The 115,343-nt window shown below is 56.1% G+C and carries 94 protein-coding genes and 8 pseudogenes (1 of these 102 running past the window's edge); 64 read left to right on the top strand and 38 right to left on the bottom strand.

Annotated elements, in window-relative coordinates; all coding sequences use genetic code 11:
• The first annotated feature begins 278 nt into the window (after positions 1-278).
• The 3 genes from repA (at position 279) to repC (ending at position 3,903) form a co-directional block, all read left to right on the top strand.
• Positions 279-1,496 carry a plasmid partitioning protein RepA gene (gene repA / locus AVI_RS22920; protein ID WP_012655017.1) on the top strand — a complete coding sequence of 406 codons (1,218 nt, stop codon included), beginning with the start codon at positions 279-281 and terminating at the stop codon, positions 1,494-1,496.
• Positions 1,493-2,491, top strand: coding sequence for a plasmid partitioning protein RepB (gene repB, locus AVI_RS22925; protein ID WP_012655018.1), 999 nt, complete (start codon positions 1,493-1,495; stop codon positions 2,489-2,491). Before repA ends, repB begins: the two co-directional genes overlap by 4 nt.
• Before the next feature lie 197 nt (positions 2,492-2,688).
• Positions 2,689-3,903, top strand: coding sequence for a plasmid replication protein RepC (repC, locus tag AVI_RS22930; RefSeq protein ID WP_041699154.1), 1,215 nt, complete (start codon positions 2,689-2,691; stop codon positions 3,901-3,903).
• 28 nt (positions 3,904-3,931) lie between these two features.
• On the opposite strand, the gene AVI_RS22935 is transcribed toward repC, so the two are convergent.
• Complete coding sequence (locus AVI_RS22935; protein ID WP_244427795.1) at positions 3,932-4,753, bottom strand: alpha/beta fold hydrolase; 822 nt, start codon at positions 4,751-4,753, stop codon at positions 3,932-3,934.
• 244 nt (positions 4,754-4,997) lie between these two features.
• On the opposite strand from AVI_RS22935, the gene AVI_RS22940 reads away from it, so the two are divergent.
• The 4 genes from AVI_RS22940 (at position 4,998) to AVI_RS22955 (ending at position 7,143) form a co-directional block, all read left to right on the top strand.
• Entirely contained in the window at positions 4,998-5,690 is a 693-nt protein-coding gene (locus AVI_RS22940) for a GGDEF domain-containing protein (RefSeq protein WP_244427801.1), read from the top strand.
• Positions 5,691-5,857: 167 nt separating this feature from the next.
• Positions 5,858-6,244: a hypothetical protein gene (locus AVI_RS22945; protein ID WP_012655022.1), complete on the top strand. Its 387-nt coding sequence runs from the start codon at positions 5,858-5,860 to the stop codon at positions 6,242-6,244.
• Positions 6,241-6,768, top strand: a complete 528-nt coding sequence (locus AVI_RS22950; RefSeq protein ID WP_012655023.1) for an RES family NAD+ phosphorylase — start codon at positions 6,241-6,243, stop codon at positions 6,766-6,768. The genes AVI_RS22945 and AVI_RS22950 overlap by 4 nt, the downstream gene beginning before the upstream one ends.
• A 63-nt stretch (positions 6,769-6,831) precedes the next feature.
• Complete coding sequence (locus AVI_RS22955; protein WP_012655024.1) at positions 6,832-7,143, top strand: DUF7673 family protein; 312 nt, start codon at positions 6,832-6,834, stop codon at positions 7,141-7,143.
• 46 nt (positions 7,144-7,189) lie between these two features.
• On the opposite strand, the gene AVI_RS22960 is transcribed toward AVI_RS22955, so the two are convergent.
• Genes AVI_RS22960 through AVI_RS22970 form a run of 3 tightly spaced genes read right to left on the bottom strand, consistent with a single transcriptional unit; the run spans position 7,190 to position 9,007 of the window.
• On the bottom strand, positions 7,190-8,356 hold the full coding sequence (locus tag AVI_RS22960) for a site-specific integrase (RefSeq protein WP_049777411.1): 1,167 nt from the start codon (positions 8,354-8,356) through the stop codon (positions 7,190-7,192).
• Positions 8,346-8,765 carry a type II toxin-antitoxin system VapC family toxin gene (locus AVI_RS22965; RefSeq protein ID WP_012655026.1) on the bottom strand — a complete coding sequence of 140 codons (420 nt, stop codon included), beginning with the start codon at positions 8,763-8,765 and terminating at the stop codon, positions 8,346-8,348. The genes AVI_RS22960 and AVI_RS22965 overlap by 11 nt, the downstream gene beginning before the upstream one ends.
• Complete coding sequence (locus AVI_RS22970; protein WP_041699156.1) at positions 8,765-9,007, bottom strand: type II toxin-antitoxin system Phd/YefM family antitoxin; 243 nt, start codon at positions 9,005-9,007, stop codon at positions 8,765-8,767. The genes AVI_RS22965 and AVI_RS22970 overlap by 1 nt, the downstream gene beginning before the upstream one ends.
• A 230-nt stretch (positions 9,008-9,237) precedes the next feature.
• Here AVI_RS22970 and AVI_RS22975 point away from each other — a divergent pair, with 230 nt between their 5' ends.
• On the top strand, positions 9,238-10,335 hold the full coding sequence (locus tag AVI_RS22975) for an RHE_PE00001 family protein (protein ID WP_012655027.1): 1,098 nt from the start codon (positions 9,238-9,240) through the stop codon (positions 10,333-10,335).
• 61 nt (positions 10,336-10,396) lie between these two features.
• Here AVI_RS22975 and AVI_RS22980 read toward each other — a convergent pair whose 3' ends face one another.
• A complete protein-coding gene (locus AVI_RS22980; RefSeq protein ID WP_012655028.1) occupies positions 10,397-10,969 on the bottom strand; it encodes a hypothetical protein in 573 nt (190 codons plus the stop codon).
• Positions 10,970-11,174: 205 nt separating this feature from the next.
• A pseudogene (gene rpsB / locus AVI_RS22985) lies at positions 11,175-11,903 on the bottom strand (30S ribosomal protein S2); the annotation flags it as partial.
• A gap of 207 nt (positions 11,904-12,110) precedes the next feature.
• Between rpsB and AVI_RS31215 the strand changes: the two are divergent.
• From AVI_RS31215 to AVI_RS23020, 9 genes and pseudogenes are all read left to right on the top strand, one after another.
• The gene (locus tag AVI_RS31215) at positions 12,111-15,983 is read left to right on the top strand and encodes a PIN domain-containing protein (protein ID WP_012655030.1); all 3,873 of its coding nucleotides are present in this window, start codon (positions 12,111-12,113) and stop codon (positions 15,981-15,983) included.
• Positions 15,928-16,134 carry a helix-turn-helix domain-containing protein gene (locus AVI_RS31850; protein WP_080517054.1) on the top strand — a complete coding sequence of 69 codons (207 nt, stop codon included), beginning with the start codon at positions 15,928-15,930 and terminating at the stop codon, positions 16,132-16,134. Before AVI_RS31215 ends, AVI_RS31850 begins: the two co-directional genes overlap by 56 nt.
• A 308-nt stretch (positions 16,135-16,442) precedes the next feature.
• The gene (locus AVI_RS31495; RefSeq protein ID WP_244427796.1) at positions 16,443-16,901 is read left to right on the top strand and encodes a DUF4238 domain-containing protein; all 459 of its coding nucleotides are present in this window, start codon (positions 16,443-16,445) and stop codon (positions 16,899-16,901) included.
• A gap of 448 nt (positions 16,902-17,349) precedes the next feature.
• The gene (locus AVI_RS23000; RefSeq protein ID WP_012655033.1) at positions 17,350-18,660 is read left to right on the top strand and encodes a hypothetical protein; all 1,311 of its coding nucleotides are present in this window, start codon (positions 17,350-17,352) and stop codon (positions 18,658-18,660) included.
• A 126-nt stretch (positions 18,661-18,786) separates the two neighbouring features.
• Positions 18,787-19,353, top strand: a complete 567-nt coding sequence (locus tag AVI_RS31500) for a cupredoxin domain-containing protein (protein ID WP_012655034.1) — start codon at positions 18,787-18,789, stop codon at positions 19,351-19,353.
• Positions 19,350-19,427, top strand: coding sequence for a hypothetical protein (locus AVI_RS31855; RefSeq protein ID WP_417883932.1), 78 nt, complete (start codon positions 19,350-19,352; stop codon positions 19,425-19,427). Before AVI_RS31500 ends, AVI_RS31855 begins: the two co-directional genes overlap by 4 nt.
• Positions 19,397-19,559, top strand: a pseudogene (locus AVI_RS31510) (Tn3 family transposase); the annotation flags it as partial. The gene AVI_RS31855 and the pseudogene AVI_RS31510, both read left to right, overlap by 31 nt.
• A 266-nt stretch (positions 19,560-19,825) precedes the next feature.
• The gene (locus AVI_RS23015; RefSeq protein ID WP_012655035.1) at positions 19,826-20,632 is read left to right on the top strand and encodes a hypothetical protein; all 807 of its coding nucleotides are present in this window, start codon (positions 19,826-19,828) and stop codon (positions 20,630-20,632) included.
• A 44-nt stretch (positions 20,633-20,676) separates the two neighbouring features.
• Positions 20,677-22,509 (top strand): SIR2 family protein, encoded by a 1,833-nt coding sequence (locus AVI_RS23020; protein WP_187152408.1) that lies wholly within the window; start codon positions 20,677-20,679, stop codon positions 22,507-22,509.
• Between the two features lie 105 nt (positions 22,510-22,614).
• On the opposite strand, the gene AVI_RS23025 is transcribed toward AVI_RS23020, so the two are convergent.
• On the bottom strand, positions 22,615-24,360 hold the full coding sequence (locus AVI_RS23025) for a DUF262 domain-containing protein (RefSeq protein ID WP_012655037.1): 1,746 nt from the start codon (positions 24,358-24,360) through the stop codon (positions 22,615-22,617).
• 183 nt (positions 24,361-24,543) lie between these two features.
• Positions 24,544-25,404, bottom strand: coding sequence for a hypothetical protein (locus AVI_RS23030; RefSeq protein ID WP_041699165.1), 861 nt, complete (start codon positions 25,402-25,404; stop codon positions 24,544-24,546).
• Positions 25,405-25,509: 105 nt separating this feature from the next.
• On the opposite strand from AVI_RS23030, the gene AVI_RS23035 reads away from it, so the two are divergent.
• Positions 25,510-26,523: a hypothetical protein gene (locus AVI_RS23035; protein WP_012655039.1), complete on the top strand. Its 1,014-nt coding sequence runs from the start codon at positions 25,510-25,512 to the stop codon at positions 26,521-26,523.
• 84 nt (positions 26,524-26,607) lie between these two features.
• A complete protein-coding gene (locus AVI_RS23040; RefSeq protein WP_148213973.1) occupies positions 26,608-27,747 on the top strand; it encodes a hypothetical protein in 1,140 nt (379 codons plus the stop codon).
• Between the two features lie 293 nt (positions 27,748-28,040).
• Here the strand turns inward: AVI_RS23040 and AVI_RS23045 are convergent, their stop codons facing one another.
• The 5 genes from AVI_RS23045 to AVI_RS23065 all read right to left on the bottom strand — a co-directional run bounded on the left by AVI_RS23045 (position 28,041) and on the right by AVI_RS23065 (position 36,512).
• Positions 28,041-29,846 carry a phospholipase D-like domain-containing protein gene (locus AVI_RS23045; RefSeq protein ID WP_012655041.1) on the bottom strand — a complete coding sequence of 602 codons (1,806 nt, stop codon included), beginning with the start codon at positions 29,844-29,846 and terminating at the stop codon, positions 28,041-28,043.
• The gene (locus tag AVI_RS23050; protein WP_012655042.1) at positions 29,843-33,256 is read right to left on the bottom strand and encodes a DEAD/DEAH box helicase; all 3,414 of its coding nucleotides are present in this window, start codon (positions 33,254-33,256) and stop codon (positions 29,843-29,845) included. The genes AVI_RS23045 and AVI_RS23050 overlap by 4 nt, the downstream gene beginning before the upstream one ends.
• Positions 33,257-33,815: 559 nt before the next feature.
• Positions 33,816-35,573: a peptidoglycan D,D-transpeptidase FtsI family protein gene (locus tag AVI_RS23055; protein ID WP_012655043.1), complete on the bottom strand. Its 1,758-nt coding sequence runs from the start codon at positions 35,571-35,573 to the stop codon at positions 33,816-33,818.
• Between the two features lie 210 nt (positions 35,574-35,783).
• On the bottom strand, positions 35,784-36,209 hold the full coding sequence (locus tag AVI_RS23060) for a helix-turn-helix domain-containing protein (protein WP_012655044.1): 426 nt from the start codon (positions 36,207-36,209) through the stop codon (positions 35,784-35,786).
• 36 nt (positions 36,210-36,245) lie between these two features.
• A complete protein-coding gene (locus AVI_RS23065; protein ID WP_012655045.1) occupies positions 36,246-36,512 on the bottom strand; it encodes a helix-turn-helix domain-containing protein in 267 nt (88 codons plus the stop codon).
• 447 nt (positions 36,513-36,959) lie between these two features.
• Between AVI_RS23065 and AVI_RS23070 the strand changes: the two genes are divergently transcribed.
• From AVI_RS23070 to AVI_RS23085, 4 genes are all read left to right on the top strand, one after another.
• Positions 36,960-37,943 carry a DUF3991 and toprim domain-containing protein gene (locus AVI_RS23070; protein WP_012655047.1) on the top strand — a complete coding sequence of 328 codons (984 nt, stop codon included), beginning with the start codon at positions 36,960-36,962 and terminating at the stop codon, positions 37,941-37,943.
• 116 nt (positions 37,944-38,059) lie between these two features.
• Positions 38,060-38,665 (top strand): DUF1419 domain-containing protein, encoded by a 606-nt coding sequence (locus tag AVI_RS23075; protein ID WP_041699169.1) that lies wholly within the window; start codon positions 38,060-38,062, stop codon positions 38,663-38,665.
• A 12-nt stretch (positions 38,666-38,677) separates the two neighbouring features.
• Entirely contained in the window at positions 38,678-38,971 is a 294-nt protein-coding gene (locus AVI_RS23080; protein WP_012655049.1) for a DUF3085 domain-containing protein, read from the top strand.
• Positions 38,972-39,072: 101 nt separating this feature from the next.
• Positions 39,073-44,178: a DEAD/DEAH box helicase family protein gene (locus AVI_RS23085; RefSeq protein WP_012655050.1), complete on the top strand. Its 5,106-nt coding sequence runs from the start codon at positions 39,073-39,075 to the stop codon at positions 44,176-44,178.
• Positions 44,179-44,260: 82 nt separating this feature from the next.
• Here the strand turns inward: AVI_RS23085 and AVI_RS23090 are convergent, their stop codons facing one another.
• Positions 44,261-44,695 carry a hypothetical protein gene (locus AVI_RS23090; RefSeq protein ID WP_049777416.1) on the bottom strand — a complete coding sequence of 145 codons (435 nt, stop codon included), beginning with the start codon at positions 44,693-44,695 and terminating at the stop codon, positions 44,261-44,263.
• Between the two features lie 184 nt (positions 44,696-44,879).
• Between AVI_RS23090 and AVI_RS23095 the strand changes: the two genes are divergently transcribed.
• Genes AVI_RS23095 through AVI_RS23105 form a run of 3 tightly spaced genes read left to right on the top strand, consistent with a single transcriptional unit; the run spans position 44,880 to position 45,941 of the window.
• Positions 44,880-45,185: an integration host factor subunit beta gene (locus tag AVI_RS23095; protein WP_041699171.1), complete on the top strand. Its 306-nt coding sequence runs from the start codon at positions 44,880-44,882 to the stop codon at positions 45,183-45,185.
• Between the two features lie 6 nt (positions 45,186-45,191).
• A complete protein-coding gene (locus AVI_RS23100) occupies positions 45,192-45,626 on the top strand; it encodes a hypothetical protein (protein ID WP_012655052.1) in 435 nt (144 codons plus the stop codon).
• Between the two features lie 15 nt (positions 45,627-45,641).
• Positions 45,642-45,941, top strand: coding sequence for a cold-shock protein (locus AVI_RS23105; protein WP_012655053.1), 300 nt, complete (start codon positions 45,642-45,644; stop codon positions 45,939-45,941).
• Positions 45,942-46,022: 81 nt separating this feature from the next.
• Here the strand turns inward: AVI_RS23105 and AVI_RS23110 are convergent, their stop codons facing one another.
• Both AVI_RS23110 and AVI_RS23115 read right to left on the bottom strand, forming a co-directional pair.
• On the bottom strand, positions 46,023-46,520 hold the full coding sequence (locus tag AVI_RS23110) for an RES family NAD+ phosphorylase (RefSeq protein WP_012655054.1): 498 nt from the start codon (positions 46,518-46,520) through the stop codon (positions 46,023-46,025).
• Between the two features lie 5 nt (positions 46,521-46,525).
• Positions 46,526-46,876 carry an antitoxin Xre/MbcA/ParS toxin-binding domain-containing protein gene (locus tag AVI_RS23115; protein ID WP_012655055.1) on the bottom strand — a complete coding sequence of 117 codons (351 nt, stop codon included), beginning with the start codon at positions 46,874-46,876 and terminating at the stop codon, positions 46,526-46,528.
• A 336-nt stretch (positions 46,877-47,212) separates the two neighbouring features.
• Here AVI_RS23115 and AVI_RS23120 point away from each other — a divergent pair, with 336 nt between their 5' ends.
• The 12 genes from AVI_RS23120 (at position 47,213) to AVI_RS23170 (ending at position 56,260) form a co-directional block, all read left to right on the top strand.
• On the top strand, positions 47,213-49,003 hold the full coding sequence (locus AVI_RS23120; protein WP_012655057.1) for a ParB/RepB/Spo0J family partition protein: 1,791 nt from the start codon (positions 47,213-47,215) through the stop codon (positions 49,001-49,003).
• A gap of 93 nt (positions 49,004-49,096) precedes the next feature.
• Positions 49,097-49,573 carry a hypothetical protein gene (locus AVI_RS23125; protein WP_012655058.1) on the top strand — a complete coding sequence of 159 codons (477 nt, stop codon included), beginning with the start codon at positions 49,097-49,099 and terminating at the stop codon, positions 49,571-49,573.
• 83 nt (positions 49,574-49,656) lie between these two features.
• Positions 49,657-50,034, top strand: a complete 378-nt coding sequence (locus tag AVI_RS30660; RefSeq protein ID WP_417883927.1) for a hypothetical protein — start codon at positions 49,657-49,659, stop codon at positions 50,032-50,034.
• Positions 50,031-50,450, top strand: coding sequence for a hypothetical protein (locus AVI_RS31515; protein WP_012655060.1), 420 nt, complete (start codon positions 50,031-50,033; stop codon positions 50,448-50,450). The genes AVI_RS30660 and AVI_RS31515 overlap by 4 nt, the downstream gene beginning before the upstream one ends.
• A 613-nt stretch (positions 50,451-51,063) precedes the next feature.
• Positions 51,064-51,651 (top strand): hypothetical protein, encoded by a 588-nt coding sequence (locus tag AVI_RS23140; RefSeq protein WP_012655062.1) that lies wholly within the window; start codon positions 51,064-51,066, stop codon positions 51,649-51,651.
• 114 nt (positions 51,652-51,765) lie between these two features.
• Positions 51,766-52,245, top strand: coding sequence for a ProQ/FINO family protein (locus AVI_RS23145; protein ID WP_012655063.1), 480 nt, complete (start codon positions 51,766-51,768; stop codon positions 52,243-52,245).
• Between the two features lie 17 nt (positions 52,246-52,262).
• Positions 52,263-53,153, top strand: coding sequence for a MobA/MobL family protein (locus AVI_RS23150; RefSeq protein ID WP_041699174.1), 891 nt, complete (start codon positions 52,263-52,265; stop codon positions 53,151-53,153).
• Positions 53,153-53,311: a hypothetical protein gene (locus AVI_RS31225; protein ID WP_187152409.1), complete on the top strand. Its 159-nt coding sequence runs from the start codon at positions 53,153-53,155 to the stop codon at positions 53,309-53,311. Before AVI_RS23150 ends, AVI_RS31225 begins: the two co-directional genes overlap by 1 nt.
• A gap of 52 nt (positions 53,312-53,363) precedes the next feature.
• Positions 53,364-54,290, top strand: a complete 927-nt coding sequence (locus tag AVI_RS23155) for an ArdC family protein (protein WP_012655064.1) — start codon at positions 53,364-53,366, stop codon at positions 54,288-54,290.
• Positions 54,290-54,841: a hypothetical protein gene (locus AVI_RS23160; RefSeq protein WP_012655065.1), complete on the top strand. Its 552-nt coding sequence runs from the start codon at positions 54,290-54,292 to the stop codon at positions 54,839-54,841. The genes AVI_RS23155 and AVI_RS23160 overlap by 1 nt, the downstream gene beginning before the upstream one ends.
• Positions 54,841-55,782 carry an adenine nucleotide alpha hydrolase family protein gene (locus AVI_RS23165; protein ID WP_041699176.1) on the top strand — a complete coding sequence of 314 codons (942 nt, stop codon included), beginning with the start codon at positions 54,841-54,843 and terminating at the stop codon, positions 55,780-55,782. Before AVI_RS23160 ends, AVI_RS23165 begins: the two co-directional genes overlap by 1 nt.
• Before the next feature lie 292 nt (positions 55,783-56,074).
• On the top strand, positions 56,075-56,260 hold the full coding sequence (locus AVI_RS23170; protein WP_041699178.1) for a hypothetical protein: 186 nt from the start codon (positions 56,075-56,077) through the stop codon (positions 56,258-56,260).
• A 120-nt stretch (positions 56,261-56,380) separates the two neighbouring features.
• Here AVI_RS23170 and AVI_RS29290 read toward each other — a convergent pair whose 3' ends face one another.
• Positions 56,381-56,851: a DUF3800 domain-containing protein gene (locus AVI_RS29290; RefSeq protein ID WP_049777417.1), complete on the bottom strand. Its 471-nt coding sequence runs from the start codon at positions 56,849-56,851 to the stop codon at positions 56,381-56,383.
• Between the two features lie 532 nt (positions 56,852-57,383).
• Here AVI_RS29290 and AVI_RS23180 point away from each other — a divergent pair.
• The 8 genes and pseudogenes from AVI_RS23180 (at position 57,384) to AVI_RS31245 (ending at position 61,875) form a co-directional block, all read left to right on the top strand.
• On the top strand, positions 57,384-57,695 hold the full coding sequence (locus AVI_RS23180) for a DUF736 domain-containing protein (protein ID WP_041699180.1): 312 nt from the start codon (positions 57,384-57,386) through the stop codon (positions 57,693-57,695).
• 170 nt (positions 57,696-57,865) lie between these two features.
• A complete protein-coding gene (locus AVI_RS23185) occupies positions 57,866-58,111 on the top strand; it encodes a hypothetical protein (protein WP_049777418.1) in 246 nt (81 codons plus the stop codon).
• Positions 58,108-58,266: a hypothetical protein gene (locus AVI_RS31520; RefSeq protein ID WP_244427798.1), complete on the top strand. Its 159-nt coding sequence runs from the start codon at positions 58,108-58,110 to the stop codon at positions 58,264-58,266. The genes AVI_RS23185 and AVI_RS31520 overlap by 4 nt, the downstream gene beginning before the upstream one ends.
• 7 nt (positions 58,267-58,273) lie before the next feature.
• Positions 58,274-59,485 (top strand): BID domain-containing protein, encoded by a 1,212-nt coding sequence (locus AVI_RS31525; protein WP_244427799.1) that lies wholly within the window; start codon positions 58,274-58,276, stop codon positions 59,483-59,485.
• Between the two features lie 404 nt (positions 59,486-59,889).
• Positions 59,890-60,199 (top strand): annotated as a pseudogene (locus AVI_RS29825) (DUF736 domain-containing protein).
• A gap of 160 nt (positions 60,200-60,359) precedes the next feature.
• The gene (locus tag AVI_RS30670; protein ID WP_041699184.1) at positions 60,360-60,677 is read left to right on the top strand and encodes a hypothetical protein; all 318 of its coding nucleotides are present in this window, start codon (positions 60,360-60,362) and stop codon (positions 60,675-60,677) included.
• 563 nt (positions 60,678-61,240) lie between these two features.
• On the top strand, positions 61,241-61,414 hold the full coding sequence (locus AVI_RS31240) for a hypothetical protein (protein ID WP_187152412.1): 174 nt from the start codon (positions 61,241-61,243) through the stop codon (positions 61,412-61,414).
• Positions 61,415-61,701: 287 nt separating this feature from the next.
• Entirely contained in the window at positions 61,702-61,875 is a 174-nt protein-coding gene (locus AVI_RS31245; protein ID WP_187152410.1) for a hypothetical protein, read from the top strand.
• Positions 61,876-61,929: 54 nt separating this feature from the next.
• Here AVI_RS31245 and AVI_RS23205 read toward each other — a convergent pair whose 3' ends face one another.
• From AVI_RS23205 to AVI_RS23220, 4 genes are all read right to left on the bottom strand, one after another.
• Positions 61,930-62,196, bottom strand: a complete 267-nt coding sequence (locus AVI_RS23205; RefSeq protein WP_244427800.1) for a WGR domain-containing protein — start codon at positions 62,194-62,196, stop codon at positions 61,930-61,932.
• Between the two features lie 552 nt (positions 62,197-62,748).
• A complete protein-coding gene (traG, locus tag AVI_RS23210) occupies positions 62,749-64,689 on the bottom strand; it encodes a Ti-type conjugative transfer system protein TraG (RefSeq protein ID WP_335337353.1) in 1,941 nt (646 codons plus the stop codon).
• Positions 64,625-64,903, bottom strand: coding sequence for a conjugal transfer protein TraD (locus AVI_RS23215; RefSeq protein WP_012655077.1), 279 nt, complete (start codon positions 64,901-64,903; stop codon positions 64,625-64,627). The genes traG and AVI_RS23215 overlap by 65 nt, the downstream gene beginning before the upstream one ends.
• 28 nt (positions 64,904-64,931) lie before the next feature.
• Positions 64,932-65,156: a TraC family protein gene (locus AVI_RS23220; protein ID WP_012655078.1), complete on the bottom strand. Its 225-nt coding sequence runs from the start codon at positions 65,154-65,156 to the stop codon at positions 64,932-64,934.
• Positions 65,157-65,367: 211 nt separating this feature from the next.
• Here AVI_RS23220 and traA point away from each other — a divergent pair.
• The 7 genes and pseudogenes from traA to AVI_RS23250 form a co-directional block, all read left to right on the top strand.
• Positions 65,368-67,593, top strand: a pseudogene (gene traA, locus AVI_RS31530) (Ti-type conjugative transfer relaxase TraA); the annotation flags it as partial.
• A 1,005-nt stretch (positions 67,594-68,598) separates the two neighbouring features.
• Positions 68,599-69,438 (top strand): BID domain-containing protein, encoded by an 840-nt coding sequence (locus AVI_RS31535; RefSeq protein ID WP_244427804.1) that lies wholly within the window; start codon positions 68,599-68,601, stop codon positions 69,436-69,438.
• Positions 69,435-69,968 carry a conjugative transfer signal peptidase TraF gene (gene traF, locus AVI_RS23230; RefSeq protein ID WP_012655080.1) on the top strand — a complete coding sequence of 178 codons (534 nt, stop codon included), beginning with the start codon at positions 69,435-69,437 and terminating at the stop codon, positions 69,966-69,968. The genes AVI_RS31535 and traF overlap by 4 nt, the downstream gene beginning before the upstream one ends.
• A gap of 16 nt (positions 69,969-69,984) precedes the next feature.
• Positions 69,985-71,127, top strand: a complete 1,143-nt coding sequence (locus tag AVI_RS23235) for a conjugal transfer protein TraB (protein WP_012655081.1) — start codon at positions 69,985-69,987, stop codon at positions 71,125-71,127.
• A 14-nt stretch (positions 71,128-71,141) separates the two neighbouring features.
• Complete coding sequence (locus AVI_RS23240; RefSeq protein WP_041699190.1) at positions 71,142-71,564, top strand: hypothetical protein; 423 nt, start codon at positions 71,142-71,144, stop codon at positions 71,562-71,564.
• Between the two features lie 4 nt (positions 71,565-71,568).
• Entirely contained in the window at positions 71,569-72,201 is a 633-nt protein-coding gene (locus AVI_RS23245; protein ID WP_041699251.1) for a TraH family protein, read from the top strand.
• Positions 72,198-72,563, top strand: a complete 366-nt coding sequence (locus tag AVI_RS23250) for a thermonuclease family protein (RefSeq protein WP_049777420.1) — start codon at positions 72,198-72,200, stop codon at positions 72,561-72,563. Before AVI_RS23245 ends, AVI_RS23250 begins: the two co-directional genes overlap by 4 nt.
• A 10-nt stretch (positions 72,564-72,573) precedes the next feature.
• Here the strand turns inward: AVI_RS23250 and AVI_RS30675 are convergent, their stop codons facing one another.
• A complete protein-coding gene (locus AVI_RS30675; RefSeq protein ID WP_148213976.1) occupies positions 72,574-72,849 on the bottom strand; it encodes a hypothetical protein in 276 nt (91 codons plus the stop codon).
• A gap of 348 nt (positions 72,850-73,197) precedes the next feature.
• On the opposite strand from AVI_RS30675, the gene AVI_RS23255 reads away from it, so the two are divergent.
• Complete coding sequence (locus AVI_RS23255) at positions 73,198-73,470, top strand: hypothetical protein (RefSeq protein WP_041699192.1); 273 nt, start codon at positions 73,198-73,200, stop codon at positions 73,468-73,470.
• 518 nt (positions 73,471-73,988) lie between these two features.
• Here the strand turns inward: AVI_RS23255 and panD are convergent.
• The 8 genes from panD to AVI_RS29295 form a co-directional block, all read right to left on the bottom strand.
• A complete protein-coding gene (gene panD, locus AVI_RS23265; protein ID WP_041699194.1) occupies positions 73,989-74,414 on the bottom strand; it encodes an aspartate 1-decarboxylase in 426 nt (141 codons plus the stop codon).
• A 40-nt stretch (positions 74,415-74,454) separates the two neighbouring features.
• The gene (locus tag AVI_RS23270; protein ID WP_041699197.1) at positions 74,455-75,183 is read right to left on the bottom strand and encodes a sulfotransferase family 2 domain-containing protein; all 729 of its coding nucleotides are present in this window, start codon (positions 75,181-75,183) and stop codon (positions 74,455-74,457) included.
• Positions 75,184-75,239: 56 nt separating this feature from the next.
• Positions 75,240-76,346 carry a histidinol-phosphate transaminase gene (hisC, locus tag AVI_RS23275; RefSeq protein ID WP_012655087.1) on the bottom strand — a complete coding sequence of 369 codons (1,107 nt, stop codon included), beginning with the start codon at positions 76,344-76,346 and terminating at the stop codon, positions 75,240-75,242.
• Between the two features lie 62 nt (positions 76,347-76,408).
• Positions 76,409-77,671, bottom strand: coding sequence for a beta/alpha barrel domain-containing protein (locus AVI_RS23280; protein ID WP_012655088.1), 1,263 nt, complete (start codon positions 77,669-77,671; stop codon positions 76,409-76,411).
• Between the two features lie 98 nt (positions 77,672-77,769).
• Positions 77,770-78,645, bottom strand: a complete 876-nt coding sequence (locus tag AVI_RS23285) for an NAD(P)-dependent oxidoreductase (RefSeq protein ID WP_148213977.1) — start codon at positions 78,643-78,645, stop codon at positions 77,770-77,772.
• A 144-nt stretch (positions 78,646-78,789) separates the two neighbouring features.
• Positions 78,790-80,637 carry an ABC transporter ATP-binding protein gene (locus AVI_RS23290; protein ID WP_012655090.1) on the bottom strand — a complete coding sequence of 616 codons (1,848 nt, stop codon included), beginning with the start codon at positions 80,635-80,637 and terminating at the stop codon, positions 78,790-78,792.
• Between the two features lie 60 nt (positions 80,638-80,697).
• Complete coding sequence (locus tag AVI_RS23295) at positions 80,698-81,372, bottom strand: sulfotransferase family 2 domain-containing protein (protein WP_012655091.1); 675 nt, start codon at positions 81,370-81,372, stop codon at positions 80,698-80,700.
• A gap of 49 nt (positions 81,373-81,421) precedes the next feature.
• Entirely contained in the window at positions 81,422-82,090 is a 669-nt protein-coding gene (locus AVI_RS29295; RefSeq protein ID WP_012655092.1) for a GntR family transcriptional regulator, read from the bottom strand.
• A 392-nt stretch (positions 82,091-82,482) separates the two neighbouring features.
• Here AVI_RS29295 and AVI_RS23305 point away from each other — a divergent pair, with 392 nt between their 5' ends.
• Positions 82,483-82,893: a helix-turn-helix domain-containing protein gene (locus AVI_RS23305; protein WP_049777425.1), complete on the top strand. Its 411-nt coding sequence runs from the start codon at positions 82,483-82,485 to the stop codon at positions 82,891-82,893.
• A gap of 10 nt (positions 82,894-82,903) precedes the next feature.
• Here AVI_RS23305 and istB read toward each other — a convergent pair.
• Positions 82,904-83,666 (bottom strand): annotated as a pseudogene (gene istB, locus AVI_RS23310) (IS21-like element ISRel3 family helper ATPase IstB); the annotation flags it as partial.
• 93 nt (positions 83,667-83,759) lie between these two features.
• Positions 83,760-84,236: pseudogene (locus AVI_RS23320) on the bottom strand (helix-turn-helix domain-containing protein); the annotation flags it as partial.
• A 279-nt stretch (positions 84,237-84,515) separates the two neighbouring features.
• Between AVI_RS23320 and AVI_RS23325 the strand changes: the two are divergent.
• The 5 genes and pseudogenes from AVI_RS23325 to AVI_RS29850 form a co-directional block, all read left to right on the top strand.
• On the top strand, positions 84,516-84,752 hold the full coding sequence (locus AVI_RS23325) for a hypothetical protein (RefSeq protein ID WP_012655096.1): 237 nt from the start codon (positions 84,516-84,518) through the stop codon (positions 84,750-84,752).
• A gap of 48 nt (positions 84,753-84,800) precedes the next feature.
• Positions 84,801-85,253 (top strand): IS66-like element accessory protein TnpA, encoded by a 453-nt coding sequence (tnpA, locus tag AVI_RS23330; protein WP_012655097.1) that lies wholly within the window; start codon positions 84,801-84,803, stop codon positions 85,251-85,253.
• A 15-nt stretch (positions 85,254-85,268) separates the two neighbouring features.
• Positions 85,269-85,622, top strand: a complete 354-nt coding sequence (gene tnpB, locus AVI_RS23335; protein WP_007602186.1) for an IS66 family insertion sequence element accessory protein TnpB — start codon at positions 85,269-85,271, stop codon at positions 85,620-85,622.
• A gap of 63 nt (positions 85,623-85,685) precedes the next feature.
• Positions 85,686-87,354: pseudogene (gene tnpC, locus AVI_RS23340) on the top strand (IS66 family transposase).
• Positions 87,355-87,452: 98 nt separating this feature from the next.
• Positions 87,453-87,717 (top strand): annotated as a pseudogene (locus AVI_RS29850) (transposase); the annotation flags it as partial.
• On the opposite strand, the gene AVI_RS23345 reads toward AVI_RS29850, so the two are convergent.
• The 6 genes from AVI_RS23345 to AVI_RS23370 all read right to left on the bottom strand — a co-directional run bounded on the left by AVI_RS23345 (position 87,689) and on the right by AVI_RS23370 (position 95,194).
• A complete protein-coding gene (locus AVI_RS23345) occupies positions 87,689-89,086 on the bottom strand; it encodes a glycosyltransferase (RefSeq protein ID WP_012655099.1) in 1,398 nt (465 codons plus the stop codon). The pseudogene AVI_RS29850 and the gene AVI_RS23345 sit on opposite strands and share 29 nt — an antisense overlap.
• 72 nt (positions 89,087-89,158) lie before the next feature.
• Positions 89,159-91,069 (bottom strand): adenylyl-sulfate kinase, encoded by a 1,911-nt coding sequence (cysC, locus tag AVI_RS23350; protein ID WP_012655100.1) that lies wholly within the window; start codon positions 91,067-91,069, stop codon positions 89,159-89,161.
• Positions 91,069-91,971, bottom strand: a complete 903-nt coding sequence (gene cysD, locus AVI_RS23355; protein ID WP_012655101.1) for a sulfate adenylyltransferase subunit CysD — start codon at positions 91,969-91,971, stop codon at positions 91,069-91,071. The genes cysC and cysD overlap by 1 nt, the downstream gene beginning before the upstream one ends.
• A gap of 76 nt (positions 91,972-92,047) precedes the next feature.
• Positions 92,048-93,142, bottom strand: a complete 1,095-nt coding sequence (locus AVI_RS23360) for a TauD/TfdA family dioxygenase (protein ID WP_041699204.1) — start codon at positions 93,140-93,142, stop codon at positions 92,048-92,050.
• Positions 93,081-93,779 (bottom strand): 3-isopropylmalate dehydratase small subunit, encoded by a 699-nt coding sequence (gene leuD / locus AVI_RS23365; protein ID WP_012655103.1) that lies wholly within the window; start codon positions 93,777-93,779, stop codon positions 93,081-93,083. The genes AVI_RS23360 and leuD overlap by 62 nt, the downstream gene beginning before the upstream one ends.
• Positions 93,776-95,194, bottom strand: coding sequence for a 3-isopropylmalate dehydratase large subunit (locus tag AVI_RS23370; RefSeq protein WP_041699206.1), 1,419 nt, complete (start codon positions 95,192-95,194; stop codon positions 93,776-93,778). Before AVI_RS23370 ends, leuD begins: the two co-directional genes overlap by 4 nt.
• Positions 95,195-95,527: 333 nt before the next feature.
• Here AVI_RS23370 and AVI_RS29855 point away from each other — a divergent pair, with 333 nt between their 5' ends.
• The 4 genes in view from AVI_RS29855 to AVI_RS23385 are tightly spaced (at most 39 nt apart) and all read left to right on the top strand, a layout consistent with a single transcriptional unit that may run on beyond the window.
• Complete coding sequence (locus AVI_RS29855; protein WP_080517059.1) at positions 95,528-95,743, top strand: MbtH family protein; 216 nt, start codon at positions 95,528-95,530, stop codon at positions 95,741-95,743.
• 39 nt (positions 95,744-95,782) lie between these two features.
• Entirely contained in the window at positions 95,783-96,763 is a 981-nt protein-coding gene (locus AVI_RS23375; protein ID WP_012655105.1) for a TauD/TfdA family dioxygenase, read from the top strand.
• A gap of 11 nt (positions 96,764-96,774) precedes the next feature.
• A complete protein-coding gene (locus AVI_RS23380; protein ID WP_012655106.1) occupies positions 96,775-108,060 on the top strand; it encodes a non-ribosomal peptide synthetase in 11,286 nt (3,761 codons plus the stop codon).
• Positions 108,053-115,343: the 5' portion of a non-ribosomal peptide synthetase gene (locus AVI_RS23385; RefSeq protein WP_012655107.1), read on the top strand. It continues 395 nt past the right edge of the window; 7,291 of the gene's 7,686 nt are visible here — the first part of the coding sequence; the start codon lies at positions 108,053-108,055; the stop codon falls past the right edge of the window. The genes AVI_RS23380 and AVI_RS23385 overlap by 8 nt, the downstream gene beginning before the upstream one ends.

Genomic DNA, 115,343 nt, shown 5'->3' on the forward strand with positions numbered 1-115,343 from the left:
GGTTGCTCTCCGCGTCCTGCCATTTCCGAAATGGTGAATGAATCGTCGGGTATAGGGTTACGGTTTGACCGATTCTCTCTTTTTACGCATTTCTTGGGCTGAAGTCCGACGGGCAGAAAAACTCGTTGTCAGCTGACAATCGGCTTAATCTATTGAAGTTTAAGGATCTTCGGGTTTGGCCAAAATGGTTAAATTGCGTTAACCAAAAACAACTTGACGTAAAGGTGCGCTATGGGATCATTTGCGGCGATTACAGAAAATTATCGGATTTACCGTGAATGGCGATTAAGACCGCAAATAGCACTGCAGCCGGAAAAATCGAACGCGTTTCGATCGACAAGACCATTGCTGACGATGCCGCAAAACTCAGCAGCAACCTTCAGGAACTATCTGCTCGTCTGTTTTCGCCTGACGCACAAAAGGCGCTGCGTCGCTTCAGCAGCACGGAGGCTGCCAAGTTGCTCGGTGTAACAGATAGCTACGTGCGTCATTTAGCTGCTCAAGAGGATTCGGTCACTTCCGAAAAAACATCCGCTGGTCGGCGGACCTTCTCCTTGAGCGAGATCAACACGATCCGCCAGCTCCTTGGGAAGACAAAGCCTGCCTACCTCGCAGGACGCCGGGAAGCCGATCATCTTCAGGTTATCGCGGTGACCAACTTCAAGGGTGGATCAGGTAAGACGACGACATCCACGCACCTCGCTCAATATCTGGCGCTGCGCGGTTATCGTGTTCTCGCCGTTGATCTGGATCCGCAGGCATCAATGTCTGCAATGTTGGGATATCAGCCAGAATTCGACGTCGGTGAAAACGAGACGCTGTTCGGCGCTATTCGCTACGATGACCTTCGTCGCCCTGTTGGAGAGGTGGTTCGTGAGACCTATTTCCCAGGCTTGGATCTAATTCCCGGTAATCTTGAGCTTCACGAATTCGAGCACGATACGCCAAGAGCTCTGGCAGAGCGAAATGGCTCTGAAACCGACATGTTCTTCATGCGTGTCGGTAATGCGCTTGCTGATCTCTCTGAACGATATGACGTCGTCGTTATCGACTGCCCGCCGACGTTGGGTTTCCTCACGCTCTCGGCCCTATGTGCTGCAACGGCAGTACTAATTACAGTGCACCCCCAAATGCTCGACGTTGCATCCATGAATCAGTTTCTGGCGATGACGTCGGATCTTCTGTCGGTGGTCAAAGAAGCTGGCGGGAATCTCGAGTACGACTGGATGCGATATCTGGTCACGCGGTACGAGCCGAACGATGGTCCACAAGCGCAGATTGTTGCATTCCTCCGAAGCCTGTTCGGTGACCGTGTCCTCACCTCGATGATGGTGAAGTCTACGGCAATCTCTGATGCCGGCCTTTCAAAACAGACAATCTATGAGGCTGCACGAGAAACTATGAACAGGCAAACCTACGATCGCGCCGTGGAGGCCATGGATGGGGTCAACCTTGAAGTCGAAGCTCTTCTCAAAAGCTCATGGGGGCGGGCATGAAGGGCCGTGACATTCTCAAGAATATGGTCAGCTCTGCTGGGGATGAAGCACCGAAGGCGAGCGTTCAGTCCCATCCACAGCACAAGCCTGCGGGCGCCGTTCGCGCCATGAACCTTTCGCTTGGCCGTCTCGGTGATGAAGCCGCCGCGGCCAAAGAGCTGCGGTACGCGCTTGCAGCCGGGGACAAGGTTGTCGAGTTGAGCCCGGGCCAGATTGAGGCCTCGTTCATTCAGGATCGTATTCCAACAAACAACGATGCTGCCCTTGAGGAACTGATTGCCTCGATGCGTCAAAGCGGCCAGCAGGTCCCAATCCTGGTGCGGCCACATCCTTCGAAGGAGAACCATTACCAGGCGGCTTATGGGCACCGCCGATTGCGTGCGGCCATCGCTCTGGAACGCCCGATCCGAGCGATCGTGCGCCAGCTCTCCGACGAGGAACTGATTGTCGCGCAAGGTCAAGAGAACGGGCCACGCATCGATCTCAGTTTTATCGAGCGCGCCCTGTTTGCAAAAAGACTTTTGCAGCATGGTTTTGATCGCGACAGAATCTCCCAGGCCCTGTCTGTCGACAAGCCTGAGACATCGCGGCTCCTACAGGTCGCGGACGCCATCCCGACAGATATCATCCTGGCAATCGGGCCTGCTTCGAAGATCGGACGGCCCCGCTGGTTGGCCTTTGCCGAACTATTGAAGGACAAAGCAGCGGCCGACCGGATTGCCGACACCGTCGCCGAAGCTCAGTTCGGAGCAATCGATACGAACGAACGGTTTGCCCGTTTGTGGGCGCAGGCCCAAGGCCCCAAAGCTTCGAAGAAGGACACCGGCGGTAAGATCCGCACGCGCAAGGGCATCGTTCTCGCATCAATGGAACGAACAGCCAAAGGCGCCAAAATCACGGTTACATCAGAAGAGTTCGCACAGTTCCTTGATGCCAGAATGAGCGATCTTGTTGAGCAGTTCGAAAAAGAAAACTCTTCTGAAACAAACCATTAGTTCGATTGTCAGCTGACAATCCGATCGCAACCAGGAGATCAAACCGCAAAAGAAAAGGCCCCCAAACGTCGCCGTCGTGGAAGCCCTTCTTATAGTGTCGCAACTAGAGAATCGCATTTCCCCGAATCCCAGTCAAGAGTCTTTGGCGCTGTTTTGGCGAGCGGATTTCTTTTGCCTATTTTGTGAGGGCTGAAGAGATGCACACGGGAAATGTAACGACGCCCTTTGGGCGGCGGCCGATGACGCTTGCTCTGGTAAAACGGCAGATCGCTGACACCGAGATCAGGTCAGGCAAGAGCGCTGACAAATGGATGATCTTTCGTGACGTCAAAGAAGCGCGCGAGACCTACAAGCTGCCTCCTTATTCGATAGCGGTGCTTGATGCACTACTGACCTTTTATCCTGAAAAGGAATTGCGCCAGGACGCGCAGCTGATCGTATTTCCTTCGAACGCTCAGCTGATGGTTCGGGCCAACGGGATGTCAGGAGCTACCCTTCGTCGGCATCTGGCAATCCTTGTCGACGTCGGAATGATTGTCCGCAAGGACAGCCCCAATGGCAAACGATACGCCCGCAAAGACGGATCAGGGGAAATCGAACGCGCATTCGGATTTGATCTTTCGCCGCTTTTGGCTCGATCCGAGGAGTTTGCGTTGGCCGCTCAACAGGTGGCGACCGATCGCCGCGAATTCCTCAAGGCCAAGGAGAGCCTTACCCTGTGCCGGCGGGACGTTCGAAAGGTTATCAGCGCCGCGATCGAGGAGGGGGCTGAAGGCGACTGGGAAGCGGTCGAATCTGTCTATCTGGACATTGTCCGCCGGATTCCCCGTACCCCGTCAGCTTCCGACCTTGCACAAGTCCTCGACGAGTTGCAGCTTCTTTTCGACGAAGTCATCAACCGCTTGGATTTGGTCGATAATTCTGAAGATATAAGCAGCAATGCTGCTCAGAGCGAGCGCCACATACAAAATTCAAAAACCGAATCCATCAATGAACTTGAACATAGCTCTGAAAATAAGCAGGGCGCGAAGCCGAGTGAAACCGGTCGGCCGAAGAGGGAGCCGGTAAAGGCATTCCCACTTGGTATGGTGTTAAGAGCTTGCCCGCAGATAAGCGACTACGGGCCAGGCGGCCAGATCGCAAGCTGGCGAGACCTGATGTCGGCTGCCGTGGTCGCGCGTTCGATGCTCGGCGTCAGCCCGAGCGCCTATCAAACCGCCTGTGAAACCCTGGGACCAGAGAATGCAGCCGCTGTCATGGCCTGCATTCTGGAGCGGGGGGGGCACATCAACTCGGCCGGCGGTTACCTCCGTGCTCTGACGCAACGGGCGGAGAAGGGCGAGTTTTCCCTCGGCCCGATGCTGATGGCCTTGACGCGCGCCAATGCCGGGAACGATCGACAGGCGGGATGAGATGGTGATATTCGGCCCTGTTTCCGTCTCACGCAACACTGGTGAGGAAGTTATCCAGCAGGACGTTGAACTCCTTGTGCCTTTGCCAGTGGAGACCGTGTCCGGCATTTTCCACGCGGACAGCGCCGCGGTTCCAGAGGTTCCCGTAAGTCAGGTTATCGATGTAATCGAGATTGATCACTGGATCGTCCGCGCCGTTGACGATGGCCAGCGGAACGGCAGAGGTCTCGACAAGAGCGCGCTGATCGGAATGCCTTCCGGCAAGGGCTGCATCGATCATTAACTCGCGCGAGCGTCCGTCCGTTCGTCTGACAGCGCTTTTCCAGAACGTGTCGTGGACGGCATCCGATCCGAGCGCCAACGCAACGACCATGTCGATTTCTTGCTCACTCAGGATCTGTTTTCCCGTGTAGGCGAACTCCGGATTGGGAAGAAATCCGAGCGCTGCACCTTCGGGGCCCGGTGGGATTGGCGGTGTGCCGAAGATCATCGTGCCCGCGGTCTTTTCCGGCAGGAGCCTCATCAGTTCCAGGGCGACGTGGCCGCCGAGAGAGTGGCCGAGTATGGCGAAACGATCGACGCCGAGTGCTTCAATCACTTCGCAGATGGCGTCGGCATATCCATTGAAGTTGTAAGTGCGTAGCGGATCGATGGCATCGGAGGATTGACCATGGCCCGGCAGGTCGATGGCGATAATACGGTACTTGCCAGCTAGGGCCTCAATCTGGAAATGAAATGTCTCCTTGCAGACGGAATTGGCGTGGATCATGAGGAGGGGGATTTCGCCTCCGGGTGTGTCGTAGATTGCGATCTGTCCGTGGGATGTTGTGATCGTTTTTTCACTCATCATCAATGCTCCGTGTTCACCTTCAAATTCTTGTCCTGGCCATGTTGCTGAAGGACCTAAACGATCTCTGTGACCACAATCTGAAGCTCGTTAGAGGCCAATTTTCCAGATATTGGGCACATGAGTTGAGTTTTACTGAAGTGTTTCAACCCTCTTTAAATTCACGAGTTCATAGAAATCCATATTTCTCACGGTGATATTTATGCGTCGTATTGTAGAGAAGTCGATTGTAACCGGATTGCTATCGGTGTTGGCCTCGCTGGCGATCTCGTTCAGCATTGTGCCGTTGCTGGGTGGTCAGGTTGCGGGCGCGGGCCTGTTCATGACCATATTTTGTCCGCTGGCGATATCGATCCCGGCGTCGGCGCTGCATTTCACCCAGTCGGAAAAAGTGCGACGGGCAGAGGCAGCGACGAAAGAAGCTCTGAACAAACTGGCCGATGCTTATGAAACCCTCCGTATTCAGTCCCGCAGAGACGGGCTGACCGGCGCTCTCACGCGAAGCGCATTCATGGAAGATCTGGCTTTGACAAGTCAACGAGGTGGGACCGGAGCCCTGCTGTTCCTGGACCTGGACCACTTCAAATCGATCAACGACCGGTATGGTCATGCAACCGGTGATGAAGCTCTTCGCCGCACTGGGCTTGTCCTCGCCCGCTACAAGAGCCAGTCAGATGTCGCGGGACGTCTTGGCGGTGAGGAATTTGGATTGTTTCAGAGCGATTTGAAGTTCGAACAAATGCGTGATCGTTGCGAGGAGGTTCGGGAGGAAATCGCCCGTATCGTTTTGCATGCACCATCTGGTTCACAGGTGCGGATTTCCGCGAGCATAGGGGCGTGTCATTGCGATCCCGGATTTGATCTATCGGACTGCCTAAAAGCCGCTGACAAAAACCTCTATCAGGCAAAAGCCCTCGGCAGAAACAGGGTTGTCGCATAGGCATCCAGATAGTGGACTACGCCCGAGCAACTGTGTGGTGGCGGAACGCTACCATCTGGCGAAGCGTGTTCGGTGCGTTTCTTTTACTACTTTTTCTGTCTATCAGAAAGCGCTTGATGTGCGCTAAAATGTGCATATATTGTGCATAGCAGATGAAGGGACGAACGATGGCACAGGCTCTTATGGCGCATACAAGCGTGGTTTCAGGCTTCGTCGATAGTTTGCAGGAGCCGCGAACACCCTACATCTCACCCAAGCGCCTTTCCAAGGCGCTCGGCGTCCCGGTAACCGGGATGGCGGAATTGACGGGTGTTCATCGCAACACCCTGCGCAATCCCTCCTCCGAGCGTCTGCAGGGCCGCATGCGGGAAATGATCAAGGTGATTTCGGCAGCCGCCGAACTGACGGGGGCACTCGAGAAGGCAGTCTACTGGTATCGAAACGAGCCCATCAGGGACTACGATCATAAGACGGCGGCCGAACTAGTCGCCGACGGGCAGGTCGAGGCTGTACTGGCCTATATCCGGGATCTCACGAACGGGGCGCGGGGTTGAAACTCACGCGTCTTGGCCCGCCCGGCGAGGTCTTTCACCGTTTTCTCACGCCAAGATGGTCTCACCTTCCAACCAGCGGCGCCGGGGCTGCGGCCGATGGCGGACGTTTCAACCGTCCAGGAATAGAAGCTCTCTATCTTTCCAGAGCTCCACAAACAGCCCTTGAGGAGTACCGTCAGGGCGCCTCAATCACACCGCCGGCGACACTTGCAGCATACAGTGTCGTGCTTGATCGGGTCGCCGATCTGTCCGGCGGATTCGATCCGCTCCTGTGGGACGCCACATGGGCCGAATGGGATTGTCCCTGGCGCAGGATTGTCCGGATCGACCGAAAAATTCCTGCATCGTGGAAACTCTCCGATATCGTGATCTCTGCCGGATACAAGGGAATTCTCTTTCCATCGCTTCGGCATGCGGGCGGTACAAATCTCGTCGTGTTTAGCGCCAATCTGATCGATGACGACACGGTCGAGGTCCATGATCCCGATGGACGCTTGCCCAAGGACCAGTCCTCCTGGCCTTGATCTTCTTGTGATGGAGAGTGAACGTTCGCGGAATCTGATAATGTTCAGCCATGGAGCCCGGTTATGAATAGTGAAGAACGCGAAGCGTTCGAGCGACTGCTAAAATTGGCCCAGAGCGATACCGGCCAGGCCGGCCGGGCGGCCGATTTTGTCCTAGCATGGTGGAATGCCGACAGTTTGGGCGGTTTCGATCTGCCGGATCTGTTTGGCGTTGATATGGCGATAGGCGTGGATAGGGCGACGGTCTTTACTTATCTCGCAGGCAGACAAGATGCGGTTTACCCTGAGGAGTATCGGTCGCAGACTGAGGCTATTATTCAGCAGTGGCGACCGGGCGCGCGGGCCAAGAGCCATTCAGCCGCTCAGGCTGGATAAGCCGTTTTAGAACGCACAATTAAAGGTTGGTGAGGCGGCAGCCTGTTCAGAGCACCAGGCGTGCCGCCCGTCCCAGTTTGCGTTCGGTGTTGTTGTAGTACCCCGACGCCTGAGTGACCGACTTGTGCAGAGACTGCTGCATCGCTTCAGGCAGCGGAATGCCGCGGTTGGCAGCCTCCGTAAGGTAACCCGATCGCAGGCCATGGGCGGAGAACTGCATTGGATCGAGACCAGCCTGTGCTATCCGCGTCTTAAGGATAAGATTGACGGACTGCGGCGTCAGGGCATGGCGGTCGAGATTGCCCCATTGGTCGATGCGGCGGAAGACGGGTCCTGCTTCGATCTTTGCCTGTTCAAGCCAATGCTTGAGTGCGGTCACAGGCCTGCCGATCAGCACGACATGTTCATCATCGTCAGCCGACGTGGTTTTGGTGCGACCGAGACGGATGGTGAGGCAGGGCAGAAGAGGGGAGAGCTCGTCGGAGGGGTTTGCGCGGACTGGTTCCTCTTCCATCAGATCCTCGACGCGCAAGCCTGCTACCTCGGAACGCCGGCGGCCGCCGGACGCAAACGCCATCAGCAGCAGCGCCCGGTCGCGCAGATCGACCAGCCGATCGCCGGCACAGGCGGTGAGCAGCTTGGCGAGGATATCGCCGGTCACGGCCTTCTTGCTTTTTCTCTGTCTGGGCCGGTTGCTGGCACGGACGGCCAACCGAAGCGCGCTTTTCAGCGACGGCGCCGAAAACGATCCGGTCAGGCCACGCCAACGGGTCAGGATCGACCAGCTCGTCAGTCGACGGCGGACAGTTGCCGGCGCATGCGGGCCAGTGCTTCTGAGCAGTCCCTTGACACGAAGCGCGATCGCCACGTCCTCCGGCATTCCGTGATCGGCATTGGTTTCACGCTCGGCTGGATCCCACAGATGGTGGGCGACGAATTTCAGCAACAAACTTTCTGGTGCGGGCCAGGGGAGGGGAGTGCCTGTTGCGAGCACGCACCACGCCTCCAGATAGGCGAGATCGGACGCCAGCGCCCGCATGGTGTTGTCGCCCATGCCTTCGCTGGCGAGGTGCTTGAGCGTCGCGACGTCGTCGTCGGTGAGCAACTCGGCGAGCTGGTCGCGCCGGTCGAAGGGCAGGATGGCATCGAGCGCGTCCAGCTCTTCGGCACGCCTTAGAACGTCATTACCCGAAAGCGACAGGTCAGTGCTCATGTTCGAGCGGCCCAACGACGGTGATGCCTTCACCTCGGGCGGCGGTGGCCATCTTTCGGTCCCCGGTCGCCAGAGGCAGCCCTTGCGTTCTGGCAAGCGCGACATAGCTCGCATCATATGCGGTCAGCGTGTGACGGGCCGCCAGTTCCAAGACCAGGCCGTCTCCGCCCGATCCGGCGTCCTCGAGCGGCAGCCCTCGCAACTGTGTCATCAGCAGAATCGGTTCGCCGGGGCGAAGGCGACCGCGCCGTTCCGCAACCAGAAACAGATTGCGGGTCTCGAACCAGAACAGCGCCGGCACGAGACCGACCGTCGACCGTATCTCCGACATCAGTCGATCGGCGGCGTCGTGTTGTTCGTCGGGCAGAAACCAGGCGGCGGCGATGGAGGCATCGAGAACGAAGGACATCAGTAACGCCGGCCTTCATCGCGCCATTCGCGGATTTCGTCCTGCGTGGTGACGGGTCGGCCGACGCGCTGGGCCTTGATTTCGGCGATCAAAGCTTCGACATCATTGTCGCGGCGGATACGGGTAAGCCGGGCAACGGGCGTGTTGCCGCGCGAGATAATCACCTCCTCGCCGGCTTCGACTTTCGCCAGCAGATCGGACAGATGGGTCTTGGCCTCGGCGACCTTGACGGTAACGGTCATAATGGATGCTCCAGGGTATGGGTCTCTTGTCGTGCAGACGGTAGTTTGCACCGTTTTTCGACATTCTGTGCGAACATACGGCGGTTTCCGCAGGTTGGTCAAGGCCTAACCATATCACTATCGATACATGATTCCTATCAGTAGTGATCGCTGTCGCATGGTGGAACACCCGGCAAGAGTAGTAACCGGCGCAATTGCTTTCGTGACGCAAATCACAGATAGTGCTTTCAATGAGTTACGACATCGGCGCCATTGATCTGAGAGCCTTGATTTTGCCGGCCGCCCAGGCCGGAGAGGCTTTGGCACGGCTTGACGAACGCATTGCCCGGTCACCCATCCGCGACGGCTTTCTGGAGCGACAGAACTTCGCCGATGCCATCGCTTCGCTGTGGATCGATGGCGAACTCGTACACCTCGAAGATCTTGTCCTGCATGACGCCCGTCTCGACATCCGTACCCCGACCCACGAGCTGACCATTGCCCATTCCATCCTGCGCGCCCGCCGGCAGATATTTTCCCATCCGCCTGACTGGGCGTTGAGCGTCGCCGGTATTGCCCGGCTCCGGGGCAGGGGAGGGGTAGACGACGACGCCCCCCTGAAGCCGCGTTTACCGCTCGCGGACTATGAAGACGACAATCACCTTGCGCTAGATGATCGTGACCATAACGATGACTTTGCCGACATCGACACGGTGCTGGCGCGCAGCGCCGCCGTTCTCGACGGATCGACGATTATTCGGCCGCTCGCCACGCGTGATCCTCTGATCTACGAGGAAGATTGGGACGAAGACGAGCGGCTCGAACAATGGCGTTCTCTGTTCATCGAGACAGAGGGTCTTCCACCGGTGTTGCGCTCCGCACTGCTGCTCGATGCGTGGAACCGCATTGAGGTGCTTCAGCATCGCGCGGAGCTCGGTCGCCAGTTGGTCGCGTCGCTTCTGCGCCGCGATGGCACGACGCCGGCGCACCTGCCGGCACTCAATATTGGCCTGCGCAGCGTGCGACGCGAACGGCGTCATGCCGGAAGCCAGCTGACGCGCACCTTGGCGATCCTCGACGCGTTCACCGCAGCAGCCGAGCTGGGGATGAAGGAACATGACCGGATCGTCCTGGCCCGGCAGCAGCTGGATCGGCAAGCTTCAGCCAGGAGCGTGAATTCGAAACTGTCTCGGTTGGTCGATCTGGTCGTTGCCAGGCCAGTCGTTTCGGCGACCATGATTGCACAAGAACTTGGTGTTACCCCGCAAGGGGCACGGCACCTGGCGGCGCAGTTGCCGCTGCGGGAGATGACGGGCAGGGGGAGGTTTCGGGCGTGGGGGGTAATTTAGTACGAGCTGGTTGCCCTGCGCTGCCATATATTCTTGTGCCTACACGCATCTATTCCTAAGCTCATCTGGAGGGCGTCAACTCTCCCACTCGTTTAGGCGACCAGCTTGAGAACTGAAAGAAGGCAGCAAATACCCGCTTTGGCTCAGGGATGATTATCTTTCCTTCTGGCTCCCAATTATTTACTTCAAGGACTTCGTTGTAACATATAGCGCGGAGCGCTTTATATATAGGAGGGTTCTCTATTCGTATTTCGTTGTATTGAGAAAAGAGCTCATTGTAGTCTTCTTGAGTTGCAGCAATTATTGATCTCTCTGTCATTTTTAGATGAAGTCTGCTTGCCTGTTTGAATGAATCATCGTGCTTTCGTGCGTGCTTTGAAAACCCGATGACCGCGTCCAACGCGGTGACGAAGACATTCAAAAAGCCGAGGAGCCCAAGCATCAACTTTATGTAGTTGTCGCTGAAGATTTCTCCCACAAACGAGATGGTAGCCGCAAAGCTAGAAAGTAAGACCACGATCATAGTCACAGTATGAAGAAAATCAAAGAAATTGCTTCTCTTCCTGTAGTACCTGATATCCTGTTCCAGGTACGCTAGCTGCTGATCGAATTTTACTGCAATGTCTTCTTGCATGTCCGTTACCTCAGCCTTTATTTTTAGGGGGCTTGACCGGGGGGGCACCTTGCGGTTTTGCCTCGGCAGGTCTTACAGGGACTGATCGGGTAGGCGGGGGAAAGTCTTGATAGGATCTGTGGTTATTCGCGTCGCCCGCGCCGACATCTTCAGAAATTTTGACAACTTTAGCAGATTCGCCGTCAGATTGATCCTCTAAAGCAAAACTCTCTGGCGAAGCACCCAGATCTCTCCCGGACGCTCGTTGTTGGCGACCGATACCATCGATGGCGGCGCGAGCGATCAGATCGCAATACAGCGAAATGGCGCGCGAAGCGTCGTCGTTGCCTGGGATCGGGAAGTCGATGCTGTCCGGATCGCAGTTGGTGTCGATGATCGCAACGACAGGAATGCCAAGACGCTTGGCTTCTTCGATCGCGATCTTTTCCTTGTTGGTGTCGATGATGAACATCAGGTCAGGGGTGCCGCCCATATCGCGGATACCGCCGAGAGCCTTGTCCAACTTCTCGCGTTCACGCTCAAGCGTCAGACGCTCCTTCTTGGAATAGCCGGAGCCTTCCGAGTTCAGGATTTCGTCGAGCTTGCGAAGACGCTGGATCGAGTTCGAAATCGTCTTCCAGTTCGTCATCATGCCGCCGAGCCAGCGGGAGTTAACGTAATACTGAGCCGAACGCTTTGCGCTGTCTGCGATGATTTCGGAAGCCTGCCGCTTCGTACCAACGAACAGAACGCGACCGCCGCGAGCGACCGTGTCAGAAACAACCTGAAGAGCGCGAGACAGAAGCGGAACGGTCTGGCCCAGGTCGATGATGTGGATGTTGCTGCGATCGCCGAAAATGTACGGCTTCATCTTCGGGTTCCATCGGCCTGTCTGATGACCGAAGTGAACCCCGGCCTCGAGAAGCTGACGCATGCTAAAATCTGGAAGAGCCATTTTCAAAAACTTTGTTGGTAACTTTTTGATAAGTTACACTAACTTGAGGTTGTGTCTATAGTGGACTTTCCAATAAAAGGCGCAGTCGCGGTAGCTGCTGAGGCGTCAAAAATGGCTGCGATCTAGGAACAATTACAATCTCGGTTACGGCTCCGAAAAACCTTGTGGCCGGTTACTCCTGTCTTGAAAGGACGGCACTGCCTCGCAATGGTTACTACGTCTGAAATTCAACACACCCGATTAAAAGGCGAGCTCGTCTTTCAGGACTTTTGCCTCAGGCTCATCCGGCACTATTGGCAGGACGATTATGCGGAGGCATTTGGCAGGAGCGGTCAAAATCAACGCGGCGTCGATATTGTTGGCCGCGACAATCGCAATGGCTATAGCCATGCCGGAATGCAATGTAAGGCCTCGGAAACTGACGGCCCCCGTCAGCTGGGCATCGTCGAGCTTGCTGCAGAGGTCGAGAAAGCCAAAAAATACCGGCCACACCTGGATATTCTCATTGTCGCGTATGCTGGCGAGCGTGACGTTGCGCTGCAACAACGCGCGCAGGAGATCAGTGCTGACCATGCTCGCAATGGCATGTTTCGCGTGGTGGTTTGGTCTTGGCCTGACATGGTTTCACGCGCTCAGAACTACCCAGATGTTGCGAGGGAGCTTCTCGTCCATAATCAGGTTGCGGCGACCACACCTGTGCTTAATCCCGCACGCCCGCTGTCTGATCCAACCTCCAAGTTCCAAGCCGAGATAGCATCGGCTATCGAGGCCCTTCGGGTTTCTTCAGCGGTGGTTGCGACCAAGGATGAGACAACGGCGCTCGACGCCAAGCTTGATGTTTTCCGCGACCAGATCCGGACTGGCGGCGGCCCGCTCGTCGTCGAAAATTTGCGAGCGCTTCTCGGTGAAATTTCAGAGGACACGCCAGGCCGACTAAAGCTGAGGATTTTCGGCAATCTCGGTGCGGCGCTGGCTCAGATTGGAGATTTCGACGGAGCCGAAGATGCCTTCGCCCAGGCTGGCGCGAGCGACCCCGAGACGGCAGCAGGCCAGTCTTATAGGGCACGGGCAGCATTATTGCAGGGGCTCCCGGGTCAAGCGTTCACTGCCGCCCAGCGCGCAGTCGAGCTGGATCCTTCAAATCTTTCTGCCGCAAACATTTTCATAGAGAGTGCGCCGGCGACCATGGCGACAGCCGACCTCGAACTGAAGATCGCGGCAGTAGCTGCTGACATTGACGTCGCGAGCTCCCTGCAGCGTCGTTTCGTTGCCATTGACAAGGACTTCGATGCATCCATACGCGTAGCCCGAGCCATCGCCGTGCAAGATTGGCGCAAGGACGCTGTTGTCGCTCAAGCGATACTTTCTTGCTTCGAGGACAACAAGGACGTCCGTGTCGGTGCGCCAGTCTCGACCTCCGAACAGTTCCTTCTTGAGGAAAGTAGAACGCGGCTCGCCCGTGCATGGGGGCAAATAAAGACGCGGCCTGATCGCCGGAACTGGACATTTGTCGCCGCAAATCTTTGCGCAGCTCTTCGGCTTACTGGGAGAGATGATGAAGCTGATGCCTTTTCGATCGAAGTTCATTCGCTGGAGCCGCAGGATTCGGCACTGACGCAGCGATGCATTTTCGCACACATGCACAGAAATAACGTCAAGGCGGCCTATGAGCTCGCGACCGGTCTGGCCGGACGTAGCGATTCCAACGCTGAAGTGTGGTTCCTCGCGGCTTCGGTATCGGCGACCCATCGCAAATGGGAGGAGACTAATTCATGGGCTCAAAAAGCTTTTTCCGCCTCGGTGGACGAAGGTGAGCCCAATCCCGATGCTGCAACTCTCCTGATCCTCAGCGTTTCCCGCACGGAAACACCCGCGAAAGCCATAGAGCTGGCGAAAAGCCTGAGGCCCCGGTTTCCGACGGATATAGGCTTCGAGGCTCAAGTTGCAGAGATTGCTAGGAGAGCAGGTGACGAGCCGACACGAGCCGACGCGCTTGCACGGTTGCGAGCATTCAGCTTCGACAAGCTCGACGCGACCGAGCGTTTTGAACTGGCGGACGCTCTGGCTGACGACGCTGACTGGTCGGGGGCGGCCACTCTGTTGGACGGCCTATACCAGGTCGACCGTCCATCGGAGCCTCTTCGTCGCCGCCTCTTTTACCTGTATCGGGCGGATGAACGTTCCAACGCTCGGGAGCTGTTTGGATCACTCGGTCCGGCCGTTCTTGCGCGACCGGAAATTCTTCGCCTCGGTGCTGCAATCTACGAGCGGTCCGGTCTTTTGGATGATGCACTGAAGGTTCTCGAGACAGCAGTTAAGCTCGACACGGCCGATCTCCGGTCGCGGCTTGATTGGGTTCGGATCGCAATTAGGGCTGGCCACGAAGGTCGGGTATCTGCCTGGATAAAGAAGACCCATGTCTCGTTTGATGGGAACGGTGAGGAACTCATCGAATTCGCGCAGATTTTGAACAGATATGGTCGGCGCAGAGACGCGCTGCGCGTTGGCTTCGAGGCACTCGCCGTTAACTGGGGCACGAGCGAGAGGCTCCATATGGGGTACCTGTCGCTCTTCCTGCTCCAATTTCGAAAAGACAAGTTCCTTCACGTGAAAATCGTCCGGGAAGATACTGTCGTGTATCTGGAGAACGATCACGGTGAGAAGGTGATGTACCTTATCGGAAGCGGTTCGTTGCCGGGTATCGAAGCCCTTGCGGCCGACCATGCCTTTGCAAAGAGCTTAATCGGTAAAAATGTCGGTGCCACCGTTCTTCTCGGCGGTATCGGTCAGCCGGTAGAATGGAAAGTCGCCGAGATTACCCACAAATTTGTCGCGTTGTTCCGACGGGCGTTAGATGCACACGGAAGACTTTTCCCTCAGAGCCGCGCCCTTGGTCGTTTTACGATCGACATCGATAGCAAGAACGCCTTTGAGCCAATTTTCGAGCAGGCCCGCGAACGGGCACGACTCGTATCGGATGCGGTTGAGATTTACTCGGAAAACCTCATCCCGATCGACACCGTCGCGAAGGCTTTGGGATCTGATCCTATTGACACCTCGCGCGGCCTTCGTTTCCAGTCAGGTGTCTGGCTGGATAGCTGCGTTGGCGATCAATCGGAGCGGCAACAGGCGCTTGAAAATCTTGAGGGTCAATCCGCGGTGATCGTCGATGCGCTAACGCTTGCTCTATGGCAGGAGATCGAGTTTATCGATCTCGTCGAGGGACTTCCGATCACGATCCACACAGTTCAAGCTACAATAGACGAATTAGCGCAGCGAGCCGAAGATGCGCATCAGGCGCTCAATCAAGAGGGCGGCTCCCTCGAGGCGCACGGCGACGGCGTTGTGATGGTCAAGTCGACGCTTGAGCAGCGTCAAGCACTTCGCGAAGCGAACAATTCAATTCTCGCGTGGGTTCGAGTGCACACGAAGCTGCTTCCAACGTCGGTGTTTTACAACGACAACGAGAAGATAGAAGATTTTCTGTCTTCCTCGACGATCGACACTATCGCGACAGCGCGCGAGACCGGCATGACGATGATCTCTGAGGATCGACGGATCCGGTTGTTGGCAGCGGAACTTGGCGTGGGATCGTCTTCCTGGACCCAGCCGTTCTTGTTGGCGTTGCGAGAATGCAAGGCGCTGCGGGATGAAGACTACGTTCGGCTCGTTGCAAAACTCTATCGACAGCGAATCGGATTCGTGTCGGTTGGCCCGGCCGAGTTGCTATTGGCAATAGAGATGGACGCAGACGTCTTTTCCACTTTAGCCGAGACGGTCACAGACGCTCGGGTGGACGTAACGTCGCTCGTGCCGGTTGCTTCTGAGGTTGCATATCATCTGTGGACCCAGACGCGCTTCGTAGCCGACCGCGAAATTTACTTCAGCAAAATTCTAAATGGGGTCTTACAGCGCCCCGGTGGAGCCGGGCTCTTCGTCAGAATTGCGAAGATGTCTTACGAAGCACTCGTCGATAGTGGCTTGGTCGGCGTCTGGCGAGCGAAGATGTGGGAACGGTATATGCATGAGTTTGCCCGAGGGCATTTCATCCACCACTTGGTTGCCAAGCCTTCAAAATGACATCGTCAAGTTTGACCGCACCCGCCAACGGTCGAGCCCTATCGTCGTCTGCATACCGAGGCCGCCACAGAAGGTGGAAGTTCGGCACCTGGCGGCGCAGTTGCCGCTGCGGGAGATGACGGGCAGGGGGAGGTTTCAGGCATGGGGATAGTGTGAGTATTCAGAACCAGGTGATGATATCGGTGAATGCATGAGCGAGCGGACGAAACGACAGCATGTGGTGCCTAGATTCTATCTCAGGCATTTTACACAACCTGACGGAGAGCTCTGGACTCACGATAGCTGAACTGGGACTGCTCGCAAATCAACACCCGAAAAGACCGCATTTGAGACCAACATCTACACACCGATAGGTGAGGATGGCGCTCGGATCGACTTGATCGAGGACACGCTTGCGAAGATCGAGTCGCAAGCAGCATTATCTATCCTGATCTGCTAGCCTTTAAGCCTCTAGCGCCTGTGGCGAAGCTCGACTTCGCAGCGTTTCTCGCCACGATGTTTGCACGAAGTCCAGCTCAGCTTCGGCAATTTGCTCAATCGATGGGCCAGATGGCCTTGTGGGGCAACAGACATGAATTGGACCGTGAGTTTCGGCAAAAGGAGGCACGCGGCGAAGTATCGGCAGCAGATAAAGCCATACAAAAAATACTGCATGACAATGATATGTTCACAATGAACGTTGATCGGCGGGTCGGGCTTCTCGCATTTCAACAAGCTGAAACCTTGATGCATCTCATGGCGCGGATGAAATGGAGCTATGAGATCAGCGATAACCAACAACTGATCACAAGCGATAATCCGGTGTTTTGGGTCAAGGGCGGGGGAGCCTCGGAACTCGGGGGATATGGGTTCGGCCTGGGCAATCGTTTTTGCAGTTGTGCCGTTTCCGTTGAGTCCGACCGTGATACTTCGCCTTGACTGGAGGCCTGACGGGGCATGGAAGAAGTTCAAGCTCGAAAGGCAGCGTGCAAAGCTTGCAAATCAATACCAGGCGAAACACAAGGAAAGGCTTCTATTTTTCCGTGATAACGATCAAGGGCTTCGCAGCCTTGGGATGAAATACAAGGCACCAGTGAACCAAATCGATATCGGAGTGCCATCTCCTATCGTTGATGTGGTTCGAAAATTGTAAGGGATCCTATCGCCGAGGAGCTATGCCGCGTTCCATGTTGCTCGTTCCAGCCATTCTGACGAGCCGCGGCGCGGGCTAACTGCTCGGCAATACATCAAGTGCTGCGTGTGATATCGCTAGCGCCATGATTAGTCGCGTCGTAGTGCATAGGAATGACGTTTGGGTTGAATTGATGGATCGACGTTCAAAGAGTTCGGAAAAGAGCGTTGCGGACATGGCAACGCTAGCGTCGGCATGATTTATGCGAGGCGCGCTTTGCAGCGCCGGCTTGATGAGCTGCGCGTTAAGATTGGCAACGAAGCTGTCGACGCAGTTGTCGCGCGGCTGAATGAACCCGGCAAAGACCGTGTCGCTGCGATGTGGGAAGTCGTCGTGTTGCACGGACTGGCGACGACGGGCGGTCTCGAAAGCGAGAATGCGCTTCCCTCCGGAAGAAGGCCGGACGTGTGGTTCGACGGTGACGTCATCCGGTTCGTCGCCGATGTCACGAGCGTCTCAGACGACGGGCTCGATGTACAAAATCCGCATGCCGAATTAGGTGAGCTTCTCAATAAGGCGAAAAACAAGCTCAAACTGCCGATAGGTGGTCTCGATATGCGAGTACATTCGCGTGACGAACTCAGCTCCCGTGGGCGGCGCACATTTCTCAAGCTTCCCCCAAGGCGGAAGCTGTCTGAATTTGTTAAAGAAGAGATACTGCCGAAACTTCGCGAGCAGCTCGCAGCCGGGGCCAAAGTTCTGAGAGTGATGATCGCCGACGAAGACGTCGGCATCGAGATCGTGATCGACCCCTCCAAGTCGCCGATTAACTCTTATGGTTTCGCCGCTTATGACGTCCCGACAATCAAGGACAAAAACCCGCTCTATAACGCGCTTAAGGCAAAGGCGGATCAGCTTCGCGGAGCGGAAGGCATAAGCGGGATTATCCTTGGCGACGGGGATTGTGCCGCGCTCGCGGAGCGGCAGGCGTCACCGCGGAGCGTCAGTTGCGAGGCGATCGCCAGAGAATGCCTCCGCCAGTATTCATCACTGGACTTCGTCTTGCTCCTCACGATACGCGAAGGTAGAAGGTCATTCTTTCCCCCGACTCAACCGGAGCTGCGCACTCACGCGACGCTAATATGCCGTGATGAGAGCTCGGTAAGAGGAGAACTCGAAACCACATTTCGCGCAATGCTTGAGAAGTTCCCGCGACCAGTGAATATGCCGGTCAACGGGGCACTGCGCGCGCGCGAAGCACGATATGAAATGGGCCATCACGGAGGTTACAAATTGAGCGGGCAGAAGATCCGGGTCAGCTCCAGAGAACTGGTCGAAGTCCTTGCGGGATTGCGGACATTTGACAACAACGGAGCGCGCAATGTCGAGCTGGCTGGACCTTTGCCCCACAGCACGAGCCACGTCAGCGCGTTGTTTCTGAGGCAGGTCGTGAATGGTCATCTGCCTGTCAAGATCACGGTTGAGAAGACGGATGAAAATGACAACGACGACTGGATCGAATTCGACTTCGGCGAACCAGATCCAGCGATCACGCCTTACAAATGAGTTCGTTAGCCGTGCATATCAGGATTAAATCAATGACAGCGTAGTCCTCTGTTCCCATTCTATTATCGTTTTAGTTGTGTCTCGATACACTCTCTGTTAGCCTTTCTATAATTGGAGGGTGGGACCATGCTTCGATATGCTTTGGCGTTCTTGTGCTGCATTTCCTATCCGGGAGTCGTATTAGCAGAACCGTTACCATTTGCCGAGCCGCCGAGCTTCAAGCAGGCAACTCCAGGCACATTTTCTACGACGGTTGCTACGCAAAACTGCGAGCCCGTTTTTAACGTAGATTCCAGTGGAAACCGGCATTATCAGCTTGAAGCTAAATGGACCGACCCCGAAAATTCAACGATTTACAATCCGAACTTCGAGGCAGTTCGACATGAGCCTGAGAGGGACCATCTGCGGCTGAGAAGCTACAACGGCTGCACGGTCGGTCCCAAGATCGAAACAGAACAGGGCAAAACGCTTTTCATCGATCTTGAAAACAAACTGCTCGGTCCCGACCCAAGCTGCATCGATCCTCATCATAACGAAGCTAACTGCTTCAACACGATTAACCTCATTTCCATGGCTACCACGGGTCGCCGCGTTCTGAGCTGCGCCAAATCGGAAACGATACCGAACTCGTCGCTTCCGACGATGTCTTCGTCGAGATCGTTCCTGGAGGGAGGCAGCAATACGAATTCGTGATCTCTCCCGATCATCCCGCGGGGACCTTCTGGTATCACTCGCACAGGCAGTCATCATCTTTCGGAACACCATGAAACTGGGCGAAGTCGTTGCCAACCAGCAAGGCGAGGGAAAGCTCCTATCGCCGGATCTACTGGCCCCATGTCTCGCCGCTCGGATCGGAGCACATCAATCTCACCGGAGAGTACTATTGGCCAAAACCTTAGCGTAGGATTCCGCCCCCTCCCGCAAACAACCTCGTTTAGGGTAGCACTGAAATACAGGGTGGTGTCAGCGCATAGCCTTGAGACGCATCTACTCATCGGTAGGTGGAAGGGTTCTGCGCACGACGCGCGTGGCTTCTTCGTGCGGCAGTATTCCGTCTCGTAGAAAACATAAATCTCGCTCACTTCGACCCGTCTAGGTTGAGTTTCTCGCTGGACAAACCCGCAATCCCTGTTAGATTTTTGTTCGGGGAACAAGGGGCCGTCTCATGAAGGGATATATTGTAATAGGCATGATCATGCCTATGCTGAGCAGTTGCGTTGCAACGCCTGACCTGCCTGACGATGGTCCTGCAAACATTGCGGCACTGTCCGATGCGATCCAATGTGAAATGGGTCGGGCATATCAGGACGAAGCAAACGCGGCGGAGAAATTCTCCAACTGGTTTGCTACCTATGAGATTACCCGCATCGGCGAAGAAACGCTGACCGCCAGTGCCAACCCACTGGAATGGATCGTGCCGAAGAATGTCGATAAGCTGGTGTTTGGAGGCAGCTTGGGGAGAAATGGAAAAACGACCCGCAATGCTAAGGTCAAGTTCAGCATGGCCTTGGCCGCAGATTCCTCCACGGCTTGCAAAAATGCTCAGTCGCAAGCCAGCATCAAGGTCAACCCCAGGGAATTCAAAATTCGGGAATGGCTAGGTCAGGTATCCTCGGGCAAAAGCGTGCCCAACACATTCAGCTATTCGGTGACGTTCGAAGTGACTGAGAGTGCAGGGTTCAAGCCAGCTTTCGCCAACGGCAACTTCAACGGCGGGAGCGAGCTTTCTCGGGTGCTGAAGACCACGCGAACCGTGGATTTTGCTTTCGCGACCGAGCCCAAAGATAAAGTCGTCAACGTCTTCGTCACCAACGCCCCGGACGCCACGATAAAACTGCGTCGGGGCCAGAGACGTACCCCACCGAAAGACGGCGGAGCTACCCCGCAGATACCGTCAAGCGTATTGGAGCAGAACAACAATAGCCTGCTTCAGTTGCAGTTGGATAGGAGCACACTTGATCTGGACCGATAATGACCATGAATTCGCGGAAAAGCTCAACGCTGGGGAACCTGGACATGTCCAACGGTGATCGTTTCGCCATAATTTCCGTAGGTGGGAAGGGTTACGATGTTCTTCTCAAAGAGTTGAGTTCCGCTGCACCAGGCCTCCTTTTTGGCAGTGCGGCTTCGATTTTCGAACCAACGCTCTTGCAAGGCGGACGCCCTACATCCCAAGCTGTCGCCCGCGCTCTTTGCGAGGCAGCGGGTGTCGATGCAACAGCGTTCGCGTCGGCCATCGAGGGCGCTGCTTACGAAGCACTACTGCAGGAACATCCCGTTCGATCGAGATTATCACGAGTTTTTTCAAACTACTTTCTACGCTTTGGCGCTGCTCAAGGTCAGGAGACTGTCAGGTTCAATAAATGCCATCAAGCGATAGCCCATCTGCTGTCGCAAGGACGACTGTCGGGCGCTGTCACAACCAATTATGATACCTGCCTGGAGCAGGCATATGAGGATCTGCGGGCTACAAATTCTCTCAACACAATAGTCCAGCGGAACGATGCTGCGAAGAAGGTAGCCTTGGCTGAGGAACCGGCTCCGGCACCGACCCTTTTCAAATTACACGGTTGTGCGCGGCACCCAAAAAGCATGATCTTTTCTCTGGAACAGGAAAAGGAGATGCCCGCCTGGAAAAAACAGACGATGGGATCCTTGTTGGGTAAGACTGTACTGGTGCTCGGATACTCAGGTCTGGATTTTGAAGTTTGTCCAGAGTTGTATGATCTGAACATCGATAACCTGTACTGGATGGCCTGGGGAAAAAATGGCGTCCCGGATCTTACGTCGAATGCCATAAAGGTTCTGAACAAGGAAAGACGCCGATCAACGGTCATTTGCGGGGATCTCTGCGTGTTCCTGTCGGACATGACGCCGCTTCTTTCTCAGGATCTGCCAGAGGTCAAAAACCCCGTGGTGCCGACTTTGTTGTCAGACAAACTCCTCGACGCGCTCGACCAAAGCGGCCGACGATTGTGGGCGGCCCGCGCGTTCGTCATGTTGAGCATTCCGGCGGCAGCAACTTCAGCTCTTCGTTTGGAGCGGGCTGGATCGGAAGACCAAATTCTGTCGCGTGATTTCGAACTTGTCCGCTTGGGCGCGCTCAATCACAGTATGAGATACTATGATAACGCGGATGCCAACAAAGAGCTGTCAGACGATGCGTCTTTGCCGTTGAGGGATCGAATTGGTCATGCAATAGGCGAGTCCGGCGCCTGTTCCATGGCCGGCGACGAAAAGCGATCCCGCGAGGCTCTCACCCGCGCGCGCGATCTGACGCACAATCTGACTAATCCATTACACCGCAAGCGCCTTCTGATCAAAACCGAATGGATGGACCTGTTGCTACAAACGGCCGAACGCGATCTCAAGGATTCGAAATTGAAGGAAAACCTGATAGTCCGCTTCCGCGCATTACAGCGCAGAGCATACAAAACAGGCGAACACATCCTTGTCGACCTCTGTGAGCAGGAAGTGGCACAACTGTCCGACGTCAGCGTCGCTGCTATACATTCTGGAAAGGAGCGACCGTCCGGTGACATATTTGAGCAAATAGGGAACTACGTCGGTCAAGTGACGGCTTTGGACACACGGACGCAGCAGACCGGATCAACCGAGCTGGCAAGCCAACTTAGAAAGCGGCTTGAAAAAATGCCTCTGTACGGGCTTCCGACTTGGCGGGTGTACAGGACACTGATCGATTTCGCGGCTACGCTCGATGAAAGAGAGAACTTGTACCGGTTGTTCGAAGAGTCGATTGCCAACTGCCAATTTCATCCCGACTACGTTCTGCGCGTACAAGAATCCACTCGACAAAAAGTTATAACGCCGCTTTGGTCAGTGACGTAAGAGCGGCGACTTGCAATCACGCGCCGGGGCGACTGGCTTGAACGGTCTGTTAGGAAAAGGTCCGCACGCCCCAAATTCAGTAGGAAAGAGCATGTGCATACGGCGTCACTCGTTTTGTTCAAGCGCCACTATGATACGCGCTTTCAGCGCGTTACGGCGTTGATCGTAGAACTCTTGGAATGCATTCAGATCCTCAGGCAGCGACGCAATCTCGAGCCCGGCGAGGTATTGTTGGCGCGGCCCTTCGTCCGGCTTGATCCAGGCGAACCACTCGTGCGGCATCTTCTGGCGTTTCTGATTGTTGATCGAGCCTTCGAGAAGCTGAAGGTTCGGCAGGCGATTGTGCTTGTCCTGAAGTGCGTCCCAGAGATCCTGGCGAACGCCAGCCTTGCGCAGCTGTGCTGTGGTAAACCGCCCCTGGGGGTAAATGTGATCGACGTGGAAGTGGCGAGACAGGTCGAAGCCGGAAAAGATCAGTGACAACAATGCAAACGTCCGCCCATCGCCGTAAGGCAGATCGCACAGTTCATCGATTTCTACGTCCGTGAATGACAGTGACTTTCCGCGAAGGGCCATGATGGCCTCCAACTCCGCCACGGGAAATCCACTTGCAGCATTTGCACCGATCTTTTCTCTCAAAGCTGTCAGCAGCGTATCGAGACCACTGCCCCAAATCCCGGATGCCTTGAGAACGCTCCGGATCAACCAGCGGCGAATGCCTTCGCGGTCTGAGGCAAACTCGGCGCGATGGAGATATGCTCCGTCAAGCTTGCGGGCGTAAAGATAGTAGGCAATCGGCAGGATTGAGCTTTCAGCACGCAGGTTCTGGCTGCTGAAACCGAAGGATGCAAGCAGCTGCACAGCAAGCAGCATTGCGTCGTGGATCCGCGGCCAGTTCGTTTCCAGGATCGCCATGTTGGTCTTGTTGAAGTTTTCAACTTTGAAGCCGACACTGCCGATATCGGACAGCATGAGGCCAGCCTTGAGGGCCAAATCCTTGGTGAACTTGAACCCGTCGCCTTCCTTGTTCATCTCATCGACAAGGGAGTGAATGGCCTCTCGGGCATCCACCTTTTCCCACTGGGCCACGGCCACGGACAGAAGAAGGTCGGAGTAGGAGAGCGGTGTGCCACCATTGTTCATACGGATGAAGATATTCAGAACATGCTCGAGGCTCTGGCTTTCCTCCTCATAATAGGTGATCAGATCCTTGTCGTGAATCGTCTTGTGGAACAAACGGAGTGTCGCGCGCGCCGTCTTGACGGCCTCTTTATCCAGGTTGAGGTCATCGAGGCTGTCGATGAGATCATCGTATTCCTCCTCCATGATGCGACCGCACTTGAACCAAACCTCGCCCGACTCCGGCTTTGCCGACTGCGGCTCGGTCAGGAACTCGAAATGATAGCGGCATCCGCTCTCCGCATCTAGTTCGCTGAGCAGATTGAGGTAGAGATAACGAACCGGAAAGGCGGCATCGCTGCTCCAGCGCTTGCCAGGCATTTTCCAGGCGTAGGAACCTCGAAGCCCTACATTCAGAGCGGTCATTCGTTGCTGGCCATCGAGGACCGCAGTCAGTTCGCGGTTAGGCGGGTTCTGCAGAAACTCGCAGTGAAAGCGGTCGCGCTGATGATAGTGACGGACGAAATCATAGAATTTGTACTCGGTGCGTCGCTCCTGCTCTATTTTCCAAAACAGGAATGTTCCGAACGGATACCCTTGCATAAGACTGTCGAACAACTCGCGAATCTGGTCAGGCCACCATACGAATTCGCGCTGGATCGCAGGAAGGACGTAATCCTGGTTGGCGACTTTATCGAGCAAAGATTTGATGGTGCCGCCGGGCTTGTACATTTGATAATCTCTGTTTGTTTTATGATAAAGTCCGAGTTGCAGCTAAAAATTACATCACTTGTAATCTCATTCAGCCACTGCTGCTACCCAACAGCAGCCGCCTCTGAGCCAAACGCTGGTTTGGCATCCTTGACGAGCCTATCTTGGCCTTTCAGGATGACGAAGCCTAGTCGGACATCAATATCAGGCCGTGGTGCCTAACGTTGGCAAGATATCGTCCGTCCATATTTGAATTCCCGGCACACCGGCTCTCGCCTCTTCGTTGATCCCTTCCAGTGGCAAGTCCGGTAGGCTGACGCCTCCGGGCACGTAGCGGATATCGGTCGAGCCGCTGATAAACCGCTTTGCCGGAAATTTTTCGAGAACCCGCCGTTGGTCTGGAAAAACCTTGTAATGGATATCTGGGTCGCGGGGCATTTGCGACCGAAGTTCCGGAGCGATAACGTCCTGCGCACGCGCCTTAACACTTGCGAGACCTTTGCCGAGGATGATTACGGGTACATGGCGTTGGAACGCATCCCCCTGCCAACGTTGATAGTGCAAGGTTACGTCGATGATGTCGTATGGGGGGGCGATCACCCACATGTGACCTGTATCGAAACCGGTTCCTTCGTTTTGATCGATGATCGCGAAATGGCGTGAGGAGCCCTCGGCATAAACCGATGCGGAACCACGGACGGGAATATTCCAGATGCCCAGCCGGTCCAGGATGCGTGTCAGTATCGCGGTCATCGCGATACAAGCGCCGTGCCAGTTGTGCTGGACTATCCGTCGCTGCAGGATTGCAGCCACCTGGGGAACAATAGCCTGGGCGCGTGCGTCGTAATCTTGATTTCGTTCACGCAGCAACACCCACTCGGCATAGTTTTCGGCAAACCGCTTGTCTTTCTGCTCCTGTGCGACAAAATTGGGCTGGTCGTAAAAACCCGGCTGTCTGAAGTCGATGTTCAATTCGTGGAACAAGCTGACCATCTCCATACGGCGAGCATTCAGCGACTCCGGCGAAGGTTGTTCCAGTAGCTTTTTTCTTTTTGCCTCGCCCACAATTCCCCCTGCGGAATGTTTTTCAACAGCTTACCAATACAGAAGTTATTCCAAAATGGTAATCGTAGAGACCGGAACTTTAGTTAGCATTTCGAAAGAATCAAAATGATCCGTTTGTCCGGTCACAGCTTGGAAAGCATGGGCTTCAGCAAGCTCGATAAAGGCGATCGCTTGTATGGTCGCTTTTGCCGGTTGCTCATCTATCATATTGAGGGCTTCAGGATAGACCAGCCGGTCATCGGTCCTTTGAGCTATATCTTTGAAGGTCATTCCTGCATCCTCGCCATTGGTGGCAGCGTGAACCAGGCCTGCAAAGTTCTTGTCGATGACGAGCTCGTCGAAGATGAGGATGAATGGCGCAAGAAGAACGGCACGATCGGTCCTTATTTGGTTCTGAAAATTGGGCCATCCAAAGAATATGCGACGACCGCTACGCATTCGCGCAAAGATGGAAATGGAATCTGGACCAATGGCGGCTTCGAGGAAGCAAGGGTAGAGCTGGATGGAATACAAGATAGCGTTGCGCCGCGGGTTGTCTCGAGCTTGACGGTTGCTTTTTCAAGTGCGGAAACAGCTTTTCGCGCAGTTGAAGCGGCGAACTTTGGCCTCGCAAGGAGTGGCGAGCGGCTGCGCGACATGAGCTTCTCGATGAGCGCTTATGCCATTGTTTCCAAACCGATCGCGGCCGATGAGGTCAAAGCTACAGTGCTCGACGCCTTGAGGCATTCTTTCTGCCTAGACAGGAAGGTCGCTGGTTTTTATGATCTGGCACTGAAGGAGACTGACCCAACCAAGCAATTTTTGCTCTTTTTCATCGCGCTGGAATTGCTGACGAAAACGGAGTTTGCCACGCGATACCCGTCGGTCGCTAACTCAGTATCCGCCGCGACGATTCCCGCGAATGACAGAAAAAAGCTTGAGCACCAATTCTCCTGGCTACAAAAGAATGTCTTAACTTCGCTACCCCAGCAGTGCGTGGACAGCTTCCAACGACTGAGAAAGTTGCGAAATCTGATAACTCACGGCGGCATTGCGTCGCCCGAGCCGCAAAGCCTCGGGGAAGTCAAGCTATTGGCAACAACGATACTCTCTTCGGTAATGACTTTGCCGGAACGATAGGGGAAGTTTGTTCAGGGAGACAATGAATTTCATACTGGGGCAACGACATTGACGAAACTTCTACAGAAATCCACGAAACCCAAATTGACGAATATAAAGAGCCGCGCCACCTGTCTTCTTTGCCGGCTCATTTGGCGATTGAAACGGCCGAAAGTCAGGGCTGTTACCCCGGTCATTCAGAACAAGCCCGTTTCGTACGCCGATCGCCTCATTACACTTTCCGGCGGACCAGCGCTGATCTGGCCATATCACAACATCTTACCGGGCGAAGGACCTTTCGAGATTGCACCTGACAGCAACTGCTATCGAAATCCGAATTGGGTTGAGCAACTGCCGAGCAGCATACCACGAAACAAAGTCATCGTGAACTTGTTGCCCGCGCTAACGGAGGAGTGGTTGGCCAATGGGAAATTTCGCATCGATCCTGAACGATGGATTATGGACATTGTCGTGCACTACGAGGAGCGCGGTGTCTGTTTTCGCGGAAGCTATGCGGCCGATCTTGCTAAGATCCTGCGCGGAAATGCAGATGCCTTGCGTTACAACTGGACTCTGCTGTTTTACTACGTTGCGATTATCAAAAAGCTATTAGAAAGACGCAACGTTGAAGAAGCGATGCAGGAGCTCGTCAAGGTCAGCAAGGCCGACGTCCCGAGAGCTGGGATGATGCTGTCACTCGGCGCGTTGAGCCTCTTTTTAAAGGCCGATCAGACGTTACACCTTCACGGAGACCCAAAGTCTGCCTACTCGTTCGTTCAGAGGTTTTTCGACTTTCAACCTGGCCAGAAAGGCGAGGTAAATCATTTGTCCGTCGCCTATCTCAGAAACCGGTCGCTTGACCTTGGGATGTACTACTTCTTTCCGGCCATGACGTCGCTTGGCCAACAGCCCGTTGGCGAGACATTAATCGCAACGCATGATGCTCCGCTCCAGCGTCTGATATTTCGAGTTTTACCATTCTTGTTTGATCCGACAGTCGCCCCCGCTGTCCCGACGTCGATCGCTGTGGATGAGTTCGCCAATGACGATGGTCTGGCGTTCGTTGAATGGCGCTCCCGGCTAAATGAAAAATTTGAACCACCTTTCAATAAGGACCAAAGACTTAAGCGGCTCGCCAATCTTGCAGATTACGCCAAGGGCCTCTGCGATATGAGCGACGAAAAAGATGCGCTCGATGAGGTCTGGCGCGAATGGACGCTTCCCTATCTGGATGGTAACCCATAGCGACCTCGTTCGCGGCCATACTCGGGTTGTTATGGTGCCTGCATCACCCTTCACAATTAGCAGGGTGCGGAAATAGGCTCGTTCGGGGTCGATCTGAGTACTTCGTCAATTTGACGTCGGTCGTTTGGCGCGTTTTTCGGGTGTCGGCCGGTTTTGCCCAGAAATTCGGGTGCCGGGGCGGATTCCGGGCATGCTTAGGCTGCCGCCAACAGTTTCGGCAGAATGACACCGATCAATACAAGTACCGTTCGGCTATTTCTGGAAGAAACAGGCCGCCCGTACTCTCCGGCATGCTATTGCCCAACACCCATCTCGGGGGCAGGTTCTCCGCCGCCGGTGTTGCTAACCTCATCCAACACCTTTTTCAAACTTTCGTCGAACAGGCCTAGCAAGTGGCTCGCTATGCCGGGCGCTTCCAGATGAAGCCCAACCTCATCCAAAGGATCGGCTTCAGACCCGGACTGGGACCCCCAGTTCATCGTGCTGACGACCACGTCGTTGCGGTCCCAGGCGAGAAACTTAGCGTGAACCTGCGGTTCGCGCACAGGAATGACCTCTACCGTTCCCTCCAACCTTTTACGGTGAGCGGCCATATGCTTACGCTTGGTCGGGCCGGACTGTCGTGAGTAATATATTCGCACGTCCTCCAGTCGACGTCCCGCGACTTCGGCCGGATTCAATAACCCGGGGACGACCGTGGCGCCCATTCTGTTCGTGATGCAGACAAAGCTCTCATTTGCGCTATGCGCTGCCTTTCGCAGGAGAGGTCCATGGTCTTGCGCGTGGAGCACGGTTAGCCGTGCCTTTGTCGTTGGTGCCTTATCAGACCCGATAGAAAGCGCGGGTCTTGCCCGTTTGGCTTCAGATGCAAGGAATTGAAGAGTTTCTACCGACCGGCTCGCACTGGCGAGCGAGACCGTTATCCCCTTGAGTATGTCTAGGCCAGCTGCGACGGCCATCGGTTCGCGCAGTTCGATCGACACCTCGACTGCGGAGAAGGGAGAGGACAACCAGTTGCATGATCCCATCACAACCACCGTTCCACCCTGACCGTCGTCGGCGGCAAGGAATTTTGCATGACTTCCAACGCTGTCGCGATGGATCAGGAGGAAGCCGCGGCTTTGTTTTACTGCGGACAGTCTCTGATGCAGTTCCTCCATCGCTAACGCATGCTTGGATTTGTCCAGCGAAGTTCCAAAAAACAAATGGCACCGCACGCCGCGCCGATATGCGTCTTCCAGCGCGCTATAGATGCGCTCCCGGTGCACTTTCCCTCTGTCGTCTGACTGGCTCAGAACGAATGTCGACAGCACGAAGACGTCCGAAACCGCAGCCCGCACGATGCGTTCAAAGCGCTCGATGTGCTCGGGCGATCCAACGACCAGCTGATCGGGAGCGAAGGTCGTTTCTACAGAAGCCGGAACTGATGGCTCGCCCTTCGACGCCCGGGGCAGAACTGCCGTCTTGAGAGTCTCGTTCACCGCGGCCACCAGGTTGGCGCTCGCCCCTTCGGGGATCTCTCCCCTCTTGAAAGCGGCGAGATCGATCTCAAGGTATTTCTTCTCCATCACCGAACCGGTCGTCCGAACTCCACGTAGCCATTCACCGGGGCGTAGAGATTGGGATACGAAGTGACTAACTCGATGCGCCATGGTCTCATCGGTCTCGGGCAGTTCACCAATCGGAAATGCCACGGTCTGACCATCGTGTTCAAGTCCTTGAGTAGGAACGATGTTGACGTCCTTCCTTCGAAGGACGGAATGCCCTACTTTCTCCAGCACAAGACTTATGCCCATTTCACGCTCGGCCGTGCGTTCCGGCAATGCGCGACCTGTTCGAATGAATTCGTGCCCTGTGGGGCTGGTTGAAAGCACCGGATTAGGAGACACCCGCAATTCGACTAGGCCGAACTGCATCAGTCTGGCGACCGTGGACCGTGCTACCTGGTTGGGAATACGCAGTCTCCCGGCGATGTCAGCGATCGTGCCTGGTTCGAGGTCGAATGCGAGGAGGATCATTTCCTCTATCGGGCTCCAGCCCCACGTGCGTTGCACGATTGCGCGAGCACGATAGTGCCATGCGGGAATATAAATTTTCACAGCTTCACCGCACCATTTGAATCGAGATCGACGATGCGCGCACTTTGCTCGGTGTCGCTTATCAACGACAGCCTGCGCAGTTCGCCGACCATCGTTATGAGAAATCCTAGCTCGCCTCCCAACCGGTCAGGGTCAACGCCGTCGACAGCATCTTCGACAAAATCGAGGCTTGATACGATAATCAGCTTGTGCCGGGCGCGGCTCATCAGCACGTTCACCCTTTGAGGGTTTCGCATGAAACCCAATGCGCGCGAACCTACGAGTTGGTTGTTGCGCACCAGGCTTGCGAGTACGACGTCCGCTTCGCTGCCTTGAAAGCTGTCGCTGGTGAATACAAAGTTTCCGTCGGCCCTCGGACTCGCGAAACCCTGTAGCGTGCCGGCGGGCTGTTTTATTTGCCTGCCGATCGACCGCTTAAGATGGTCAACCTGGGCTTTGTATGGTGAGAGGACCGCCAGTGTCGGCAGCCGGCCATCGTCCGCTACGATAGGCCGTAATTGCTTAAGCGCGTCGAGAAGGACTGTTGCTTCGACATCGTTGCGTAGGGATCGACCCACCCGCGTCTCGAATGCAGGACGATCGACCTTGCTTAACGGGGGCAGGTTCATGACGACAACGGGAGAGTTGGGAAGGACGCCATGAGAGACGACGGCGGGCATGCGTTGTACAGCCCTATCCGAAGGAATGAGCTCGCCGCCGTAGAACGTATTGGAGACCACCTGACAAATTGCGGGATGCATTCTGCTTTGCTCAAGCAGCGTGTTCACGAAACGGCTGACGCGCCCCGTTATTTTTTCTCTCTCGCCCTCGCGCAACGCGATGGAAGCAAAGGGTTCTTCCATGCGAGCGGAGATGGCCAAAACATCGTGCAACAAGTCTCGATCATCACCTATATGTTGAAGCGCTTCGTCTACCTCGGAAGGTAGGTCGTTGATTGCGCCGAGCTTGGTCCTCGCGTCGCGCAGCAGCTCCGCAGCGCGTGCCCCGTCGTACATTTTTTTGCGCTCGAGATGATCGAACGGTGACAACTGCTTATGATCGCCAATCAGCAGCCGGCGATTTCCCAGCAGGAGAGCGCCGATCATTTCGGCGCCATTGGCTCTGGCCGCCTCCTCGACGATCGTCCAATCGAACTGATCACCATCGGCAATCATCTCCTCGATGACATACGAGGAGGTCGTCGCTAAGGTGATATCAGACGATCTCACCAAAAGGTTTTCCGTGTCGCGGTGAACGCGATCCCCGGCCGCCTGCTCCCCAGCATCAACGGGATTGAGCGCGTGTTTTATCTGCCTGATTTGGCTGGACATCAGGGCCGCGCTGCCCTGCGGAGACGCCAATCGAAGGAGATCCCGTGAGCGTCCCCTCATGACGCTATCTTTTTCGTCGGTCTGCGTTCGTTCGATCCTGACAACGATGTGAGAGCGCCCTCGCAACTCCTTCTCTAGCTCCTCCTCCATGTGGACAAGTGTGTCGTGGTTCTGAGCGGCAATCAGAATACGGGCATCCGGTGCCAAGGAAAGAATGCTTTTTACAAGATTGGAGATAAGGTAGGTTTTGCCGACCCCAGGCGGCCCTACGACTATATTAATGGGCTGGCCCTCTCGAATTGCATCCCAGGCGGCCGCTTTCGACTGATCCATGCCTGCCGGAACGGGACCAGGTGTGGCGATTTCCCTGAGCGCATCATCCATCAACACCTGCGCCGGATCGTCAAGTGCGCGTAAAAGTTCCACATTGCTCCGTGCAGCGACTATATTCTGCAGGCGACGGCGAACGGCTCGCTCGAAGCCGCTATCGCGGCGGGGACGCAAATAACAGTAGTCCGGAACGAGGGCGTCTCCTGTGGTGAACGCATAGGCCTTCTTGCCCCCGACGACCTCAGTGCCCTCGAAGTTCAATTGGGGTGCTCGTTCCCTATCGCTCCCAAGGGTGTCCGACCGTGAGAATGTCCAGTTTGCGCGCCCGTCGTCATTGGACAGTTCCCTGGCCATGGACTCGGCGGCGGGCTTGAACCCCGCGTTCGCCCGTCTATCGTCGAGGTCGGGATCTGCCACGGGAACCACCCAGACCACCCCTCTGTCGTTCTTAACTCCCGTCAGCACTTCGATAGGGTAAAACCTGAACTGTTCTCGTAACAGCGAGAATGCTTCGAGCAGGATAAGTGCGTACCAAATAGGACTGTCGTTGGTGGCAACTGCTTTGACGCCCTGCCCGCATAATTCTGTCCAATTTTTGGCAGCTGGCCCCAGCCACCGGACCCGGTCATCCGAGCCGCTACGATTACGGGCAAGATGTATGCGGTGAGTAAGATCGCTAGCATCGTAGACGCTCCAGTCACCCGGTCGCCGCCTGTGAGCGTCCCGGATGCTGCCGATTTTCGGGTCATCAATTTCGATCATGTAAATCGCGAGATCTGTCACGATCCGAACGATCCCGCGATCCGATACGGCCAGTCGTGTGGTCGGAGCATGCAGATCGCGCTCGACAAAGGCCAGTACTGCTTCGACGTCGCTGGCCGGGATCGCTCCCGACGTCAGCGCCGCCAAATCGCTCTGCAGTGCTTGCCTCGACGGGTGGAGCACCAGTTCGGCATCAGCGCTTGAGCCGACCTTCTCTAATTCTTCCACAACCTCGCCTAATTCCCTAAGAACAGCTCGGCCGTCGTACAGCTGGAATTGCGGCGGATTTTTTAGTCTTTCGAGAATGCGTCGCTCGATGGACAGTAGGGCAGGCGACTGCGCGGCATCAACACCTAACAGATCAGATGCAGTACGCCCGAGGTCAGCCCAGTCCTGTCGGAATGAAATTGCGTGGGGTGGCTGCCCCGGGTTCCCTGCGCCGGCAAGCCCAGAATCCGCGATGTGCACGCAGGTCTCGTAACCGCCAAGGCGGTAGTCTTCCCGATCGTCCCCATGCGAAAAAATGGTGTGAACGCTGACCGAACCGTGCACGATGCCGGCATCGTGGCAATATGCAAGGCCCCGTGCAACCCGGACCATGTTCCGCCAGAAGACAAGTCGGCCGGAACTGACCAGGTATTGGCCCTGGCGGCCTCGATTACCTTGCGCATTTCCGCGGAGAGGACTGCCCGGATCGAGCATCAAAATGCCAATCTCGTCGTCGTCCTCGACAACCTCAATTACAGAGACCAGGACTTCTTGCGCCTGCCTCGAAGACAGGACACGGCGAATGCGTCTCAAGCCTCGGCCGATCAAATTTTTCAGGTCGGTGTCAATTGCCGACCCAGTTTTCTTAAATAGCCGTAGCAGATATTGCTCGCCATCCTCGATGCCCGTGGCGGGTGTGAGCAGAGATGTCCATCCTCCCGGTGCGCCGTGAAACGACGCTTCCGCGAACCTGAATCTGGAATCAAGGGTCGGTTTAGCGGCTCGTGCGGACTTTGACATCGATGCATCCTTGCCGTGTACGGCTCAGGGAATCTTTGCCATTCAGAGAGCTTACTCAAGTGCCTCGTTCTGGCAAAGGAAATAGCACCAGATTTGCGTAACAAACGCCGTGGGATGAGGTTTATGCCGGTTTACTGCGCCCGGCCTATCAAAATTCGCAAGGCGAAGCCGCTTATCGAGAAGCAACTGTAGGTAACGGTCCGCGTGGGCGCGCGGTCTATCCCGCTGATTAACAAAGATGGCGACGCTTCTTTTTTAGCCGAAAGCATTGTGGTCACACCGTCACATCAAAGGCCTGCCTCCCAATAGGAAGCCAGCGTCGCGACCATATTGGCGGAACTGGCAGCCGGGATGATTAGTCGCCAGATAAGGAGGAGAAGGGAGTTAATTCAATCTGCGCCAAAAATTGCGTAGGGTGTGCCTTTCAAATCAACGCTTCATGCAAAGTGCTGATCCGGCAGCACCTACCAGCAAGGCGATGCCTGTTCACGGCGCTCCACCTGCTCCAGCGGTATCGAGGATAACACCGCCCGCTACAGGCCCCTCCGAAAAAGGATCTTCAGTAGTTAGTTAGTAACTGCGGATCGTCATCGTTCCCGAAGCGAGGCTGTACACCAAGAAGGGCTGCCGATCTGCTTATGACTTCCTTCGCCATCGGGGCAGCGGTGTACGCAGCTAGCCTACCTCCCTTTTCCCCGGTTAATGGTGCGTCGATGACGGTCAACACAACGTATCTAGGCTTGTCAATTGGGAATCCGGCCAGATAGGCGTTGAAGTTCAGGTGCGCCGCGTATTTACCGTTAATAACCTTGTCGGCGGTACCCGTTTTGCCCCCAACGTTGAACCCCTGGACCTGTGCGTTCCTGCCGGAACCTTTGATCCCGTTCCAGTGGAAGAGGTATCGCATGTCTGCACTGGTCTTCGGCTGAATGACCTGCTTCACCACGACATCGGCCTCATCAGGGCTTCTGGCCAGGAAGGTCGGTGAAAAGAGCTTTCCACCGTTAATAAGGGCCGCCCCTGCTACGGCGGTTTGCAGCGGTGTGGTTGCAACGCCATGGCCGAAGGATATCGTCACTTGATTGAGCGGCTTCCAGACACGTGGCTGAGTGGGGGTGGCAACTTCGGGCAGTTCAGTCGTCATCTTCGACAGAAGGCCCAGCTTGGTCAGGAAGGCCTGATGGTCTTTAAGATTCACCATTGTCGCAATCTTGGCAGTTCCGATATTTGATGAATATTGGAAGACCTCCGGGACAGTGAGAGGGCGTCCCTGACCATGGTCATCATGAATGGTAAAACCGCCCATTTTGATTGGCCTCGAAGCATCCAAGACAGAATTAAGCCCGATTTTCCCCTCGTCCAACCCCATCGCAAGCGTGAAGCTTTTGAACGTCGATCCCATTTCGTAGGTCGCGTTGCTCATCCGGTTGAACCAGCCTTTTTCATACTCTTTATCGACAGAGCCGTCAGGGAGGGTTCTAGACGGTTCGTTTGGATTGTAGTCGGGGACTGATGCCATGGCGAGGATTTCCCCCGTCTCGGCGTCTAGCACAACAGCCCCAGCGGCTTCAGCTTTGTAGTTGATCATTGCCTCGGCGATCACGTCATGGACGATGTTCTGCACCCTTAGATCGATGGACAGCCGCACAGGATCGAGGTGGGCGTTGTCGGTCAGGCCTGCGGCACGCAGATCAGCAAGTCCTTGCTGATCGATATAGCGCTCCATCCCTGCGAGCCCCTTATTGTCGATGTTGACGTGTCCAAGGATATGGGCTGCCGTTGCGCCGCCCGGATAGAAACGCTGTTTCTCGGGACGGAACCCAATACCAGGGATGCCGAGCGCGAGGATATCTGCTTGCTGGCGCGGCGTCAGTCGGCGGCGGAGCCACTGGAACGCTGATTTGGATTGCAGCTTTTTGTAGGTATCGGCCCAGTCGATCCCCTTGATGACGGTCGATAGCTTCTCCACGGCTTCGTCAATGTCAACGATCTTCCTTGGTTCCGCATAAAGTGACACCATATTGAGGTCCGTGGCAAGGAGTTCGCCGTTCCGGTCCACGATATCCGGGCGTGAAGCAATGCCAAACCCAGGAGCACTGATCGAACTCGTGACCAGGGGCGATGCAGTGCCATATTGGACAAGTCGTGCGCCAATCACCGTATAGAGAACGCAGAACCCCCCCATCAGAACAAGGATGCGTTGTCTCGCTTCATTACCTTTATGCTTCCCAGGACCGAATGATGCTGATCGACGACGCGCAACCGACGAAAAATGCGCCTTTGTTCTAATGGTGATGATACGAGAAAGAAACGACATGGTAGCTCACTCGACAAAAAAGCGCGGCCCGGCAACTTGTTGCGGAACGCTAAATCGGATGCGAAGCGGCAGCTACGCTGTTTGGTGTCAAAAGAGTATCGTTCAGGAAAATTAACCACTCATTAATAACGCCGGCAAAGTAAGTGAAAGTTATGAATGCGGGGCCATAGGCGACGGGCGCAGGAACGCGCAATGAGCACTTGCCGCAGACTACTCGGCTAGGTCATGCAGAAGCTCGTCCTCGCTTGTAGAGCTCGAACTGGCGACAGCCCGCACGAGGTCAACGATCTTTCGCCGAAGCAGGGCGTCATTAATTTGAGCGAAAGCTTGGTTGAGCGCGACGGTCTCGCGGGTGATAGAAAACGCCGCTGGCGTGGCAGTGTGATGGAGTGGCTCCTTGCCGCTCGGAGCGTCGATGCCGTCGAAAAAGCTTCGTACGTCCACGTGCAGGGCACAAGCAATTTCCATGAGCATGCTTGCCGAGACCCGGTTCGTGCCCTTTTCATATTTCTGGACCTGTTGGAAGGTGACGCCAATACGCGCGCCCAGGTCAGACTGAGAAACCCCGTTGATCATGCGCCTCTTCCGGATGGCGCGACCGACGGCGACATCGACTGCATGCGGCTCATCTTTCATATGCTGTCCTCACGAGAACTGAGTTCAACTGGCGAATCAGGTCGAATTCCGTCGCCCTGGCCGCAAGTTGGCCGGCTCCAGTTCGCCTTTCATGGGCTCTTTGAACAGATCCGTAATAGGAACGCCGAGAGCCTGTGCGATTTTTCCGAGTGAATCGAGGCCAGGATTGATCCGTCTGCGCTCTATCTGCGATATCGCAACCCGCTCTAGATGAGCTTCGAGAGAAAGGCGCTCCTGCGACATTCCTTTCGCGACACGTAGTTTCTTCACATTCCAGGCCAGCAGTTCACGTGGGGATATCATGTACCCACATGAACATTCGGTAGTCAATTAAATAACTGGCGATTCAATACGGATATCGCCGAAGCTGGTCCGGCTTCATATCAAGGCCAACGATCTCTGAGCGCCGAAGGCCGCCGAAAACGAAAGTTGGGTTTGTCTCGCAAATCTTTTGGGAATTTGACAAGAAGCTCTGGGACTCAAGGTCGGAGAAAAAATGCCCTTGAACAAGTCCGGCGAAATTGGACCCTGCCTGACATGATAAACATCCTATCGGAAGGTTCTCATGCCGCTTGCGACCTGCAGGCGGCAAGGGAAGCTCCGCCACCGTCGGACCTGCGATGTCCCAAACTCCTCACACTTTTTTGGCTTGCCTCCGGCGCCCTTGCCCCCTTTGATCTTCGCGACTGGGGAAGCGGTTGCCATTAATTTACGCAAAGAAAGGAGGGCCGGCCGGGCGAGCCGGGCCGTATGAAGAGAGAGAAAGTCGAAGAACTGAAGGAGAAGGTGAACTGCGGTGCGGTTCTTGAGCAGGCCGGGTTTGCCGTGGATATCAAGGAAAGCACCCGGCGGGCGGTAAAGTACCGTAGCGGCTCGGACATCATCATCGTCAACCATGAGGGAAAGGGCTGGTTCGATCCGCTGAGCGATGCCAAAGGGGACGTCTTTTCTCTTGTCGGACACCTCGACGGCGTGAGCTTTTCCGAATGCCTTGAGCGGGTCGGTCAGCTCATCGGATTCGATTTCGGTGAACCGGAATGGAAGCCGCATCCAAAAACCACACCGCTCGTCGGACCCGTATCGGAACGATGGACTTTGCGGCGTAAGCCGTGGCGCGGTTCAGCGACCTGGCGCTACCTGTCGTCGGAGCGGGCCCTGCCATTCTCTCTGTTACAGGCCGCTGTCGCACGGGACTGCCTGTGCGAAGGTCCCTTCGGCAGTATGTGGGCTGCTCACACCGATGGCGCCGGTCATGTCACGGGGTGGGAGGAACGCGGGCCGGAATGGCGAGGCTTTGCGACTGGCGGAACGAAGATCTTGTTTCGGATTGGTCCACCCGATGCTCTACGGATCTGCGTCACCGAGGCCGCAATCGACGCCATGAGCCTTGCTGCCATCGAGGGGCTTCGCGACGGCACGATTTATGTCAGCACCGGCGGTGGCTGGTCGCCAACCACGGAAGCCGCGATCCGGGCACTGGTGTCGCGGCCGGACGTGCAGCTCGTGGCCGCAACCGACGCTAATTCTCAAGGAGAGACGTTTGCCGAACGACTGCGCGCACTCGCAGAGGAAGCCGGCTGCGGCTGGATGCGACTGCGGCCGTCCGAAGAGGATTGGAATGAGGTCCTGAAGACGAGGAGAAAAGAAAGAGAGAGGGACGAGAAAGGCAAGGGTCTGCCGCATTCCCGCCGTCCGCGTCAAGGGAAGCTGCGCCCCGGCCTTGCCGGCCCTTGACCCTGCCGGACGCGATGGCGGCCTTACGGAAGGGGTCATGGAGGACTGAAGAGAGACGATACGGTCGAGAGGACGGTGTTGCGCTTCGGTCTGGACAAGCGCGCAAGGAGCCGCAAATGCTCACCTCTTCCGAACCTCGAAAAATCTTCCAGGGTGTCGCCACCCGCAGCCAAATGTTCAGCCTGTTCGATCGCCACCGCCAAATGTCTAGCCGCTTCGACGGTGATGTGAGTGCGCTTTATGCCGGCGAATGGTTTGCAATCGGCGAAGCCGAGCATGACTACATGTTCGACATCCTGCCGCCTCTGTGGATCCGCGGTGACACATTCGCGATGCGCGAGTTCATGACCGGCTCAGTGACGTCGGTGTTTTTCACGTTGCAGATCGACGGAGCGATCAGGCACTTCCACAGCTACTGCGATCTCGCCGACACGCAATCCGTCGGGCGAATGCGGCAAGCTATCAACCAGTGCGAGACTCGACCGCTCCAGACAATGACGCGTGACGAACAGCTCGAGCACATCTGGAGCATGACGTCGGACGCCTATCGCGGCTATTCGAACGACGACCATCCGCAGCATCTACCTGGGCGCCGGATGATTATTGTCTTTTCCGATGGCGGCACCGGTCGGCAAAAGCTGCTTGCGGATCTGACCGACACGGAAATCGCGGCGAAGCTACCGGTTCATCTGCGCTACCTGCCAGACGCAATCGCCGCGTGACGGAGGCGTGACATGTTCACTTTCCCTGTTACGGAGATCGCCGCCGTGCTGGCGCGGGGTCGTGCCGACGCAGAAGCAAATGGCGGATATCGGGCGCCCTACCATGGGATTCCTTCCGCTACCGAGGCAAGGGCTGGCTCGTGGATGGCCGGCGACGAGGGCGTGTATGCGGTGTCCAACAGCAAACTCGCCGAGGGACAACGTCCACTCGTCCTCTATGCCGCGGAATGCAACCCGAAAACCAATCCAGACTACTGGCACTACAAGCGGCGGTATTTCGGGGGCGATGACGTGATCCGCTGCTGACCACGGCCCCACGGCCAATCTTCCAACAACCTCGCGCCCGTCGCCCGTCCCGTTGTTTCGGCCGGATGACAACGCTTGCTCGTTTTCCAGGGAGCCTTTCCATGAGCAACGATCCTTTTACTCTCGACATGTTCGGCAATACCGCCCTTTCGTCCGGCCTTGGTCTCGGCGTAACTGCCTTCGGCAGCTTTTCAACCCCAGCCAATGACGATGATCCGGAGCCGACGCCGCCCGCGCCCGCCGCGGCTATGTCCGTCGACTCTATGAAACAGCCGCCGCGCAAACCGGGCCATCGTGCCAACTTCTATCTCGGCGAAGATGACCGCGGTCTGGCTGCCAGCTGGAAGGAACGGGCACGGATGAATGTTGCCGCGATCCTGACCGCCAACGAAATCGAGAATCACAATATCCCGGTCACCCGCGCGCATCAGCAGAAACTGATCCGCTTCGCCGGTTTTGGGGCATCGGAGCTGGCAAACGGCATGTTCCGGCGCCCGGGCGAAGTTGGGTTTCGCAAGGGCTGGGACGACCTTGGCAGCTCGCTCGAAACGGGCGTCTCCGGACTGGACTACGCGTCACTGGCGCGCTGCACGCAGTATGCCCATTTCACACCTGAGTTCATCATCCGGGCGATCTGGTCGGGCCTGCAGCGGCTCGGCTGGCTCGGTGGGCGGGTTCTGGAGCCTGGTATAGGGACCGGCCTGTTTCCTGCGCTGATGCCGGAAGCGTTCCGCTACAAAAGTTATGTCACCGGGGTCGAGCTCGATCCGGTCACCGCGCGCATCGTCCGCCTGCTGCAGCCGAAGGCACGTATCGTCAACGGCGATTTCAGCCGCACGGATCTTGGCGTCATCTACGATCTTGCCATCGGGAACCCTCCCTTTTCCGATCGCGCCGTCCGCTCTGACCGCGCCTATCGGTCGCTCGGACTTCGGCTGCATGATTATTTTATTGCCCGGTCGATCGATCTCCTGAAGCCCGGGGCACTGGCTGCCTTCGTCACCAGCTCGGGCACCATGGACAAGGCTGACTCCACGGCACGCGGGCATATTGCTAAGTCGGCAGATCTGATTGCCGCAATTCGGTTGCCCGAAGGCAGCTTTCGCCGCGACGCCGGCACGGATGTGGTGGTCGATCTCCTGTTTTTCCGCAAGCGAAAAATGGGCGAGGTAGAGGGAGACCTTTCCTGGCTCGATCTGCAAGAGGTACGGCCGGCAACCGCCGACGACGGCGCCATTCGTGTCAACCGCTGGTTTGCCCGGCACCCGGATTTTGTTCTGGGTGACCACGCGCTGACCTCAGGGGCGTTTGGCGAGACCTATACCTGCCTGCCGCGTGCTGGTGAGGATCTGGAGGCTGCCCTGAATGCTGCCGTCTCTCTTCTCCCGGAAGACATCTATGACGGCGAGCCGACGCCCGTAGACATCGACCTGGAGGCCGAACTCGGAGATATCGTCGACATTCGGCCGCGCAACGACACGGTCCGCGAAGGCAGCTTCTTTATCGACAATGCCCGCGGCCTGATGCAGATGGTCGACGGCGCAGCGGTCGTCATTCCAGTTCGCAAGGGCCGGGCCGGTGAGGGTATCCCGGAAAAGCACGTTCGGATTATCAGGAAACTGATCCCGATCCGCGATGCGGTGCGCGACGTGCTGAAGGCACAGGAGCAGGATCGTCCCTGGCGTGATCTCCAGGTGCGGCTTCGCATCGCATGGTCGAACTTCGTGCGGGATTTCGGTCCGATCAATCACACGACCGTCTCGATCAGCGAAGACGCAGAAACAGACGAGGTCCGCGAAACCCATCGCCAGCCAAATCTGCTGCCATTTCGCGACGATCCCGATTGCTGGCTGGTCGCATCTATCGAAGACTACGATCTCGAAACTGACACGGCGAAACCCGGCCCCATTTTTACCGAGCGAGTCATCGCTCCTCCCGCACCGCCCGTGATTACCAGTTCCACCGATGCGCTGGCTGTCGTCCTGAACGAGCGCGGCCATGTCGATCTCGACCATATCGCCGAATTGTTGCATAGCGATCCTGCGGCGGTCATCGCGGATCTCGGCGACGGCATTTTTCAAAACCCGACGGATGGGTCCTGGCAAATATCAGATGCTTATCTCTCTGGCTCGGTGCGCACGAAACTGGCGTTCGCGGAGGCTGCGGCAGAGCTTGATCCGACTTTCGGGCGCAATGTCCGGGCGCTGCAGGCGGTTCAGCCCGCCGATCTACGCCCCTCCGATATTGCTGCCCGCCTCGGCGCTCCATGGATACCCGCCTCCGATATCGTTGCGTTCGTCAGGCAAACGATGGAAGCCGATATCCGTATCCACCATATGCCGGAGCTCGGCTCATGGACGGTCGAAGCACGCCAGCTGGGCTACAGCGCTGCTGGCACTTCGGAATGGGGCACCGACCGCCGTTACGCCGGAGATCTGCTTGCCGACGCTCTCAACAGCCGTGTGCCGCAGATCTTCGACACCGTCAAGGATATTGACGGCGAGCGCCGCATCCTCAATGTCGTCGACACCGAAGCTGCGCGCGACAAGTTGCAGAAGATCAAGCAGGCTTTCCAGAACTGGGTCTGGACCGATCCCGATCGCACCGACCGGCTGGCGCGGGTCTATAACGATCGCTTCAACAATATCGCGCCGAGAGCCTTCGATGGTTCTCATCTGAAACTTCCCGGCGCATCGAGCGCCTTTGTTCTGTACGGGCATCAGAAGCGCGGCATCTGGCGTATCATCTCGTCCGGTTCGACCTATCTCGCCCATGCCGTCGGCGCCGGCAAGACGATGACCATGGCAGCCGCGATCATGGAACAGCGCCGGCTTGGACTGATCGCCAAGGCGATGCTTGTCGTACCCGGCCATTGCCTGGCGCAGGCGGCGCGGGAATTTCTCGCACTGTATCCGAACGCCAACATCCTGGTGGCCGACGAGACGAATTTTACCAAGGACAAGCGCGCCCGGTTCCTCAGCCGCGCGGCGACGGCGACATGGGATGCCATCATCATCACCCATTCGGCGTTCAGGTTCATTGCCGTGCCGTCTGCTTTTGAACAACAGATGATCCACGACGAACTGGAGCTGTTCGAGGACCTGATGACCAGGGTCGAAAGCGATGACCGGGTGTCGCGGAAACGGCTCGAGCGCCTGAAGGAAGGACTGCAGGAGCGGCTCGAAGCACTCGCGACCCGCAAGGACGATCTGCTGACGATCTCGGAAATTGGTGTCGACCAGATTATCGTCGATGAGGCGCAGGAATTCCGAAAACTGTCGTTTGCGACTAATATGGCAACGCTGAAGGGTATCGATCCCAACGGTTCCCAACGTGCCTGGGACCTGTTCGTCAAGTCGCGTTTTATCGAGACGAAGAACCCCGGCCGGGCGCTCGTGCTGGCATCGGGCACACCGATCACAAATACGCTTGGCGAAATGTTCTCGATCCAGCGCCTGCTCGGCCACGAAGCTCTGCGCGAACGGGGACTGCATGAGTTCGACGCCTGGGCGAGCACCTTCGGAGACACGGCAACGGCGCTGGAGATCCAGCCTTCCGGCAAATACAAGCCCGTCAGCCGCTTTGCCAGCTTCGTTAACGTGCCGGAACTGATCGCCATGTTCCGCAGCTTTGCCGATGTCGTGATGCCGGATGATCTGCGTCAGTACGTGAAGGTGCCTGCGATTTCGACCGGCCGGAGGCAGATCGTGACCGCGAAGCCAACCCAGGCCTTCAGGAACTATCAGACCATCCTCGACGCCCGTATCAAGGCGATCGAGCAGCGCGAGGGACCTCCGAAACCGGGGGACGATATCCTGCTCTCGGTCATCACCGATGGCCGTCACGCGGCGATCGATCTGCGGCTGGTTGACACGGACAATGACAACGAGCCCGACAACAAGCTCAATCTCCTGGTCGAGAACGCGTTTCGCCTTTGGCAGGACACGTCGCAGAACACCTACTTGAAACCGGACGGTAAACCGTACGAACTTCCCGGCGCTGCCCAGATGATTTTTTCCGATCTCGGCACCATCAACGTCGAGAAATCACGCGGCTTCTCCGCCTATCGCTGGATCCGTGACGAGCTCATCCGCATGGGCGTCCCGCCGGCGGAAATCGCCTATATGCAGGACTACAAGAAGACGGAGGCGAAGCAACGTCTGTTCGGCGATGTGCGGGCCGGCAAGGTCCGGTTCCTGATCGGCAGTTCCGAGACAATGGGCACCGGCGTCAATGCTCAACTCCGGCTGAAGGCCCTCCACCATCTCGACGTTCCCTGGCTCCCGTCGCAGATCGAGCAGCGCGAGGGTCGCATCGTCCGTCAGGGCAACCAGCATGACGAGGTCGATATCTTCGCCTATGCCACGCAAGGATCTCTCGATGCCAGCATGTGGCAGAATAACGAGCGCAAGGCGCGCTTTATCGCTGCCGCCTTGTCGGGCGACACGTCGATCCGCCGTCTTGAAGACATGGGCGAAGGGCAGGCCAACCAGTTCGCCATGGCCAAGGCCATCGCATCCGGTGACGAGCGTCTGATGCAGAAGGCCGGGCTCGAGGCCGATATCGCCCGCCTCGATCGGTTGCGTGCAGCCCATGAGGACGACCAGTATGCGGTGCGGCGTCAAATACGCGATGCAGAGCGTGATATCGAAGTCTCAACGCGCCGCATCAGCGGAATTGGCGAGGATATCAAACGGCTTGTTCCAACCGCAGGCGATGGGTTCGCGATGATAGTCGCCGGTAAGCCTTACGACGAGCGGAAACTCGCCGGGCGTGCCCTGATGAAGGAGATCCTCACCCTTTTGCAGCTTCGCCAGCAAGGTGAGGTTACCCTCGGCACAATTGGCGGCTTCGATCTTGTCTATGACGGCGAAAGGTTTGGCAAGGGCGAAGGCTATCGTTTCCAGACGCTGCTTCAGCGCACCGGCGCGGACTACGATATCGACCTCGATGTGACCGTCACGCCGCTGGGTGCCATTTCGCGCCTCGAACATGCGCTAGGCGATTTCGACGGCGAACAACAGCGCTATCGCCAACGCCTCGAAGAGGCTTACCGGCGACTTGCCTCCTATCGTTCCCGCGAAGGCGGTCAGTTTGCCTTCGCTGAGGAGCTGGCGGACAAGCGGGAGGCGCTCCGCAAGATTGAAGAGGCACTTGCGACGTCAGCACTCGCCGAAAACACGCGTGCGACGTCACGGCTGTCCTAATTGGCGGATAGCCGCTTGCCCGCGAAACCTGCGCACAGAGGGAAGAAGCTTGGCGAACTCGCCATTCTTTCAATACGCTTCTTCAAGCGAGAGGGGCCAACTTTTCTCGAAGCGCGACCTTCGCCCGCACCGGAATTTGTTCAAAACCGTTGTCCATCATCGCCATGATACGGTGGCGGCCGGAAAGCACCGTAACTTCGCCCTCTGAAGTCTGCGTCAGGATCGGGATTGCTATTTCCTGGCGCGCTTCGAGCCTCGTAACCCAGCAATGGTATTTGCCGGGTTTGAAGTCTGTCTGCGCCAGAACAGCTGTGCGATCACTTGCCCAAAAGAACGGATCCTTTCCGAGCTCTTGATTAAGCCGCGTCGCATTGAGAAGGTAGGTGGCGTAATCATCCTCATCCGCCAGGAGGAAATCCATGTTCGTCACGAACCGTTTGCCGTTATACTCCGTAAAAACTTGCATTCTGCTTCCGCTGCTTTGATCGATCGTCGTGTCAGAGGCAACCGCCATCATCACGAATCGATATACTGAACTCTGCGGCTTGGCCTATCATTGGTAAAGAGCAACGACCACCATGGCCACTCATCCATCGTTGCGCTGCGTTCGATGGTCCGGAACGTCGCGTCTTGCTCAAAACCGCGAGAGCCTGTGCGAGTTGATCGTCTTCCAAAACGCCACGGATGCGTTACAAAACACTATGATCAGATCCGAACTCATCGATGTCATCGCCGCGCGCAATCCGCACCTCTACCGTCAGGATGCGGAGCGGATCGTTAATACTATCCTCGATGATATAGCGGCCGCCCTTGAACGCGGGGAACGGGTTGAACTGAGAGGCTTCGGCATTTTTGTTGTGCGACATCGCCCGGCCCGTTCGGGCCGAAATCCGATGACCGGCAAGGCGGTGTTCGTGGAGGAGAAGTGGGTGCCGTTCTTCCGCGCCGGCAAGGAGCTCAGGGACCGCCTCAACGATGACGGAAGCTTGGTCGAACATGAGGATTGAACATTGGTGGTAGAATATGGTGGAGGAACCCCTTTCTGCAACGCGCTGCCTGAGCGTCTCCGTAGCATCGTCGATATGATGACGCCGCAACTCCTGGCCGAGACATGGCCCCTGCGGTTCGTCGCCCTGCTCTCGATGCTCGAGGATATGGCAGGCGAGGCAGGGGAGGTTGACCGGCCTCTTGTCGTCAATAAGTGGGTGGCAATCGTCAGTGGCTTGCTTGAAAACCTGCCCCGTGACATGGATTCCTCCGAATGCCTTGCACTGATGCGCCACAGCGCGATTGAGACATTCCGGAAACGCGCGACACTGCAGTCACCGGACGTAAGCCAGCAAGACGAACTCTTGCGAAGCACGTATCCACAATGGTCAGTGGTCGAAGATCTGCTCGACGAATACGAGGCATGGGCGGCCCACCAATTGCGGACGACTCGTCACTAGAGAAGAGGTACGGGGATGCCAACGGGGAAACTCAAATGGTTCGATACCACCAAAGGCTACGGTTTCATCACGTCTGACGACGGTGGTCCCGATGTCTTTCTCCATCTTAGTAAGGTGACGGAGGCCAATCTTCCAACGTTGCAGCCCGGTGTGCGGCTCCGCTACGTGCTGGGCCGTCAGGGCAATAAGGTTTCGGCGCACGACTTGTCTTTGATGCCAGATGAAGCCGCCACTCGGTCCCCCGCACGCATGATCGACGGCGATGCTGATTTCGAGGCAGAGTTCGAAAGAGAATGGGGACTTCGACGGGGTTAGACATGGTTTGAAACGACCACAATCGCGTCGGACCTGTTCATCCGAACCGGGGTCGGCGGGTTGCGACCGCTGAGCGGGCCGCTATCGAGATAGCCTGTTTTCGTCATCGACCAATGTCAGGCGGGAGGGGGTCTTCTCACCCCACTTCCACAGTACGAGATTGAGATCTTTTTCTCCGACGCCCTGGGCGAAGCTCCGCACCAGCAGCCCACTATAGCCCTCGGCTATCAACAGGCGGGCGAAGGCCTGCGTTCGCGCTTCACCGGTCGCCTTCATCTGGTCGCGCCAGCTGTCGTCGCTGAGCGCTGCCCTATCCATGCCTTTCCTGGCAAGCGTGGTCTCATCTCTCGTATCAAACACGTGGTTGATTTCCGCGTCATAGGACACCAGTGTCGTCGGTTGAAAACTGCCGGCCTGGTTGGCTTCTCGCAATGCCGTGATTATCGACAGGGATGTGTAAAGTGCCGGAACTCCTTTTGGGTTGAACCGGCCGCCATAGAGTTCGGCACCACGACCGGATAGTGGTTCACGCGCGTATACGGGGTTGAGCGCGCGATAAAGCGGACCAAGATACTCCATCTCGGTCAGGCATGGACGCCAGCGTCGACCGCATCGATAAAGTCGAGGACATCCTCGACCCGGCCGGTGCGAACGAGTTGCATAGCCGTTTGCCCGGAGAAGCCGGGCAGGGGTTCTGACCTGAACCAGGCATAAGCTATCAAAGCGGAACCGAACCGTGGCTCCACCTTGTTGATGACCTCGATCATTTCGCGCAGGCGGCGTTGGGTTCTGTCCGAGCGAACACGTTCCTTACGCTGCACGGAATCCTTTCCGAGGCCTGCTGTCCTTGCAACTTCTTCACTGGTCGTGAGGAACGCTTCGGCAATCTTGCGAGGTGCGAAAAAGCCCCCATCGGCATATTGAGCGAGACCCATAAGAGGCTCCTTTCCAGTATCTGCCATTTATATAGACGTAAAATAGCGTCAAAACAAGCGGCCTAAAAATGCCGGAGTTGGAGAAGAGAAGGAAAAAAGAAAAAGCCTCCTCGCAGATCGATCGATCCGGTGGCGCTCTCGCTCAACCGCCGCCTGCGCGATCCCGGCCACTCGTGCTTCGCAGGGCTGTGAGCCCCGCTCGTCCTTCGCGGCAGGGATGCTCGGCCGCCGTTGCACCGGACCGACCGCTCCGCGGTTCGGGAGATGTCTTCGGGAAAAAAGAAGACGCGAGAAGGACCGGCAAAGGGCCGTGTCCGCACCGAACAGGAGCATCCCATGCATATCGTCAGACTCGATCCGCGCGCATTGAAGGACAATCCGGACAGGACACGCCGGTCGCAATCATCGCCGCAATCCGACGCCCTGATGCTGGCGACCATCAAGGCCGTCGGCATCATCCAGCCGCCTGTGGTCGCGCAGGAACGTGATGGCGGCAACGCCTACGTGATTGACGCCGGTCACCGCCGCGTCAAACAGGCGATCGCCGCCGGCCTTGAGGAAATCGAGGTTTTGGTCGCGGACGCCAGCGACGACAACGGCGCCATGCGCGGCATGATCGAGAACATCGCCCGCGAGCCCCTTAACCCGGTCGATCAATGGCGCGGCATCGAGCGTCTCGTCGCGCTTGGATGGACCGAGGAGGCGATTGCCGTCGCACTCGCCCTGCCGGTACGGCAGATCAGGAAGTTGCGACTTCTCGCCAACGTGCTGCCAGCCATGCTCGAACAGATGGCCAAGGGGGACATGCCGTCGGAGCAGCAGCTTCGCACGATTGCGGCAGCCTCGCTCGAAGATCAGAAGGAAGTCTGGAAGGCGCAGAAGCCGAAGAAGGGGGACACCGCATCCTGGTGGGCGATCGCCAACGGGCTCAGCAAGACGCGCATGTATGCCAGGGATGCAAGCTTTGGTGAGGACCTGGCACAGGCCTACGGTATCGCGTGGGTCGAGGACCTGTTCGCACCGGCCGACGAGGACAGCCGCTATACGACGGATGTCGAAGCGTTCCTCGGCGCGCAGCAGGAGTGGATGACCAGCAACCTCCCTAAAAAGGGTGCCATCGTCGAGGTCAACAGCTGGGGCCAGCCGCAGCTTCCGGCAAAGGCCGACCGTGTCTATGGCAAGCCAGGCAAAGGTGATTACACGGCGATGTACATCGATCGCGATGGCAAGGTCCAGTCGGTCCACTACCGGATGCCGGAAAGCAAAAAGACCAAGGCGAAGGGCGATACCGGTTCGCCAGACGGGGATCTCGATGATGATGCCATCGCTGTCACCGCCAAGCCCCGTCCCGATGTGACGCAGAAGGGCCAGGACATGATCGGTGATTTCCGCACCGACGCCCTTCATGAGGCGCTCGGTCGCGCGCCGATCGAGGACGATATGCTGATGGCGTTGCTCGTAATCGCCTTCGCCGGCCTGAATGTTCGGGTCGATACAGGTGCCGGTGGCGATGTCTACGGCACGAAACGGTTCAACGGCCACGTCGGCCCCCTGCTGGATGAAAACGGCAAGATCGACCTTGACACGGATAGACTGCGGGTCGCGGCACGTTCCGTGCTGATCGACGTCCTGTCGTGCCGACGCAACAGTTCGAACAGCGGCATTGTCGCGCGTATCGCCGGAGACGCCATCGGTGCGGACGCATTCCTGCCCAACATGGGCACCGAAGACTTCCTGTCATGCCTATCGCGCCATGCGCTCGAAACCTCCGCTGGGCAAGCTGCCGTTGTACCTCGCCCCAAGGTCAAGGAAACCCGCGCGGCACTTGTAGACCATTTCAAGGAGGAGAGGTTCGTCCATCCTACTGCCCTGTTTGCACCGGCCATGGAAGACCTCACCGCCTTGTTCAAGGCGGGCGCTGCTCCTGATGAGGATGCCGATACCTCTTTCGGCACGGCTGAAGATGACATTGTCGAACACACCGCCCGCGATGCGGGGCGGGATGAGGACGATGTCGTGGACCAGGCCGACTCTACGTCATCTGAAGCGGCCGCAAACGAGCCTGCCACTGATCCCCTGGTGGATGAGCCGTCGGTCGATGACCATTACGGCATTGCGGCCGAATAGCCGACTTTCATTCATTTTCTTTCCGATCGCCATCCCCGCCGCCGGTTTCCGGCGGCGGTTTTCTTTTCCACGCGTGCAACAAGGAGGACCGACATGTCCGCACACGCAATTTTCGATCTCGCTCCGCTTGGCTCCATCGTTTCCTGGTCTGACGCGACCCCGCAACCACCGGAGCGGCACAAGAAGAAGCTCTCGGCATGGAAGACGCGCAACAGCCAGGGTCGGCTGATCCGTAAGCACGGCGAAAGGACCACCGGCAGCTATGTCGCGCGGCCTGATTTCACCATCCACGAAGGTGACTTTGGCGGTAATGGCACGATCATCGTGCGCATCCACCGCACCTTCTCGGTCGATTCCGAGCTGATCTTCAACGTCCTCGAGCGCCCGAGGACGGGTTCGGTCCGCATTTTCGATCGGGCGGGTGAGTATGCGGAGCTCGTACACCTCGCGGAAGACCGCGAAGCGGCTGAAGCATGGCTCAAACGTCACGGCTACCCGAACGCTGTCCTGGACGAGGTGACCGCCAACGAGGTCGCGGCCGACGTTATCGAGGGGAGGGCGGCGGCATGATCAGGCCCACTGTTGAGACGGTCGAGCTACCCCCTCCTCGATATACAGGGGCGGGGTCCGGCCGAAGCGCAGACGATTGTGTTGTGACTGTAACGGCGAACCTGCGAGCGCAGCTGTCGCGGATGGAGGCGGCGCGCCGGCAGACTCAGCACCAGCTCGACATGATCGATCGGCAGATCACGCGCAAGATGACGGCCATCATTCCGCTGCTCGGCAAGCGCCGGTCTAGGGTCCAGAGGGGCCGGGCGCCAGACCCCGGCGCCTTTCTTGATCGGTACCGCCGGAACCTTGCGGCGCTGACATCCGAGCGCCAGCCGGAGATCGACGCGCTCGCCCGGAAGCTGGCGCGTCAGGACGCCGCCATCACGGTGATGCAGGCGCGTCTGGTTGAGAACATCGACGTGCGCCGCGATCCGCCTGCAGGTTGTTCGGCAATTTACCAAAGCGAGTTGCCACGATGAGCACGATCGGAGATCTGGAACGAAGGGCTGGCATCGGCCCTTCGCGTGAAGAGCGAGCGGCCTTCTGGCTCCGCTTTCGTCACCTGGACGGCATCGCATGCCTGAAGGCGGGTGTTGCAGAGCTTGAACGGCTCATCGCCATGAAGAAGGCGGCGGAACCGACCGCGGAGCTTACCGAGCGAAAGTCGTCGCGGCGTAACAGACTGCCGCCGTTGACGGACGAACAGGAGCGGGCGTTGCAGGCCTATGCTGCCAAGCATGGCCGACGGTGGAAGAGCGTCCTCAGCAACGCCTGGATGGGTGAGGCGCCCTATGATGATGGCCCCCTGCTGCGATATCTGCGTAATACCCGCGGTCCCTCCTGGCTGGTCACCTACCGCTTGCCGAAGGCTCCCCCGTCCACTGCACCCCGATGACATCGCCGATCCATGAAGGGCGTGAAGTCGAGGCCATGGTTGGGCGCCGGACATGACGGGGGCTCTCAACCGCTTAGGGTTGGTTCCTGGCTCGCCCCCCGTTCGCCCGTTTCGCCGTTCTGCGGGTCCTCATCTCAAAGCGCGCGGTCGCTGTTTCAGCGGGTCGCCTGCCTTTGATTGGGTCTCGCGAGCACGTTCCACGCAGCATTGTGGAAGCGGTTTGCCGTGGTGTCCATTGACCAGCAACACCCTCTTCGCTGACTTGTACGGATGGCCGGCAGGATAGTTCGTCAATCGACCGGGTTCCATCCGCTGTTTCCGTGTCGAGACCAGACCCTTGCCGGCTCGCCCTTCGGTTTGCTGCGGTCTGAACCGGCGGCCGGTCGTTTCAAGGCCGCTTCGCGCCGCGTGGCGGCCGGCTCCGCCTCTCTTCTCAAAGCGCACCCGCGTCCTTCGCCGGGTTTTACCCCGCTTGTCCGCAAGCCCGCTTCGCTTGCTCAGTGGATCCGGACCTGTGATCCGCCCGTCTTCCGCCGGTTCCTTTCGACCGCACCGAAGGGCAAGCCGGCAAGGGTCGGAACCGCTTCGGAGGAAACCACGAAAGGAACATCCCATGGCCAAGGCCTCAACCCAATCCCGTCAACCCGCCCGCGTCGTGCAGCTGCGCAAGGGCGCGACCCTTGAAATGGTCCGCCTCACGTGCCCGGATGCCGCCCAGGCGCTGTCGATCGCCGAAAGTTTCGGGACTGCAGTCGTCGACGGCGACGGGATCCGCGACCTGCACGAGCGCCTGATCATCGAGACCGCCGATAGCCTTTCCGAGGGCCTTGGCGAACGGGCCATGCAGATCCACCTCCAGCGGATCGTCGGCGCCTATGTCGGGTCCGCCCAGGGCGCCGGCCAGTTCTACTCCCGCGCCGTCACCGAAGCCCGCGATGCGACGGCCAAGGCCGCCAGCGACAACCGGGACGAGGACCTCGACGGTCCGGTCGGGTACGACAGTGCGGCCCAGCGCAAGCGCGAGTTCGCGGCCGACATGGGGATCCAGGCCCATTCCCTGCGGATGGCAGCAGAAGGCACCGTCCGGGCATACGAGCAGGTCGTCGGCGAAACATGGAAGCCCTTCGATCGCCCGGTCGAAAACCCCGGCCAGTCGGTCGACCGCAAGGCAGCGGCCGCGCAGATGGCAGCACTTGGCTAGCGGTATGTGGGCGGGACTTCGGTCCCGCCTTTTCCGCTGGCAGATTATGGCGTCGCCGTTGTTTGTGCTTATATCAGGTGGCAAAGCTTCAGAAAATAAACACAGGAACAGCGGATGACGGAGAACTCGACCACCGAAACAAGCAAGCCCTGGCGCCTGTCCAAAGGACCGATCACCGCAAACGCGTACGACCTGAAAAAGGCCGAGGCCATCAATGCCCTCCTTGGCTCACCGGCAGGCATCTTGCCGACAAGCGAAAGCGATCCGATCCTGCCGTTTGCGATCGGGCTGTTCGAGACATTCAAGAGCCGGCTGCGTGACGACGCCACCCCAACGCAGCTTCGTCGCGCGACGGCCATCTATACCCATGCGAAAAACTACCTCCTCGCCTGCGCGCAGCCGGATTCCATGCGCCACGATATCGACGGGCGACCCGTCGCGCCCGTCAGCGAGGAGGATCGTCTGTCGAGCCAGCTGCGGTTCGCCGATATCCTGCGCAGCCGCAAGCTGTTGCAGACAGACGCAAGCGCGCAGGGCGACGATGCTGCATCCAGACAGCCCGAGCCTGCGGCTGCAGACGCGCCGCAGAACTAATCTGTCTCGGAGGCAGCGTGGCTATCTACCATTTGCGCGTTGACAAGATCGGGCGCTCCAAAGGCCAAAGCGCCGTGGCGTCCGCATCCTATTATGCCGATGAGCCGTTGATCGATCATCGGACCGGCATTCGGCATGTGATGCCGCCAAGGCCGGGTCTCATCCACGAGGATATCCTAACCCCGGCAGGTATGCCCTATCCCCACTCCGCCGATCGCCAGTCTCTCTGGAACGCCGTGGAGTCCCATGAGAAACGCAACGACAGCAATACTGCACTTGTATGGCACGCGGCGTTGCCCCGGGAACTGACCGATCGGCAGGCGATCATTCTCGCGGAGGCCTTCGCCCGCTCCCTGATGGAAAGAGAAGGGAACGTCATCGACCTGACGGTGAGACAGACCGGACCAGGTTCTCTTGTCGCCTTCCTGCTCTGCACAACCCGCCACGTCACCGCGACAGGCTTCGGCGATAAAATCGATTTCGTCCTCGGCGGCAGGGACAGAGAGAAGCGTGGGCTGCCAAAATCTCCCCGCACCGATCTTGCCGAAATCCGCGTGCAATGGGCAGACCTGGTCAACGCGGCGCTTGAGAACGCCGGTTCGACCGCTCGCGTCGATCACCGCAGCTTGAAAGATCGTGGCTATGACCTCATTCCTCAGACCCATCTTGGCTCGGCCGCAAGGCGAAGAACGGAGCGCGGTGAAGACATCGACCGGAAGGCGGGATCGATCGAACGGGATGTTCATAACACCAGAATAATCCAGGAGCGGCCCTCGATCATCAGGCAATTGATCGCAGATGCGGGGCAGACCTTTGACGGCGAGACGATCGAAATATTCGTACGCTGTTATGTCGATGATCAGATCCTTCAGCGTGAGCTGTGCCGCCTGGTTTTTGGCGAAAAGTGATGACCGCCCGCCGCCCCATGCGGTCCGTTCCGGTTGATCGGTCTGACGCCGGTCAGTCATCGCGCAACAGCTTCGCTGTCCTCCTCTTCGTTGCGGCCCTTGCCACCGGCTATGCCGGCGGACTGCGGGTGCGCACCTCCTTTTGCCCGTCGCTTTGAGGCCGCCGTAACGGGCCGCATGGGGCGGCCTTGAAACGGAGGTTTTAAGGAAATGACCAGGAAGAGCGAAAACGAGCGCGCCGATCTTTACACCCGGATCACGGATAAGATCGTGGCGGAGCTTCAACAGGGTGTCCGCCCGTGGATGAGGCCGTGGTCGGCCGCCAACACGACGGGCAGGATCAGCCGTCCTTTGCGGCACAACGGGGAACCCTATAGCGGGCTGAACGTGCTGTTATTGTGGTCGGAGGGCACGGCGCGGGGCTATTCATCGCCGATGTGGATGACGTTCAAGCAGTCGCTCGATCTGGGCGCCGCCGTTCGCAAGGGCGAAACCGGCACCACTATCATCTATGCCAGCCGCTTCACCAAAACGGAAGCCGACGGCCGCGGCGGCGAGGTCGAGCGCGATATCCCGTTCCTTAAAGCGTACACGGTGTTCAACGTAGCGCAAATCGACGGCCTGCCGGACCATTACCACGTTGCGGCTGAACCGGCGTTGAACCCGGTCGAGAGCATCGCCCATGCGGATCAGTTCTTCCGCAACACCGGCGCCATCATTCGGCATGGCGGCAATCAGGCTTTCTATTCCCCCGGCAGCGACATCATCCAGATGCCGCCATTCGAAAGCTTCAAGGATCCTGCTGCATATGTGGGGACCCTCAGTCACGAAAGTTGCCATTGGACGGCGCATCCGGATCGCGTGGGCCGCGATCTCAGCCGATATGCCAAGGATAAGACCGAACGAGCGCGGGAGGAATTGATCGCCGAGCTCGGCAGCTGCTTCCTCTGCGCCGATCTCGGCATCGTACCGGAGCTGGAGCCCAGGCCCGACCATGCCGCCTATCTTCAGTCGTGGCTCTCGGTGCTGTCCGATGACAGGAAGGCGATTTTCCAGGCGGCAGCCCACGCGCAACGGGCGGTGAATTACCTCCATGGTCTGCAGCCGTTGGCCTCTGAAGAGAGGGAGGCAGCCTGATGACCCCGCTCCATTCCTCCTCCCGACTGATCATCCTCGCCTGCTCGGCGACAAAGCGTGCGGAGCCGGACTATATGCCGGCACTCGAGCGCTACGACGGACCTCTTTGGAAGACCCTCCGTGCCGCCGATCCGGAAGGGATGAAAGCCAGTGTCGCCTTCCTGTCGGCACGTCTTGGCTTTCGCGCCGCCGACACGCCGATTGAGATGTACGACGCCCGGATGACCCCGGAGATCGCAGCAGCCATAAAGGCCGGCGGTCTCGCAACGCGGTGGCCCCGCCCGAAAACCCAGCGCCGGGTGATGCCATCCGGCGAACATGCGGGCGAACATATCGCCAGCATGACGCAGTACGGGCGCGCACCGTTTTGCGAAGTCGCGCTTGTCGGTGGCCATCTCTACCTCGATGTCATGCGGCATTTCGTCGGGCTGTTTCGCGATGGCGGCTTTGTCTCAGCCGATGCGACGATCATCGAGATCAACGGACCGATCGGCATGATGCGCCGTGACCTCCGGCTCTGGCTGGCCGGTGAGGGTGGGGGGACAGACTGATGTTTCACACCCCTGTCAACGGCGGGGAGGGCGCTCAGCTCTCCTCGATCCGCCTTCGCGTGTTGTCGCTCGGCGCTGGCGTCCAGTCTACGACGCTCGCACTGATGGCAGCGCATGGCGAGATCGGACCCATGCCCGATTGCGCGATTTTTGCTGATACCGGTTGGGAGCCGAAAGCCGTCTATGAACATCTCGAATGGCTGATGTCGCCCAACGTCCTGCCGTTCCCGGTTCATATCGTATCGGCCGGTAATATCCGCGAGCAACTGATACAGGCGGGCCGCGGCAATCGCTGGGCGTCCATTCCCGCTTTCACAAAATCCGTGATCCGCTCCGGGACAGAGCTCCCGATCCTGGATGAGGACGACGAGGGCGAGCTGATCGAAATCGGCCGGCGGCAGACGAAGGTCGAGACGGTATCGATCGGCATGCTCAGGAGGCAATGCACGGGCGATTTCAAGATCGTGCCTATCCGGCGAAAGGTGAGAGAGCTTGCCGGACTGACCCGCAAACGGTCCCCGAAATGTGCGGTGGTTGAATCGTTGATAGGCATAAGCCTTGATGAGATCGTGCGTGCCAAGCCAAGCTTCGAGGCGTGGCAAGTGAAGCGTTACCCGTTGATCGAGCAGCGCCTAAAGCGTTGCGACTGCCTGGCTTGGCTGCGCCGGCATGGCTATCCCGAGCCCCCGAAATCCGCCTGTATCGGCTGCCCCTTCCATGACAATCGCCGCTGGCGCGCAATGCGCGATCACGATCCCGAAGCATGGGCCGATGCAGTCGATGTCGATCGGGCAATCCGCACGGGCCTTCGGGGCATTCGCGGCGAGGTCTACCTGCACCGATCCTGTGTGCCGTTGGAGGATGCCGACCTGTCGACGGCGGCCGATCACGGCCAACTCGATCTGTGGCCAAACGAATGCGAGGGCATGTGCGGGCTGTGATCAGCCGGATGTTTGAACGACGGTGATGACGCGCGGCTGACCAAACGGAGCGGCCGCGGTTGCTCGAGAACGTGCGTGGTATCCGTCGTCGCCACCCCGGAGCAGAACCAATCCCGCTCTTTGTCGATGGGCTCCGTCGAGCCCCGGCCTTGTACGATCAACCCGTAAAGGGTCGGACTACGCAAAGCGTGCCGCCGCAGGCTTCGCCTTGCGGTGATCGCGGCCGGAGGCCCGACTTCAGGGGGAGCCATCGAGCGGGAATGGTCCCGCTCCAGGATGGAGCCAACTCGCCATGTCGCACAATCTCAGCCTCGCACAAAGCCACGCCTTCGACCTCGCCCGTACCCTGATGGTCCCTGTCCTCCTGTTCAGATCCGGCAACGAGTTCGGCGTCCTGCCGGCCGACGAAATCGATGGCGAAGACGATCTGGAGATCGTACACGAATACGATCCATTCGATGCGCGCCCGGCTCACTGAGCCGGATCGACGGCTTGCGGTTCGCCGCAAGCTCCGGTTCCCGGAGGCCTTGGCCGTCTGATGTTATCTTCGGCTCGATCAAAGTCGATCCAGAATGAGCATCTGGGGAAGACAGTGATATCATTCCGGTGCAGCAGGTTTCGGCGTTGGCGCGGGAAACGGATGTTGATGTGCTCCTATAGCCGCAAGGCGGGTTTCCGTCTCCGCTGAAACCAGTTGCCAAAGCCCGCTGGAAAACGCTCCGGGCACCCCATAGCGCGCGAAGTGCGGTTTGATGAGATTGAACCCGCGGGAGTCTCCCGACTGATAATGCCGGAATATCCAGTACGCGATCAGATCCGCCATCTGAATTAAGCGTGAAGCTTTCGAATCCAGAAATAGCGGCACTTCTGCAAAGTTTCGTAATTGTCCGTTTGCATGGCCGATGTGTTTAAAAACATGCGAGAGGGTTTGGATTTTCTCTTCGTAATTGCTTTTGTCGAGGATCACGAAACCACGCTCCGGGTTCTTTTTTCGGAACAGCGTGTTGAGAAAGCCGTCATGCAGCCAACACCTGGTTCGCGTACTTGCCAAAGGCGCCGGTCGCTCCATCGACAGCAAAGACGTCGGGTGACATTGGCACCGCGATCGATGCACATGGCAATACCGGAAAGTCGCCCATCCTCACTGACTGGACGTGGAGGCTTCAAGCGGTCCATGGTGGTGGCGATGGGCCAGCATGGTCCAACCTCGCATCGTGGTCGAGAAGCAACGGACCTGGCTTGGTAGCGGCCATTCGCTTTGAGCTCATCCGATCGATCGCCACTGCCAATCCCCTTCACGTACCGATTGCCGTCTCTTCTGCGGGCTCGATGGGGCATGTCTGACCGGGGACCGGCTGCGCCTCGATCGTCTTCCCGCAACGGTCGTTCGAGACTTTCTTCCCCTATCGGAACCCACCCCACACGACCAGTCGAGCGGGGACCCCGGGTCGCCGCTATTCCTCGCGCGACAAGAAACCCACTCCCGACCGCCTTCCACTTCGTTTCAGCCCCTCCGGGGTGCGGTCCGATCGTCCCCGGTCTTTGCGACTGCCATCGAGGCCGCGAAGAGCGCGGTCCGAAACCAGCGAAAGGAAATGACAATGGCAACCATCGGCACCTTCACCACCACTGAAAACGGCTTCACAGGCTCGATCCGCACTCTCGCCCTCAACGTCAAGGCCCGGATCGCCCGCGTCGAAAACCCCTCCGAAAAGGGCCCGCACTTCCGCATCTACGCCGGTAATGTCGAGCTGGGAGCCGCCTGGCAGAAGCGCTCCGAGCAAACTGACCGCGACTACCTCTCGGTCAAGCTCGACGACCCGAGCTTCCCGGCTCCGATCTACGCGACGCTCGCCGAGGTCGAAGGCGAAGACGGCTACCAGCTGATCTGGTCCCGCCCGAACCGCGATTGAGGCTCGCCACCGGCCCCGCCACCTGGCGGGGCCATATCCCGCAGGCGAGAAGCGGGAACCACTATCGTCAGATATTAGGGCCGGCCTCCAAGCCACAGGCAGCAGCGCCACTGCCCTCGATTCAACTAACCATCCATGCTACATTACGATTTAGCAAATCGAGGATCGTCATGGCACACGCAATCCGTCATTCCGACGCCACTCCCGAGCAGGTCATTCGCACACTCGCACGTCAGCACGGCATTGTCGCCGAGCGCAACGGGACCGACGACATGGCCGACACCATCACGCGCCTGTCGGGCGATGACGTAATCCACGACGAGATCGAAGATCTTCTCGTTACGATGCAACGCAAGGGCGTTATCACTGACGTTCAGGCGAATGCCCTTTACGGGAATTATCTAGCAAGCGCATGACGTTCGACCGTTTCGGCGATTATTCGACAAGAGGTTATCTGAGAAATACCTTAGGAGCCGACGAAAACGTGGTTAAGCGCCTGGAACACCGGGCTTTCCGCGCCAATCTCGACTCCGCGCTTGACAGCCTGAAATCCAAATCGACGCTTGCCTGAGGACGTTTTGCAGGTCCATGCAAAACTGTTCTCGAGCATTTATCCATGGGCTGGCCAGGATCGCATAGTTACGGCCCCCGGTAGCGCCATCGGTAAGAATGGCAATTTCGATCTTTTCTCGCATCCTGCAGATTCCCGTAGAGCTGTCGAGACGGCTCTGGAAATGGCCGCCGACAAAAATACGATGCGGGCCAGACCCGGCGAGGTCATGGGCTATCTGGCCTACGCGCACCCATTTCTTGACGGAAACGGGCGCACTATCATGACCCTTCGCGCCGAACTTTGCCGTCGCGCTGGAATCCACATCGACTGGTCGCAGACCAACAAGTTCGACTACCTCAATGCATTGACGAAAGAACTGGACACTCCCGGCAAAGGTCACCTGGACGCTTATCTGAAGCCATTCCTCCGGATCGAAGCGTTGGACCAGGCCCAGTCGGCAAACATGCTGCGCGATTTGCCGGGGCTTAGGCCTTCGGCGGTTCCGCAACAAGGACCGGTCATCGTGCCGAAGCGCGACCTGGACCCGACGGCGACGAAGGCTGACATTGAGAGGGCATTGGCGGCAAACGATGCTTTCGTTGACAGCGATCGCAAGCTCGAACAGATGGCTGCAAGCGTCTACAAAGACCCGGTGCCCCTCATAAAGGACATTCGAGAGGCGGCACTGACAGGTTCTATTGGCGATCAGTCAGTCGTCAAGCGCATCGATCTGGACCCGGATTCCTACGGACCATACAAGGGCGCCGGCGGAATCTTTTCCAGCCAGCAGGAGAGGAAAGACTATCGCAATGCCACTGCCGCGCGATCCGGTTTGAAAGCCGGAGCGGAGCACCTGATTTCGACGGCTCATGGCATCCGCCAGGCTCTCGCCAACGAAAAGCAGCAGCTTGCGGAGCGGGATAAGATTGAAATCCGATTGCCGGACCCCGTGATGATGAATGCCATCGAGAAGAGCCAGCCATTGTCTGACGCGCAGGCGGCCGAGATAGACAAGGCCATTCGTTCATTCGAACATCGTTTTGGCGATGATGTGGGCAAGGTGCGGACTGCCCTCAATCTCGCGCCTTTGGCTGAGAAGCATGGGCTCGATACCGAACAGCTCACCATGGCCCGCCAAGTCCTGAAAACGCTCGACAAAGGCCAGTCTCAAGCGCGCGAGCAGGCACAGGTCATCAAGCAGTCTCAGGGCCAAGCCAGGGGCGGTCCCACGCGGTAACCGGGCAGCCGGCGAGACAAAGAGTGGTCCAATGCCTTTGCAAAGCAGATAGCCATTCACTTTGAGCTCATCCGATAGATCGCCACTGCCAATTTCCTTCACATACCGATTGCCGTCTCTTCTGCGGGCTCGATGGGGCATGTCTGACCGGAAACCGGCTTCGCCTCGATCGTCTTCCCGCAACGGTCGTTCGAGACTTTCTTCCCCTATCGGAACCCACCCCACTCGACCAGTCGAGCGGGGACCCCGGGTCGCCGCTATTCCTCGCGGGTCAAGAAAGCCTCTCCCGGTCGCCTTCCTCTTCGTTTCAGCCCCTCCGGGGTGCGGTCCGATCGTCCCCGGCCTTTGCGACTGCCATCGAGGCCGCGAAGAGCGCGGCCCGAAACCAGCGAAAGGAAATGACAATGGCAACCATCGGCACCTTCACCACCACTGAAAACGGCTTCACAGGCTCGATCCGCACGCTTGCTCTCAACGTCAAGGCACGCATCGCCCGCGTCGAAAACCCCTCCGACAAAGGCCTCACTTCCGCATCTACGCGGGCAATGTCGAGCTGGGTGCAGCCTGGCAGAAGCGCTCCGAGCAAACTGACCGCGACTATCTTTCGGTCAAGCTCGACGATCCGAGCTTCCCGGCTCCGATATACGCAACGCTCTCCGAGGTCGAGACGAGGACGGCTACCAGCTGATCTGGTCCCGCCCGAACCGGGACTGAACAAAGATCGCCAACGGCCCCGCCCGACAGGCGGGGCCTCTGTCCCGATCGGCAACCGCATCGATCACAGCGTTGCCATTTTATAGAATCGTCCCTCTACGCGAGGTTCATTGATACTTCTGCCGCTCACGACGACAAAGAACGTAAAGGAGTGTACTTTATGACAGACATCGAAATCACCCCTGCTGAAACGGATGACATCGCCGCCGTAGCCACGCCTGCCCAGCGAAACCCGATAAGGGACGGCTTCGATGCGGAAATTCACCTACCGAGCACGATTTCCAAGGAGTTCCTGTCGGCAGCGTTGCTGTGGGCTATCGAGAACAAGGCCGAGTTCGGCGTCTTTCACGATCCGCAACAAATCGTTTTCGCGTTCCTTGGCGGCCACAGCCACTACATGCCCTCCCGATGGTCCGACAAGCGCTGGCATATCGGCCGGGAGAACCTCGATCCCGGTTTCTCTCCAGAGGACGCCTGACATCGAGAGCAGAGGCGGCTTCGTCCGCCTTTGCTTTTCTGCAGAGTAGGAACCGAAGCCCGGACGCGCCGTTCCGACAGCTAGAGCAACAATGGCCCGCAATTCCACATCTAGGCTGGCGAACCGGCTTCCACGCGGCTTGGTACAAGCGCTCCGCACCCGATTATTCACGGTCGAGCGGGACGCGCCGATCTACACAACGCTTTCCGAGCTCGAACGCCAGGAAGGCGACCAGTTGATCTTGCGCCGGCCAACCCGGATTGTTCGAGGTTCGCCGCCGGCCCCGCAACCAGGCGGGTTCTCTTGAAGTCTGAACGTGAAGCCGGAGGTGGGCATCGAGCCCACCTCCGGCTTACTGGTGCCATACGGAGAGGGCGTGGTCTGATCAGATCGAGCTATGGTGCCGGGACGCCATGACGGCGTCAAGGACTTCGCGGTACCCCCAAAATGCTACGCATTTCGGCTCCCCCACTCGCCGCCTCTGGCGGTCGCTGACGCGATCCCTGACCCCGCCATGCCGTCCCGCCGCCGGTCATCGTCTTTCACAAACTCAAGGAGATGAGATGATGACGATGATCCTGGAAATCCAAATCGAAGAGCTTCGCCTGGAACTGAACAGCGCTTTTGACATCATCGAGCGCCGCCAGATCGAAATCGAGCTGGAGCTTGCCCGGGCCGAACTGGCTGTAACGCTGGCCGAACAGGATGGCGTCATCGACGCAGAACCGCCCTTCTGAGGGCGGCACCACCTTTGCCGACCGACGTCGGCGCTTATTATCGCGAGGCAAGGATCTGCTGCAGTTTCCTTGTCGATCTGCTTCATCTGCACCGGGGAGGATGCACCCCGTTCGTCATGCGCAACCTGCCGGCGCCAGAATTTTCCCCGCCGCTTCGCGTCTCCTCGCCCGACAAAATTCGGGTGCCGGCAGGTCCTCCGCTTTGCTGCGGCCTTGGCAGGTGCAGCACTCCTTGTCCGGGCTGCCACTGATCCCCGCGATGACCGCAATCGACAAGGAGAAACACCATGCAACAACTCGCTCAGTTCCTGAACCGCACCGGCCGACGCCTCCGTACCCTCGGTAAGGTGATCGTCCACTTCTTCCGGAAGGGAAAACTCGGCCTGAAGCTCGCAATCAAGATCCCGTTCTTCGTCAAGATCGAGGCAACTTTCGAAACCGACTGGTATCGCCGACATTGACGCCGTGCGGGCCGCATCGCTCGGTCCTTCATTTCCGGTTGCCCGGATCGGTCGTCAGCTTCGGGGTGTCAAAACGGTCTGTCTCGGCCGGTATCCGCGTGCGCGTTTCTGTTTCGTGAGATCGAGAAACAGACGGACAGCCTCTTCTTCCCGGTCGAACAGATGTGCCTTTGCCTGCCCCCCTGTTCCGATGCGGCCCCATGTTCTGGTAAGGCACGCCTCGCCGAACAACGTCTCGGTAATCTCCAGGACATAATAGCGGGCCAGGTTTCTGGCCGGGTCGGTCCGTTCGATATAGAGTTGATATGGCTGAGCAAGCATGGCTCCAGAATCCGCTATAGAGGCCATAGGGTCCAGTGAAAGATTTGAATCGGTCGGCGCCCACCGATTCACGTCGGTGATATGCGGTGGAGAGTGCTGTCATGAACCAAGGCGTGGGCGGGCCGATCTTCGACCGGACGGCTCTGCTCGCTTCGCTCACCGAACCCGCTGCGCGGTTTCGTCCATGCGGCAACGATCCTCCCGCGGCAAGGCGCAGCGCCGAGGGCGTTCGATGGGCCGAGTTGTGCCGGAGTGATAAATGGTCGTTTGTACGGGCAAGCGGTCGCGCCTTTCAGCCGCAGGCTGTTTGTCTCTCCGAACCTCAATTTGACGCCGGCCCACCCGGCGTCAGAACAGCGCGGCCTCTCCACCATTTCCCAGCCCCTATTCGTTTCTGCCAGATTGGTTTTCCAGCCCGGAGGGCCGGAGCGGGCTTCCCATCAGGAAGTGCGCGAAGCAAGCGAAGGCATGAACGCGCTCCTCCATTGCGCCGAAGAGAATGCCGCAGCTTGTGGTAAACCTGGCCGAAGGCCGCCGTTTGATGTAACGGCGTCAGCCGGCCGCTTTCGGCGCAAAGTTCGATGGTCCCACCCTCGATGCCATTTCCTCACGGCGGAAATAGATAGCGCGCCCGCAGCGCAGCGGCGGGTTACCGCTCGTGAAAATGATCTGCTCGTCGGTCCGCATCTGCATGACCTCGTAGGGCAATATCAACGGCCGCTGCGAGATCTGTTTGGAACGGGTGCGTCCGTTGCGCCCACCGTTGGAATTGCGCGTCACCTGATCGACCTCGATGGTCGTCGTGCCGCAACGCCTGGAAATGTAATCCGCGGTATCGGTATCGTTCACCGCCGAAAACGATACCCAGGACGCGGACTCGAACCATTTGCTGGTCGCGTCGCGACCGCCGAACGCTTCCCGCATTTGTCCTAGCGACTGGAACAGCATCAGCAAGGTGATGCCGTATTTGCGACCAGCATCGCGGGCGGTTTCGATGATGCGCATATACCCCAGACGTGCCGCCTCATCGAGAAGGAAGAGGGCGCGTTCTGAGACATCGCCGTTGCGATTATAGAGCGCCTTCAGGAACGCTCCAATTATCACGCGGGCCATGCCGGGATGATTTTCGAGGGTCGATAGATCGATGTTGATAAACACCGTCATGTTGCCAGAGGCAATGTCTTCCGTATGAAAGGATCTCCCGGAAACGACAGCCGCGTAGTTTTCGTATGACAGCCAGTGGGTTTCCTTGGTGGCCGTCGCATAGACGCCGGAAAACGTCTGCTCGGTCATGTTGATGAAGGGCGCTACATTCTCTCGCACGAACCGCGACGACGTGTTCTTGTGAATCTTTTCGAGCTTCTTCTGCAGCGTCTTTTCAGGCTGGGCGAGCCGCTTGCGCACCATGCGCAGCGACTTTTCGCCCGTCTTGAATTCGGGATCTTCGTCCGGGTCGTCTTCGATCTCATCGAGATCGGTCAGCATAACGTCGGCGATAACCGCCGCGATGAGCTGCTCGGCGGTGGTTCGGAAAAAGTCGTCCGACCCGGAACTGACGCGCGGCTTTTCGCTCATCAGCCACGCGGCCACCGAGGCGATATCCTCTTCCGGCGTATTGCCGTGTTTGCCGATCCAGTCGAGCACATTGAAACCGATATGCGGCAACCTCGGATCGAGCGACACGACCTCCTGATGGTTTCTGGTCCGATGCTCGCTGACCATCGGCGCGATCTCGGTCGATGGATCAAGCACGATCATGGACCCTTTGAACGTGAGTGCCGTGGGAATGACAACGGACGTGGTTTTGAAGCCGCCAGAGCCGGCGAACACGAGGCCATGCGTGGATCCAAATCCGGCGTCGAAACCAAGGAGGGGCGCTTTGCCGCCTTTGCCCCAGGTCTCCTTTCGACGAGGATCGAAACCAACCTGACCGATACTATCTTGGTCAGGCCGGTAATTTTCTCCAACGACAATCCCGCCGATCGGCGGGAAAAGCTTTGCGGCGTGAGACAGGCTCATCCAGTCGTTTGCACCATGGACAGCCCTTGTGCCTTTCAGGCGCTTCGGACCCGTCCGGCCGAACGCCATGTTGCCACGCTGCCCGACCTTTAAACCGAAGATCGCGATAAAGAAGCAGGCTGTGGCTCCGGCGATCGTAAACCAGTCGACCAGAGGCAAAAGAAGAGCATTTGGCTGGCTGGATCGAATTGCGATCAGCCGAAATCCCTCACCACCAACACCCAGTGCCATCGACAAAAAACCACCGATCAGCACCCCCCATCCTGCCCACTGGATCAGGAGAGAGCCTCTGGTGCTGAACAAAAAGATGACGCCGACCAGAGCTGCCGTCGCATAGGGAACGGTCAGGCCGACGCGTCCCAGTGCCTGGTAGGCTTGCGGGCTGGTGCCGAAACCGGCCAGCCAGAATTCAATCCCTTTCATTCCAATTGTAAGTGCCAGCATCAGGGCTGCCGGCACGATCACGAGCATCATCTTCTTGGGCAGCATCCTCGAACCCTCTTTTGCCGATGGCTTGCAGCCTTGCCCATTCCCCTTCGGCGTCGCTCAGGCGCTTTGGGAGCTCCATCAGCCAACCGAGCAAGACGGCTTTGTCGATATCCCGAAGTCCGGCTTTGACCACCAGACCGCCAAGCTGGATCTTCTCGCGCGTGTCCTTTTTGCGATCTTCGTTTCGGGCCGATTGCAACTGTCTCTCCTTCTGGGCGATACGGCCTCTAAGCCGTCGTGTTGGACAGTTGCGACGAGGATTGAAATCGTGCGGCCAGTTCTTTCAGCGCCGACACCAGAACAGCGTCATCGATGTCGATCTCATGCAATCCGGCTTTGACGGCGAGCGATCCGAGGCGTTCAGCCTCGCGCGCTTCGGCCTCTTTCAGCTCAACCTTGAGCGCTTCCATGGCCGCTTTGATCTCAGCCGGCGATTTGGTTCTCTTTGCCATCGTGCTTGCTCCTTTCTTTTCCCGGCAGTTTTGGAGGAAGCGGTAGCTTCCTTCAACCACAGATTTCTGCGTTAGCTGAAATCAACTTTACAAGGCACCGGCCTTGCCGGTACTTTTTGGTCTGTTTCTAACAGCGCAGTAATACGTTGCTGCGCAACGTTTGCTCTACGCGCCCTCTGGATGGGCGCTTATCTGTCCGGAGATCGCTCTCTTGGCGATTACGCATTTCACCCCCCAGATCATCAGCCGCGGTGAAGGCCGATCGGCTGTTGCCGCGGCCGCGTATCGTCACACTGCCCGCATGGAGAACGAGCGTGAGGGGAGGGTTGCCGACTTCTTCAACAAACCCGGTCTTGTCCACAGCGAGTTTGCTCTACCGGACGATGCACCGGATTGGGCAAGGGTGATGAAATACGGCAAGAGCCCGGCGCAATCATCCGAGGCGTTCTGGAACAAGGTCGAGGCGTTCGAGACGCGAAAAGATGCGCAGCTCGCCAAGGAGTTCATCCTGGCGGTGCCTGTCGAACTTTCGACCGAGCAGAATATTGCGATGATGCGGGACTTCGTGTCCTCCGAAGTGACGGCGCGCGGCCTTGTGGCAGATTGGGTCTATCACGATGCAACGGGCAATCCGCATCTGCATTTGATGACCAGCTTGCGTCCGTTGACGAATGACGGGTTCGGGGGAAAGAAGGTCGCCATTCTCGATGCGAACGGACAGCCGCAACGATCGAAGTCCGGTCAGATTCAGTACAAGCTATGGGCCGGCGACAAGACCGACTTTCTCGATTTGCGGGATGCCTGGTACGCCATGCAGAACAAACATCTGCGCTTGAACGGCCATGACATTCATGTCGACGGCCGTTCTTATGCTGAGCGCGGGATCGGGCTTGTGCCAACGCCGCATATCGGGGTTTCGACCAAGAACATTCAGCGCGAGGCGGAGGCGCAGAGCCGGGCGGTCGATCTTGAACGACTGACGCTGCATCAGGCCGCACGGCGCGAGAACGCGCGCCGGATCGAGCAGCGGCCGGAGATCGTGCTCGACGCGATCTCTTGGGAAAAGTCGGTGTTCGACGAGCGTGATATCTCCAAATATCTCCATCGTTATATTGATGACGCGGGGCAGTTTGCGAACCTCATGGCGCGTATCCTGCAGAGCCCGGAGCTTTCGCTTCTCGAGGCCGAGGAGGTCGATTTCGCGACCGGCGAAGTTCTGCCGAACCGGTACGCCACCCGCGACATGATCCGCATCGAGGCGGACATGGCTGAACAGGCGAGCCGCCTTTCGATCCTCTCCGGGTTCGGTGTTTCGCGCTCGACGCGCGGAGAAGTCCTAGCCGCCAATGGCAAACTGTCCGACGAGCAGAAAGTGGCCGTCGAGCGCATTACCGGCGACGAGCGGTTGTCCCTTGTCGTCGGTCGCGCAGGCGCCGGCAAAACCACAATGATGAAAGCCGCCCGTGAGGTCTGGGAGGCGAACGGCTACAAGGTTGTGGGCGGCGCGCTCGCGGGCAAGGCGGCGGAAGGGCTTGAGAAAGAGGCCGGCATCAAGAGCCGCACCCTGGCCTCCTGGCAACTGCAATGGAAGGAGGGCCGCGCTGCCCTCGATGACAAGACCGTGTTCGTCATCGACGAAGCGGGCATGGTCGCGTCGCGGCAAATGGCCGAATTCGTTTCAGCCATCGATCGGGCGGGGGCCAAACTTGTCCTTGTCGGTGACGCTGACCAGTTGCAGCCGATCGAGGCGGGCGGAGCCTTCCGCAAGCTCGCCGACAACATCGGCTATGCGGAGCTGGGTACGATCTGGCGCCAGCGCCAGCAGTGGATGCGTCATGCGTCGATGGATCTTGCGCGCGGCAATGTTCGCGAGGCGCTGACTGCCTATCACGAGAGGGGTCACGTGAAGGAAGCGACCACCAAGGCGGATACCATCGCCGCCCTGGTCAAGGACTGGATTGCCGACTATGACCCGGCCCGGTCGAGCCTGATACTCGCCTATATGCGCAAGGACGTGCGGGCGCTCAATGAGCAGGCAAGAGCCGCGTTGCAGGAGCGTGGCATCATCGCGCAGGGAACAGAGTTCCGCACCGAGGACGGTATGCGAAATTTTAGCCCCGGCGATCAGATCGTTTTCCTTAAAAATGAGAAATCGCTTGGCGTCATGAACGGCATGATCGCCCGCGTCGTAGTAGCCGAGAAAGGCAAGATCGTCGCAGAAGTCGGTAGTGAAAACCGCCGTGTCGAGATCGATCAGGCATTCTATCGCAACGTTGATCATGGCTATGCGACCACCATCCATAAGAGTCAGGGCGCGACGGCCGATCGCGTCAAGGTTCTGGCCTCGTCCATGTTCGACAGGCATCTTTCCTATGTCGCGCTCACCCGCCACCGGGACAGCGTGGAGCTTTACGCGGCGGCGCAGGAGTTCGCCCGCTACAGTCGTGTCGACCATGCTGCCGGCATTACTGGCAAGCTCGTTGATGCTGGAATGAAAAAATTCCGCGAAGGCGACGATGTGAAGCCGACGCCTTATGCGGACCTGCTGGACGCAGCTGGGAACACACATCGGCTGTGGGGCGTCAGCTTGCCCGACGCAATGGACAAGGGTGGCGTGACCATCGGGGAGGTGGTGACGCTCCGCAACGATGGAACCGAGGAAGTCATCGTTTCCGTTCCGGTTATCGACGAACTTACCGGCGCCAAGACATGGGAAGAGCGCATTGGCGAGCGCAACATCTGGACGGCTACGCTTGTCGGTGATCGAGATCCAGCCGCGCAAAGTGTTGCGGCTGCGCACCTCTATTCTAAGGGTGGCCGCGTCGATCACAGCGCCGGCATTGTCGGTGAGCTGGTCGAGGCCGGTAAAGCCCATTTCCGTGAAGATGAGAAAGGTCGCGAAACGCCATATGCCGATATTCGTAGCGCCGATGGTGCGGTCCATCGCCTATGGGGCGTTTCATTGCCCAAGGCGTTGGAGCATTCGGGCGCAGCCACCGGTGACACTGTTCGCTTGCGACGCGATGGTGTCGAGGATGTCAATGTCCCGGTGCGCAAGGTCGATCCAGCGACCGGAAAGACCACGACCACATGGGTGAGCGCGCAGCGCAATGTGTGGACGGCTGAGGTCATCGAGACGGCGGCAGCTCGCGACGCCCGGCTTGACGCCGCTCAGGAGCAACCGGAACAATCGAAACTCCTGGACCAGCTCGCCGCCCGGATGTCTCGCTCCGGTGCGAAGACAACGACGCTCGACTATGCGGGATCGCGCCACTACGACCAGGCGCTTGATTATGCCAACAACAGAGGCTTGTATGGGCTTCGGGTTGCCAAGGCGATCGCACGGGATCAGGCCCGCTGGATCAGGATTCAGCGCGACAGGATCGCGGCGGCAGGCGCGAAGCTTTCGAAATTCATCGAGCGGTTCGGCCAGCACCAGACCATGGGTCAGGCCGTTTCGAGACAGACCGCCACAGCGGCGGCACCCAGCCAGCCCTGGTTGCGCGGTATCGCGACCTGGGCGAGATCCATCAGCCAATTCGTGGAGGCAAAAGTGCAAGGCGATGCGACCCTCACCGTTCACTGGACCAAAATCAATGAGCGCCTGAAATTCATCTATGAGAAGCCGGACGAGGCCATGAAGGCGATGAATCTTGCGCCGGCGCTCAATGGTGATGATGCCACGGCCAAGGCCGCGCAGGACCGCATCATCAATCAGCTCGCGAGCAATCCCGAAGCCTATGGCGCGATCAGGGGCAAGACCGGAATGCTGGCGTCTGGCGCCGCCAAGGCGCAGCGTCAAAACGCGCTCGGCCATGTTGATCCGCTGGCGAAATCAATCCGCGATTATGTTCGCATCCGCGCCGAGGTTCAGGAGCTTCATACCGGCACCCTTCGGCAGGAGCGAAATCGACAACGCGTCGATGTGCCGTCGATCTCGAGCAATGCCAACCACACCCTCGAGCGCATCCGCGACGCCGTCGACCGCAACGACCTGCATTCGCAGCTGGGCTTTGCGCTGTCCGACCGGATCGTTCGGGCCGAAATCGAGGGCTTGAACAAGGTGCTCGATGAAAAGTTCGGCGCGAACACCTTCAGCAGCGCCGAGCCGCAGGGCAGGAAGTTTGACGCCGCGGCGGCGAAAGTCACCCCTGACGATCACGGCAAGCTCGCTCAGTCCTGGCCACTGTTCAACGCCGCGCAGAAGGTGGCCGCTCACCAAAAGGAGCAGGCACAGGCGCAGGCGAGAACGCAGGTGCAAAAGGCGGGGATGACCCGTTGAGCGCCCGCCGCAACGCCCTCGCTATCCTTGGCGTCGGGGCCGTATTGATCGGCGGTATCGCCGGCACATTTGCGATTGGTGGTTACCGCATCAATTTTACGCCGTCATATAACCTTGGCCTATGGCAGATCGGCGCTCTGGATCGAGAGGTTCGGCCAGGGGATCGAATATTTATCTGCCCACTCGCTGGCGCAGCCGTGTCGCTGGCACTTGAACGTCACTATCTCCCGCGAGGGCTATGCCCTTCAGGTAGCGGTCCGCTCATCAAAACCGTGGCGGCGACTGCAGGTCAGTCGGTCGAAATTGGCGGCCAGGTCATCATCGATGGCAAACCGCTTCATTCATCGCGCGTCCTCAAGGCTGACGCAGAAGGACGGCCCATGCCGGTCTATGCCGGCGGCACCATTCCCGAGGGCAAGATTTTTCTACATTCCGAATTTGTTGGTTCATATGACTCGAGATACTTTGGCCCACTCCCGGCCGACGGCGTCCTTGGCCTCGCGCGAGAAATTCTCACGTTCTCTCCGTAATCTCACGCCCCGCAATCTGGCGATCAACGCGGCGTTCGTCGCCGGCGGCTGCATTACCGGCGCGGCGGGCTGGAGCGGTCATGCGCTCACGCTTCCGATCGGCATCGCCTTTCCGGCCCTCTGGGCATTCGCCCCCTCCCGGATCGTGGCAGCGCTCGTGGCGGCGGCCTATTTCCTGGGAGCCTCGCGCGGCCTGCCGGTCGGAACATCGATCTTCTTTGGCGAGCAGCTCGCCATCGGCATTTCGTTCTGGCTCGCCGCCTCGATCCTCTTCGTCATCGTTCATGCCGCCCTGTGGGCGTCAAAGGGCGGGCGGCATCGCCCGCTGCGCTACGCGGTCGCCGCCGTTATGATGAGTGTGCCGCCGTTCGGAATTACGGGCTGGGCTAGCCCGATTACGGCGGCCGGCGTGCTGTTTCCCGGTTGGGGCTGGTACGGTCTGACTGCGATGGCGGTCGGCCTGGTCATCATGACCACGAAGTATTGGCCGACCGCAGCGCTTGTCCTGGGAGGATTTTACGCCTGGTCCGCTACATCGTGGACCGCGCCTACAGTGCCTGATCGCTTGGCAGGGATCAACACGCAGTTCAAGTTTACCACAGCCGGCCAATATGCCGACTACGCGCAGCATCTTGAGACGATCGCAATGGTCAGGCAGGCCGTGGGGCAGGGCGCGTCGGTCGTTGTCCTGCCCGAGAGCGCCTTCGGTCTCTGGAGCCACACCACAGAGAGCCTGTGGCAAGGCGAGCTCACCGGTCTTGATGTCCGGATCATTGGCGGTGCGGCCGTCGTCGATCCCACCGGCTACGACAATACGATGATCGAACTGACACCGAAAACATCGCAAATTCTCTATAGTCAACGAATGCCGGTCCCGGTTTCGATGTGGCAGCCATGGGCAACAGGTGGCGCGGACGCTCAGTTCTTCGGCAATCCGTATGTGATTATTGAGGGGAAGCGGGCAGCGCCACTTATCTGCTACGAGCTGCTTTTGGTCTGGCCTGTACTGCAATCCATGATGTACGAACCTGATATGATTGTGGCGGTCGGCAATGGCTGGTGGACGGGCGGCTCCAACATCGTTTCCATCCTGAAAGCAAGCGGAGAGGCATGGGCCTCGCTCTTCGGCCTTCCACTCGTGATGGCGTTCAACATGTAAGGAGGATAGCCTCTGTGCTTGTCGAGTTTTGGATTGTATTCATTATCGTTCAACTTGAAAAGCTGCGCGCCTTCGATCCGCGTGTGGGCTGGCTGCTTGCCCTGGGGGCAATGGTTCTTCATCTCGGAGTTGCCCTCGTTTTGCGAAACTCAGGATGGATAGGTGCCGGAGGTGCTTTGGTCATCATCCTCGGTGTTCTCACGATTGCACGTCCTCTGATCCGAAGAGGAGACGAAACTGTCATCCGGGCCAAGGGAGCAGTGGCAAAGCAGGTTCGAGAGGTCGAGGGAAGGGTGGTAGACGCCGATCCGGTAGAGGCATCGCAGCAGCAGCTGGACGTGCGGGCAGAGCTCCAACACGGACCGACATTGGTTATCGTCGGCACAGCGATCAATGGCTATGGCAGTCTGATCGCCGGCAACTTTTTTGGATGGTGATGTGATAATCGATGCAGCATTGATTCAACAATGTGCCGATCCGCGCCTCAGCGTCGAGACCGTGCAGACGTTTGTCGAAGAGGTCGGCGCGACCGACCATCTGACAGTGACCGTCAAAAGCGGTGATCGCACGTATGCTGTCCCTCGCCCTAAAACAGCCGAAGAAGCGATGGCACTGGCGCGCGAATATATAGGGCAGGCCGTTGTTCGCGTAGGATTGACGCAGTATCCAGCCGGTCTCGGTGCGGTCGACAAGAGCCAGCTCAGCATGGATCTTTTCGAGCCGTGCCATAATCTTCGGATGGGCACTGCACTTTTTGCAAAGATCTACCGCATCGTGACGAAATGGTATGGTAACCCGCGGTCGGAGGCCTTCGATGACGCGCTATGGTCATATGGAACCGGCGTGTTTGAAGGAGAACGCATATTTTATGCCGAAGATCCGGGCGACGTGAAGCTTGCAGAGCCGAAGGCGACGGAGTCTCAAGAGACCGGAGTATCCTCGGCCGAGGCAACGTCCGATGAGGGTCCTTCCGAGCCTCCATTCAAGAGTGAGGACCCCAACAAAGCGAGTATGCGGATCGATCTAAGCGGCATCAAAGCCCATAATTCCGAACCGAAGAGCACAGGCGAATGAACGCTCACATCCTCGTCACGATCATGCTGTGCACCCTGCAGTGCGAGCCGACGGAGGTCCGCATATGGGACGGTGATACGTTCCGCATTGGAAGCCGTAGCGGAGAAGCGGTCCGAATATTTAATATCGACGCGCCAGAGATCGCGGGGAAATGCCGCTACGAGACTGATCTGGCGCAAAGGTCCAAGCAACGGCTCGCGTCCATTCTGCAGAGCGGCAAGGTGGAGATCCAGAGACAGGATACCGACCGTTACGGCCGCACCTTAGCAACTGTGCGCGTCAAGGGCAGGGACGCTGGCGACACGCTTGTGAAAGAGGGTTTGGCGCGCATATGGAGCGGTAGACGCGAGCCGTGGTGCTGAGGAGCATGAATCATAGCAGCTCCACGAACAAGGTCGAGGCCCTGACGAAATCCTTGAACCCGCCATCGTTCCGAACCAGTTCTTCGGTGTCGGTGTCGGTGTCGGTGTCGGTGTCGGTGTCGGTGTCGTCGCGGAACTTCAAACCGGCCGCGCGCGAAGCGCCGTAATGCTGAGTTGCGTCTGGTCGATCATCTTGTGCAGATCGCTCGAACGAACAATGCTCGCAAAGTAACCGTCTGCGAGCCTCGGCGCATTGCACACGTGCTATCTGCTCGCCGCGCAGCACGTCAAATTCTCGCGCGCGCCGCGAACGCGATCCACGCCATCTCCGTATAAGCGGCTTCGCCGTCTCTCTTGGCTTCGGAATCCTTGTCGCCATAGCATGAAGGCGATGAGAAAACCTAGCATAAATCCGAGACTTCCGTGCGAGAGCGAGCCGACGCAACACATACAACATCCGAGCTTTGGGACCGGCTCCACGATCTAAGGGAAGAGGACATAAATTTGTAAAATTTCCGGGCCAAGTTGCCGTAACCTTGTCAAATAACCGGTTCAAGCTACCTGTAACTCGATGCACTTAAGCGGACCCCTAATAGTCACTCCGAATTTTTCCAAACAGAGGTTCCTTTAGATCATGGACAAAGAGCTGGACGCGATGATGGAAGCCCACCGTGAGACTGTGCAGGGGCTAGCCGCCTGTGTGCAGAAAATGCAGTCACCTGATAACACCTTGTGCTCATTTGGGAACTTGATCGATGCCACCTTGGCAGAGGAAAAAGCCCGCCGCAGCCTATTCCGTTATGTGCCGGCGACCTTAAGTGCGAAACGAAAACATTTAATTTATAAGATTGGATTCCTCATTGTGACCCACTCTTGGCTATACGAAAATATTCCCTTGGTTGGTTGAGCGACCACGGCAGCTGTTGAACATTCAGTTGCAAGAAGGTAAATATTAATTAGCCACCCGCATATAGCTTTGTAGGATATTCGCGGCAAATATCGGATCGATGGTGATGGAGGCGGTTGTGAGCACCAGAAAAACCTTCAACAGATTATCCGCAATCCTCGCGGAATTGGGGACCCGCCATCGAAACCAGTGCAGAAAGAAATCGCAAAAAGCCTCGTCGGCCACTGCGACCCTGACCGGATGGTTAATGACCGCTCTATCGCTTGGCGCAGATATTGGAGCGCGACGATATCGATAGCTTTCGTCTCCAAGATCTTACGGTGGGTCAGCAGGCAGCCCGACTTCATCTGGTCCATCGGACAGCGTCGCGTGATCTACCACTCATCCAAGGGTCCGCATCAGCAATGATACCGGGCGCGATACAGAGTTCCTCAAATTATCTTTGGCAGCTGTGCCACCTTGTCGGTTGCCAAGATGAGCCAGCCTTCGACCAATCCGGTCATAGGATTCTGTTCATTTTAGGGAACGGGTCTAGCCCGATTGAGAATTTCGAAGGTGTGTCGGCCTAGAGTGTCTTTCGACACGGAGTACATTAGCCGATCCTTGACATAATTGTTTTCGTCAAAAGTTAGTACTATCGGCGTCAAGCAAGAAATGTTTTCCTCATTTTGGTAGATCGAGTTGCAGATGATTACCTGATCACCAACTTGGCATGTGCGTGCTGCAGCTCCGTTCAGGATGCAACATCTCGATCCGCGTTCGCCCAGAATGACATATGTCGATATTCTGGCACCTGACTGTTTATTCCAGATATCGACGAACTCCATGGGAAGAATGTGTGCCTCTTCACAATGATCCGGGTCGAGCGTTACGGATCCGTGGTAATCGAGATTAGCGTCGGTGACGTGAATCCCATGGAGTTTAGCTGCGACAAATCTTCTCATTTTCCCTCGACAAGGTTGCCCTTTGTGATGATTTGAATGCCTAGAAAAGGCGGCCATAAGTCTCGTAAAGTTCAAAATCTTTGCCATAAAGGTCTTCGACCTTTGCAATATGGTGTCTGCTAGGCGTGAAGGGCCGCTTCGTTTCGTTGGTGTTGATATCCCGCAGCAAAGGTTTGGCTTTGTCAGGAACTCCACATACGGAGAAAACGTGATTTATCCCATGAATGAGATCCTCAAGCCTAAAAATATTCGACAACAAGATCGAGCCACCACTATCAGTGACGTCATCCCACATAGTCGCGGTGTGGGTCGAAAAATGGAGCCCCATTGGCGAGAAGTTTGAACCTGAATCTCTGCATGCTACGACTGCATCGAGAAATTGGTCGAAGGAATAATCCAGCCCGTAACCATGGGCGTTAAGTGCGCCGTTGAACGACGGTAACCAAGCGCGCCTCTGCGCCTCAGCCTCCCAGAGGTAGAAAAATGCGCTGATGCAACGAGACAATGGTTCTCGGCAAAAAGCAAAACTCACCATCTCATGCCACACGTCCTTATAGAGCCATTCTCGCGCGAATAGTGTGCGCTTGAACTGATATTCGCCGAGGGGGATACGATAGTTATTTAGAATATCGTTGTATTCGGGCTCCTTCGCGAGTAAAAAACAATAGGGTTTTTTGCTCCTATCCACCTGAACGTAGTGGTTCCGGAGTAGCTGTCTAGTTGACATTCCTCCGCTCTTTTTGATGTGGAGCCAAAATAGTCTTTTCACGAGGGACCCTCACTTCTAGATACTCAGACGCATAGTAGCAGTCACAACCATGACTCTCAGTTTGCTTGTTGTGTCAGGGTTCGAAATGCGTCAAGTACAATCCGGTTTTGAGATTCTGTGCCAATTGTCAAACGCAGCCAGTCGCTCAGGCCATAGGAAGCCAAGCGGCGCACAAGGATTCGCTTCGCCTGCAGCGCCTCGTGCGCTGCTGATGGAGCACGCAACTTTACAATGATGAAATTTCCTTTGGATGCCGCGTGCTCAATTCCAAGGTCGCTCAATCCTTCTGATAGTCTGGCCTTCTGCTCGATGTTTTTTGCTCTAGTTTCGTTCACGAAGCCTTCATTGGCCAGCGCGTTTACCGCGGCCAGTTGTGGCAACACGCCAACGGAGAAGGGCTGCCTGATCCTGTTCATCATGTTAATAAGTGTCGGCGAACCGATGCCATAGCCGACCCGCACACCTGCAAGTCCGTATGCCTTGGAGAAGGTGCGCGTTATAAAGACATTGCTTCTTGATTGGAGCAGCAGCTTACAATCGATCCGCTCGTTCGGCTCAACAAAATCGATATAGGCTTCATCGAGCACTACAAGGACGGTAGCAGGAACCCTGCTGATGAAGCTGTCAAATTCTGCCGTTGAAATAAAACCTGGAGTCGGATTGCTCGGATTTGCTAAAAATATCATCCGAGTATTGGTGTCAATGACACGAAGCATCTCATTGAGATCTGCATTCCAGCCTGAAGGTCGGACACTGACACCGGTAGCTCCTGCGAGGTAAGTCGCCTTACGATAGGCTACAAAGGAATACTCATCGAAGATCGCGTTCGTTCCTGGCGCCAGCAGCGTCCGAGCTGACAAGTCAATTAGTTCATCGGAGCCGTTCGCGATAATTAGCTGATCGATCGAAACATGGTTTTTCGCCGCGATAGCGGTCTTCAGACGGAGCGCATCGGGGTCAGGGTACTCCGCGAGGTTAAAACGCGTGATTTCATTTAAGGCATCAGCAAACCCCGGGTTCGTACCATAAGGATTTTCGTTTGATGCCAGGTTGACCAAAGGTTCAGCTGAGGTCTCGGAGACTACAGCTAAATCTGCTGCTGGCCTATAACGCGGCAACCTTTCAATGTGAGATGGAAAAACGAGTTGGCATGAATTGCTCATATCAAACCCTAACCCTCATGTGATATGAAACGTCGTGTGATCAGTGCTAACGTGAGGTTTGTTCATCGAGAGATCCTAAGGTGATCCTTCGCGGCGGCGGATGTTTGGGCGAAGTTCGCTCCCTTTAAAAAATGCTCAAAGTCTTCATCTTCAATAATAGCTACATTGCGGCTGAAGGCCTCGGCCTTTACCCATTCAAGAGCTGCGGATGCCTGAGACTGGTCGAGCGCCCATCCTAGCCGAGCCGCAACGGCATGAATTATGCGGTGGCTTGCTAGAGAGCTCAACAGCACCTTTGGTTCAACTCCAAGTATCTCTAAGGGGTCGAACGGCTGAAAGAGAGCCGGATTCGTGAATGGCGTGCCGGTCGAAATCGTGTTCACACCTGTTCCCACAATGGGATCGGTTGTCATGAGAGGCCTTCGTGTACTTTGACTGACGTACCTTGCGATCGGCGAGAGCTGACGTAGATCAGGTGGTGAGCGCCATATCTCATCCACGACGCCCAACTTTTTTGGCAAAAGACTGCTTTGATAGCCAAGCGCAAACAGTAACTGTTCTGTTGCAGGCATTCCTGCCCGCTCTCCAAGAGAGAGCCATGAACTCGTCAGGCCATATATTTTGGCAGACAAAGCTTCAAGTGTATTGACTAAGCCGAAGCCAAGATCGTTGTGCATGTGAGCAACGTAACGCAAATCCGGATCAGACCGTCGAGCAAGTTCGTCAAAAAACCATCGGCTTTCCGACGGAAAAAACTGCCCCACCGTGTCACATACGATCACCATTGATGCACCGGCGGCGGCGTACTCGGCCGCCGACGCGGCTAGAAAGCCCACGTCGGAACGAGATGCATCTGCAAGGGCCACGTCAACCATCAAGGCTGGGTTCTTATCTCTGGCATATCTTACCATATCCAATGCCGCTTGTTTTGCCTTCTCAGCCGTACAATGCATCATGGAATATGCCATAGGATTGGAGGCAGGCACAGCAATGAAGATCCTACCGTGCCGCGCGCCGTGTACCGCCTGGAGCAACAAATCAACATCTTGCCGAGTTGCTCGTCCAGCTGCTCCGACATAGCATTCGTCGACGCAATCAACGACCTGCCTTGTCGCTTCAAGCTCATCCTTGCCAGCACTCGGGAAACCAGCATTGAAGACCAAGTGATAAGGCGCGAATTCACCGAAAATGGAGCTGTGACGTTTTGCGATTTGAACTCTCTGATGGCCATTCAGGAGCGTCTTCCCTTGCGCCCCGTCCCTCGCCACCTCTTCATGAAAGATAACCCTATTGCTAAGCGCTGTCTCCAGGATTAAATCTGACATGTTACCTCCGGCTCTTGGTTTCACGATTGCACGCCGTCGTTACCGCAGGGATCCTCTAGGCGCGTCAATTCATTTCACGGCGCCTGCAGCAGACAAACCTATCGGTTCTCCAAATAAACAGCTAACGTCGTAATATCGTCGAGAGCACTCCCAGCCTCAATCGCGCTCCGATAAACATCGAGGACGGCCTTGGAGACGCGCATTTCGCAATCAATTAACCGTGCCTCGTGGAGACAACATGATAGATCATGATCAACCAAGGCAAGTGAGGCCCCAAAATCAAATGTTCGCGTCAGAACATGGGAGGGGATTTTGGAAGTACTGACGTCGCTTGCTGCAGATCCCGAGTTGATCACTTCGAGCAATAGCTCTCGCGAGATTGTCGCCTTCTTTGCCAGCGTTAAAGCCTCAATGGCGACTGCGAGGTTTCCAGCGGTCACGAGGTTGTTGATCACCTTAACATATTGTGCCTGACCGACGCCCGGGCCGACGTAAACGATTTTGGAGCTGTACTTTTCAAGGGTCGGACTGACCGCTTGGAGCACTTTAAGAGGGCCACTTGCGATGACGGTGACCTCACCTCTTGCCGCGCGGCGAGGGCCTCCTGTCATCGGCACATCAATAGTGCGGATGTCAACTTCCGCTAGTCCGTGTGCAATCTCCTTGACCAATGAAGGGCCAGTTGTTCCAACATTAGCATAGGTATGAACGCGCGTGCCGCCTCGAATTCCATTGGGGCCAAGAGTGACCTCGCGAAATGCCTCTTGTCCGCTCACGCAGCCCATGACCACATCGCAGCAGTCAGCCAGTTGCCGTGGCGTTGCGACAAACTGCAAGCCGTCCGGTGGATTCTGGGCTGCGGGATCGCAACCGAATACCTCAACGCCACAAGACAACAAGCGTGTCGCAAGTGCCCGGCCCATTTTTCCGACGCCGACCAATCCAATTCTCGGACGTTCCGTCAATCCTGTCATTTTCACTTCGCCGTTTAGAGGGCCGACCGGAGATTTGGCTTACAATAGCCCTTGATACAAAAAAATACATGCCGCGGGCTTAAAGCTCGCGCAATATTCTGAAATGTATTAGAGAATATATTGTTGGACCGAGCTCGAATAAGGCTAGTTGCTTATGCCTTCAATTTGGCGGTTCCAAAGTAAAGCATATCTGCCCTCCGAGCGTAATAATTGTTCGTGAGAACCCATTTCGACAATTCGCCCACCTTCGAGTACGATGATCCTATCGAAGTCCTTAATTGTCCCGAGCCGATGAGCAATCGCGATAACAGTCTTGTGGCGCAGCAGCGGTTCAAGGCGTTTCTTCAGCTCAAATTCAGATTCTGAGTCCAAAGCCGATGTAGCTTCATCAAGCACAATTATCGGGGAATTTTTAAGGAGAGCCCTCGCGATCGCAATGCGCTGCCGTTGACCACCTGAAAACTTTACACCCCTTTCGCCCGCGTGTGCTGCATAGCCAACGCGGCCATCTTTGTCCCTAAGTTGGCGGATGAATTCATGGGCACCAGCCATTGTCGCAGCTTCGACGACCTCAGATGCCGACGTGTGAGGCATACCAAAACTAATGTTGTCAAAGACAGAACGGTTTAGAATAGATGTTTCTTGAGATACGACTGCGATAGAAGCTCGCAGGCTACGTACGCTGACCGAGCGAATGTCCTGACCGCAGATGGATACTGTGCCCTGGTCCGCCTCGTATAGGCGTAACAGCAAGCCTATGATGGTTGATTTACCGGCGCCCGAGGAGCCCACAATTGCGACTCGCTCATGGCTATTAATGGAGAAATTCAAACTTACGACCGCGGCTGAAGAGCGAGGGTATCGAAAAGTTACGTTTTGAAAAACTACAGTCGGTTCATGAACCCTCAGCTCTTCTGAGCAAGACCCGTCTTCGGGAGGGAACGGCGCGGTTATGGATCTCATCCCTTCCTGTACTACACCGAAATTCTCGAAGATTGACGACATCTGCTGGGTTATTGCGGTCGAAGTGTTGGCTATGTGCCACACCAACGGAAGTATCATTGCGAATTGGCTTGGTTCAACCGCGTGATTTTTTGACAACCATAGCGACAATGCCAAAGTCGAGCTGATTAGCGTCCCATTTATGAACGAGAGAGCGGTACCAAAAAAACTGTTCTGAGCTAGTAACTTTTGGTTTGCTTCATTGTGTGTCACCAGCCCGTGTTTTATGTAGCTATTTTCCGAACCGTCATGGGAGTAGAGCTTAACCGTCTGAATATTCGAATAGCTATCTACAAGGCGGCCTGAGACGAGCGACCTCATGCTGGACATATCACGTGAATGACGGTTCATCCGAGGAAGGAATACTCTAAGAAGAAGTAGGTATGAGATCACCCAAATTAGGGTTGGCACAATGAGGCGAACATCAGCCTGTGCCAAAAAAAATATCGTGGTCGCAATGAAGATGACGATGTACCACACCGAGGTCACCACGGTGACGATCGTGTCTCGCAGGGCCGGGCCCGTCTGTAATACTCGATTCGCAAGTTTTCCCGTCAAATCACTGTTGAAAAATGAAATAGGTTGACGCGCGATGTATGAATGACTCTGCCACCGAACCAGCGTAGCAATATTCGCGGAAATGGAGTGATTGACGATTAGTCTTTGCGCGCTGGTCAGCAGCGGGTGCGCGAGCATAAAAAGGACGATAACCGCGACTGTTGAGGTTGGAAACGATGTGGAATTTTCACCGAGTAACTGGACGAAATGGCTGATCGCGACCGGGATGATGGCGTCAGCGGTCGCCACTGCAGTGCCAATAGCTAAGAGCCATAACAAGGGACGCCAAGCTTGAATGAGAAAGAAGCAGTAAAACTTCCCAATCCGATCTGGGAGGACAATATTTTCAACGGCTGGCGTTATAGCGACAAGCTGTTGCAGCCAGTTGATGAGGCGACCGAAAAGTCCTTCAGAGCTCACTTCGGACGACATGCTCACTAGAACTCCAAAGGTATCGGTTCTTTTTTATGATCAGATTTCCGTGGTGTCTATTTAGAACTGATATTCAAAGCGGTCGATAGTTGCTTGGAAGCGGGTTTGTATTAAGCGCTTTGTTTCTGCATTGTAATAGTCTTGGTATCCACCTCTAACGGTAGAGTTAAGTCGTGGAAATTCAGAATACCCGGCCAACCCCGCGCGTTCGAATACATTTTGTAATGCTTGCTCTATATCTTCAAGTCGGCCTACAAAGTCGACAATCTCTTGTCCATTCTCATCCGATAGCCAGCTTAGGATATCGCCTTCACACTCGTTTATGCGATTGCCCCCAAAATCAGACTTTAGGAAACCTTCGAAGCTTCCTAGATCCGCCACCTCATCCGCTTGTGCGCGCAGACTTGAAAATCTGCCGGCTTTTTGAAGCCACCAACGATAACTCGAAAGCATTAGGTCCCACGGGTTCCGCACGACTGAAAAAGTGAAGATGGTCTGCCACAACGCAGGGCCGACGAGATCACGAATAACCGCCGCCTTAGAGTGTTTATGAAGCGCGGGTTCACAATAGCCCGCAAGAATTGTCGAAAGCTCTGGTTCCGGCTGCACCTTCTTCGCGTTGGCTAAGAATTGGTGCATTGACGTACCACCACATTTGGGGATGTGCACGAACACCAGCTGCTGGGCAGGCTTGATAGGAAAGGCAGGTTTGAATTCTCCTTCTGCGACTTCCATAAAGCTATCCTTTCCAGCCCCTCGCAGCGGCTTATTCGACAACTAAACCTCAGTTTCTGAAGCTCCGCACCAAGCCTTCGTTGCAAAGCGCGGGAACCGAGGTGACCTTGAAGTCCAATTCCGTTATCAGGCAATCAATTGCATCATCTGCGTTACTTCTTTTGATATGCCGGACCAAGTCCCGTAGGATGCCCAAGTACCGCCGTGACCGGGCTGGTTCTTCGGTGAACAAACAGCGAATAAATCGGGTGCGTTCGTTTGTGTTTTGAAGAGTATCAACACAAGCTTGAGCCCTCGAAACGTCCACCCAATCCATGAAGAACTCTTCAATCAACGCGCAACTACTGGCCGAAAGATCTGAAAGTCGCTCTTCCCACACGGTTACAAAAGAACGGTGGTCAGAGAAGCGGCTTTGCTCCAGCAAATACCGTAAAGAGTACCGCAGCAGTTGCGAACGCAATACATAAAGGCTGCATATCTCGGAAGGGTTTAAAGGCTTCATAAAAAAGCCTTTGTTGGGCATCACCGCAACCAAACCTTCGGCGCCTAACCTTATCAGCGCTTCGCGGACGGGAGTCGAGCTAACTTTGAATTCATCAGCCAAAGTCCACGGTTGAAGCTGCTGTGACGGCGAAAACTCATACGACATCACCTTGTTCTTCAGCCGGTCATAGATCGCATAGCTGGTCGTGGAATCATTGCAGGTTTGGCGCGTCACGTTGATATCCTCGCGGTAGAAAATCCGTGATAAGGCGGCTCATTGGAACAAAGCGGTTTCCCTTAGCGATTGCAATTTTTTTTTAACATCAGAGAAGGACTTTCTGACCGACACACCCAATTTGGTATAGTAGCCGACGATAAATACTGGGCGTCCGAACCATTTATTAGCATGGCGGTCCACCCCCTATACAGGGAGAGACGATACCGCGATAAACTTTCTGGAAGGCAGCGGTTTATGGATGAGGGTTAGCGAAGCCTCATTGTTGTCGGTGCTTCCTCAGGCTGCCGGGGACGGGTCCGGCATTCTCCTAAAGCAGGTTGTGGTTTACCTGATTCAAATTCCCAAACCGGCTGATTATGCTTCCATTTGCCCATGGAAGGAGAACCGCCATGGCTAAGCATCCGATTGAGTTGCGTGTGCGTGTTGTTGCGTTTGTCGAGGAAGGAAATAGCCATCGGGAAGCCGCGCGACATTTCCGGGTTTCGCCGAGATTTGTGAACAATATGGTGATCCTGAAGCGTGCATCCGGTGCGCTGAGGCCGGCCCGGCAGGGTCATCTGGGCGGCGGCAAGCTGACGGGGCATGAAGACTGGGTTCGTGAACGGTTGCCGAGAACGGTTGCCGAGAACGGCGATCTGACGCTGGATGAATTGGGCGTCGAGCTGCATGGGCGCGGCGTCTCGGTCGATCGCTCGGCGATTTGCCGGCTGCTGCATCGGCTCGGAATCAGCCATAAAAAAAGCCTGCGGGCAAGCGAGCTGTCAATGCCGCGTGAATTTCCCCCGATTGTGCCGAAGTAGAATTCCCCACTTATGCCGACGTGGATGCCAGGGAGGATTGGGGATTTTTCGGCGCGCGCCCGCGTGGCTTTTGAGGTGGAGCGAATGCGGGCGGAGCAATGAGGGCTTTGGAGCGAACATGCTCCGGCATCAGTTCGGCATGCTGGCGCAATCGGTAACTCGATCCCTCGATTTGCACGACGACGGCGTGATGCAGCAGTCTGTCGAGAAGCGCGGTGGCGACAACCGGGTCCCCGAAGACATCGCCCCATTCAGCGAAGCCGCGGTTTGATGTCAAGATCATCGCACCTCGTTCATATCGGGCGTTCACGAGTTGGAAGAACAGATTGCCGCCACCCTGGACGACCGGCAAATATCCGATCTCGTCAACGATGAGCAGGCTTGGCCTGCAAAAGAAGCGAATGCGCTCCTGAAGCCGACCCTCCCGTTCGGAACGGGCCAGCGAACCGATGAGGTCGGCAAGGTTCGTGAAGTAGACGCTCTTTCCAGCTTTGACGGCTTCGACGCCGAGCGCCGTGGCAAGATGACTCTTGCCGGTTCCAGGTGGGCCGAGGAAATGCACGGCCTCGTGTCGATCGACGAAGCCAAGCTGCGCCAGAGTGACGATGCGATCGCGATCGAGCGAAGGCTGGAAAGTGAAGTCGAAGCCAGCGAGTGTCTTGATCGTCGCGAGCTTTGCCCATCCGCAACGCCGTTTTGATGCGGCTGTTCTCGCGTAGGGTCAGTTCCTCGGAAAGAAGGATATCGATCGCGTCGAGTGCAATGGCCTCGCCTCGTGTTCGTGGCCAGTGTTGCGGCGTGAGTGCTCGTCGGTGGTCAGGATGAACCCGGCGTTGTTTGCGGCCCTCGAGGGTGCGCGGCGATCAGCGAGCCCAGATGAGGCGGCTGTGACCCAACACCATCGAGAACAACCGAACGATCCTTGGCGTCATTGGCTCGTCGGTGAAAACGACATGGAACTGGGCGAAATCGACTTGGGCCTGTTCGCCTGGCGGCGTCTCGAAGCGAACTTCGAAACCTGGATTTGCCGGAGGTCGCACGTCACGAAGAAAGTCCGTGACGGCGGTGTAACCACCGGCATAACCTCGATCCCGGAGTTCTCGGAGCAATCGACTACCAGTGAGGCCGGGATAGGTCTTCACCCGCTCCCGCAGATATGAAGCGAACGGATCGATAAACGTCGCGCGAGGCTTTCTCGGTCCATAAGCCGGGACCTCGAGGCCCCGCTCTATGTATTTGCGCACCGTCTTGCGATCGATGCCTGTTTCTCTGGAGATAGCTGACACTGTCAGCCCCTGCTGATGCAGATCCAGGATCATGATCGTCTCCCTCAGCTTGATCACCAATGTCCCCCTTCCGGCCATCGGAAGGAGTATCGGCAATGACGCGCCGCTGGTCTTCCGGGGCGCGCCCCGGAAGACCAGCGGCCGCAGCACCTGGGGAAGATTCAAACGGCACATTGGGGAGTATTGCTCCGGTACTGACACGAGCAGTTGCGCCCGGAGATCGCCCGCGCGTGACCTGTGGATCAACCTGCGCAAGCGGTTCTTAAACAACTCCTTGGCTCGACTGATCTTTATCGACGAGACATCAACCAATACCAAACTCACCAAACGCACCGGATGGTCGCCAAGGGGTCAGCGCTACCGAACGCACGCGCCGTTTGGCTTCTGGACGAGCCAGACCTTCATTGCCGGTCTGCGGTGTCACGGTCTGACAGCACCCTGATCGTCAATGCACCGATGAATGGCCGCATTTTCGAGACCTGGATCGAAACCCAGCTCGCGCCGACCTTGTCGCCCGGCGATGTGGTGATCCGTAAGCGCCGTCTCCACCCCATTGGATTGGGTGTATTTTGAGGCTTGCTGCGTATGCGAGAACGTTTCCAGTTTTGTCTGGAGATTTGCATGGCAGATGATGGATTTGTTGGTCGCTACAAAGTTGTCGAGCCGCGCCGCGGAAACCGGCGTTGGCCGGATGATGTGAAGGCACGGATCGTGGCGGAAAGCTTTGAGCCTGGTGTTCGTGTTGTGGATGTCGCGCGCCGTCACGGCGTTATAGCAAACCAGCTTTCTGATTGGCGGCGTCAAGTGCGCGACGGCATTCTGGCGCTGCCGTTTACAGCGGCAACGACGCTGTCGGAGCACGATGGTATCGAGCCGGCATTCGTGCCTCTGGCAATCGCTGCGGAGCCACCTGAGCCTGTCAATCGTTTGTCGCTTCCGAAGCTGGCCTCCGAAGGGCCGCAGGCGCAAGTTTTGACGTTGGAGATTGGCTCAGACGTTGTGATGCGGGTTCCTAATGATGTGCCCGTTGAACGGGTCGCCGCTCTGGTTCGCGCTGTGCGAGGAGCGTCATGATCGTCGCGGGCCGTCATGATCGTCGCGGGCCAACGACTGCCGATCCTGATCGCAACGCGTCCGGTTGACTTCCGCTGTGGTCATCAGGCCTTGGCTCTAATGGTGCAGACCGAATTGAAGCTCGATCCGCATTCTGGGGTGACGGTGATCTTTCGCTCAAAACGCGGGGACCGCCTAAAAATCCTGGTGTGGGATGGCACCGGAATGGTGCTCATCTACAAAATTCTTGAACATGGAAACTTTGCTTGGCCCAAGGTTCAGGATGGGACGATGCGTCTTTCCAGGGGTCAATACGAGGCTTTGTTCGAGGGTCTTGACTGGCGGCGGGTCATGGCGCAACGGGTGACGGCGCCGTCGGCGGCAGGGTGAATATCCGGCCGCCTTTGCATTGTTTAATTTAGATTTTTTTATGCTGCTTTGCTATAAAGTCGCATGTCATCGGCTCTTGATCTCAGCCTGTTTCCGGACCTTCCGCCAGAGGTGGTGAAGGCGTTTGCGGCGATGCAGTTCGAGCTGTCGGTCGAGCGTGCTGCACGTCAGCATGAGCAGGCTGTGGTGGCCGAAAAGGACGCGTTCATCTCCGAGTTGAAGGAGCTGATCGAGAAGCTTGAGGGGCAGGTTCACGACTACAGGCGCACGAAGTTCGGGCCGAAATCGGAAAAGCTTGATCCGGCGCAGATGGAACTGGCGCTGGAAGACCTTGAAACGGCGATCGCCGAAACACAGGCGCGGATCGCCGCCGTCGAGGAAAAGATCGAAGCCAGCGCATCCGATCCGGGCAAGGCGGTTCCTCGCAAGGAGCGCAAGGCCCGTGCACTGCCCGAACACCTGCCGCGGGTCGAGCGCGTGATCGAGCCCGAGAGCATCGTTTGCCCCTGCGGTTGCGGCAACATGGTTCGGATTGGCGAGGATCGGACGGAACGGCTCGACCGGGTCCCGGCACGCTACGAGGTGATCGTCACGATCCGCCCGAAATACGCATGCCCCAAGGGTCGAACGGGCGTTGTCCAGGCCAAAGCGCCGGCACATCTGCTGGAAGGGAGCTGGCCGACCGAAGCCCTTCTGGCTGAGATTGCCGTCTCCAAGCATTCCGAACATATGCCGCTTAACCGGCAGGCTGAGGTCATGGCGCGACACGGGGTGCCGATAGACCGCACGGTGCTGGCCGACTGGATGGGCCGCACGGGCAGCGAAATCGCACCGGTGGTCGACCATATGGCCAAACGGCTACTATGGGAAAGCACGCGCCTCTATGTCGACGAGACGACCGCCCCGGTGCTGGATCCTGGGCGAGGCAAGACAAAGACCGGCTATCTCTGGGCCGTGCTGCGCGACGACCGCGGCTGGAATGGTTCTGCTCCGTCAGGCGTGGTGTTCCATTATCGGCCCGGGCGTAGAGGAGAATATGCCGCTGAGATCCTCGACGGGTTCAACGGGACAATCCAGGTGGATGCCTACGGCGGCTATTCGCACCTCGCCACGTCGGATCGTAACGGTGGCGAACCCTTGAAGCTGGCTTTCTGTTGGGCACATGGGCGTAGAAAGCTGATCAAGGCCGCGCCTAAGAGCGGATCACCCATCGTCGACGAGGCGCTCATTCGCATCGCCGCGCTATACAAGATCGAAGACAGTATCCGAGGTTCAGATCCCGAACATCGCCGGGCAGTTCGACAGGACCTGTCCCTCCCGCTGGTGGACGAGTTCTTCACCTGGCTGGCAGCCCAGGCCGCGCGCGTCTCACGCAAGTCTGACCTCGGAAAAGCCCTGGCCTATATGCTGACGCGACAGGATGGCTTCCGGCTGTTCCTGGACGATGGCCATGTCGATATCGACTCCAACCTGGTGGAAAACGCGATCCGCCGCCCGGCCATGAACCGCCGCAATGCGCTCTTTGCGGGGCACGATGAAGGGGGGCGCAATTGGGCTCGGTTTGCCAGTCTCATCGGCACTTGCAAAATGAACGGCGTTGAACCTTACACCTATCTGTGCGACCTCTTCACCCGCCTCGCAAACGGCCACCTCGTCAAAGACATCGATGCCCTGATGCCCTGATGCCCTGATGCCTTGGGCCTATGCCGCCCGCATCAAGGCCTCACAATGAGCTCGTCAGATACTCGTCGGTGAGCTCACACCGGCCCCAAGGCAAAACTATCAAGCCGCTGCAACTGAAAAATCAATGGGGCGCAGACGCCGCATACGGTGATCCGCGACAACGTCGCCTTTCAAAAAAGTCCGCGAGCGGAAGAATTGGTCAAGGCGCGTGGTGCGTGGCTGCTGTTCCTGCCGCCTTATTCCCCGGACCTCAATCCATTGAGATGGCCTTCTCAAAGCTCAAGACGCTGCTGCGCAAACAGCCGCAAGAACCTTCGAAACCATAACTCAAGCTCTTGGTGACATCTGCGACCTTTTCCCGATCACAGAATGCCGGAATTTCTTCAAAGCTGCAGGCTATGAGGGGGAATAGATGCAACCTGCTTTAGAAGGTCCTCGTGGCGATGACATTGCTTCGCCCCGGTAGTTACTAAGCGAGTTAACGTTCTCATCGGAATGTCTTCCGCATCATAACCAGCGAAAGCTTCGTTTAGTGTCCTGACGCGATCTCGGAAAGAACTATTGAGAATGAGGTTATCGACAGCTGCCTTAATGGATTTCTCGGTACATGTGCGAAATGAATGTGCTGTCCCCAGTCGATGATAGACCACACGGCTCGCACATCCGGGTTGATCAGCGCGTCGAGGAAAAACGACCATTGGAACGCACTTGGAAATTGCCTCCTTTATTGAGGTTCCGCCTCCATGTGTGATCAAGATTGAAGCGTCCGTTAATACCTGCCGTTGCGATGCCCATCCTAGGATGACAATGTTTCCGTAGCCCTCGAATTCGGATGCCAATTTGGTGGCTTCCTCTCTCGACCCTGTCGCAACTAAAAGGCGATATCCGCCTTTCACCCCGACCCCTCGAATAACCTTGCGGTAAAAGTCGATCATCCTGTGGGTTTCCCCTCGCCGCACGGTACCTAGGCTGCAATACACAAGCGGTCCCGTGCCTTCTGGATATTTTAGCGGCACGTCGGCTTCATCGTCATCGTGAGCGACGCATGGGCCTATAAAGTAGGCGTCAGGTACGGAGTTTACTCGCGGAAAGTCGAATTCCTTGGCTTGGAGCACAATCTCGGGCATGCTCCAAAATGCCTTGTCAAACCTGACCGGCCGAGATTTCCACATCGTTGAGAGCGGGAAATTCGCTATCGCTGATGTGACGTTGATATTTGATCTCGAAGAGACACCGATCGCCAACTCCTCGAATTTATCCCTGAGGCAATCGCCACTGAACTTTAGTTTCTGAAGCCACCAAAGTGCTAGGATGGCCGCGCGGCTGGTCCGCGTGGTCTTGGGGCAATAGCGAAATGTGTACGGAGGTACTTGTGGGTCCTGCGTCAACAGCGGCTTTGTACTCACTGATGCGCAGTTGGCGTTCACTTCCCAAAAAAACGGAAACAAGTGCAGTAGGAACGGATCGAAGAGCACCAGGTCCGGGCGGAACCTGTCGACTAGGCTGCGAACGATTCCTCTTATCTCCAAGAAATGATCTACGCGTCTCGATCTATTGGAGTTGCGCCTTCGAAGCTCGCCCCAACTCATGACGATGTTTCTTGAAAGAATAAAGCGATCTTCGGCCAAAACAGGCACGCCTTTGTTTCTCACTTTTTCTATAGCTGCGGCGCTTGAAACGAATAGCACCTGATGACCCGCTTCATGTGCCCTTTGAGCAAGGCCAACCGTCGCAAACAGATGGCCGGCAAAATCATCAATGAGAAAAAGAAATCTTGCCATTTGAACTCTGTATATCCTTTTCGCAGGCCACTTTTGCGGAGGTGTAGCGGGCTGCCGTTTCGCGTTCGCGTGTCAGGACGTGCTTTTGGCTGACGATAAGTCTGTTATGTAGCGGTGGGCGACAAGCCACCGTTCAATTCCCACAGCGGCTTCTTCGGGCGTTAGCGCTAAAGTTGTGATGGTAAGATCAGGTGACTCCGGATTTTCGTACGGCGAATCTATGCCTGTGAAGTTAGGTATTTCGCCAGTCAGGGCTCGAATATACAGACCTTTCGGATCCCGACGGACGCATTCTTCGAGCGGCGTATCTACAAATATCTCCACAAATGTTTCCGGTCCGATCTTATCCTTTGCGGCTTGCCTTTCAGCATGAAAGGGCGAAATCACCGAAACGATCACGATCAAGCCTGCATCTGCCATGAGGCGGGCTACCTCGGTCACTCGTCTTATATTTTCAACTCGATCCGCCGCCTTGAATCCTAGATCGTAGTTGAGACCGTGCCTGAGGTTATCCCCATCCAAGAGATAGGAGTGCTGACCTCGCGCATGAAGCCTCTTCTCTAGGAGGTTTGCTATGGTAGACTTACCAGCGCCGGACAGGCCGGTGAACCAAAGCACGACCGGCTTTTGGTTTTTGATGAGGCTGCGGGCTTCTCGGTCAACTTCTTGAACCTGCCAGGTTATGTTGCCTGCGCGCCTGAGGGAATGCATGATCATTCCAGCACCGGCGGTTTCATTTGTCATGCGATCTATTATGATAAAGGAGCCGGTTTCACGATTTTTCTTATATTCATCGAAGCAGATTGGTTGCTGCATGCGGAGGTTACACATGCCAATTTCGTTCTGACGCAACTCCGAAGCGGCCTCCTCGCGACCGCTATCAATGTTTACGCGGCTCTTTAAGCTTGTGACGGTTACAGCCACCTGGTCAATCTGGGTTCGTAATAAATACGACCGTCCTGGAAGTAACGCTTTTTCATGAAACCAGATAATCATTGCACAAAGTTGATCCGTCGCATGTGGCGGGGTATCCAATTGTGTCAGAATGTTCCCTCGTGCGAGTTCAATGTCATCCGCGAGGGAAATAGTGGCGCTCTGACCGCTGGTCACTTGCCCGGTGGGGCATCCGGCTACCGTGATCCGGCTGATCACTGTGAGCTTTCCTGATCGCGCCTCGCGCACGGGATCACCAACCGCTGCAGCTCCTGCTGCGACTTTGCCGCAAAAGCCGCGGAAATCCCCGCTTTTGATCACGTACTGAACCGGGAAACGAAAGTGTTTATTGCAACCTTGTGAGGGAACCTCGACGTTGTCCAACAAATCGATCAACGTCGCACCTTTAAACCAAGGCATCCTCTCTGAACGGGTTGTTACGTTGTCGCCGTCAGTCGCCACAACCGGAATTGCGCTAAAATTTTGGATTCCTAGACCTTCGGAAAATACCTTAAAGGATCGTGAGGTTCGTTCAAAAATACCGTGATCGTAGTTCACCAAATCCATCTTGTTTACTGCGAGGATGAAGTTTTGGATCCCTAGAAAGGAAGCAATAGTAGTGTGCCGCCTAGTCTGCTCTAGCAGGCCCTTTCTCGCGTCGATCAAGATTATGGCCAAGTCCGTCACAGAGGCTGCTGTGGCCATATTCCGGGTAAATTGTGCATGTCCCGGAGTATCAGCTAGGATAAAACGTCGCGATGCGGTGGAGAAGTAGCGATAAGCCACGTCGATTGTTATGCCCTGCTCCCTCTCAGCGGCCAACCCGTCCAGCAAGACGCTAAAGTCGATTGGCAAAGTAGTAATCTGGCCATTTGTACAGCGCAATGACTCAAGCTGGTCGTCGTACAGCGCGTTGCAGTCGTAAAGGAGGCGACCTAACAACGTTGACTTGCCATCATCCACTGAGCCGCAGGTCATGAATCTCAGCAAGGACTTTTGGACTTGTTGAGCGTGAGACCTTTCCAGCCGAGTGCGGATTTCTTGCCGCATCAGAAATACCCCTCCCGTTTTTTCCTCTCCATTGAGCTCGCTGGGTCGCTGTCAGCGATGCGACCCTGACGCTCCGACATTCTAGTCGTTTTCATTTCCCTAATGATTTTTTTGACCGAGGACGCGTTTGATTCGACGGCGGCAGTAAGGGGATAACAGCCCAGCGTGCGGAACCGAACGTTCCTGTACTCAGGCGTCTCGCCAGACTGCAGGATAAAGCGCTCGTCATCGACGACGATCCACTGTCGCCCTCTGCGCACCACCGGCCGCTGTGCAGAGGTATACAGTGATACTATCGGGATGTTCTTGCATGAGATGTATTCCCAGATGTCCAATTCGGTCCAATTGGAAAGGGGAAATACTCGCATGGTTTGGCCCTGCGAGAGATTGGTGTTGAATATGTTCCACATTTCCGGACGCTGATTTTTCGGGTCCCATGAATGGTTAAATGAACGAAGAGAGAAAATTCTTTCTTTCGCACGGGATTTTTCCTCGTCACGCCGCGCGCCTCCTACTGCGGCATCGAAACCACCTGCCTCAAGGGCCTGGCGCAGTGCTATTGTTTTCATCTGATGGGTGTAGGTGTCGAGGGTGTGTTCGAACGGATTTATGTTGTCGCGGACGGCTTCGTGATTGGTGTGAACGATAAGCTTCAGCCCGTTCGTGACTGCTGTCTCGTCACGAAAGGCGATCATTTCCTTAAATTTCCACGTCGTATCGATATGAAGTAGGGGGACTTCCAGCCGCGCCGGGTGGACGGCTTTCTGGGCAATATGAAGAAGTACCGAGGAATCTTTTCCGACGGAGTAAAGGATTACCGGGCGCTCGAATGTAGCTATAACCTCACGGAAAATGTTAATGGCTTCTGCTTCGAGATAATCAAGATGGTGGGGTTGAGACACGTGTATACTCCCCGCACACCACTCAAAAGAGCAGCGTTCTCGGCGTTTCACATTTAGGGTTGGTGTAGGTTTTCGCTTAGCTTTTTGCTACTGCCATACCATGGTATTCGGCAATCGCCTTCTGGTATCGACTCACATGTTGATATTTATCCTGCCAAGATCTGACGCCTCCCCGGACGCTTCCCGCCTCGGTCGTTCCCCAAAAACCTGCGAACTCATCGGGGAGTTCGCGACTGTCGGGTACAGAGAACCAAAGGCGAAAAAGGTGTCGGCGCAGGTCAGGGTCGGGGTAGTCCTCATATGACGACCGGGCGTGGTAGAGGATGTGGTTGTTTACCAGCTGTAGGTCCCCTGGCTCAAGGTTCATCTCGAGGTACATATCCGGATTGGACGCAATCTCACTGACGCGATCGACTGCTCGTCTCTGTTCGGGAGAGAGATTCACCGACGGGAGTGATCCGGCATGGATGATGCGAGCGCGATAAAAGTGGCTCGTAAAAAGCCCATTCTTCCATCCAAAAACCGGAGTGTTATAGACATGCGCGTCTGGGGGGGCACTGCCTAAAGAAGCGAACGGAAGCATTGAATAGAGCACCTCCAACAAATCTGGGTCCTCCATTGCCAATCGATTGTGAATTTCGATCGAGCTACACAACCTGCTCTGTCCGCCCACGGCGGCAGATCGCCTGCAGAAAAGAGCAACCACGTCACACGGATCAATGTGAAATTGGATTTCTTCAGAGGTGCCATTGCCGCGCAATGTCGCCGCACTGGTTTCTCCGCGATCACGTACGTCATGGATCAGCGCGCCATCAGAATTTTGCGGTAAGGCTACTCCTATATAAAGGCCGAGACCCCACGAGATGAGCCTAGCGCCAGCTTCATCTTTGTCGTTGATTGGGAGGCCTTTAATGAGACGAAAGCCAAGCCCGTTTTCCAGTTCCTTCGTGAGGCTGTGAAGCCTCAGTCCGAAGTTCGGAAGCGGAAACTCCTTATGTGTTAGTTCGTGGGTGTCCAGACCGCTTTCACTAGCTTGTGCGAATGCAACTTCAATCTCTTCCCGTTCCGCATTGGATATGGTGTATGTCCAAGCTGAGGGATCTCGGGTGTCAGCTCGCCGCCATCCAACTGCATTCGTGACAATGTTTGCGGCAATCTCGTTCGCTGCCATAGCACTTACTCCCGTTATTGGCCCGGGTGACATGCATCCAAGGCCGCTTCAACCGATCAGTCTTCTCAAAGTTCTCCACCGATGGTGCAAATCTCATCACAAAGGAAATCTCATCGATTCCTTCGATAAGCATCCGGCGATACATTTCTGGTATTTTGAAATCGAACTTCTTCTCGGGCGAGGTGGAAATCGTCTGCTTGGCCAGATCAATGGTGATCGGGGAGTGCTGCAACGCGACATGTCGTAGCTGGCCGATTTCATTGGGGGAAAGCACGATTGGCGCTATGCCATGCCGGTAACAATTACCTATGAAAATCTCTCCGAAGGACTCAGCGAGAATTGCCTTGAATCCATACCCGCGAATCGCCTTAGCGGCCCATTCACGGGAAGATCCGCACCCAAAGTTCTTCCCAGTCAACAAGAACGTCGCGCCAAGCCACTCGGTCTGATTTAGGATAAAATCCGGGTTCAGGTTTCCATCGAGATTGTATCTTCTTTCAGCGAACAGCGCGCCTCCCCACCGCAAGTAGCTGTCATCAGCGGAACGCATGAGCTCGGTTCCAGGGGTGATTTGGTCCGTGTCGACGTTGTCCTCAATGATAGGCACAGCAGTTCCGACGACGAGGATTGACGTCATAGGGCGCTCCCCGCATTTTCCATTTTCCTTATATCTGCGATTCCGCCTAAGATTGCTGATGCGGCTACTGTTACTGGGCTCGCGAGGTGCGTCATCGTCCCAGGCCCCTGTCTTCCGACAAAGTTTCGGTTCGTCGTACTAACAACGCGTAGACCCTTGAGCCGATCATTGCCCATATGCCCACACAGCCCGCACCCCGCTTCATGCCACTCGAAGCCAGCTGATTTGAAAACAGCATGTAGGCCCTCGGCTTCGGCTTTCTCCTTGACTTCTCTTGATCCGGGAACACAGATCGCCAGGACCGAGGGGTGAACTCTGCGACCTCGAAGAACTGATCCAGCCGCTTGAAGATCCGCTAGCCGCGCATTCGTGCAAGCACCGATGTATGCGGCATCAACGGGGAGGCCTTCTAACTGCTGCCCAGGTTTGAGATGCATGTAGTCCAACGCACGTAGTGCCGACGACCGTTGATCGGGTGAGATCTCTTCAATCTCAGGCACTTTCGAAGCAACTCCTACTACGTGCTGGGGGCTTGTACCCCAAGTGATTTGTGGTTCAAGGCAGGCGCAATCAATGCTGACTTCCCGGTCGAACGTCGCGTCCGTATCTGTCGTCAGCGATTTCCAATATTCGACAGCTTCATCCCAAGCCCGACCATGGGGCGCATAGTTCCTACCCACGAGATAGTTGAACGTCTGCTCATCTGGTGCCACGAAGCCAAATTTCGCACCGAACTCTGTTGCCATGTTGCAGAGCGTCAGCCGACCCTCGACAGACATAGCCGCTATGGCGGGGCCTGCAAATTCTACGGCGAAGCCAAGGCCTCCATTTGCCCCTATATTCCTTATAAGATCAAGAATGAGGTCCTTTGGGTATACACCGTTCTGCAGAATACCGGTCACCCAGATGCGCATTGCTCTCGGCCGCTTCAAAGCCAGTGTCTGAGAAGCCAAAATCTGTTCACAGTCGGTCGAGCCGATGCCGAAGCCAATCGCTCCAACCCCACCGACAGTACTCGTATGGCTATCGCCACAAACTAATGTCACGCCTGGCAAAGCTATTCCAAGGTCGGGAGATATTACGTGTACGATTCCTTGGCGACGATCATCGGCATCGAAAAGGGTAAACCCATATCGGCGGGCGGCCTCCGTCGTCTCTTGGATCATCGCGGAGCCTAGCGATGCAACTGATTGGTTTTTCGTGCGGCCAGGTGCCGTATCAATTACGTGGTCGATGGTAACGAATACTGAATCTGACCGGCGTGGCCGGCGACTTCCATTCTCCAGTTGCCTCATAGCAGAGGCGCCAGTTAGTTCATGTAAAAAAATTCGGTCGATATACAGCAGAGACGTGTCTGAATCGATTTCGGTAACGACGTGATCGTTCCAGACTTTTTCAAAAAATGTGCGGGCCATTTTCTCTGAGCCTCACCATCATCGGTTGGATCGACGTTGCCAAAAGCACTGACGTGCGTTGGGTGAAATGGTGACACTGCTCTAATCTTTTAGCCAGTCTGGGCAGATAATATTACGGAATATATTCCGGACACCGCTTCCTTCTTCAGCGCTACTTCGGCAAGCTTAGCATTAACAGCTAACTCAGCTCTGTCTCCTGTACGCGCCATACCTGCGGTGTTCGTTGGGCCTCAACGTGGTGTCGCTCGCCCAGACAACTCACTTTACTGCTGAGCGCTAAATAGCTGGTCGATAAGCAAGTCGAATTTAGCAAAACACGCTGGAGCCAACTCTATGTCAGCTTTTTCGAATCCAACTAAACTCTATGCCGTGATCGTGAATGAAGAGGGCCAGCATTCCCTATGGCTGGCTGAGAAGCCTATCCCACGGGGCTGGCGTCTTCAGATGGGGCCAGACAGCCGCGAAACGTGTCTCCAGTATGTGGACAGTAACTGGACGGACATGCGCCCTCTGAGTCTTCAGAGAAACTCCACACGCAAAGCTACATAGAAATACAAAGGTGCTTTCGGAAGGACAGAGGTTTCCAGTATGATCGAGCTTGACAATATTAAAATTTGCCCGCTTGCCGGGATTGATGATGCCATCATCATTCAGTCATTGAACAAGGCTTCTCTCACTACTTCCACATCGGCGATTGGACCAGCGGTGGCTGAAATGGTGACTAGGCATGGTGCTGTTTTGTTACGCGGGTTTGCTCCGGAGGGAACAAGCGCTATGGCCGCTCTCTTTGCCTCCTTACAGTGGAAACCACTCCAGTACACCTACCGCTCAACACCTCGTACGTCTGTTAGCGAGGGTATTTACACAGCGACGGAATTCCCGGCGTCTGAGGAGATCATGCTCCACAGCGAGAATGCCTTTCAAGCCGACTGGCCCACAAGAATTGGGTTTCATTGTGCGGTGCCAGCAAGGGCGGGCGGAGAAACACCAATCGGCAGTTTAGAAAAGATAACAGCCAGGATCGACACAGGACTTTTCGACGAGTTCCGCCGCCGCGGCGTTTCATACGTCAGAAATTATAGCGACTATGTCGATCTTCCTTGGCAGGTAGTTTTCCAATCTAGCGACCGGGGAGATGTCGAGGAGTACTGCAAAAACCACGGCATCGGTTTCGAATGGCGCAATAGCGGATTGCGTACATGGCAGGCATGTCAGGGGACAGCGACCCATCCCGAGCGCGGTAATGAAGTGTGGTTCAACCAAGCGCACATGTTCCACTATACGGCCCTTGGGCCTGAAATGGCGAGCAACCTCCTTTCGATTTTTGGTGAGGAGGAACTGCCACGAAACGCGTATTACGGCGACGGCGGAGTCATACCCAAGGATGCCGTCGAACACATCAGAGAAGCCTTTTCCGCAGAAAGGGCGAGCTTCGGTTGGGAAAAGGACGACATACTCCTTCTTGACAATATGCGCTACTGCCATGGTCGCAATCCATTCGAAGGCCCGCGACAAGTGCTTGTGAGCATGGGCCGCGGGTATGCTTCTGTCGTCGACAGCTCTCATTAATCGAGGCTCAAATGTTTAACAGGCAAGTCTCGGCGATCGCACGCGATGCGCAAGATCCTTCGGAATCAACACGCATACGGAGCTGCATCATCGCCGGTGAAGGAACGTTAGCAATTAGATGTGCGCAGCACTTAATGGACAGCGGTCATCATCTCAAAGGGGTCCTCACTTCCGAAAAAGTGCTAGCCGATTGGGTTTACGCGAAGAACATTACTGTCCTGCGGTCAGTCGAGGAGCTTGCTACTCTGCTGCTCGACGAAGGCCCTGTGGACTGGCTTTTCTCGATCGTGAATCCGATCTTGCTCCCTCCTAACGTGATAGCTCGAGTGAAGGGTGGTGCATTCAACTATCATGATGCGCCATTACCGCGTTATGCTGGGGTTCACGCCACGTCATGGGCTATCTTGGCCGAAGAGAGAGATTACGCTATATCGTGGCACCGTATCAGCAATTTTGTAGACGCTGGCGATATCGTGTTGCAGCGAGCCGTTCCCATTGTTGACGACGATACGGCGCTTTCTCTCAATTTGAAATGCTACCAAGCGGCAGCTGGAGCTTTTGAGGAACTAATAAGCCGCCTGACCCATGGAAAAGTGGAATCGTATCAGCAAGATCTTTCGCAAAGGACCTTCTTCTCTCGACACGACCGGCCTGAGGCAGATGGGATTTTGCAGTTTAATAGACAGGCTAAGCAGCTGTCCGCAACGGTTCGCGCTTTATCTTTCGGCCCGTATCGTATCAATACCTTTTGCAGGCCGAAGCTCCTCGTAGCCGACATCGCTCTGGGGGTCGGCGCCTTGGATGTGCTGGACGAGCGCTCAACTGAACCACCTGGCACAGTGATCTGTGTTGACCATAAAGGTTGGCGGATTTCTACGTTTGACCACGACATCTTAGTTAGAAATCTAGTTGTACTAGAAACTGATGAAGATGTATCGCCCCAAATCCTTGCCGCAGAGCTTGAAATTGAGCCCGGGACGCAGCTACCGATTCTCTCAGAGTCGGAAATGTCGAGGCTGAGGCGACTTCACATCGAGACATCAAAGAACAATAGCTTCTGGCAAAAAAGATTGGCACACGCGAATTCGACAAGTTTGCCGTTTGCACCTTCTTGGGCGGAACAGGGCCGCGAACGTTGGCGCGCCAGTGCGTGGCATGTTCTGCAGGCATTTGATGCAATCCCCTTAGAGACGAGCGGGTCGTATATTCTGACGTCTTGGCTCGTATATCTCTCACGAGTTACGGGAAAGAGTACGATCGAGACGGGATGGGCTTGGCAACCGGATGATTCCAGTTCGGCAGCGGTAAGGGCCACACTAGCTGACGTCGTGCCTCTACAGCTCAATGTTGGGTGGGTGGAATCCTTTGATAGCGTACGCTCTGCTCTGTCGTCGGAGTGCGCGACAGTCCGGGTTAAGAATACCTTCGCTAAGGACACTTTCCCGAGTAAGACGAATCTCCGATCGTCTAAGATACTGCGCCCGCGGCGGGCATGGGACACAGCAGTTGAATTAGTCGATAGTGAAGTGCTCCCCCAGGATCATCCGAAAGCAAATGTGGTTACATTTCAGGTTGATCCCCGGAAAAGATCTTTCCGCCTGATTTACAATGCCGAGCGGTTGTCGCCTGCCGACGTCGACAGGATAACGGAACATCTTATCGTCTTGTCTCGTTCGATTATGACACCTGGCAACGAGTTTGTGCCGGCCCATGGCTTGGAGATACTCAGCAGGCAAGAAACCGAGCTTGTGCTTGAGGGTTGGAATGAGACCTCGGTGGACTTCCCTTCGGAGCGCTGTATCCATCAGTTATTTGAGCGCCAAGTGGCCGAAACGCCTGACGTGGTAGCGGTCGAGCAGGATGGCATCAGCGTGACGTACGCTGAACTGAATGCAAAGGCGAATATACTTGCCGATAAAATCCGAATGAGGATGACTAGGCCAGACAACATCGTTGCGATCTGCGTCGAGCGTCGCATCTATATGATTACTGCGTTCATTGCCGTCGTAAAAGCTGGCGCTACCTACCTCCCGCTTGACCCGACTAATCCGCCTGAACATATTGCCGATACTGTGGCCGATGCCGGTGCGGTTCTTATACTAACCGATACCGTCGGAGCGAAGGCACTTTCGGCCGCAGTGGCGGAGGGGCCCCACACGCTCGATATCGGTGAAGCCATGTCGGCTAAACATCCCGCTGAAATTGATCTCGTCTCGGGTTTCCCCCTTATTGCTCCTAGCCAACTGGCTTACGTGATATACACGTCTGGATCGACGGGGAAACCCAAGGGGGTTATGATTGAACACGCGGGATTGGTTAACCTCGCGACGTGGCATATAAAGACGTTCGGCTTGAAGACTGGCAGTCGTTGTACATTGATGTCTCGGCCTGTCTTCGACGCCAGTGTTTGGGAAATGTGGCCCGCGCTATGCAGCGGCGCCACACTAGTGCTTCCGCCTGTAAATCTCCTGGATGACGTCGACGTTTTATTGAAATGGTGGCATCAGCAGGACCTGCACGTAAGTTTTCTAAGCACGCCCCTTGCCTCCATTGCGTTCCAGGAGAATCTGACGAACCCCAACCTCCAAAGTCTCCTCGTAGGCGGAGACCAATTGCGAAGTGTCCCTCCGACACTGCCCCCTAAGCTGACCCTGGTAAACAACTATGGACCAACGGAGGCCACAGTGGTGGCAACATCCGGTGAGGTCAGAGCAGGAGAACCAGTTCTTACTATCGGCCGCCCGATCGCCAATACACGGGCTTACGTTCTGGACGAATACCTCCAGCCCGTACCGCATGGGGTCGTCGGAGAGATATATATAAGTGGCGCGGGCGTGGCTCGCGGCTATCTTGGTCGCGCGGGATTAACAGCGGAACACTTTGTAGCTGATCCTTTCAGCCGGGTAGCCGGAAAACGGATGTACAAAACCGGAGATCTGGGGAGGCATCTTCCAGACGGTCGGCTCCATTTCATCGGACGTAACGACGACCAAATCAAGATCCGCGGTTTCAGGCTAGAGCCCGGCGAGATACAAAGGCAGCTTTGTGAGCATGCTGGCGTGCGCGATGCGCTGGTGATCAAACACGACAGCCACGAACTCAACGACTATCTGGCTGCGTACATCGTGCCGGAGCAAAAAACGCTCACCGCCGGCGCGGATGAACTGCGGGCTTACCTCCGCGGTTACCTTCCTGAGTACATGGTTCCAGCCACTTTCACGTTCTTAGAAACGTTCCCTCTTACGCAGAACGGGAAGATTGATCGAAAAGCGCTGCCAAGCCCTATCGAAGATCCTGTCTCAAGGCCGCCTTATGAAGCTCCATCCGGTCATATCGAGCAACTACTGGCGACAACCTGGCAGGACCTACTTTGCATAACAAGGATCGGCACACAGGACAATTTCTTTGAGCTCGGTGGCCACTCGCTGCTGGCGGTCAAAGTCCAAGCACGGTTACGCCAAGAAGGCTTAAATTTGAAGACGAGCGATCTGTTTTCGTTTCCGACAATCGCAAGTTTAGCTGGCAAGGTGGCTGACGCAGATCCTGTTTTAGTTGACCACAGCAAGATCGATCCAAATTCGCCTCTGATGCCCAGCGACCTACCGCTTATTGACCTGTCAAAAATTGACATCGATAGGATCGTTGAACGAGCCCCAGGAGGCAAAGGAAATATTCAGGATATTTACGCCCTCTCCCCGCTGCAAGATGGAATTCTTTTCCATCATATGCTCGGCGGTATAGGTGACGCGTATTTGTTGCTCGACCTTATCGGCTTTCGTGAACGAGTTATTTTGCAACGTTATGTCGAAGCCGTCCAAACTGTTGTGGATAGGCACGAGATTTTGCGCACTGGTTTCATGTGGCATGGTCTCACGACTCCAGCGCAATTTGTACTGCGGAAAGCTGATATTTCGGTCGAGTACGTTGATCTCGATCCGAGTGCCGGTCTGGCTGTTGATCAGTTAATTGAACGCTATGATCCTCGCACTTACCGTCTTGATCTTTCTGAGCCCCCTCTTATGCGCTTCTTTGCCACCAGGGACTTTCAAACGGGGCACTGGCTACTTCTGCAGCTGTTCCACCATTTGATAGCGGACCATACCACTCTGGAAATCTTGCATTCAGAAGTTCGTGAGATCATGGGCGGCAGCGGGAGCAATCTTCCCCCAGCAACTCCTTATCGTAACCTCATCGCGCAGACACGGCTGCGGGCAGCGGATGATGAACACCATCGCCACTTCTTCCGGTCGATGCTGGCTGATATCGAGGATCCCAGCGCTCCTTTCGACATGGTCGATGTTTACAATGATGGAAAGGATGTGACGGAGTCTGTCGTCACACTGTCTGTCGACCTTGACCGGAGGCTTAGAAGACATGCGCGGCAACTTGGGGTCAGCCTCGCTAGCATATGTCATGTTGCTTGGGGGATCGTGGTCGCCCGAACATGCGGTCGCGATGCAGCTGTGTTTGGGACGGTCCTCCTAGGAAGGAATCAGGCCGGCGGCGAAGTTGACCGCGCGATGGGCCTATTCATTAATACGTTGCCGATCAGAGTTGATTTAGACGCTGTCAGTGTTGGAGATGGTATCTGCAGGACCCATTCTCTCCTCTCGGAACTCATGCAGCACGAGTACGCTTCACTAACGTTAGCCCAAGGCTGTAGTAGCGTTCCGGCATCCATTCCCTTGTTCAGCAGCCTCATCAACTACCGCCATAATGACCCATTGCAGCACCAAGCCGATCTCGGTTGCGGCATTGAGCGATTGAAGTTCGAAGAGCGTACAAGCTATCCGATTACCTTATCTGTCGACGACACCGGGGTCAGCTTGGGGCTTACAGTTCAAGCAGTACCTCCAGTCGTTCCCGGAACGCTTAGCGGTTACATGGTAGAAGCTCTTAGTCAGATAGCTTCTGCCCTTGAGGAAACGGCATCAGTTGCGCTTGAGCGCTTAGATATTTGTGATCAGCGAACCCGTCACAAGGTTCTTGTAGAATGGAATGACACGCGGCGGCCGATTTCCGAAGCGCTGCTGCCGGAACTCTTTCAGGCTCAGGTCGCCCGTACACCTGATGCCATTGCCGTTGAATATGAAGGCGAGCAGATTTCGTACGCCGAACTTGAGGCCCGCGCCAATCGGATGGCCCGGTATTTAATTGAGCTGGGCGTGGGACCTGAGACGATTGTCGCACTGGCGCTTCCACGGTCAATCGACATGGTTGTGTCTTTGCTGGCGGTTCTCAAGTCAGGTGGGGCTTATCTGCCTCTCGACCCGCAATATCCGACTGAAAGATTAGCGTTCATGGTGGCTGACGCGCAGCCCGCCACGGTAATCGCGGTGGCATCGACGGCAGAAAAGCTGCCTGAGGATGCTCCTCTCCTACTTCTAGATGACGCTGGAGTCCTCGAACGGATCTCCGCATTTTCCGATTCCGCGGTCATCGAGACAGAACGGCACGCGCCGCTCGACCCACTACATCCCGCCTATGTCATCTATACATCCGGATCAACCGGAAAACCCAAAGGCGTGGTTGCGTCACACGAGTCTGCGCGAAACAGGGTAACGGCGCAATTGTGGATCAATCCCCCAACTCAGGCAGATGTCTGCTGCCAAAAAACTTCGATCAGCTTCGTTGACAGTGTCTATGAGCTGCTGCTTCCCCTCCTAGGTGGGGCGCATGTATGTATCGCACCGGATGAAATTGGGACGGATTTGCAGGCTCTACTAAATTTCATTGAGGTACACTCCGTTACTAGAATCGTGCTCGTGCCCAGCGTAGCCGAAAAATTACTATCTCTCGCAGAAGCAAAGCAGAAGTGTAATACTCTCGCCGTTTGGACATTGAGCGGCGAGGCCTTAGAGTCGAATTTGGTCGCCACGATGAGGCGCGCCTTTCCTGATGCTTCAGTCTTCAACTTGTACGGATCATCAGAGATTGCGGCGGATGCGGTAATGCATCGGATCAGCGATGTGGAATCCGAGGGTTCGGTTCCGATTGGGCGCCCGATTTCGAATACATTTGTTTATGTCCTCAATGATACTTTGCAACTGGTTCCGCCTGGGGTTGTCGGGGAGCTTTACATAGCGGGAGCAGGCCTGGCGCGAGGTTATCTGCGTCGGCCCGGCCTGACTGCCGAACGGTTTGTAGCTGATCCCTTTGGTGAGGCTGGCACGCGCATGTATCGGACTGGAGACCTCGTCAAATGGCGTAGCGACGGTATTCTGGACTATTTAGGGCGGGCCGACGAGCAGGTTAAGATCCGTGGTTTCCGTATTGAGCCCGGGGAGATCGAGGCCGCTCTGCTCTCTCATCCTAGCGTTTCACAAGCCGTCGTCATCGCGCGCGAGGATAGCTCCGGTGACAAAAAGCTTCTGGGATATGTGGTCAGTCAGTCGGGCTCTCTCATAGACGCACAAGCATTGCGGCAATTTCTCCGCGATCGTCTTCCTGATTATATGGTTCCAGCGGCGATCATAGCGCTCGATCGTCTTCCCCTGTCTCCAAATGGCAAACTTGATCGCAAGGCTCTGCCGTCGCCTACTTACGAGGTTTCAGTCGGCCGGGAACCTTCGACCCCACAGGAGGAGCTTCTTTGTGGCCTTTTCGCTGAAGTCCTGGGGTTAAATCAGGTAGGTATCGACGATAACTTCTTCGACCTGGGGGGACATTCACTACTTGCTACTCGCCTAATATCTCGAATCCGCTCCACCTTCAGCCGTGAGGTTGCTATCCGAACGCTTTTCGAGGCCCCGACCGTTGCTCAATTAGATCGATACCTCAATAAGTCGGATACCGCGCGGACGGCATTGCAAAAACAGATGCGACCGCCGCGTCTTCCTCTGTCTCCGGCGCAGCGTCGCCTTTGGCTTCTAGACCGGATTGATGGTCATAGCTCGACATATAATATTCCGATCGCCCTGCACCTGAACGGCGATATAGAGATATCTGTCCTAAAGTCATGCTTGAAAGACATCCTACTAAGGCACGAAAGCCTAGCGACTACTTTCGTAGAGGTTGAAGGAATTCCCCACCAAGAGGTGGTATCCGCTGACAATTTAAATATTGATATTATCACAAAGAAGATTGCCCATGAGAATCTCAGTACTGCACTTGTAGCTGCCGCAAACTATAACTTCGATCTCTCGATAGATGTCCCAATACGACCTTATCTATTCCAACTCGGCCAAAATGAATATGTGCTCCTGATCCTCCTGCACCATATCGCCGCCGATGGATGGTCGATGTTTCCGCTGTTGAGAGATCTTTCTGCTTCCTACAATGCTCGGAGCAAAGGAAAAGAGCCTGAATGGACCCCTTTGTCGGTTCAGTATGCCGACTATACACTGTGGCATCAAGACGTCTTAGGCAGCGAAAGCGACCAGGATAGTCTCATTTCAAAGCAAATTGAGTATTGGCGAGAAGCGCTTAAGGGCCTTCCGGACGAGATCAATCTACCAGTCGATCGAACCAGGCCCGCAATAGAAAGCCATCGCGGGGCGGAGGTGGAATTTGCTCTTTCTGGGGAGCTTCATGCCGGCTTGAAAGCCTTGGCAAGGAACGAGCGTGTAACATTATTTATGCTCTTCCATAGCACCCTCGCAGCGCTCCTTTATCGGTTAGGCGCGGGGACAGACATTGCGATTGGGAGCCCGGTAGCGGGACGCATGGATGCTGCTCTTGAGGACCTCGTCGGATTTTTCGTCAACACCCTCGTATTCCGTATAGACACTGCCGATAATCCCACGTTCCGCGAGCTATGTGGCCGGGTTAGGGATATTACACTTGATGCTTATGCACACCAAGATCTACCCTTCGAGCGGCTGGTCGAGCTTTTGAACCCAAGCCGTTCTTTAGCAAAGCATCCCCTCTTTCAAGTCCTTCTAGTGCTTCACAACAACCTTGAGGCCAATCTCGCATTTGATGGCGTCGACGCCTCAATTGAAAAGGTAAACGTAACCTCCGCCAAATTCGACCTCTCTTTTGCCCTCCGAGAACAGTTCGACGCGGATAAGGCACCTGCCGGCATCTTCGGCGCAATCGAATATGCAACAGACCTTTTTGATCGCGACACCGTAGAAGCGTTTGCCGATCGGTTTATCCGCCTTCTGGAGGCTATTGTCTCCGATCCCGAACAACGCCTAGACGAAATCGATCTGTTAGACCCCGACGAACGTCACAAGGTTCTTGTAGAATGGAATGACACGCGGCGGCCGATTTCCGAAGCGCTGCTGCCGGAACTCTTTCAGGCTCAGGTCGCCCGTACACCTGATGCCATTGCCCTTGAATGTGAAGGCGAGCAAATTTCGTACGCCGAACTTGAGGCCCGCGCCAACCGGATGGCCCGGTATTTAATTGAGCTGGGCGTGGGACCTGAGACGATTGTCGCACTGGCGCTTCCACGGTCAATCGACATGGTTGTGTCTTTGCTGGCGGTTCTCAAGTCAGGTGGGGCTTATCTGCCTCTCGACCCGCAATATCCGACCGAAAGATTAGCGTTCATGGTGGCTGACGCGCAGCCCGCCACGGTAATCGCGGTGGCATCGACGGCAGAAAAGCTGCCTGAGGATGCTCCTCTCCTACTTCTAGATGACGCTGGAGTCCTCGAACGGATCTCCGCATTTTCCGATTCCGCGGTCATCGAGACAGAACGGCACGCGCCGCTCGACCCACTACATCCCGGCTATGTCATCTATACATCTGGATCAACCGGAAAGCCCAAAGGCGTGGTTGTGAATCATTCGGGGTTCACAAATTACCTTCTCTGGGCTGAGAGCTACTATCCGAAAAACCGGGGCACCGGTACGCCACTGACCACCTCACTCGCTTTCGACGCTACGGTAACTAGCCTCTACTTACCGCTACTGAGGGGCAGTCGGGTCATCCTACACGCAGAAGGTACCGAGATCGAGCGCGTTCAGAAGGATATCGCTGGCGGTCCTTTGAACTACTCTTTGATGAAAATCACCCCAGCCCATTTGGACTTATTTGGGAGCGTCGTTGCGAGCGATAGGCTCCATGAGATTTCTAATTGCCTAATTGTCGGCGGAGAGGCACTTCTAAGTTCGCACATAAAACCGTGGCTCACCGGGGGATCTCCGGTGAAGATTTTTAACGAGTACGGTCCGACGGAGACGGTGGTGGGCTGCACAGTCTTCATGGCTGGTTCCGATCGGCAACTCGCAGCTTCGGTTCCGATTGGGCGCCCGATTTCGAATACATTTGTTTATGTCCTCAATGATACTTTGCAACTGGTTCCGCCTGGGGTCGTCGGGGAGCTTTACATAGCGGGAGCAGGCCTGGCGCGAGGTTATCTGCGTCGGCCCGGCCTGACTGCCGAACGGTTTGTAGCTGATCCCTTTGGTGAGGCTGGCACGCGCATGTATCGGACTGGAGACCTCGTCAAATGGCGTAGCGACGGTATTCTGGACTATTTAGGGCGGGCCGACGAACAGGTTAAGATTCGCGGTTTCCGTATTGAGCCCGGGGAGATCGAGGCTGCTCTGCTCTCTCATCCAAGCGTTTCACAAGCCGTCGTCATCGCGCGCGAGGATAGCCCCGGTGACAAAAAGCTTCTGGGATATGTGGTCCATAATTCGCATGGGCTTGCACCCGCTGATGTGCGAGAGAGCAAACTTGCGGAATGGCATGAACTGTACGAGAACGAATATGCACTGCCCTCTGACGCTCCTTTTGGCGAGGACTTCAGAGGATGGACAAATAGCTACGATGGGGCACCGATACCACGTCAGGAGATGGAAGATTGGCGAGAGGAGACCGTCAAGCGGATCATCGCCCTCAATCCATCGAAAGTCTTGGAGATCGGAGTAGGAACAGGGCTCATCTTATCCCGTATCGCACCACTTTGCGACGAGTATTGGGGTAGCGATATCTCTGGCACCGCAATATCTAAGCTCGCCTCTCTACTGTCAGCTCATGACAAGTTGAATGAAAAGGTACGGCTTATAACCGCTCCGGCCCACGATCTTTCTACCATGCCGCTTGGATACTTCGACACTATTATCATAAACTCGGTCACTCAGTACTTTCCTGAGCTCGGGTATCTCACCGAGCTCCTAGAGCGTCTCCAAGGATACTTAGCTCCTAGGGGAGCGATTTTCATCGGCGATGTTCGCAACCACCGACTATTTCGTATGTTCGAAACCGCAAAACAGGTTCGGATTGCGGCTCCTGAAGACACTCCTGCGATCATCTCAGAGCGAATTGAACGAGCACTTCAGTCGCCAAGCGAGTTACTCATAGATCCTTGCTACTTCGAGAAATTGAACAGCCACGCAGCGGTAAACATGATCGCCGACGTCCGAGTAAAGACTGGCCGATTCTCCAACGAGTTGACGAAGTATAGATACGACGTAATATTAAATTTCCCTGTGCCTTCGAGTGCTGCGGGCCCCCAAATAAATTGCGTTCAGTTCAACAGCAGACATCACGACGCGGATGTGATTGGTCAGCTTCTTGAAGCAAGCCAAAATGCACTGGTTCTTGTCGGGGTTCCAAATCAAAAGCTCGATGAAGATCGTTTCGTGTTAGCTACTTTTCGGGCGCGCGTAAAACCTTCGAACGCGGATTCCCACACTACTGCGCACCCTGGCGGCGAGCTTTTACCTGTCTTTCAGACGTTAGCTCAAAGGTACGGCCGGGACTTGATTCTCAGATGGAACAATGAATCTACCACTGGGGCCATGGACGTCGCATTTGTTCCTGCCCACATTTCCGCACAGGCGGTCTCCGGCCCCAGCTTCCCCGGAAATCACGATATATCCAGCATCCCTGCCCGGATCTCCTTTGCCGATGATATGGCACATGAGCTTCGGGAGTATTTAGAGATATTCCTTCCTGCTCATATGCTTCCCGCCTCAATAATAGCCGTTGAGAGCATTCCTTTATCACCCAACGGGAAAGTCGACCGCGGTTCTCTCCCCTCCCCCGATCTCAATCCCCGGAAAGGGAGCGATCCCAAAACAGCAATCGAACATCAACTTTGCCAAATTTTTTCTGACGTACTCGGTATTCCGGAGATCGGGACAGATGATGACTTCTTCCGGCTCGGTGGTAACAGTATATCAGTCATACGGTTGATATCACGTGCACGACACGAGATGTTGTCACTCTCCCCTCGAGACGTGTTTGAATGCAAGACGGTGGCTAAGTTGGCACCGCGGGCCGCGCCTGCTCCGCAAGGCAAAACTGCTCAAAATGAGAGAGGTTCGCCCCAGATGGGCCTAGCCCCTGTGGCGTTTGATAAGCTTCAAGATAAATGGGGAGGCCGCAGTGCCTAACATTGAAGAGCTTCTCCCGCTATCACCTTTGCAGAAGGGCCTTCTCTTCCACTCACTTTATGATGAGAGTGGTGTTGACGTCTATCACATCCAATTTACGATCGAGCTGCGTGGCAAATGTGTGCCCGAGAAGCTGCGGAAATGCGCTGACTTGCTTCTGCATCGTTATCCGAACATCCGTGCTGGGTTCGAATATGAGGATTTGGACGATCCGCTGCAAGTCGTTCTAGATACCGTCGATCTTCCCTGGCACACGGTCGATATCTCTGACCACGAGGAGCGAGAAAAGGAAGGGATATTAGATAAGATTTCCGCCTTTGACCGGACAACAAGATTCAGAGCCGACAGGCCACCATTGCTTCGCTTTACCTTCGTCAAACTGGATTCAGACAGAGCTTATCTTTTTTTTACGCACCATCATCTCATACTCGACGGATGGTCGTTGCCTGTATTTCTTCGTGAGCTGTTTGAGCTTTATGACTGTAATGGGGAAGTCGAAGCGCTACCGTCCGCTGCCTCTTATCGAGACTATCTCGACTGGATGACCTCCGCAGATGGCGAAAGTTCTCGCGAGGCATGGACGCAATATCTACTCGATTACGATTATCAGCGGAACGCGTTGCACGGCAATGTATACGACGCCCACCAGCCTCAGACGGTACTACGAACAATCAGTAGCTCGCTTACCCAGCAAGTTCTTACGCTATCGCGAACAGTTGGTGTCACGGACAGCACTATTATGCAGGCGGCTTGGGGAATTTTTCTCAGCCTGATCGAGGCTCGAAGTGATGTTGTTTTCGGAGTGGTTGTATCAGGTCGCCATCCAGAAGTTCCTGACGTTGAGAGGATCGTGGGCTTGTTGGCAAACACGATACCTCTTCGCTTCAGGGTGGACGGCAGTGAGAAGGTTAAGGCGTTACTCTGCAGGGTGCAATCCGAGCAAGCTGGCTTGATCCAGTTTCACTCGACAAGCCTCGGGGATATTCAAAGATGGATCGGAACCACGAATCTTCTGGAAAGCGTTGTGGTTTATCAAAACTATCCCCTAGGAGGAGAAAGTGTGTGGAGAGGAGAATCGTTCTCAGCTGAGTTTGTTGACTGCTCAGGGGGACAATCGCACTATCCGCTTCATCTTTCGATTTTCCCGGGTAGATCAACAGAGATCAGGCTTAGTTACCAACCACATTTGTTTGACCGCGACACCGTAGAAGCGTTTGCCGATCGGTTTATCCGCCTTCTGGAGGCTATTGTCTCCGATCCCGAACAACGCCTAGACGAAATCGATCTGTTAGACCCCGACGAACGTCACAAGGTTCTTGTAGAATGGAATGACACGCGACGGCCGATTTCCCGGGAGTTGTTACCTGAACTCTTCCAAGCCCAGGCTGCCCGCACACCTGATGCTATCGCCCTTGAATGTGAAGGCGAGCAAATTTCGTACGCCGAACTTGAGGCCCGCGCCAACCGGATGGCCCGGTATTTAATTGAGCTGGGCGTGGGACCTGAGACGATTGTCGCACTGGCGCTTCCACGGTCAATCGACATGGTTGTGTCTTTGCTGGCGGTTCTCAAGTCAGGTGGGGCTTATCTGCCTCTCGACCCGCAATATCCGACCGAAAGATTAGCGTTCATGGTGGCTGACGCGCAGCCCGCCACGGTAATCGCGGTGGCATCGACGGCAGAAAAGCTGCCTGAGGATGCTCCTCTCCTACTTCTAGATGACGCTGGAGTCCTCGAACGGATCTCCGCATTTTCCGATTCCGCGGTCATCGAGACAGAACGGCACGCGCCGCTCGACCCACTACATCCCGCCTATGTCATCTATACATCCGGATCAACCGGAAAACCCAAAGGCGTGGTTGTGAATCATTCGGGGTTCACAAATTTCCTTGCCGCGATGACTGAAATCTTCGATCCATTCGCGCAAACACCGTTTTATGCGACCACGTCAATCGCTTTTGATATCGCCGGTATGGAACTCTTTCTGCCGCTTGCCACCGGAGGCCGGCTGAATCTCTCAGCCCAGTCCGCCGCGTTGCAAGCCCAGGAGACGGTTCGTGCATTAACAAATGCTCCATCTGGCTTGTTCCAGGCAACACCGTCTGCTTACAGGAATCTCGCCGAAGTTCATTCGGCGGGGAATGTAGCGGCTTTGTGCGGGGGTGAACAGCTTACGAGCGACCTAGCACAACAAATTCTTAGCACGTACGGAAGTCTTCATAATCTCTACGGGCCGACCGAAACGACAATATGGTCTCTTTGCGCAGCTATCAGCGATGTGGAATCCGAGGGTTCGGTTCCGATTGGGCGCCCGATTTCGAATACATTTGTTTATGTCCTCAATGATACTTTGCAACTGGTTCCGCCTGGGGTTGTCGGGGAGCTTTACATAGCGGGAGCAGGCCTGGCGCGAGGTTATCTGCGTCGGCCCGGCCTGACTGCCGAACGGTTTGTAGCTGATCCCTTTGGTGAGGCTGGCACGCGCATGTATCGGACTGGAGACCTCGTCAAATGGCGTAGCGACGGTATTCTGGACTATTTAGGGCGGGCCGACGAGCAGGTTAAGATCCGTGGTTTCCGTATTGAGCCCGGGGAGATCGAGGCCGCTCTGCTCTCTCATCCTAGCGTTTCACAAGCCGTCGTCATCGCGCGCGAGGATAGCTCCGGTGACAAAAAGCTTCTGGGATATGTGGTCAGTCAGTCGGGCTCTCTCATAGACGCACAAGCATTGCGGCAATTTCTCCGCGATCGTCTTCCTGATTATATGGTTCCAGCGGCGATCATAGCGCTCGATCGTCTTCCCCTGTCTCCAAATGGCAAACTTGATCGCAAGGCTCTGCCGTCGCCTACTTACGAGGTTTCAGTCGGCCGGGAACCTTCGACCCCACAGGAGGAGCTTCTTTGTGGCCTTTTCGCTGAAGTCCTGGGGTTAAATCAGGTAGGTATCGACGATAACTTCTTCGACCTGGGGGGACATTCACTACTTGCTACTCGCCTAATATCTCGAATCCGCTCCACCTTCAGCCGTGAGGTTGCTATCCGAACGCTTTTCGAGGCCCCGACCGTTGCTCAATTAGATCGATACCTCAATAAGTCGGATACCGCGCGGACGGCATTGCAAAAACAGATGCGACCGCCGCGTCTTCCTCTGTCTCCGGCGCAGCGTCGCCTTTGGCTTCTAGACCGGATTGATGGTCATAGCTCGACATATAATATTCCGATCGCCCTGCACCTGAACGGCGATATAGAGATATCTGTCCTAAAGTCATGCTTGAAAGACATCCTACTAAGGCACGAAAGCCTAGCGACTACTTTCGTAGAGGTTGAAGGAATTCCCCACCAAGAGGTGGTATCCGCTGACAATTTAAATATTGATATTATCACAAAGAAGATTGCCCATGAGAATCTCAGTACTGCACTTGTAGCTGCCGCAAACTATAACTTCGATCTCTCGATAGATGTCCCAATACGACCTTATCTATTCCAACTCGGCCAAAATGAATATGTGCTCCTGATCCTCCTGCACCATATCGCCGCCGATGGATGGTCGATGTTTCCGCTGTTGAGAGATCTTTCTGCTTCCTACAATGCTCGGAGCAAAGGAAAAGAGCCTGAATGGACCCCTTTGTCGGTTCAGTATGCCGACTATACACTGTGGCATCAAGACGTCTTAGGCAGCGAAAGCGACCAGGATAGTCTCATTTCAAAGCAAATTGAGTATTGGCGAGAAGCGCTTAAGGGCCTTCCGGACGAGATCAATCTACCAGTCGATCGAACCAGGCCCGCAATAGAAAGCCATCGCGGGGCGGAGGTGGAATTTGCTCTTTCTGGGGAGCTTCATGCCGGCTTGAAAGCCTTGGCAAGGAACGAGCGTGTAACATTATTTATGCTCTTCCATAGCACCCTCGCAGCGCTCCTTTATCGGTTAGGCGCGGGGACAGACATTGCGATTGGGAGCCCGGTAGCGGGACGCATGGATGCTGCTCTTGAGGACCTCGTCGGATTTTTCGTCAACACCCTCGTATTCCGTATAGACACTGCCGATAATCCCACGTTCCGCGAGCTATGTGGCCGGGTTAGGGATATTACACTTGATGCTTATGCACACCAAGATCTACCCTTCGAGCGGCTGGTCGAGCTTTTGAACCCAAGCCGTTCTTTAGCAAAGCATCCCCTCTTTCAAGTCCTTCTAGTGCTTCACAACAACCTTGAGGCCAATCTCGCATTTGATGGCGTCGACGCCTCAATTGAAAAGGTAAACGTAACCTCCGCCAAATTCGACCTCTCTTTTGCCCTCCGAGAACAGTTCGACGCGGATAAGGCACCTGCCGGCATCTTCGGCGCAATCGAATATGCAACAGACCTTTTTGATCGCGACACCGTAGAAGCGTTTGCCGATCGGTTTATCCGCCTTCTGGAGGCTATTGTCTCCGATCCCGAACAACGCCTAGACGAAATCGATCTGTTAGACCCCGACGAACGTCACAAGGTTCTTGTAGAATGGAATGACACGCGGCGGCCGATTTCCGAAGCGCTGCTGCCGGAACTCTTTCAGGCTCAGGTCGCCCGTACACCTGATGCCATTGCCGTCGTTGATCGCGACCACGTTCTTACTTATAGGGATCTTGAGACCCAAGCAAATCGTTTGGCCCACTACCTCGTAAATTTAGGTGTGGGTCCAGATCGTCCTGTAGTCATATGCATCGAACGTTGTATCGACGTCGCGGTTGGCCTCTTAGCAATTCTGAAAGCGGGCGGCGCATACGTAGCTGTAGATCCCGTCTACCCGAAAGACCGCATCGATTTTGTCGCACGGGATGCCCGACCAGCGGTGGTCATTACGATGTCCCGGCACGCTGAGTTATTTGTAGGACTGCATCCTTCCGTCCCAGTGATCTCGATCGATGCCGATCACAATGAGTGGAGTACGATGTCAGGCGCGCCCCCTGAGATGGGAGGGAATGACTCTCGTCTCGCTTATATCTGCTACACCTCCGGCTCAACCGGCACTCCGAAAGGAGTTATGATAGACCATGCCGCAGTCGTCCGAACCGTGATGGCGACCGACTATGCGAATTTTGGCGTTCGCGAAACGTTTCTTCAATTCGCCCCACTAGCCTTTGACGCTTCAACTTTCGAGATCTGGGGTGCTCTCCTCAATGGTGGCCGCTTGGTATTCGCTCCGCCCGGAAAGGTTGGCCTTGATGAGGTTTGTGATCTTGTGCAGAAATTTAACGTGACGACTTTGTGGCTTACGGCCGGCATCTTTCAACTCCTTTCCGAAGAGCATCTGCAGTGCCTGTTCTCCCTCCGGCAACTGCTGGCGGGAGGGGACGTATTGTCCCTCGATACGATAAACCGGGTTAACAAAGCTCTTCCCAATTGCCAGGTAATCAATGGCTACGGCCCAACGGAGGCGACAACATTTTCAGTGTGCCACGCCTTTCCGAAAGGGATCGCGACTGAAATACCGATTGGGAAACCAATTGCGAATACAAAGGTCTATGTCCTCGACAAATGTCTTGCCCCGGTTCCAATTGGAGTGGTTGGCGAACTTTATATTGCAGGAAGAGGCGTAGGGCGTGGCTACCTAAACCACCCCTCGCTTACATGTGAAAAGTTCATTAGTAGTCCGTTTGGAGATTCGGGAGACCGTCTTTACCGAACCGGAGATTTAGTCCGATGGGGCCGAGACGGCCTACTGAGGTTTCTCGGGCGGGCCGACGAGCAGGTTAAGATCCGTGGTTTCCGTATTGAGCCCGGGGAGATCGAGGCCACTCTGCTCTCTCATCCTAGCGTTTCACAAGCCGTCGTCATCGCGCGCGAGGATAGCTCCGGTGACAAAAAGCTTCTGGGATATGTGGTCAGTCAGTCGGGCTCTCTCATAGACGCACAAGCATTGCGGCAATTTCTCCGCGATCGTCTTCCTGATTATATGGTTCCAGCGGCGATCATAGCGCTCGATCGTCTTCCCCTGTCTCCAAATGGCAAACTTGATCGCAAGGCTCTGCCGTCGCCTACTTACGAGGTTTCAGTCGGCCGGGAACCTTCGACCCCACAGGAGGAGCTTCTTTGTGGCCTTTTCGCTGAAGTCCTGGGGTTAAATCAGGTAGGTATCGACGATAACTTCTTCGACCTGGGGGGACATTCTGTCCTTGCTATGAGGCTCATGGCACGTATTCGCCAAACTTTCGGAACCACTGTAGCCTTACGCACGATATTTGAAGCATCAACCGTTTCTGCCTTATCACTTTATCTTGAGACTAAGAATATAGCTAGTAATGAACTTCCGCCGATTTCCGTGCATTCTGAACGCAAAGCGCCGGTGACTCCCAGCCAGCATCGACTTTGGGATAAAGCAAAAAAAGCTACGAGCGATTCTGCAGCACGTATTGATCACAGCTCTGAAAACCTCGTCCAAACCCTCGAAATTGTCGGAAATCTTGATGTCGGAGCATTCTTGAAAGCCAGCGACGCCTTGGTAAAGAAGCACGAAGCACTTCGGACGGTATTCAGCGACAGTAATAATATGGCTTATCAGGAAGCGCATGCGAACGAGATCTGCGTAGCAAGTTACTTTGACCTAGTTGGATATACCATTGAGGAGATAGAGGAAAAAAAGAAGGATTTTGGAGTCAAGCCATTCGACCTCTCAACTAGTCTTCCTCTTCGAGTCGGAATCTTCAAGCTTCAAGACAAAAAATTTCATGTCATTTTTGTGGTTCACCACATCGTAGCTGACGGGTGGTCAATAGGAATAATGAATGCTGATTTCGAGGCCCTGTATAACCACGTTGCTGCAGGTAGGGCTTTGTCTCAGAGCAATAATGGGAGGCACGCTTATCAATACATCGACTATGCGCACTGGCTCCAACAACGGCTTGATCAGGGCGATTTCGAGGATCAGTTTCTATATTGGAAGAAAAAGCTACAGGACCTTCCCAGCTTGGCCGTCTGCGTGACGAAAGAACCTCACGATGGTCGCGACACGGTTGAAGCGAACAAGTTGATGTTCGCGATCGAGCCTTCGACCCGTGGAGACGTAATTGGCCTCGCGAAAGAAGCTAGAACGACCCCCTTTGGTGTATTCATGACAGCGCTCCGGATTCTTGTTTGGATCGAAACTGGTGCCAAAGACATCGCAGTTCAGGCTCCGGTCGCAAACCGCAGAGATCCAGATACCCATCTGATATTAGGTAGGTTCTTTAACTACATTGCAGTTCGTTCGGAGCTCGCTGAAAATGAGACAGCGATCTCAACAATTCGGAACAACCATTCGTCTT

The sequence above is a fragment of the Allorhizobium ampelinum S4 genome (genome assembly GCF_000016285.1).
GTDB lineage: Bacteria > Pseudomonadota > Alphaproteobacteria > Rhizobiales > Rhizobiaceae > Allorhizobium > Allorhizobium ampelinum.

Excerpts from the sequence above, each read along its gene's own strand:
- repA (WP_012655017.1), top strand. The coding sequence starts at position 279 with ATGGCGATTAAGACCGCAAATAGCACTGCAGCCGGAAAAATCGAACGC.
- repB (WP_012655018.1), top strand. The coding sequence starts at position 1,493 with ATGAAGGGCCGTGACATTCTCAAGAATATGGTCAGCTCTGCTGGGGAT.
- repC (WP_041699154.1), top strand. The coding sequence starts at position 2,689 with ATGCACACGGGAAATGTAACGACGCCCTTTGGGCGGCGGCCGATGACG.
- AVI_RS22935 (WP_244427795.1), bottom strand. The coding sequence starts at position 4,753 with ATGATGAGTGAAAAAACGATCACAACATCCCACGGACAGATCGCAATC.
- AVI_RS22945 (WP_012655022.1), top strand. The coding sequence starts at position 5,858 with ATGGCACAGGCTCTTATGGCGCATACAAGCGTGGTTTCAGGCTTCGTC.
- AVI_RS22955 (WP_012655024.1), top strand. The coding sequence starts at position 6,832 with ATGAATAGTGAAGAACGCGAAGCGTTCGAGCGACTGCTAAAATTGGCC.
- AVI_RS22960 (WP_049777411.1), bottom strand. The coding sequence starts at position 8,356 with ATGAGCACTGACCTGTCGCTTTCGGGTAATGACGTTCTAAGGCGTGCC.
- AVI_RS22965 (WP_012655026.1), bottom strand. The coding sequence starts at position 8,765 with ATGTCCTTCGTTCTCGATGCCTCCATCGCCGCCGCCTGGTTTCTGCCC.
- AVI_RS22970 (WP_041699156.1), bottom strand. The coding sequence starts at position 9,007 with ATGACCGTTACCGTCAAGGTCGCCGAGGCCAAGACCCATCTGTCCGAT.
- AVI_RS22975 (WP_012655027.1), top strand. The coding sequence starts at position 9,238 with ATGAGTTACGACATCGGCGCCATTGATCTGAGAGCCTTGATTTTGCCG.
- AVI_RS22980 (WP_012655028.1), bottom strand. The coding sequence starts at position 10,969 with ATGCAAGAAGACATTGCAGTAAAATTCGATCAGCAGCTAGCGTACCTG.
- AVI_RS31215 (WP_012655030.1), top strand. The coding sequence starts at position 12,111 with ATGGTTACTACGTCTGAAATTCAACACACCCGATTAAAAGGCGAGCTC.
- AVI_RS31850 (WP_080517054.1), top strand. The coding sequence starts at position 15,928 with ATGAGTTTGCCCGAGGGCATTTCATCCACCACTTGGTTGCCAAGCCTT.
- AVI_RS23000 (WP_012655033.1), top strand. The coding sequence starts at position 17,350 with ATGATTTATGCGAGGCGCGCTTTGCAGCGCCGGCTTGATGAGCTGCGC.
- AVI_RS31500 (WP_012655034.1), top strand. The coding sequence starts at position 18,787 with ATGCTTCGATATGCTTTGGCGTTCTTGTGCTGCATTTCCTATCCGGGA.
- AVI_RS23015 (WP_012655035.1), top strand. The coding sequence starts at position 19,826 with ATGAAGGGATATATTGTAATAGGCATGATCATGCCTATGCTGAGCAGT.
- AVI_RS23020 (WP_187152408.1), top strand. The coding sequence starts at position 20,677 with ATGTCCAACGGTGATCGTTTCGCCATAATTTCCGTAGGTGGGAAGGGT.
- AVI_RS23025 (WP_012655037.1), bottom strand. The coding sequence starts at position 24,360 with ATGTACAAGCCCGGCGGCACCATCAAATCTTTGCTCGATAAAGTCGCC.
- AVI_RS23035 (WP_012655039.1), top strand. The coding sequence starts at position 25,510 with ATGATCCGTTTGTCCGGTCACAGCTTGGAAAGCATGGGCTTCAGCAAG.
- AVI_RS23050 (WP_012655042.1), bottom strand. The coding sequence starts at position 33,256 with ATGTCAAAGTCCGCACGAGCCGCTAAACCGACCCTTGATTCCAGATTC.
- AVI_RS23055 (WP_012655043.1), bottom strand. The coding sequence starts at position 35,573 with ATGTCGTTTCTTTCTCGTATCATCACCATTAGAACAAAGGCGCATTTT.
- AVI_RS23060 (WP_012655044.1), bottom strand. The coding sequence starts at position 36,209 with ATGAAAGATGAGCCGCATGCAGTCGATGTCGCCGTCGGTCGCGCCATC.
- AVI_RS23065 (WP_012655045.1), bottom strand. The coding sequence starts at position 36,512 with ATGATATCCCCACGTGAACTGCTGGCCTGGAATGTGAAGAAACTACGT.
- AVI_RS23070 (WP_012655047.1), top strand. The coding sequence starts at position 36,960 with ATGAAGAGAGAGAAAGTCGAAGAACTGAAGGAGAAGGTGAACTGCGGT.
- AVI_RS23075 (WP_041699169.1), top strand. The coding sequence starts at position 38,060 with ATGCTCACCTCTTCCGAACCTCGAAAAATCTTCCAGGGTGTCGCCACC.
- AVI_RS23080 (WP_012655049.1), top strand. The coding sequence starts at position 38,678 with ATGTTCACTTTCCCTGTTACGGAGATCGCCGCCGTGCTGGCGCGGGGT.
- AVI_RS23085 (WP_012655050.1), top strand. The coding sequence starts at position 39,073 with ATGAGCAACGATCCTTTTACTCTCGACATGTTCGGCAATACCGCCCTT.
- AVI_RS23090 (WP_049777416.1), bottom strand. The coding sequence starts at position 44,695 with ATGATGGCGGTTGCCTCTGACACGACGATCGATCAAAGCAGCGGAAGC.
- AVI_RS23095 (WP_041699171.1), top strand. The coding sequence starts at position 44,880 with ATGATCAGATCCGAACTCATCGATGTCATCGCCGCGCGCAATCCGCAC.
- AVI_RS23105 (WP_012655053.1), top strand. The coding sequence starts at position 45,642 with ATGCCAACGGGGAAACTCAAATGGTTCGATACCACCAAAGGCTACGGT.
- AVI_RS23110 (WP_012655054.1), bottom strand. The coding sequence starts at position 46,520 with ATGGAGTATCTTGGTCCGCTTTATCGCGCGCTCAACCCCGTATACGCG.
- AVI_RS23115 (WP_012655055.1), bottom strand. The coding sequence starts at position 46,876 with ATGGGTCTCGCTCAATATGCCGATGGGGGCTTTTTCGCACCTCGCAAG.
- AVI_RS23120 (WP_012655057.1), top strand. The coding sequence starts at position 47,213 with ATGCATATCGTCAGACTCGATCCGCGCGCATTGAAGGACAATCCGGAC.
- AVI_RS23125 (WP_012655058.1), top strand. The coding sequence starts at position 49,097 with ATGTCCGCACACGCAATTTTCGATCTCGCTCCGCTTGGCTCCATCGTT.
- AVI_RS31515 (WP_012655060.1), top strand. The coding sequence starts at position 50,031 with ATGAGCACGATCGGAGATCTGGAACGAAGGGCTGGCATCGGCCCTTCG.
- AVI_RS23140 (WP_012655062.1), top strand. The coding sequence starts at position 51,064 with ATGGCCAAGGCCTCAACCCAATCCCGTCAACCCGCCCGCGTCGTGCAG.
- AVI_RS23145 (WP_012655063.1), top strand. The coding sequence starts at position 51,766 with ATGACGGAGAACTCGACCACCGAAACAAGCAAGCCCTGGCGCCTGTCC.
- AVI_RS31225 (WP_187152409.1), top strand. The coding sequence starts at position 53,153 with ATGACCGCCCGCCGCCCCATGCGGTCCGTTCCGGTTGATCGGTCTGAC.
- AVI_RS23155 (WP_012655064.1), top strand. The coding sequence starts at position 53,364 with ATGACCAGGAAGAGCGAAAACGAGCGCGCCGATCTTTACACCCGGATC.
- AVI_RS23160 (WP_012655065.1), top strand. The coding sequence starts at position 54,290 with ATGACCCCGCTCCATTCCTCCTCCCGACTGATCATCCTCGCCTGCTCG.
- AVI_RS23165 (WP_041699176.1), top strand. The coding sequence starts at position 54,841 with ATGTTTCACACCCCTGTCAACGGCGGGGAGGGCGCTCAGCTCTCCTCG.
- AVI_RS23170 (WP_041699178.1), top strand. The coding sequence starts at position 56,075 with ATGTCGCACAATCTCAGCCTCGCACAAAGCCACGCCTTCGACCTCGCC.
- AVI_RS29290 (WP_049777417.1), bottom strand. The coding sequence starts at position 56,851 with ATGGAGCGACCGGCGCCTTTGGCAAGTACGCGAACCAGGTGTTGGCTG.
- AVI_RS23180 (WP_041699180.1), top strand. The coding sequence starts at position 57,384 with ATGGCAACCATCGGCACCTTCACCACCACTGAAAACGGCTTCACAGGC.
- AVI_RS23185 (WP_049777418.1), top strand. The coding sequence starts at position 57,866 with ATGGCACACGCAATCCGTCATTCCGACGCCACTCCCGAGCAGGTCATT.
- AVI_RS31520 (WP_244427798.1), top strand. The coding sequence starts at position 58,108 with ATGACGTTCGACCGTTTCGGCGATTATTCGACAAGAGGTTATCTGAGA.
- AVI_RS30670 (WP_041699184.1), top strand. The coding sequence starts at position 60,360 with ATGACAGACATCGAAATCACCCCTGCTGAAACGGATGACATCGCCGCC.
- AVI_RS31240 (WP_187152412.1), top strand. The coding sequence starts at position 61,241 with ATGATGACGATGATCCTGGAAATCCAAATCGAAGAGCTTCGCCTGGAA.
- AVI_RS31245 (WP_187152410.1), top strand. The coding sequence starts at position 61,702 with ATGCAACAACTCGCTCAGTTCCTGAACCGCACCGGCCGACGCCTCCGT.
- AVI_RS23205 (WP_244427800.1), bottom strand. The coding sequence starts at position 62,196 with ATGCTTGCTCAGCCATATCAACTCTATATCGAACGGACCGACCCGGCC.
- traG (WP_335337353.1), bottom strand. The coding sequence starts at position 64,689 with ATGATGCTCGTGATCGTGCCGGCAGCCCTGATGCTGGCACTTACAATT.
- AVI_RS23220 (WP_012655078.1), bottom strand. The coding sequence starts at position 65,156 with ATGGCAAAGAGAACCAAATCGCCGGCTGAGATCAAAGCGGCCATGGAA.
- AVI_RS31535 (WP_244427804.1), top strand. The coding sequence starts at position 68,599 with ATGGGTCAGGCCGTTTCGAGACAGACCGCCACAGCGGCGGCACCCAGC.
- AVI_RS23250 (WP_049777420.1), top strand. The coding sequence starts at position 72,198 with ATGAACGCTCACATCCTCGTCACGATCATGCTGTGCACCCTGCAGTGC.
- AVI_RS23255 (WP_041699192.1), top strand. The coding sequence starts at position 73,198 with ATGGACAAAGAGCTGGACGCGATGATGGAAGCCCACCGTGAGACTGTG.
- panD (WP_041699194.1), bottom strand. The coding sequence starts at position 74,414 with ATGAGAAGATTTGTCGCAGCTAAACTCCATGGGATTCACGTCACCGAC.
- hisC (WP_012655087.1), bottom strand. The coding sequence starts at position 76,346 with ATGAGCAATTCATGCCAACTCGTTTTTCCATCTCACATTGAAAGGTTG.
- AVI_RS23280 (WP_012655088.1), bottom strand. The coding sequence starts at position 77,671 with ATGTCAGATTTAATCCTGGAGACAGCGCTTAGCAATAGGGTTATCTTT.
- AVI_RS23285 (WP_148213977.1), bottom strand. The coding sequence starts at position 78,645 with ATGACAGGATTGACGGAACGTCCGAGAATTGGATTGGTCGGCGTCGGA.
- AVI_RS23290 (WP_012655090.1), bottom strand. The coding sequence starts at position 80,637 with ATGTCGTCCGAAGTGAGCTCTGAAGGACTTTTCGGTCGCCTCATCAAC.
- AVI_RS23295 (WP_012655091.1), bottom strand. The coding sequence starts at position 81,372 with ATGGAAGTCGCAGAAGGAGAATTCAAACCTGCCTTTCCTATCAAGCCT.
- AVI_RS23305 (WP_049777425.1), top strand. The coding sequence starts at position 82,483 with ATGGCTAAGCATCCGATTGAGTTGCGTGTGCGTGTTGTTGCGTTTGTC.
- AVI_RS23325 (WP_012655096.1), top strand. The coding sequence starts at position 84,516 with ATGGTCGCCAAGGGGTCAGCGCTACCGAACGCACGCGCCGTTTGGCTT.
- tnpA (WP_012655097.1), top strand. The coding sequence starts at position 84,801 with ATGGCAGATGATGGATTTGTTGGTCGCTACAAAGTTGTCGAGCCGCGC.
- tnpB (WP_007602186.1), top strand. The coding sequence starts at position 85,269 with ATGATCGTCGCGGGCCAACGACTGCCGATCCTGATCGCAACGCGTCCG.
- AVI_RS23345 (WP_012655099.1), bottom strand. The coding sequence starts at position 89,086 with ATGGCAAGATTTCTTTTTCTCATTGATGATTTTGCCGGCCATCTGTTT.
- cysC (WP_012655100.1), bottom strand. The coding sequence starts at position 91,069 with ATGCGGCAAGAAATCCGCACTCGGCTGGAAAGGTCTCACGCTCAACAA.
- AVI_RS23360 (WP_041699204.1), bottom strand. The coding sequence starts at position 93,142 with ATGGCAGCGAACGAGATTGCCGCAAACATTGTCACGAATGCAGTTGGA.
- leuD (WP_012655103.1), bottom strand. The coding sequence starts at position 93,779 with ATGACGTCAATCCTCGTCGTCGGAACTGCTGTGCCTATCATTGAGGAC.
- AVI_RS23370 (WP_041699206.1), bottom strand. The coding sequence starts at position 95,194 with ATGGCCCGCACATTTTTTGAAAAAGTCTGGAACGATCACGTCGTTACC.
- AVI_RS29855 (WP_080517059.1), top strand. The coding sequence starts at position 95,528 with ATGTCAGCTTTTTCGAATCCAACTAAACTCTATGCCGTGATCGTGAAT.
- AVI_RS23375 (WP_012655105.1), top strand. The coding sequence starts at position 95,783 with ATGATCGAGCTTGACAATATTAAAATTTGCCCGCTTGCCGGGATTGAT.
- AVI_RS23380 (WP_012655106.1), top strand. The coding sequence starts at position 96,775 with ATGTTTAACAGGCAAGTCTCGGCGATCGCACGCGATGCGCAAGATCCT.